Below are 115,343 nucleotides of genomic sequence, written 5' to 3'. Positions count from 1 at the left end.
ACCTCGCATACCGTTTTCCACAGTGACTTCGTGGGTGAGCGTATCCGGGCGGATCTGCAGCCCCTGGTTGACAAGGCGTGGGAATCACAGGCCATTGAGCGGTCCGGTGAGACCAACTGGACAACCGAGATGGCCATGCGGGTGGAAGCCGTACCGATGGTGCGCAACGGACGTACCCTCGCCGTTGTTACCTCCCACATGGACCTTTCGAGTTCGAGGATGCCTTCCCGGCTGGAGCTCACCTATCGCCAGTGTGCCTACGACCTGCTGCGTATGGGCACGCTGGGGTTGTGGCCCGATTTCGCTACGCCTACCGGCTCCAGGCGGGGCGCCCCCCGCGTGGGCGACGGGCTGATACGGCTCGATATCGACGGCGTAGTCCAGTATGCGAGCCCGAACGGGGTATCAGCGTTCCGCAGGCTCGGGGATGTCGAAACGCTGGAAGGCCGTCCGCTGGCCGAGATTGTGACCTCGCTGCTGAAGGACCAGCGCGTAGTCGATGAGACGCTGCCGCTTGTGCTGACCGGCAAGATGCCCTGGCGGACCGAGATCGAGTCCCGGGGTGTGAGTCTCTCGCTGCGGGCCATCCCGCTTCGCGACGAGAAGGAGCGATTCGGAGCCCTCGTGCTGTGCCGTGATGTCTCGGAGCTGAGGCGGCGGGAAATGGAGCTGGTATCCAAGGACGCCACCATCCGCGAAATTCACCACCGGGTGAAGAACAACCTGCAGACCGTCGCAGCACTGCTGCGCATGCAGTCGCGCCGCATGGTCAGTGACGAGGCCAAGCAAGGCCTAGAGCAGGCTATGCGGCGGGTGGCGACCATCGCACTCGTGCACGAAACACTGTCCCAGGGCCTGTCCCAGAACGTGGATTTCGATGAGCTGATTGCCCGCCAGTTCCGGTTGTCCGCCGAAGTTGCTTCGCCCAACCAGGCTGTCCGTACTGAACGCTCGGGTGAATTCGGGGAATTACCCAGCGACTTCGCCACGCCCCTGGCTCTTGTCATCAACGAGTTGGTGACAAACGCCGTCGAGCACGGACTGGCGGAGAAGACCGGGACGGTGTGGTTGACGGCTGACCGCAGCGAGGGCGACGACGGCGAGTTGCTCACCGTGACCGTGAAGGACGACGGCGCGGGGTTGCCGCCTGAAGGATACAGTGAGGGGCTGGGCCTGCAGATTGTGCGGACCCTGGTGATGAGCGAGTTGGGCGGCTCGATCGAATGGACTCCCCGTGAAGGTGGAGGAACCGTAGTCAGTATCGAGATGGGGATTCGCAGCGACACACGATAGTTTTTGTTGCTGGACCAGCAATAGCAAGCGAAAGGGAGCGCATCGAGGATGCGCTCCCTTTCGCTATAAATGGTGTGTCAGGAAGCCCTGCGGGCGCGAGCTGCGCGACGTTTCAGCGCACGTCGCTCGTCCTCGCTCAGTCCTCCCCACACGCCGGCGTCCTGGCCGGATTCGATAGCCCACTGCAGGCAGGTATCCACCACCTGACAGCGCCGGCAGACACTCTTGGCTTCCTCGATCTGAAGCAGGGCGGGTCCTGTGTTGCCTACAGGGAAGAACAGCTCCGGGTCCTTGTCGAGGCAGGCAGCGCGGCTACGCCAGTCCATGCTGATCACTTTCTCCTTACAGCTCGCGAGCTTTGTGAAAACATTCACGAGTGGTGTCATAGTAAAGGGGGCCACTACGGCCCCCGCATTTTCCTTCATCAAGGCTGTCACGTTACGTGTGCGCAAACAAGAGGTAACCGTAGGGTAATTGCCTCAAAGCGTGAGGGATGCGTCACACAGTTGACATCAGGCAAAGCGGTCGTAGCTGTCAACGACTATGTCCGGTAGGGTGCCACTGTGTCAAGACCCCCTGGACAGCCCCAATCCCCACGTTCCGGACGGCCGCCAGGTGTGGCGATCATCGCCGTCATCCTGGTTTGCGAAGCCGTTGCGCTCTTCGCCGTAGCTGGCTGGTTCGTGTACGGATTGCTGACCAGCGCGCCCGCATCCCTGGGCGGAGCGGTGTTCATGGTGGTGCTGCTCATACTGTTCGCGGTCTGGTTATTAGTTGTGGGGCACTTCTTCTATCGCGGGTACCGATGGACGAGGTCCGCCTCTCTGGTGTTTCAGTTCTTCGTCATGGTCGTTGCCATTCCGACGCTGACCGCAGGCATTATCTGGCTCGGTCTCCTCCTCTTGATTCCTGCCGTCCTTGTCCTGCATCAACTGTTTACGCGCGACGTGATCGCCTTCACCAGCCGCACCGGGGAAGGGACCCCCGCACTGTAACGGTGTTTCTTCACGACAGCGTGTTCGGTTCCCGGCGGTCGGCTGCCAGCTGAGCGACCTGGATTTCGTGTGCTCCGTGCGCGTCAATGAGGAATGCCCGCCCTGGCTGTGCTCCGCCGTCGGCGTCGAGCCGGATGCCGAATACGTCGCCGTCGGAAGGAGACCGTGCACCCAGCACCAGGCCAAGCGGATTGCCGCGCACCGCAGCAGTCAGCGGAATGCTCGAAACGGCAGATAACGACGGCATCGACGCCAGGACGATGCGCGCGCCGCAACTCACGAGGTGCGCCAGGTGTTGGTGGCTCTCGCGGGGGAGATTATCGGCGTCGTCGACAAGTAAAAGGGCCCGGTCCGGTACGCCCCGTTCGGCAGTAGTCCGCCAGAACGCCACCGGATCCTCCCCGGGATCGGGCCGAAGGCAAACCAAACGCGGCGGTGCCAGCTGGGCCATCAGCTCCAATGTATGGGAGCGCCCCGAACCGGCCGGTCCAACCAGCAACGCAACGGACCGCTCCCTGAGCGTCAGGCAGACTGTGGCGAGGTTGTCACCGCCCACCCCAATCGGAATGTGGTCTTCGCGATCCGATGTTGGCGGGAGTTTCAATTCCCGCGCGGTGACGGTTGCAGGGAGCGCTGCGACGATAAGAGGAGCCTGTGCGGGCTGCCGGACGGGAATTTCAGGCATCGTCAGGACGAGCTGAGCCACAGCGCCGTCCGCCGCGCCGATCCGTCCCTGGACGTACGCGCGGCCCACCACAGGGTCCACCGCCGGCATCTTCGGCCAACTGAGCAATGATTCAGGATTCATGCCCGTAGGGAAGTACAACCGGTTGGGCAGGAGGGAAAAGAATCGGCTGGAAATCAGCTCCCTCTCACCCCCGATCAGTAGTGTGACTCCTGCGGTCTGCCCGTCGCGGGCAATGTCCTGCAATGCTTCTTCTGCCCAGGCGAATCTTCCGGAACGGAATGATCCGGTCCACCGCCCCCACCCCGAAACCAGGATCGCAATGGCAGGCGATGCGTCAGCGGCTTCGGTGCCCGAACTAAGACGGTGTTCGACCAAAGCGGCAACCCGTCGCAGGACGCGGGCCGCCCGTTTCGCATCCGATGCCGTGACATAAGCGCCTGTTTGGGGAACATGGGCTAACGACCGCAGACTGCCGTCGCCGTCGAGCACGTAGAGGTGAGTGTCGGGCAAATGCTGAAGTAGCTGTCGTCCCGCAGAGCAGAGCGCAGCGCTGAGGCCACCGGCCGGCTGGCCGATGAAAGCAAGGTGCGAGTCCTGATGGGGTGTCCAGCTGAGGCGGTACTGCTCCTGCCTTTCGGGAACGTCCAGCAGACCGAGACAGGGTGTTCCGGGCGACATGCCGGAGTCCGGGGGCAGGTTCTCCGGCAGAGCAGGGCAGACGGGAACCCGCACCGCCGGCGGGACAAACTCAACGGCAGCCGTCCGCACCGAAGCGATGAGGGCATCCAACCCGGATGTAGTGTCCGTCCCGGGCAAAGTCACCATCTCCGGGCTCGAGTCGTCTCCCAGGTAGGCGGCGAGCGATCTGATAGCTGGTGGACGCGCTGAGGAGCCCCCCGCCGTCGTTGCCGTTTGAAACTCGACCGGCCTCTGCCCGCCAACACGCGCATAACCGCGGCCGCGTAGCCTGACCGGAATGGTGGAGGCGATGGGCGATTCCAGCACGTCCTGCGACTCCATGGGTGACTGCATCCGAAGCGCAACGCTGGCGGTCACGTTGGCTCGGATGTCCGAGGTGACCGCGCCCTGGGGCCGTTGGGTGGCGAGGATGAGATGCAGTCCGAGTGACCGGCCAAGCGTGGCGATCCGCATCAACTCCTGAACAGACCCGGGGACCTCCTCGCTCAGCATGCGGAACTCGTCGATGACAATGGCAAGCCGCGGGAGGGGACCCTGACCGGGAACTGAACGATACTCGAGATAGTCCGTCGCCCCGCAGGCCGCGAACAGGTACTCCCTACGCTTCACCTCCGCATTCAGGGAGATGAGCGCACGGGAAACCGCGGCAGGGGACAGGTCGGTCAGCATTCCTGTCACGTGGGGCAGATCCGCCAGTACGCCGAGTCCTGAACCACCCTTGAAGTCTATGAAGAGGAGATTGAGGTCAGCCGGTGCGTGGGTGAGGCACAGGCTGAGCACCATGGTCCGAAGGAACTCGGATTTGCCTGAACCGGTGGTTCCGGCGACGAGAAGGTGCGGTCCGTCCGTCACGAGGTCCAGCATCAACGGGCCATCGCCGCCGGATCCGACGATCGCGGCCAACGTGGATCCCTTCGATGGCATGCGCCATCGGCGTGCGACCGATGCGCTCTCCCACGCCAGGAGGTCCGTCAACGCCACTTCGTCCGGGATGGGCACACCAGATGCATCTTCGGATGCCGCGGGAGCAGCGTTTCCAAGCGCACGGGCGAGGTAATCGAACGTACCGGCCTGGACGAGATCCGGTTCGAAGCGGACTTTGCCCGACGGGGACACAAGCGCAGGCTCCACCTGCAGATAGTCAACGGTCCATCCGCCACCTGTCGCAGGCACAGAAGGAGCACAGAACCGGTACACCCTGATTCCCGGAAGACGGACAATCGCCCCCGCGCTCGTTCCGAAGAGCAGGAGCGTGGAGAATCTGCCCGTGCTCAGGAGTTGGTCGAGCCGTTCACGGTCGGTTACCAGCGAAACCTGTGGGAGGAAGCGCGCCGAAGAAGGAAGGTCGTCGGAGCCCCCGAAGCAGATAATGCTGCCTGCCGCTTCAAGTACGCAGAGCTGAAGCAGAAGCAGGTGCGCGGAGTTGCGCAACACTTCCGGTGGTCCTGAAACGGTCAGGTTCAGCGGTTCCTCCCCACCGCGTTCCGTTGGAGCGGACAACGGGATCACCAGCGGTACCGCTTCACTGACAGGCGGCTCCCATCCTGCCGTCCTGGGTTTCACCGCAATGTTGGCTGGCTGGTCGGCGATACCGATCCTCACATATCGTCCACGGTGCAGGGTACCGGCGGGTGCGGGTCCGAGGGGCTGGAGCCGAGACTGGAGCGCTGATAAGGCGAGAACAGCGACATCCCAGGCGGCGCACCGTCGCCGTTCGCTGTCTGTCAGGACCGCTGCCGCAACTGCCGCGCTGAATGCGGCACGTTTCCTGCGTCCACTGACGAGGGGGATCAAACCCGTCACCGCCGACAACGCGCTGAATGCCAGGAAGAACCACATGCCGGTTGTGACCGCCAGCACAACGCCAAGAACAAGGGGGAGCAAGGCTGTAACCAGAAGCAGGCGGTTCCGTTCGGGGGGTGCCGGCGCCGGCACCTCGGACGGCTCGGTGAGGTCGACCGCCTCGACGGCGGCGGGAGGTTCATCGGTGAGAGTCAGGGCACACTGGCTCGCCCCAAGACGGATCACGGAGTCTGTGGTTACAAGCGCATTATGAACACGGCTGCCGTCCACCCAGATACCGTTGGCGGAATTCTCGTCCGCAAGCGTGATGGCCTCGTTGGTCACGGTGAGGACGGCGTGAGTGCGCGACAGCTCCGGATCATGGATGGTGATCTCCGGCGCGCTGCGACCGATCCTGTATGTTCCCCTCGCGAGCGGCACCAGTTTGCCGGCGTCGGGACCGGAACGCACCACAAACATCAGGTTTCCAACGCTTGCCGGGCTAGGCTCCCCGTTATGTGCTCTCCGTGAGGCCACAATCACAGCACCGTGGGTGAGCGGCGGTACGCCGGGGACACACGATTCCATCGGCTCGCCTGCCACTTGGAAGTGTTCGACGCCGGTGCGGGCTGCCAATTCGGCGCGGAGCAGCTCACCGGTGGAGAGGACAGTCGTATTGACGACGATTTCCTCGATTGGTTCGCCCGAGGGCAGGTCGGCCCCCGGGCCCGCGGCGAGAGTGGCGTGCAAATCCATGTCTTGAGCCTAGAAGCCGAAGCGTGCGCCGGTGGGCCCCGAGCAGGATCTGTGGATATCCGACGGCTACTATCGCCTCTACCTGAGCCTTGACTGATAGCAGCGAATGGATTCGAGTCGGGTAACCTTGTGGCGCGGGCGATCTGTCCAGTGGAACAACCTCAGGAGAATTAGTGAACGTTGACCTCGTCGTCGTCGGATCCGGCTTCTTCGGCCTAACGATCGCCGAAAAGGCCGCAACAGAGCTGGACTTGAAGGTCGCAGTCCTCGACCGCAGGAGGCATATCGGTGGCAACGCCTACAGCGAGAACGAGAAGCAAACAGGCATTGAGGTGCACCGTTACGGTGCTCACCTCTTCCACACCTCCAATGAACGCGTGTGGGACTACGTCAACCGCTTTACTGAGTTCACCAGTTACCAGCACAAGGTCTACACCAGCCATCGCGGTGAGGTGTACCCGATGCCGATCAACCTCGGCACGATCAACCAGTTCTTCCGGTCATCAATGGGTCCTGCGGAAGCACGGGCCCTCATCCAGGAGCAGGCCGGGGAGTTGGCAGGTACCAACCCGGAGAACCTCAATGACAAGGGCATCCAGCTCATCGGGCGTCCTCTATATGAGGCATTCATCAAGTACTACACCGGCAAGCAGTGGCAGACCGACCCGAAGAACCTACCGGCGGAAATCATCTCGCGGTTGCCTGTCCGCTACACGTATGACAACCGGTACTTCAACGATAAGTACGAAGGACTTCCAGTGGACGGCTACACCGCCTGGATTGAGCGGATGGCGGATCACCCGAACATCACCGTCGAACTCAACACAGACTTCTTCGACGACGGACACCCCTACTCGCGTAACACCACTCTCGGTCAAGTGCCCGTTGTGTACACCGGGCCCGTGGATCGCTATTTCGACTATGTGGAGGGCGACCTGTCCTGGCGCACCATCGATCTCGAGGAGGAGGTTCTCCCGGTGGAGGACTTCCAGGGATGCTCAGTCATGAACTACCCGGACGAAGACGTCCCATATACCCGTATCCATGAATTCCGTCACTTCCACCCCGAGCGGAACTACACGAAGGACGCCACGGTGATCATGCGTGAATTCTCGCGTTTCGCCGAAAAGGGTGACGAACCCTACTACCCGGTGAATACCGAGGAGGATCGCACCAAGCTGGTGGCGTACCGCGATCTTGCAAAGGGAGAAGACATGGTTCTGTTCGGTGGTCGCCTTGGTACCTATAAGTACCTCGACATGCACATGGCCATTGGATCGGCCCTTTCCATGTTCGACAACAAGATTAAGCCCTACTTCGACAACGGGACCCGGCTGGAGAGCGGAGGAGTAGACGTATGAGCACTACAGCAACCACGAAAGAGCACCAGGTGCGCTTCGAAACGCTGCAGCGAATAATCCTGCCCAGCGAAGACAATCTCGACACAGCTCCGCTCTACCTGGACACCGGCAATGCGTTGGGTGTCCAACTGAACACCATGGACGGCAGCGCCTCTTCCGATCGTGCATCCCACGGGAGCTTCAATAATGCGAAGGAGATCCATGCGGAAGATTTTCAGTCCCGGCACTCCACCCTCGTCCGAAGCGGTGAAAGAGTCTCCTTCGGCAGCTACTTCAATGCCTTCCCGGCCAGCTATTGGCGTCGCTGGACCTTCGTAGAAAACATCCGCCTCGCTGTCACCACGGCCGGTCCAGGCAGCATAAGCGTCTACAAATCGAACGCCCGTGGGTCCCTCCAGCACGTTGAAACCAAGCGCGTAACCGGCAGGGATACCACCACTTTCGACCTCTCGCTGAAACCATTCGGCGACGGCGGATGGTACTGGTTTGATCTGGTCGCAGGGTCGGAGAGCTTTGTCCTGGAATCGGCCGAATGGCAGGCTTCGTCGCAGGACCGCCCAACCGGGTCCATCACGCTTGAGATAACAACCCTGAACAAGCCCGACTTCTGCCTTAACAACCTACGGATTCTGGCCGAACATCCCGAGAGCCTGAAGAACCTTCAAGAAATACTGGTGGTCGATCAAGGAACGCAGAAAGTTGCTGACGAACCAGGATTCGCTGAGGTTAAAGCAGCCCTAAACGGCAAGCTCAGGATCATCGATCAAGCTAACCTCGGTGGATCCGGCGGTTTTGCCCGCGGTATGTATGAAGCTGTCGAGAACGGCAGTGACTATGCGTTGCTGCTGGATGACGACGTCGTCATCGAGCCGGAAAGTATTGCCCGGCTGCTCACTTTTGCCGACCGGTGCAAGGCCCCGACCATTGTCGGTGGGCATATGTTCGACCTCTACAACCGAACCGTGCTCCACACCTTCGGCGAGACCGTCAATCCATGGCGGTTCCAACCCGACCAACCGATCGCCGAGCAAACCCTGGGGCATGACTTCGTGCGGTCGAACCTTCGACAGACCCCGTGGCTGCATCGAAGGGTTGACGTCGATTACAACGGCTGGTGGATGTCTTTGATTCCAACTGCTGTCATCCGGGATATCGGGCTTTCACTGCCAGTCTTCATCAAGTGGGACGATGCCGAATATGGGCTCCGGGCAAAGGCCTCAGGGTATGCCACGGTATCCATGCCAGGATCAGCGGTGTGGCACGTCTCGTGGATCGACAAGGACGACCTTGTCGGTTGGCAGGCGTACTTCCACACACGGAACCGGATGATCGCGGCGCTGCTTCACAGCCCATATGAGCGTGGTGGGCGGGTAGTCCGTGAAACAGGTTACTTGGACATCAAGCACTTGATCTCCATGCAGTATTACACTGCGATGGGTCGTGTCATGGCACTGCGCGACGTGCTGAAGGGCCCAGGACAACTGCACGACATACTTCCGACGCGACTGGTGGAGATTCGGGGAATGGCCAGCGAGTATCCTGACTCGCAGTTCAAGAGCGACCCGGACGCGTTCCCCACCCCCAGGATGGCCAAGCCGCCGAGAAGAGGCCAGGGATTCAGGGCGCCGTCCTACCTGAAGCTGGCACCCTGGGCAGCGAAGACTGTTGCGCGGCAGTTGAGCAAGTCCGTACCGTCCTCCGCCAAGGAACGGCCGCAGGCTGTGGTAGCGCATCAGGACAACAAATGGTGGCGGATGTCGCAATACGACAGCGCTGTGGTCTCGAACGCTGAAGGCACGGGCGCATCCTGGTACCAGCGGGATCCGAAAAAGCTGCGCGCGCTCCTCGCGGAGTCCGCACGATTGAATGCGGAGATCCTGAAGGACTGGCCGCGACTACGGGAGCAGTATCGCTCGGCTCTGACTGAGATAACTTCCTTCGAGGCCTGGAAGAAGACCTTCGAAGCCCACTCGGATAAGAGTCAGCAAGGTTGAGCAGCGAGCTAGTCACCCCCGGCCTGGGTAGGGGACTACGGGACGTTGTCCGTTCACGTTTCCTGCTCAAGCTTCTGGTGGCGAAGGAACTGAAGGTCCGCTACAGGGGGTCGGTTCTTGGTCTCCTGTGGTCGTATGTGAAGCCGGGCGTACAGTTCATCGTCTTCTGGTTCGCGCTCGGTGTTTTCCTGGGTATGAATGACAACACCGAGAACTACCCGATCTACTTGTTCTCAGGAATCATCCTGATCAACTTCTTCACAGAGGCGCTGGGAAACGCGTCCCGATCAATCGTCGGTAACGGCGGATTGATCAAGAAAATATACCTGCCGCGTGAACTCTTTCCGGTCGCGTCGGTTTGGGTGTCTGCGGTCCACTTTGTGCCGCAGTTGGTTGTCCTGCTGATCGCTTGCCTCTTCACCGGCTGGACGCCCGGGATCCTGGAGTTAGTTGCAGCAGTCGCAGGGTTCGGAATTGTTGCTCTGCTGGCGACGGGCCTGGGTTTGTTCTTCGGTGCTGCCAATGTGTACTTCAGGGACTCCGAGAATTTCGTCGACATGCTGCTTATGATCGCCACCTGGGCGTCGCCGGTCCTGTATTCCTGGACGATGGTGAGGGACACCCTCGGCTCAACATTTCTGACCTTGTATCAGATCAACCCGCTCACGATCGCTGTGGAGCTGTTCCACTTTGCCTTCTGGAAGCCGACGACGTCGGCGATTACGGACCCGGCGGTGCTTTCCCCTCCGAATCTATTCGCTGTGTGGACTCCCGTCGGAGTCTTTACCGCGCTTGCGGTCATCCTGCTTGGTCAGTTCACCTTCCGCCGCCTTGAGGGGCGCTTCGCTCAGGAGTTGTGAGTGGCAATCGCTATAGAAGTGCAGAACCTGTCCAAGCAGTTTGTTCTCCGCCATACGCGGTCGATCAAGGAAGCGTTCGTGTGGCTTGTGAAAGGCCGCAAGGGGGACCTGTCCGAGAAGTTCCACGCGCTGAAGGGCATTGACCTTGTGGTCAATCAGGGTGAGACGGTTGCGCTGCTCGGCCTGAACGGTTCCGGCAAATCGACCCTACTCAAGCACATTTCAGGGGTTATGCTCCCGGACACTGGATCCGTGAGAACCAAGGGGCGGGTTGCGGGCTTGATCGAAGTAGGGGCAGGTTTTCATCCGGATCTCAGCGGCCGGGACAATGTCTATCTTAATGGGGCCATACTGGGGATGACAGAAGAGGAGATCAACGATCGGTTCGACTCAATCGTTGAATTCTCTGAGATCGGTCAGTTCATTGATACTGAGGTCAAGTTCTATTCCTCAGGGATGTACCTTCGCCTTGCGTTCTCGGTTGCGGTTCATACAGACCCTGAAGTTTTTCTGGTCGACGAAATCCTTGCAGTAGGGGACGAGCCGTTCCAGAAAAAGTGCATTGCTAAGATCAAAGACCTGGCGGAGGCAGGCAAGACGTTGATGGTTGTCAGTCACGATCTCGATCTGGTGTCGAAAGTTTGCAAGAGAGGTGTCGTATTGGAGCACGGTCAAGTAGTGCTCGACGGTCAGGTGGAGGCTGCTGTCAAATGGTTGCGCAATGACCATGGCCCGTCTTCGGATGGGTGAGTTGGCCGGATGAGTTGGTGGGAGACCCTGCCTGTAGTTTTTATCATGGCCGGCGTTTTCTTCGTCCCGGGGCTCCTGGTCGGAGCTCTTGCCCGCCTTAGAGGTATAACCCTGCTGGCCGCGGCGCCTGCAATATCCTTGGGAATCGGCGGCGTGAGCGCGGTCGTTGGAGGGCTGGTTGGCATCCCATGGGGGATCGCGACGTATTGTGTTGCCACTACCCTGACTGCGCTCGCTGCGTGGGCGCTCTGCAGGAAAACCCCCGTCCAGACAGTGCCAAGTACCCACCGATACTCGTGGATCGCGACGACAGCCGGTTTGGTCACCGCAGCCTTCATCAGTATTCCACCGCTGCGGCTGGGTATGGGCGAACCGCACTTTCCCGCACTTACGTGGGACGCAGTACACCACCTCAGCACGATCCGCTGGATTCTTGAGAGCGGAGATGGTTCCAGTCTCACAGTGGGCGGAATCGCGTCTGATGAACGTGTACCCAGGTTTTATCCGGCCGCCTGGCATGACCTGGTCAGCTTGGCGGTCACCGATTTACCGATCAGTCTTAGCATCAACGTTGCGGCGCTGATGATGGCGGGCCTCATCTGGCCCCTTGCCGTCGCCTACCTGGCGCGCGTTTGCTTTCCCCAGTCTGCATGGATCGGGTTCATCGCGCCGGTCCTCGCTTCAGGTTTCGTCGCATTCCCTGCAAGGATGATCTCCTATGGCACCGTGTGGCCGGCTGCGATGGGAACAGCAATCACCCCCGTTCTCATCGGCTTGGTTGTCCAGCTTCTTGGCCGCCCGGACCATCGAGCTCGCCTTGGTTCGTCGATTGCGCTTCTCATTGCGGGCGCCGGCGCTGTTCTGTGCCATCCCACCGCGGCGGTCGCGATGGCATTCCTGGTGCTGCCCTTCTTACTGAGCAGGTACGTGCCGTTTCTACGGACTGCCATACGGCAGCGCAGCTTGTTCAGTGTCAGTGTGGCACTGCTAGTCCCGCTCAGCGTCTTGGCGCTGACTATTTGGGCAATTCATGCTGTTCCCGCGGTTCGTGCTGTCTTCAATTTCCGGACTACTCCTGTTGGCCCTGGCACAGACGCTTTCGGTGCTGCGGTTTTCGACACGATGCTCGCTCCGCTGGGTCATGGAAATACGGAGCCCTTCTGGATCGGTGGGCTGTTGGTGATAGTGGGCGGGCTGGTAGCGATCGCGCGACGGGAAAGCCGTTGGATAGTCGCAAGCTACGCGATCAGCGTTGCACTCTATGTCATTGCCGCAGGTGAACCCTCGTTCCTTAGCCCGCTGGTCGGTCTTTGGTATTCCGATCCGGTACGACTCGGCGGCCTGGTGCCCATCTTCGCGTCAGTACTTGGCGCCTACGCGATCCACGTCGGTGTTTCTTCCCTTGGCGGAGCCGCGGTCGGGAAGATGCGAGGACAGGTATCCCACCGCTTGAGACAAGTGATCTCTTTCGGCTTGGCGGTGCTCTCAGTCTTCCTCGTGTTCCTCTTCAGTGAGTCTATGAGGGCGGACGTCCGGGAAGACCGCATAGCCGCTGACTACTGGGAGCATCGGGAATGGGCGGATGGGCTGGCTTCTGACGCCGAGCTCGAGATGCTCCTGAGTCTTGAAGACAGGCTTCCGGAAGACGCCCTTCTTCTCGGCGATCCGACTTCCGGCGCCGCGCTGGCGTACGCGCTTGGCGATGTGGAGGCGGTCTTCCCAACCATGGCCGGCAGCTGGAGCCAGGAGGCACGATACCTGGGACGCAACTTCTACCAGCTCGAATCAGATCCAAGGGTCTGCCGGATCATCAACGAAATGGGTATTACGCACGTCTATGACGACGATGGACGTTATCTCGCCGATATTGTCCATAGGAAAGACATGAAGGGTCTGACCGTCAGGGGGCTAAGCCCGGACAGCGTACGGCTCATAACGAGCGCTGATGGGGCCGCTGTCTACGCAATTACGGGCTGCTAACGCAAACTTGCCCTAGTCAGTTCACTGGAACGAGTTTTCGTTCTTCGGGAACCTCATTCGCCGACCTTACTGCGAGCCGTTCGACCGCGATCGCTATGCCAACAGCTATCCCAACCCAGAATGGTGAACCCAAGCGTTCAGCCTGACTTGCCACCGGATGCGCGAGTATGGTTCCGACACCAACAAGGGACACGCCCAACGGGAGCCATAACTGGGGAGTACGCGCAAAAGCTGCGTAGGCACCGAGCGCCAGGACGACGAGTACAGCGCCCGCCGCATCCCGGTGAATGTCGTTCACCAGAATCTTCAAATAGTCCCCGTTCAGGAGGAGGAGCCTCTCGATCGGATTGGGCACGGGTGGAAGTTCGAAGTGCTTCGTGAAAGTGTCCTGAAGGCTTTCCGACATTCCCGGCCAATGAAGAGCGTGAGTTAGTGCAAACGAGGCTGCGGCGTAGGCGGTCATCAGAAGGGCCAGGAGCCGTAGGCCGCGTATCTGTCTGAATTGCGGCACCAGCAGTAACAGGACTACGACTCCAAGGAAACTCACGGAGGTGATGAGCACCGCCGAGTATTTGAAGAAGAACAGTGTTACAAACCCCAGGGTGGTTATCAGCGCCCCGTTTCTCAGCTGCCCCTTGGCCAGTAGCACTGTGCCCAGCAGTATGACCAAAGTGAAGAACATTGCTGGCCCTTCGGTCAGTAAGGCAACACCGTGATACCCCACCGGAAGTACGTAAAAAAGCGCCTGGGCTGAGCTGGCTGCCAGCACTCCGAGGTTCAACGAGCGGCAGACCAGAAAGAGAATCATGCCTGACAGGACGGTCAGCACCAGAGGAATGACCCAAAGCCCAATATGTACGCCCAGCAGGTTCATGAGAGGTATCGACAGAAGCGGGTATCCCAGACGTGGTGAGAAAATTGCTTGATACTGCGGGTTCCGGTCGGAGACACCGATGATCGGCTGCTGTCCGTTGTAGACCTCGCGCGTGCAGACGTCCTGAGGAGTGTTATGCGGGACGGATGGATGCTCGCACCAATGGCTATACGCGCTCATCCAGGCTTCGTCCGTGGGCATGCCCTGAGCCGCAAACGCGATTCTCAGATACTGGACGGTATCCGCCCAGATAGGTCCTGGCCCCAGAGCGATCTGCCATGCCAGGAAGATGAGTGCGCTTGAGATAGAAGAAATCACCCCGACCGTCACACGGCGATGTCTCACGTTGGCTCCTTCAGCTGCCTGGACGCCGTAACGTCGGGTAAGGCTGTGAATACGGACCTGCACAGCTCCGCAAAATTATAGCCGGGCCGCAACCCGGAGAAGTCGAGGGCGCCGGCGCAACCAGTGCCCAGTCAGGATGCTTCTCCCTGCGTTCCACACGCAACGACGGCGTACAGTGCGGCATTCCCGGCGCTGGCCACAAGTTCCAGACCGGGAGCGGACTCGGCGTTGTCCATGGCTGTGCTCGGGTGGTATCGGCTACCTACTTCCCGCGTTCCGAAATCCAGCGCGTAGTAGGTATTCGTGTTTCGAACTGCCGCGCACACGCCAGGTTCGGCTCCGGCTTCGTCCAACTGAGTCAGCAGAATATTCTCCTCGTCCGTGCGCTGCCCGGTGATGTGCGGGGCGACCGTCTGGCGGCCGGTGAAAGCATACACAAGCGAAGCTCCCGTCCACGGATTGCCGAAGACCTGGGCGTCTTCCGGAACGTGCTCCTCGACTGCGTCGAAAATTGCGAGTTCGTCTACGGACAGCAGGTCCGACGAATCGGTGTACCGATAGCCTGGGGCCGCTTCGGATTGTTGTCTGGGAACGCCCATGAGTTGAGCGGACACGCCAATCAGGACGATTCCGGCCAGGAGCCCCGTTGCCGGCAAGGTGTAGTGAACCCTGGACTCGGGTGTCGATACCCTTCTAGCAATAGCGGAGGGCAGCTCGCTGGTTCGAACGATGTCTGCCAGGCGGCGAAGGGCCCATTCTCCACCAATAACCGCAACAGGCAAGGTAACGACAGGGAGGAGGGCGGCCAGCCGATTGGCGTCGTTGTACCAGACGCCGGTCCAAAAGTGCCTGAATTCTCCTTCGCCTGTCGCCGAGGCGATCACATAAAGCCCTAATCCCACCGAGAACATTCCTACTATCCACAATCGGGCAGGCCGCGTCGAAAGAACCGCCAAGCCCAGGATGGTCAGCGCAAACAGGGCGAGCGACGCTTCGGCTCCTTGAGGCGCGCTCATGAGTACCTCGCCTACCGCTTGCGAGCCGGTCTGTCGTGGATCCCAGAGGGAGACGCTGGGATCGAGGCGCGCGAGGTTCCAGGCAACGAGACCTATGCCCAGGTACAAACCGGCGAACGTGAAGATGAGGCCCATGCGGCGGTTGGCCACGGTCCCGCGTCGCCACTGCAGCGTTCGGTAAGCCACCCAGGCGAGCACGACTGGCGCACCGAAGGCTATCATCGCAATCGCAGTACTTGGATGGGCGAGCGCTAGTCCTGGAAACACGAGAAGGAACAGGACCACCGAATGCCCCAGCCCGGCTGTAAGGACACCAACACCCAGGAAACTGATCATGATTCCCAAGGCCACGGGAAGAATGGCGATGGATAGCAGATTGGGATACAGGACGCCGAAATCGATCATCAGGTATGGGAAAGCGGCGAATCCGCCGGACAACATGCCCGTTAGGAGGATCGTGATGGCGGACATGCCCGTGATCCTGCTGATCATGTACATGCACGCGAGCGGCCAGACAACGGCACCTATAACGATGTTTCCCAGGGAGACCGCGACTGGAATAGAGGTACCTGTCGCCAGGGCTACGAGCGAAATCATGTCGTGCCACGCCGCTGGGTAAAAGCCTTCACCCGCCTCTGTCAGGCTGCCCAGGGACAACGATGAAGCCGAACCAGTTTCCATGATGTGACGAACTGCATTGAGGTGATAGACGTTGTCGTAGCTTTGCGAGATGTTACCCGGACTGCCGATCGTTGCCATGAAACGCCAGGTGATGATCACAGTCGGAGCTACAACCGCCGCCACGTAGCTCAGGGCTCGAACCACGCCGATTGGTAGGGGAAGCTCGGGAGATCGCACCGAGCGAATCGGTGAGATTGACCGGCCGTCGATGCGCGTTCTGGTGACACTGACAGCGAAACGCAGAAGCAGGCATAGCAGCGCCAGAGCTATGACGGAAAGCCCAACAAGCCCTACTGACCAACGCACGCCGAGAACCCCGGCAGCGATAGCGGTGATGCTGGCAACGGAAACTGTGGCGGGGGCTGCCACGGCCCAAAGCATCAGGCCGCGAAGGCCAACTGCCCGGCCGAGCACCGCTCCCGGGATGAGGAATACTCCAATGGCTATGAACAGAGCTGGAAGGGCTTGCAGCCAGGTCAAGAGGGGGTGCTCCTCGTATATGCGGGTGGGGCGTGAGTATTGTCGTCCGCAAGCGAATCCGGCTCGCGTTCTCGGACATACCAGCATCCCAGCCTACTCGAACCATGGCACGCGGTCTGATGGGTGGACGAATGCTCTTCGATTTGTCTGTGAAATACTGTTGCGGTGAGTCGAACCTGGGTTGTCATTCCGATGTACAACGAATGCACCGTTGTTGGCGATGTGATCAGCGGACTCCTTCCGACCTTCCCTAACGTCGTCTGCATCGACGACGGTAGTGCGGACGGGTCGCAGAAGATCGCACGCGAGGCCGGTGCGGTCGTAGTGCAGCATCCCATCAACCTCGGGCAGGGTGCGGCACTGCAGACAGGTATTGAGTTTGCTTTGCAGGATCCGGCAACGGATTCGATCGTTACTTTCGATGCCGACGGCCAGCATCGGGTCGATGACGCATTCGCGATGGTCCAGCGCCTGCGTTCCGGGGAGGCCGAGATCGTGCTTGGCTCGCGGTTCCTCGACAGCAGAACCAAGATCGCACCGCTGAAGAAACTTGTCCTGAAGACTGCGGCGCTTCAGTCCAAGCTGTCCACCGGGCTGGATCTGACGGACGCACACAACGGGCTTCGAGCCATCGGACGGGATGTCGCCACGCAAATCGACCTGACCCAGAATCGCATGGCGCACGCTTCGGAGCTGATTCACCAGCTTGCCGTTCTGAACCCCCGATGGGTGGAGCACCCCGTGGAAATCATCTACACCGATTACTCCAAAGCCAAAGGACAGTCGCTGCTCAATTCGGTAAATATTCTCGCAGAACTGTTTTTGAGGTAGTAATGCTTATTCTTATTCAGGCCCTACTCATAGTGGCCGTCGTCGTCGTTTCCCTCGTACTGATGCGCGGGGGTTCAAACGCACGGCACCTGGCTGTCCGGCGCATCATGCTTATCCTTTTCACCCTTGCAGCAGTGCTCTCGATATTCTTCCCGGAGCTCCTGTCGGTGGTAGCTGGATGGTTCGGCATCGGCCGTGGCACGGATCTGGTGCTCTACGGTCTTGTGGTCAGTTTCCTGGTTTTTGTAGCAACCACCTATCAGCGTTTCCGTCAGACGGAAATATCACTAACCAAGCTTTCCCGCCGTATCGCTCTCGATGAGGCGGAGCGGCCCTGGGAAGCACCATCAAATCCAACCGCGCACGTTCGCCCGCACAATGAGAAGAAGGCAGGATCTTAGTGACGATCGACGTAATGTTCCCTTACTACGGGGACGTTCCCATGATGAAGGCTGCGATCCAAAGCATCCTGAGTCAGGATGACACCGACTTCAAGCTGACCATCGTGGACGACGGATATCCGGACGATACCCTGCCTGCCTATTTCGAGAACCTCACATCGTCCGATCAACGTGTGGTGTACCACCGTAACGAAACCAATCTTGGGGCGAACGGCAACTACCGTAAGTGCGTCGGCCTCGTGGAGCACGACATCGCAGTCATCATGGGGGCTGATGACCTGATGTTGCCCAATTACCTGTCCACCATTCGGGCGGCATTCGAGTCGAGTCCGGAGATAGCAATTGTGCAGCCGGGCGTGGAGATCATTGACGAGAACGCGCGTGTCTACTCCCCGTTGTCAGATCGTGTGAAGACGGTGATGAGGGGGCGTGCTGTCGGTGCGAGCGAACGGGCGGTGTTGTCGGGGGAGCGGGCAGCGAGCAGCTTGCTTTCAGGCAACTGGTTGTACTTCCCGTCCATTGCGTGGAGTGCGAAGGCGCTCAAGAGCCATTCATTCCGTCCTGAGTACGACGTCGTCCAGGACCTCGCGCTGGCTCTTGACGTACTGATGTCGGGAGGCAAGCTGCTCGTAGCGGAGACCGTCTGCTTCCAGTACCGACGCCACAGGCAGAGCGATTCCTCCGTACGCGCGCTGGATGGCCGCCGCTTCGACGAGGAACGCCGGTTCTTCGACGCTTGCGTTGAAGATTTCCAGAGGTTGGGGTGGAAGAAGGCAGCTGCATCCGCTCGTGTCCACTTCACCTCGCGTCTGAACGCGCTGACGCTGCTGCCGAAGGTCGCCTCAACGCGCACGTGGGGCGGACTGGGGAAGCTCGCACGGCATGCAGTCAGGCCCTAACCGGGTTCCGGTACGGAATTAAGGCGCAGCTCTCTTGGATATTCAGAACCACTACTACGGCCATTCCAGCGTCCTCGCCGCTTACTGTTCAATGCCGCGGCTGAGGCACGTCTCTGGTCTTATCCAGCACGGGTGGACGGTTACCTCGCCCATCATCGCGCAGTTCGGCGACTTCGCTGACAAGGGGCCGGGGCGCCGACGCCTTTCCTGGACAAGCCGGTCCCGTGCGTTCTCTCCGACGGATTCGGAGAACCTTCTCCCGGACGGCTCCCAGCAGCTGCACGCGATCGGCGCGCCGTTTCTCTACCTGCTGGAGATGGCACGTGCGAGCCACACCCTGCCGCTGGATCGGCAGGGCACACTGGTGTTTCCGATGCACGGAACAGCACTTCTGAAGGTATCCGGGAATCATGCAGGGTATGCGGAGGAGGTCCTGCAACGGGAGGGCCCAAGTACAGTGTGCCTCCACGTTGATGACCTCGATGACCCTTCCGTGGCCGGGGTATGGACGAAGCACGGCCACACAGTGGTATCAGCAGGCGATCGCCGGGACCCACGTTTCCTGGGACGGATACTTTCACTGGTTGCGTCTTCCAACCGGGTGGTAAGTAACCGGCTCTCCACATCCATCATGTATGCCTCTGTCGCGGGTGCCGATGTGGAACTATATGGACCCGAATTCCAGTTGGGGCACAACCTTGATGTGGACCCTGGGAAGGTCATGGAGCGCTTGTGGCCCGAATTTCATTCCGCGGAGGCGGATCAATCGGTGCTTCGTGCCATTGCTGGAGACGAGCTCGGCTTTACGGACATGCGTTCGCCGGAGGAACTGATGGAATTGCTCGGCTGGAACCGGACCTCTGCGGGACCCTTTCTTGAGTACTGGTTGAGTGGTCCGTTCGACAAGGCCAGGGCGGTATTGGGACTGAAGAAGCGCCCGAATGGTGCGCACATTACTGAGGTGGGACTCTCACCCTGGCACTGGTTGCGGCACCCGTTGAAACACTTGCCTTCGCCGCTTCCCCGCCTGGTGAGCGAGGAACTGCTGCCTTCGGGAGCAATTCGTCAAAACGCCAACTGAAGTACTCCCAAATTTGGAACAAGCACGCTTCGTTCTGGGGTTCCGCCAGGGCATCGATGGGTTCAGGGTAGTAGCCATCCTGCTGCTCATGGTCGGTCACTCGAATTGGGAGTGGTTTCTTGACGACGGCGGCTTGGTTTCGGTTAATCTGTTCTTCACGCTCTCGGGGTTCCTGGTTACGGTCACCCTGATGGAAGAGTGGCGGAGGGACGGAAGCATTGACGTCAAGTCCTTCTACGCCCGACGCGCAATCCGTCTCTACCCGGCACTCATCGCGGTGACCGTCGTCGGACTGGCAATGGGAGTGTCAGTCCTGGGTGCCGTACTCGTCTTGTCCTACCTTTCGAATTTCGCTGCCGCGATGGAGTTCGACATCCATCCGTTGACACACACCTGGTCGCTTGCAGCGCAGGAGCAGTTCGTTCTCCTTGCACCCCTGACCTTGCTGTTGGTTCGGGGCCGCTGGCGCATATGGGCCGGCGGTGCGATCGCGCTGGTTATGGGCATCTGGATCTGGCGATTCTCGTACTGGACCAGCTTGGAGGAATCCCTTCGCTGGGTCTACAACGGACCGGGAAGGATAGACGCGATCCTGATTGGCTGCCTCTTGGCGATGTGGTTCTATCACCGCGGAGAGTGGAAGCCCAACCGCCCCATTGTGGTGGCTTCCTGGGTCTTCCTGCTGGCCTATGCGTCGGGATTCTGGCCGCCCGGATGGTCCTACTTCACGGTTGGTATGGTCGCGCTACAGGGTGCCACCGCTGTAGCTGTTTGCTGGGCTGTGGTTCAACGGGGTACGTGGGCAGCCAACCCGTTCGTCAGGCACACGGCCAAAATCTCCTACGGACTGTATGTCTGGCATTATCCGGTGTTCCGCGCTCCTGCGGTGCAGGCGCTGCCGCAGCCGCTTGAGTCGATGGTCGGATGGGGCACGGCGTTTTTCGTTGCGTCCATCTCGTATTACCTGTTGGAACGCCCAATCAGCAGGAAGTTCGGGGGCCGGTTTCGCAGGCGGACAGTGCAGCTGCCCGCTGCGTCGTTGGTGTGAGCAGTCGATCGAGCTGGCGGTTGTTTCGGCGGCCAGTACTTATGACACTTACCACGCTGACCATCCTCCGTCCACCGGAATGGTCTGCCCCGTCACATACCGGGAAGCACTGGATGCCAGCCACATCACTACGCCGCGGAAGTCATCCTCTGTAGCCATTCTGCGCAAGGGAGTGAGCTTCTCGTAACGCTCGGTAAACTCCTCCGCCTGCCCTCGAGCTATGCCGCCGGGCGCGAAGGCATTGACCCGGATGCCGGGCGCCAGCACCGTTGAGAGGTAACGGGTCAGCTGCACGACACCGCCTTTGGTCGCACCGTACGCTGCCGGATTACCCATCTGGGTACCCTCATAGAGCCCCATGTTCGGCCCCACGAGACCGTAGATCGAGGACACGTTGATCACGGATCCATGACCGGATTCACGCAGTTGCGGCGCGAGCATCCGGGTAAGGGTGAATGGCACCTGCAGGTTGAGTTTTGTCGCAAGCATGAAAGCTTCGTCGGACTGTTCCTCGAAAGGAACAGCGTAGCCGGGGATATTCGCCGTTCCGGTAAAGGCTGCATTGTTGATCAGCACATCGAGGGAGCCTGTAACTGCCCTCGCGAGGCGGGATGCGCCGTCGTCGTCAAGCAGATTCGTTGCAAGCCCACTTGCAAAAATCCCGTGCTTCTCGGCCAGTTCGGTGGCGAACTGATCGCAGAGGTCCTGATCAAGATCCGAAACAACGACGTCGGCCCCAAGCCCAGCGAGAGCGTCGCAGAGCACCCGGCCCAGGGGGCCGGTACCGCCGGTCACCAATGCGCGGCGACCCTGAAGCGAAAAAAGGTCAAGCACGGCCTGCCTCCTCCTTGTTGGTGGCAAATCCGGGAAGAGGTGCCAGCCCGGCCTGAACTACTGCCTCAACAAGCCGGAACTCGGACTCGTCATCGATGGAAAAGGCGTGGGCTTCGGGAATTTCGAAGTAGGTGTGGGTTCCCTCGTCGAACCAGCTGGACTCCAGTCTGCGCACGAACGGCGACAGCCACGCATAGAAGCTTCCATTGATGCGCAGGTAGCGCTGCACATCCTGGCGGCGAACCACACCTCTTCCAGCATCGAAGTAGCGTTCGAGCGTTCCGTCGGCCGTGGGACGCACGCCTACCCACGTGGGATTGAAGAACGGTTCCGATACGGAGACAACGCCGTCGATTCCATCGCTGGCAATCAGCTTATTGACTGCGGCCAGAACATTCTCCGCCGTCCGGGTTGGGCTCGTTGGGTCCAGCAGGAGCACGACATCGAAGGTCTCGCCCGTGGTGTTCTCCATCTCCGCCAGTGCATGTCTCAGGACCCCGCTCATCGGGGCCGTGTCGGTTGCGAAATGGGCCGGTCTGAGGAACGGAACGGACGCACCATGCCGGCGGGCGATCTCTGCGATGTCTGGATCATCCGTAGACACGATGCAACGAACGGACGCTCCGAGCTGCTCCGCCAACGCGATGCTGTGGGCGATCAGCGGTTTCCCCAGCAGAGGACGCACGTTCTTTCCCGGTAGACCTTTCGAGCCGCCCCGGGCAGGGATGACGGCGAGGATTTTGGGATCGGTACGTGTGGTCATAGGGCACCTTGGGTTGAGCGATGGAATCCGGCTATAACACTACCGTTTCGCCCCTGCGCGTCCGGTCTGACAGGCGGGCTGCGTCGCATACGGCAACGGCGAGCACACCCGCCTGGAGGGACGCGGCGTTGTATTCATGCCGCAACCCGTCGACGACCACTCCCACCCGCTGCAGGAGGGTTCCGCTTTGACGGGCAAGTACGTTGTCAACGTCGCCGTCACCCGGATGAACGCTGAGCTCAGGAACGCTGCCCGGGCGCTCAACAATCACGGAGTTGGTGACAACGTTCCACGACAGGGCACTGTGCGCGGTAGCGATGCGGATTTCGCGCTTCTTCACAGGAGATACGTAGTCAAGCCTCACCGACACTGCCAGCGGGTGTTCTTTCCCGGAACTGTGCCAGAGCAGGTCCGCGGACTCCTCGGCCTCAATTCCCAGCACCCCACGTCCGAGCCGGGCTACGACGGTATCGGGTGTGCCAAGGAGCGCGAGCGGATAATCGATGTCGTGCACAAGATCGCGCAGGGCACCGCCCTCATCGGACCGTGCCGAGTAGCTTTGCCTGTAATCCCTGCCCGGGCGCCAGGAGGGAAGCCAGGACTGCGAGACTATCTGCGCCGAGGTCGGTGTGCCTTCCTGCTCCAGCAGTTGCGCCAATTCGACGTAGCCGTCATGAAATCGAAGGGGTGCGCTCACCGAGACAATGGAGGCGCGTGGGTGGTCGAGGAGAGGCCGGCACTGCTGAACGGTTGGCGCCACGGGCTTTTCCAGCAGAACGGAGCGGGGATTCTGTTCGACGGCTCCAAGGGCATCATCGACATGCCGAACCGTATCGGTCGCGATGATGATGAGGTCCAGCGGAGCGTTCGGATAGGTATCCACGAAGACCGTACGTGACGGAATATCCGCGCGTTCCGTAGAACCTGTGCCCTTCCGGACGGGCCAGGCATAGAGTTCGTCCACCCCCATGGATTCGAGCACGCGCAGGTGGCGTGCGCCGATCGACCCTGTCCCCCTGACGAGTGCACGCACCCCACGGCCTCTAACCGAAATGGCCTCACGTTGTTGCTGCACATTCACCGTCCGGGCGCCGGATAGAATTCGTAAATCATGCTCACCAACTCTAGTGTCGAGGCTCAGCGTATCTAAATGGACTTACAGGCGTCGGAGAACAGTGACCTGCGCTCTCCTGGTACCCGGCAATGGATCATCTTCGGAGCGGGTGGCCACGCGCGCAGTCTCTTCTCCGTTATTCGGGGACGGGGGGACACGGTTGCAGGCGTTGTCGGTGACGGTGGGGGCCAATGGAAGCCTGTTCAGAAGTCTTTCTCGAACGACGACGACGCCATTGAGTTCGCGCTCAACCGTAACCTTTCCGTCTGCATCGGAATCGGTGCAAACCACGTTCGTTGGCGGCTCGCCGAACTGCTCTTGGAGGCGCTGCCCCCGGAAAACCTCGTACCGCTGGTCGCCCACAGTGCCACCGTCGATCCCACAGCCGATCTGGCCCCGCTGACCCAGATCCTGGAACACGCGCACGTAGGACCCGGCGCTACCGTGGGAGCGGCGACAATCGTCAATACCTCGGCGGTTGTGGAGCACGACGCTGCGACCGGCGACTCATGCCATCTCGCGCCCGGCGCGATGCTTTTGGGAGAAGCTTCGATCGCCCATAGGGTATTTGTGGGTTCCGGTGCGCGGGTGCTTCCGCGCATATCGGTGGCGGATGACGTCATCCTTGGCGCAGGCGCAGTGGCGACAAAGGACCTTCCGGGATCGACAACCTATGTTGGCGTTCCCGCCGCCCCGACAACGTCCATGAAAGGCATCACTGAATGAGCAACCAGACCGGGCATGCTGAATCCATCAAGTTCGGACACCACTCCCTGGGCCTGAACGAGGACGTCTTCATCATCGCGGAGGCCGGTGTCAACCATGACGGTGACGTGGCGGTCGCACATCAATTGATTGACATTGCTGCGGACACTGGCGCAAACGCCGTGAAATTTCAGACGTTTCGCCCGGCTGCTCTCGTTACAGCCGGCGCGGCCACCACGCCTTACCAGAAGAAGGCAGGATTCTCCGAGTCCCAGTCCGAGATGCTCACGAGGTTGACGCTTCCGGATGCTGCCTGGGAAGAACTGAAACAGCACTGCGACGAGCGCGCAATCACGTTCCTCTCCACACCATTCGATGTTGCAAGCGCTGAGATGCTGGCGCAGATTGGTGTCCCCGGGCTGAAAATAGGCTCCGGTGAGCTGACAAATGTGCCGTTCCTGCGAACAATCGCAGAACTTGGCATCCCCCTGATCGTTTCCACCGGCATGGGCAGCGCGGAGGAAATTCACGAAGCCCTCGAGGCGACAGCTAGTGCCCCCGCCACTGTTCTTCTGCATTGCGTATCGGCGTACCCCGCGCCACTAGGCGAGGCGAACCTCCTGGCCATTCCGGCAATGCGGCGAAAATTTCGCACTGAGATCGGCTGGTCCGATCACACTCCCGGTTCAGTCACTGCAGTTGCGGCAACGGCATTGGGCGCGACACTACTGGAGAAACACATCACCACGGACCGGGAGCGAAACGGGCCCGACCACCGTGCCAGCCTGGAAGCCGCCCAGTTCGCAGACTATGTGTCTGATGTTCGCGCGGCCAAGGAAAGCCTCGGAGATGGACGGAAACGCCGTATGCCCAGCGAAGAGGACAACGCCCACCTTGTAAGGCGCAGCTACCACACCGTCCGCTCCATCCCCCAGGGCGCCGTGATCACGGAGGAGGATGTGGCAATCCTGCGTCCCGAAGGAGGGATGAAGCCGTCGGCCCATGTAGTCGGCGCCGTCGCGCTCCGCGATCTCCCCGCGGGAGTTCCGGTGGCGCCCGGATCGGTCGGAAAAGTTCCATGAGGGTTCTGGCGTTCGTAGGTACCAGGGCAGATCTGTTCCCACTCGGTCCTGTTCTTGTTGGTCTTGAGGAGAGCGCCGACGTTGAACTGCACATTGCCACGGCCGTGGGCTTCGAGGGCGGGACAAGCCGTGAGGTCCTGTTGGATGCGGGATTACGTCGGGATGCCCACACGCACCATGATTTGGGGCTCTTTCTTCAGGACAGCACTCCGGTCGGCCAGGGGCGGCTCGGGGCCGAGCTTTCCCTGAAGTTTCTCGAGCTTGTTCAATCCATTGAGCCCGATGCGTTGGTGGTGCTCGGTGATCGGTGGGAATTGCTGTACGCGGTCCCGTCCGCACTCCTTATGGGGGTCCGGGTGATTCACCTCCATGGCGGCGAAGTGACTGAGGGCGCTCTCGACGAGCGCGTGCGGCATGCGTTGACCAAACTGGCGGACCAGCACTGTGTCAGCACCGCCGGCGCCTCTCGAAGGGTCGAGCAGTTGGGAGAAGACCCGGCGCGTATTCACCGCACCGGGGCACCCGGCCTGGACCGTTTCCTTGAGGCGACTCCGTTGAGCGGTTCGGAATTCGAGGAAGAGTTTCAGGTTCCACTGCATCGTCCACTTATCGTCGGAACATACCATCCGGTAACAGCCGGTTCTGAGGAGTCTCCTGGCGTGGTCGCGCGACGGGTATTCGAGACCAGCCTCAGGATGGCCGGCACGCTCATTCTGACGAATCCGGGTTTCGACGCCGGTCGTGAGGAAATCCTGGCTGTCCTCGCTGAACTGAAGCAGGGGAAAGTCCCAAACCTCGTAATTCGTGCCAGCCTTGGCAGGACGTATCCCAGAGTCATGGCCACTGCGGATCTGATGGTCGGCAATTCCTCGAGCGGCATCATTGAAGCGGCATCATTCGGACTTCCCGCAGTGGACGTCGGCGACCGGCAAAAGGGGCGGGAGCGCGGCACTAATGTCATCTGGTCTGCGGATAACACGGCGGACCTCGAGACGGCGATCAGCACGGCCCTGGGAGCTGACTTCAGCTCCCGTGCGCCCTATGTGGCGAACCCATATGGCGACGGGCGAGCCGCCGGAAGGATCGTTCAGGTCATCACCGGCTCGGTTGATGAGCCTATGTCAAAAGTTTTCGTCGATGCTTGTGTCGGAGGAGTTCAGGATGAGCAATGACCGTTCACTCAAGGATGCCTGTGTAGAACGCAGCGCGACTGTCCGCGAGGCCCTGCTGGCGATCGACCGGGGTGCCTCCTCCGTTGCCCTCGTGATCGATGAGAGCCGGCACCTGCTCGGAATCGTGACGGACGGGGACGTTCGAAGGGCGCTGCTGGCTGGAGCTGGCCTGGAAAGCACCGTCATTGACTTCGTTAACGCCAATCCCAAAGTGGTTAACCCGTCAACCTCGCGTGCCGCCGTCATCGATCTGATGCGGAGTATCCGCATCAGCGAGGTTCCGGTCGTCGACGACGACGGGGTTCTGGTCGGGCTTCAAACGTTGACTGACATCGTCGGCAAACCCAAGCTGCCAAATGTTGCGCTGATCATGGCAGGCGGCAAAGGAACCAGACTGGGCAGCCTTACCAAGGAAACCCCTAAACCCCTCATGAAGGTCGCAGACCGCACCATCATTGAATGGGTGCTTCTCGGGCTGGTCGAGTCGGGCATCACCCGTGTATACATCAGTGTGGCCCACCTCGCACAGAAGATCATCGACCACCTCGGTGATGGTGAGCAGCTGGGCTGTCGGATCTCCTACATTCACGAAGATCCGGAGCGTCCGCTCAATACAGCTGGCGCGCTTGGCCTCCTGCACAGGGAAGCACCGGAAATCTCCGAGCCGGTGATCGTCACGAATGCGGACCTGATGGTGCATTACTCGGCAGCCGACTTCCTGCGATTCCACCGCCACCATGGCGCGGCGCTCACCGTGGCAGCAAGACCGTATAACCATCAGGTGCCATTCGGAGTACTCGAAATTAGCTCAGACCGTTCGGTTACCGGAGTGGTCGAAAAACCAAACATCGAGTTCGAGATCAGCTCGGGAATCTATGCGGTGTCGCCGGAGACACTTGCTATGGTTCCCTACCGGGAGCCGTATTCAATGCCGGATCTTATCGACGCGTGCATCCGCGGGGGCAAAAGGGTATCCGCCTGGCCCATGCTGTCCGACTGGATCGATGTAGGCACACCCAAAGATCTGGCAGCAGCGAAAGGACAATGACCATGTTGGAAAAAGAGAGCGCCCACAATCTCCGAGGAAAGACTGTCGTTGTCACCGGCGCCGATGGCTTCATCGGTAGTCACGTCACACAGCGGCTGATCGCCGAAGGAGCCAACGTTCGCGCGCTGTGCATCTACAACTCGAATGGGTCCTACGGGTGGCTGGATGACCTCAGCGAGGAAGAACGCGATTCCGTTGACCTTGTACTCGGCGATGTACGGGATTCCGAGTTCGTCTCGGACCTTGTTGCGGGATCCGAGGTCGTTCTCCATCTAGCCGCACTCATAGCGATTCCATACTCCTACCAAGCGCCTCGCTCATATGTGGAAACCAACGTGACAGGGACCCTCAATGTTCTCGAAGCGGTCCGTCGCCACAGCGTTCCCCGTCTGGTGAATACCTCCACGAGCGAGGTTTACGGAACTCCAAGCACAGTACCCATTACCGTGCAGAACGAACTGCGCGGTCAATCCCCGTACAGCGCCACAAAAATCGCTGCGGACAAGCTCTGCGAAGCGTGGGCGAGTTCCTTCGAAACCCCTGTTGTTGTTCTGCGTCCCTTCAACACCTACGGCCCCAGACAGTCCGCTCGCGCGGTAATCCCCACGATCCTTCAGCAGATGCTCGCAGGTGCCGAACAGATTCAGTTGGGATCGCTCACTCCGCGCCGGGACTTCACCTTTGTTGCGGATACTGCGGATGGCTTCCTTCGGGCGGCGACGGCCGATATCCCACTGGAAGGACAGGTTATTCAGCTGGGGACCGGATATGACGTGAGTATCGGCGAGCTGGTCGACCTTGCGCGCCAGGTGACCGGCTCCGAAGCGGAGATTGTGACCGAAGATGTGAGGGTTCGCCCGGAGGCGAGCGAGGTGATGCGGCTGCTTTCCGATCCCTCGCAGGCGCTGGAGGAACTCGGATGGGTCCCGCAAACAAGTCTTGAAGAGGGTCTTCGGCGGAGCGCCGAATGGATTCAGGCTCGCGGAATCACCGCCAAAGCCGCCGCACGCTACGCACGCTGACCGGCACTAGTGAAAGGCGCAAACGTGTCAACCCGAGTTCCCCTTGCCATTCCGAATATCGGACAGACAGAAGCTGACCTGGTCGCTGACGCCATGCGCAGCGGCTTCGTCTCCTCAGTTGGAGAGTATGTAACCGAGTTCGAACGCCGGTTCGCAGAGTATGTGGGAGCCCCGTACGCGGTGGCGTGCTCCTCCGGCACCGCTGCGCTGCACCTTGGAATGCGTCTTGCGGACGTGCAACCGGGCGATCTTGTAGCCGTATCGGATTTCACCTTCATGGCATCTTCGAACGCTGCCTCCTATCAGTTTGCGGATCTGCTCCTGGTCGACTCGAAACCGGACTCATGGGGAATGGACCTGGACATTCTGCGAACGGAACTCCTCCGCCGTCGATCAGCAGGCGAGAAATTGCCGAAGGTTATCGAACTGGTCCATATACTCGGTCAACCTGCGGACGCGCACGGTGCGCGCGAAATCGCGGACGAATTCGGGGCGGTCCTGATCGAGGACGCTGCGGAGGCGCTAGGCGCAACCTGGTCCGATGGTCCGCTGGCTGGGCGCCATGTTGGGACGGTGGGGCACATGGCAGCGTTCTCCTTCAACGGAAACAAAATCATGACCACCGGCGGCGGCGGCATGTTCACTACCGACGACGAGGAGCTCGCGCGGCGTGCCAAGCACCTGTCCACCCAGGCCCGGATGCCGGAACGCGGATATCTACACAATGAGATCGGCTACAACTACCGGCTGACCAATATTGCTGCGGCGCTGGGCGTTGCGCAGTTGAGCCGGATGGACGAGTTTGTTGCCCGGAAGAGGTCCATCGCCGCCCGCTACAACGACGCTTTCGCCGGGACGCCGATAACGTGTCCACCCGGTATGCCCGGTGAGGAGTCAACCTACTGGTTGTACTCCATCCTGGTTCCCTCGGCGGAGCCCGGCACGGAAACACGAGACAACCTCCAGGATTTCCTGGGTGCAGCGGACATCGAATCCCGTCCTCTGTGGCGGCCGCTGCACATGCAGCCGCCCTTGGCGAAGGAGCAGGTCCTCGGAGGCGCCGTGGGCGAAGAGTTATTCGCCCGAGGACTTTCCCTGCCATGTTCCACAGACCTCAGCGACGCCGATCAGCAACGGGTGATCGAGCGGGTCCTGGCGTGGTTACAGACTCGGTGAGCAAACCTGCCGGGTCGGTGGTGGAAAGCGGAAGCCACCGGAACTCGGCCTTCTATCTCGTCGGAGCATTACTCCAGGGCCTCGGTATAGTTTTCGTGCAGCCCTTCGCCGTCCGGATCATGGATAGTGACAGGGAATGGGGAGAACTGATCATCGCCGTATCGGTGATTCAGGTGGGAGTGGTGCTAGCCGCTGCGGGTTTGCCACTTGCCATCACCCGAGCCTGGTTCGACGACAAGGACGGGCCGCTGCGTGCCCGCGCCATCAGCGGATTCCTCGGCATCGCCGGCTTGGCTCTGGGACTGGCCGCGGCCCTGGGATTCTGGCTGTACCAGTCGGCAGTCGAGGGAAGGGGCCCGGCAACCTTCACAATTGCCCTGGTCACCATGGGCGTCCTCGCTTCTGTACTCGCGGCGCAGGCTATTCTTAGGGCGCAGGAGCGACCGGTGGCTTTCGTGGGACTCAGCATCGGCGCGTCCGTGGGCGCACACGTCACGGGACTACTGGCGATCTGGTTGATCGAACCGGTTGCCTGGCTGTATCTGGCAGGTTTCGCCCTGGCCGTTGTGGTAACCGCGTGCCTATCCTTGCTCATCGCTCCGCCCGCTTCACCTTCAGCGACCCCGGGTGCTGTGAGGGAAGCGCTCGCCATAGGGCTTCCGGTCCTGCCGCATACGGGAGCCCTGATGCTACTGACTCAGGGCGCGGTGTTCCTTCTCGCGTTCATCAGCGGTACTGCGACATCGGGTGACTACGGCAAGGTCCAGGTCTTCATCCTGGGCACTATCACCCTCCTGGGAGCACTTAACAACGTGTGGGTGCCGCGCATCATGTCTGCGTCGAAGGAGGAGCGGCCGCGCCGGATGCATGAGACGATGTCGACGGCAAGCCTCGCCGCCCTCGGGATCGTTGTACTGGCGTCCGGGAGTGCCAACGTGATGACGCACATTCTCGCGGATGGCAGGGAGGACCTCATTCCGGTGGCGCAGATCATGCCATTGACCGCGCTGGGATACGTCCTCTACTTGAACGCCACAACCCTGCTGTTCTCTGACAGGCGCACCGGCATTCTTGCCGTTGTCACGCCAGCCGTTCTGCTGATTGGAGTTGCGCTCGCAGTAGGCCCGGCCCTGAACGGAAATTTGGTAGCTGTGGCATTGGCAAACGCCGCAGCCTTTCTGGTGCTCGGGCTGGTGTACTTCTTCCTCGTGAGGAAGAGGGCACACGGCGGCTGGCCCGTAGGACTATACGTACTCTGCTCCGTCACGGCGATCGCCTACGTTGTTGTCCTCGTTCTCCTTCCAACCGACTTACTAACCGGCGTTTTCACCTGCGCAGCAGTCGCTCTCTTTTCGGGGATCGCAGGAGCCGTTCTATGGCGGCGGGGGCGTAAGCGCGTCTGAGGGATGTTACTTGTAGCGCACCTGCACGCCGGTAGCTGTCCACCGCAGCCAACCACCTTCGAACTCGACGTTCCGGTAGCCCTGTGAGGCAACTGCGGGTTGCAGGGGATAGCCAAGGCGCCCCATCTGCCAACCGGACAATCGCCACGCCTCCCGGTAGGGCTGCGTAACAGCGTTCGCTCCGGTGGCGCTCGTGTTGTAGATGTGCCCTCCGGTGAACTCCTGGTAGCAACCGCCCCCGTGCAAGCCACAGCGCACCCTATCGGCGGGATACCCCAGGGTTCCCATTTGCCAGCCAGCTTCATCCCAGGCTTTCCAGTATGCGCCGGTGACTGCGTGTGCTCCGCCGGATGGGTGGTAGTAGACGTTGCCGCCGGTGAAGGATTGGTAGCAGCCGCCGTTGTGGAGTCCGCAGCGGACGCCGGCTGTGGGGTAGCCGATTTTCATTTGCCAGCCGGCTTCTCCCCAGGCTTTCCAGTATGCGCCGGTGACTGCGTGTGCTCCGCCGGATGGGTGGTAGTAGACGTTGCCGCCGGTGAAGGATTGGTAGCAGCCGCCGTTGTGGAGTCCGCAGCGGACGCCGGCTGTGGGGTAGCCGATTTTCATTTGCCAGCCGGCTTCTCCCCAGGCTTTCCAGTATGCGCCGGTCACCGCGTGAGCGCCGGTGGCCGCTGTCCAGTAGATGTTTCCGCCGGCGTAGGACCGATAGCATCCGCCGCCGTGAAGGCCACAAATGTCACTGGAGGATCTGGCAGTTCCAAGCGGACCGTTGGCCCCTCCGGACCGGAGCCACGCCTGATGAATGGCTCCTGATGAGCCTGACGCTCCCGACCCGCGGGCGAATGCCTGCAGCGACGTCAACGAGCCGTTCCACTGGTTCCAGTCACCGATGACCGGCCCGGAACTGGTGTACTGCCACACGCTGTAGTAGCTCCAGCTACGGGGCAGTGTGCCAGCTCCAGAGTTGTTGTAGGACGCGACATGTAGGGGATGGTCGGCGAAAGCGCTGCTGTTCCCCGTGCACCGGCTCCACCAGTCGGTGGTGGTGTAGATCATCGGCTTGCGACCGGTGAGGGTCACCATCCGGTTCGAGAAGTCGCGAATCCAGTTCACCATCTGCGATGCGCTCATGTTGTAGCAGGTGTTGCCCAGTGAAGGGTATGGGTTGTACTCGACGTCGAGCAGCGGCGGAAGCGTCCTGCCGTCGGGTGACCAGCCGCCACCGTTCGCCACGAAGTAGTTTGCCTGCGCCGCTCCACTGGAGACATTCGGGATCGCGAAGTGGTAGGCGCCGCGGATCATGCCGCGGTTCCCGGACTGGGTGTACTGCGTACCGAAGTACGGATTCTTGTAGCTCAGCGCTTCCGTGGCTTTGACGTACGCGAACCGCGAGCCGTAGTTCCAGGCACCGTTCCAGTTCACGTATTGACCCTGATGGCTGCTGACGTCGACGCCAAGCACGCCGGTGGAGGGCTGCCAGTAGTTGGTTGCAGCGGGTGCCGCCGCTGCCTTGGGCGCGGCGTCCAAGGAACGTGCCGAGCCCTCCGGCATCAGCGACTCAGCAGGCGTTGCCTGTTGTGGATCTCCGGTAACAGCGATCCTCTCGAGTCCCTGTCCCATCTCCGCGCCGTTCCGGCCGATCAGCTCGGCGAGCAGTTCCGGGTTGTTGGCGTAGTCCTCAGGGGTGAGTTCCTCCCGCGCGGTGGGTGCGGCCGGAACCGACGACGACGGCGCGGGTTCAGCCGGCAGGGTCGACTCAGGCGCGGGATCGGCAGACGCATTTGGTACTACCGCCGGTTCGGTAGGTGCCGGTTCTGTTTCGACCGCTGGAGCCGTGGGTTCAGCCGCGGAAGGCTGAGCTGCTGGGGTTTGGCTCGACACGCTGGGCGACTGCGCCGGAGGGGCGGTTTCCTGCGTTGTGAGCTCCGTTCCCACAGCCGGAGTCATGCCGGAAATCAGGGTGAGGGCTACGAGGGATGAAAGAGCGATGGTTTTCGAGGCGCGAGAAGCTATCACGAGAAAATCTCCAGATAAGAGCAATCCCCAGTAGGGCGGGGCGTTGTCCCAAGTAAGGGTACCTGCGTGTTACTGATGTGACCAGAGGGACAAAAGTGACTGATTTGTGTGGACTTATCCACAGGCCAGTACACCCGGCTAGGTCGATGCCTGGTTCTCGCCTACGCTTTTAGGCAGCGAACAAGCAATATCAGTCTGACAGTCTCCGGCTCGGGTCTCCTCCCGCCAGCCGAATCCTTGGGGAAAACTATGGATGCAGTGCGCATTGTTGAGGATGAAGTCCGAGAACTCATCCGTCGACGGGGGATAGACCCAACACACCAGAGCGCAGAAGTACGGCGCTTGGTAGAGGCTGCCGTCAACGACTACGACGAACGCTCGATCATCGGTTCGCTGCCACCGCTTGGCCACCGTGAGCAGGCGCGGCGCTACGTGTTCGATGCCGTAGCCGGTTACGGTTCGTTGCAACCGCTCCTTGATGATCCAACCATCGAAGAAATCTGGATCAATTCCCCGTCGGAAATCTACGTCGCGCGGGCGGGAGAGTCTGAACTCACCTCATTGAGGCTGACTGAGCAGCAGGTTCGGGACGTAGTCGAGAAGATGCTCAAGTCTTCCGGACGCCGTCTGGATTTATCTTCGCCGTTCGTCGACGCCTCCCTGCCTGATGGCTCGCGTCTTCACGTTGTCATCCCGGATGTGACCCGCCGGCATTGGGCCGTCAACATCAGGAAGTTCATTTCGCGGGCTACGCGGCTGGAACATCTGGTCGAGTTGGGGTCCCTGTCACCGCAATCTGCACGTTTTCTCGGCGCGGCAGTAGCAAGTGGCCTGAACATTCTGGTCTCCGGTGCTACACAGGCTGGTAAGACCACCATGCTGAACTGCCTCGGCGCCAGCATCGGTAGCCGGGAGCGAGTGGTTACAGTCGAGGAGATCTTCGAACTGCAACTTCCGCTCCGGGACGTTGTAGGCCTTCAATGCAGGCAACCTAACCTTGAGGGCCATGGCGAGATACCGCTCCGGCGGCTCGTCAAGGAAGCTCTGCGGATGCGGCCCGACCGCCTCATAGTGGGTGAGGTCCGCGAAGCAGAGAGCTTGGACATGCTCATCGCCCTTAATAGCGGCCTTCCCGGAATGTGCAGCGTCCATGCCAATAGTGCTCACGACGCCGTCACCAAGATCTGCACGCTCCCTCTGCTGGCAGGTGAAAATATCTCCAGCGCTTTCGTGGTTCCGACTGTGGCCTCCTGCATCGACCTTGTGGTCCACTGCACTCGTGACCGCGCGGGCAAACGTCAAGTAGCGGAAGTCGTGGCGCTTGGCCGGCGGGTGGAAAACGGAGTCATCGAAACCTCGACTGTCTTCAAGCGCATCGACGGCGAACTGCGCGTTACGGCCTCCGACATGCCTGCGGAGGAGAAGTTCGCAACGGCAGGCTACAGCGTTGCGAATCTGCTGGATCCGTCATGACCGCGGCATGGGGTGTTTGTCTCGGCGCCGGGCTTTTCCTCATCTGGTGGTCCACGTGGGCTGTGCCGCCGAAAGCACCGAAAGGGAAACGCCGCATCGGTAGGGTGAACGAACTTCTCTTGCGAGCAGGCGTTGAGAAGGTCACTGCCGGGGGCCTTGCCGCGGCGAGCGTGGTCTCCGCTGTATTCGTCTTCCTTGCCGCCTTCGTCTTTACGGGAACGCCGCCCATCGCTGCCTGCTTTGCAATCTTCGGCGGCGTTACGCCCCTGATGATCGTCCGATGGCGTGCGCACAGGCGCACAGCGTCGCTGCGGGAGCTGTGGCCCGACGTCGTCGACCACCTCCGATCCGCTATCCGCGCCGGGTTGTCGCTGCCCGAAGCACTCATGCAGTTGGGGACAAAGGGCCCGGAGGAACTGCGTCCTGCCTTCAACGACTTCGCGGCTGATTACCGTTCGGGTGGCCAGTTCGACCACGCGCTCAATAATCTCAAGGACCGTTTGGCGGATCCGGTCGCAGACAGGATCGTCGAAGCACTGCGGCTCACCCGCGAGGTCGGCGGCACGGATCTCGGGCGACTCCTCGGCACCCTTGCCGAATTCCTCCGGGACAGCGCCCGCACCAGAAGTGAACTTGAAGCACGTCAATCATGGACGGTGAACGCAGCGCGTCTGGCGATCGCGGCTCCATGGGTTGTGCTCGCCCTCTTGTCCACCCGGCCGGAAGCAGTGGAGGCGTACAGCACGGCTGCCGGCGCCGTCGTACTCGGTGGCGGCCTCGTAATTTCGGTCCTTTGCTACTGGGTCATGCTCCGCGTCGGCTCCCTTCCCGAAGACGAGCGGGTGCTGCGCTGATGAGTGCCCTGGCAATCGCCGCTCTGACCGGTGCGTGTCTTGGATCCGGGCTGTGGCTCATGTTCGTCCGTCTCCCGGCGATGCGCCAGCCGCGATTCGCTGAGCGCATCGCACCGCAACTGAAGTCGGTGGACGTCAGCTCCAGGCTGCTGAGCTCGCAGACAGTTACCCCATTCGGGCCGCTGGAACGAATTGTCCGACCGGTCGCTCGCGATGCAGTTAACTGGCTCAACAGGTTCAGTCCCGCGTCGTCCGTGCTCGCCAAGCGTCTCGACCAGGCCGGTCGAAGTCAATCGGTCCTGGACTTCCGGGCAGAACAGATCATCTGGGCCAGTGCAGGGCTCGCCGCTTCGACAACCGTGATAGTCATGCTCGCGGTCTCCGGAAACTTCAATCCGCTACTCGCCGTCCTCATCATCATCGGGACGTCAGCGGGCGGATACCTGCTGCGGGACTACGTATTGAGCGCCCAGATCCGGAAGCGTGAAGGCAGGATACTCGCCGAGTTCCCCAGCCTGGCCGAACTGATGGCGCTCGCCGTCAGTGCCGGAGAGAGTGCCAGTGGGGCACTCGAACGCATCTGTCGGACCGGTCATGGTGAACTTGCGAAGGAGTTCTCTCGGGTGCTCGCCGAGACCCGCGCCGGCGCGCCCCTGATGCTGGCACTGCAGAACTTCTCAAACCGCACCCAACTTGCCCCGCTCGTGCGTTTTGTCGACGGAATCAGCGTTGCAGTCGAACGAGGTACGCCGCTCGCGGATGTACTCCGGGCACAGGCCCAGGACGTGCGAGACCTCTCGAAGAGGGAACTCATGGAGTCCGCCGGGCGCAAGGAGATCGCCATGATGGTTCCGGTCGTTTTCGGCGTGCTCCCGCTTTCGGTCCTCTTCGCTGTATATCCCGGTATCGCACTGATCGAGCTCGGACTTTAGCTCCTACTTCCAACTCACCCACCAACCGACAGCAAGGAAATCAGCATGCGTAACCGCCTCACCTCATGCGCCATCGCCGCAATGGCACTCCTGTGTGCTCACCTCACAGTGGGTGCATCCGATGATCGTGAACGAGGAGACGTTCCTGGTTGGGTCATGATCACTCTCATGTCGGCCGTTCTTGTGGCCGCGCTCCTGGCCATCGCCTCGCCCGCCCTCGAAGGCCTGTTCAACGAGGCCATCGACCGCGTCAGCCCTTAGCCGGTGAGGAACACTTGGCGTCGCGTACGAACGGGTGTGCGGCGCCAGAACGAATGCGGCGCGGCCACGGTCGATTTCGCACTGGTCGGAGGACTCCTGACCGTCATCTTCATCGCCATCGTGCAGCTCACCCTTGTCCTTCATGTGCGCAATACGCTCATCGACGCCGCCTCTTCCGGTGCGCGTTACGGGACGCTGGCAGATCGTACGCCGTCGGACGCAGCGTCTCGTACGAGTTCCCTGATTTCGGGGACCATCAACAGCGAGTACGCGCAGGACGTGTCAGTCAGGCAGGTGAACCAGGGCGGGATTCCAGTTCTTCAGGTCACTGTCCGCGCACCGATCCCCGTCATCGGCCTGATCGGTCCGTCCGGGATAATGGAGGTGACCGGACGTGCTGCGCTTCCTTCGTGACCGCCTCCGGCAAGCCGCGCACAGCGACGACGACGGCAGCGCCGTCCTCGAGTTCACATTCCTTGGTCTGCTTCTCCTAGTGCCCGTTGTCTACCTAATCCTTACGGTGGGCCAATTGCAGGGCGGGGCATTCGCCGTCGTAGGTGCAGCCGACCAGGCGGCCAAAGTATTTGTGGACTCCGAGAGCCCGGAAGAAGCCCACGCCCGCGCGGAGCAAGCGGCGCTGCTTGCAGTGACCGATTTCGGGTTCGAACCGGAGTCCATGTCCCTAGAGATCGTGTGCGCCGGCCCGTGCCTCGAGCCCGGTTCCAGTGTGAGAGTAGACGTGGAACTCAGCGTTCCGTTGCCGCTGATTCCAACCATGTCGGGGCTCAACAGTACGGCCGCCACGGTAGATTCCAGTGCGACGCAGCTCGTCGAGCGCTTCGGATGAGCGGGGCGCAGCAGGAACCCGGGGATCCCGAATCCGGACAGATCTCGATCCTCGTCATCGGCTACATCCTGCTCTCCCTTCTGGTTGTCGCCGTCGTCACGGCAATTTCGGCCGTCTACATCGAGCACAAGAAGCTGTTGTCCGTCGCCGACGGTGCAGTACTCACTGCTGCCGATACCTTCGGAGTCGCCAACATCGAATCCGGTGTTGGCGAGCCGGCCCCGACACTGGATTCCGAGTCGGTGGCCCGCGCCGCGTCAGGATACCTTGAGCGCTCAGGAGCGGGTTCCCGCTTTAGCGAGCTGGCCCTGGGCCCGGCAACCGGAGCACCCGACCCACGCACAGCGCGGGTGGTGCTCACCGCCGTCGTACACCCACCGATTGTGAATTTCCTTGTGCCCGCGGGTATCCCCATCGTCGCCACGGCCGACGCCCGCGCGGATCTGAGGCGATAGTTGTGACCGCCACACCATGACGTAGGCTTGAATCACCATGGCAGACATTGATTTTTCCGCAGAGATCCGCGCCCTCCGAGCCAAATACGAGTCCATTGAGGCAGTCTCGGACGTCGAAGGGATCCGCGCGGAAATCGCCGAACTCAGCGAGCAAGCCGGTGTCCCCAACCTGTGGGATGACCCCGCCGCAGCACAGCAGATCACCTCCAGGCTCTCCCACAAACAGTCCGCACTCGAGCGCCTCGAGAGACTCACCGCCCGCATTGATGACCTTGAAGTCCTCGTCGAGCTCGCCCAGGACGAAGACGATGAAGACTCCCGTACCGAGTCGGTCAGGGAACTCACCTCACTCAGCAAAGCGCTCGACGAGCTCGAGGTAGTCACACTCCTGGCCGGTGAGTGGGACGAACGCGAGGCGGTAGTGAGCATCCGGTCCGGCGCCGGGGGAGTGGACGCCGCGGACTTCGCGGAAATGCTCCTGCGAATGTACTTGCGTTGGGCCGAACGCAGAGGCTATCCGACACAGGTCCTCGACACCTCCTACGCTGAAGAAGCCGGCCTCAAATCCGCGACGTTCGAGGTCAAGGCCCCCTACGCTTTCGGGACGCTATCCGTTGAAGCCGGCACCCACCGCCTCGTGCGCATCAGCCCCTTCGATAACCAGGGCCGGCGCCAGACCTCCTTCGCCGCCGTTGAAGTCATTCCTCTCATTGAACAGACCGACTCCATCGAAATCCCAGACAACGAAATCCGTGTGGACGTCTTCCGGTCCTCCGGCCCTGGTGGTCAGTCGGTCAACACCACCGACTCCGCTGTGCGGCTGACCCACATCCCAACCGGGATCGTCGTGTCCATGCAAAACGAAAAGTCCCAGATCCAGAACCGCGCGGCGGCCCTGCGCGTGCTGCAGTCACGTCTGCTGCTGCTCAAAAAGGAGCAGGAAGACGCGGAAAAGAAGGCGCTCGCCGGGGACGTGAAGGCCTCCTGGGGAGACCAGATGCGCTCCTATGTCCTGAATCCGTACCAGATGGTCAAGGACCTGCGCACCGAACACGAGGTAGGCAATCCGTCAGCGGTGTTCGACGGCGAAATCGACGACTTCATCGACGCCGGCATCCGCTGGCGCGCCAATACGCGTAACAGCGAGAACTGATCCGGGAGTCTCCAACCGGCGTTACGGTTCCGCGACACACCGGCAACCTGCCCGTCAATACGCCGATCGGCTGCCTATAGTCGAGGAGCCGGTGCTCCCTTCCCCCACCTAAGAGCCCGCGCACCGGCAGCAACACGTGGGCGCAAAGTAGTCATGATCAGATTCGAGCAAGTCACCAAAATCTACGATCAAAAGTCAAAGCCCGCCCTCGACGGCGTCAGCCTTGATGTTGACCGTAGCGAGTTTGTCTTTTTGGTCGGCGCATCCGGATCCGGAAAATCGACGTTCATCCGCCTGGTGCTCAAGGAAGATCGCGCCACCCGCGGCGCCGTGTACGTCGCCGGACAGAATGTCGCGAACATCCCGAGCTGGCGCGTGCCGAAGCTGCGCCGGGGAATCGGCGTTGTCTTCCAGGACTTCCGTCTGCTGCCCAACAAATCCGTCTTCGCCAACGTCGCATTCGCCATGCAGGTAATCGGAAAGAGCCGCGCCGTCATCCGCGAAACGGTCCCCGAAGTACTGAAAACTGTTGGCCTTGAAGGCAAAAACAACCGCATGCCCCATGAACTTTCCGGTGGTGAGCAACAGCGCGTTGCCATTGCACGCGCGATTGTGAACAAGCCCGGCATCCTGCTCGCTGACGAGCCCACCGGAAACCTCGATCCCACCACGTCCATGGGCATCATGAAGGTCCTGGACAAGATCAATCAGAACGGCACCACCGTTGTCATGGCCACCCACGATGACGACATCGTCAACACAATGCGCAAGCGCGTCGTCGAACTACGCGACGGCACCGTGGTCCGTGACGACGCCCAAGGCATCTACATCGGAACGACGACGGCGGCAGCCAAGTGAGGTTCGCATTCGTCCTTGGTGAGATCGCTTCAGGGATGCGGCGCAACCTCGTGATGGTTGTATCCGTTGTGCTGGTCACGTTTATCTCGCTCACCTTCGTTGGCGCCGCAGGCCTGCTGCAGCTTCAAATCGACCAGATGAAGGGCTATTGGTACGACCGCGTCCAGGTAGCCGTGTTCCTCTGCGTAGAGAACTCGACGGCGGAAAGCTGTGCGGCCGGGCCGGTCACCGATGAGCAGCGCAGCGCCATCGAAGCCAAGCTCAAATCGCCTGAACTCAGTGCCTATGTTGAGACGGTGGAGTACGAATCGCAGGAACAGGCCCTGGTGCACTTTCGCGAGCAGCTCGCCAATTCGCCGATCGTCGAGGCAGTAACCGCCGAGCAACTTCCCGAGTCTTTCCGGGTGGGCCTGGTGGATCCTGAGAAGTACGAAGTGATCAGCGAGGCGTTCTCTTCAGAGCCCGGGGTCGACATTGTCAGCGACCAGCGCGAGTTCCTCGAGGAGATCTTTGGTTATATCAACATCGCATCGCTCGTGGCGCTAGGCATCGCCGTTGTCATGAGCGTCGGCGCAATCCTGCTGGTTGCCACCACCATCCGACTCTCTGCCTTCAGCCGACGGCGTGAAACCGGCATTATGAGACTGGTCGGCGCGAGCAAGGCGATCATCCAGTTGCCCTTTGTGCTGGAGGGAGTTATCGCTGCCATCCTTGGTGCTGCCATCGCCTCGGGCACTCTTTGGGCGGTCCTGCGCTACGGCGGGGAGTGGCTCTCCCGCGAGTATCCACAGATGGGTTTCATCTCGACACGGGAGCTGCTGCTCGTCGTGCCTGCACTCTTCCTCCTTGCAGCACTGTTGGCGGGCGCATCTTCGCTCCTAACCCTCAGACGCTACTTGAAGGTTTAGGGTGGTAACCGTGAGAAGACACAGCGCGCGCAGCCTGACCGCAGGATACGTCCGGCCACTTGGTCGACCCGGCGTCGTGAAGGCCATCACTGGATTATCCCTTGCCACCGTTGCTGCCCTCACTCTGACGCTGAGCGGCCCCGTGTTCGCGGATGAGCTCGATGACCGCAAGAATGCTCTTGAGCAGGAGATTGCCGAAGTCCAGCAGTCGATCGAGTACCTCGATGCAGACATCACCGAGACCATCGCGCAGCTCAAGGTATACCAGGGTCAGCTTCCCGGAGCGCAGCAGGCACTGGCTGACGCGCAGGGCCGCGTAGAAGCGGCGACTGCCGAGGTTAACGCACTCGCCCAGCGCGTCCAGCTGGCGGAGGAAACCAAGAACAAGATCACCGAGCAGCTGAAGCAGGACGAAGCCGAGATGGCCAAGACCCGCGAGGTTATTGGCCAGATCGCTACCCAGGCTTACAAGAGTGGGGGCGTACCCACCAGCCTGTCGCTCATGCTTGGCAGCGACGGCGGAGACAGCTTCGCCTCCATGGAACTGGTCGACCAGGCCCTGCGCAGCCAGAACGCCGCGCTGGAACGGCTGGCCCAGCAGAATGCGACGAACGTGAACTCCCAGGCACGGTTGGTAGCCGTCGAGGAAGAGATCCGCGACCTGAAGGCGAAGGCCGACGCCGCCCTTGCCGCCGAACAGGCAGCGCGGGACGAAGCAGCAGCGGAGAAGGCCAAGGTCGACAAGCTGGTCTCGGACACTTCCGCACTCTCGGACAAGCTGCAGGAGCAGAAGCCCGTCATTGAAGCGAAGCTTGCCCAGGTCGAGGAAGCACACCAGCAGGTCGTTGACGATATTGCAGAACGGCAGCGGCGCCTCATCGAAGAAGCCCGTAAACGGGAAGAAGCGCGGCTGAAGGCGGAAGCTGAAGAGCGCGCCCGCATCGAGAACGCCCGGCGTGCAGCAGAAGCCGCTGAGGCAAACCGCCGGGCAGCTGAAGCAGCGGCCGCGGCTAACAGGCCGGCTCCTGCGCCCGTCGTCCCCGCACCTGTAGCACCGGTGATCGAGCCGCCCCAGACCTCCAGTCCCTCAGCTTTCGGATTACGGGCGCCCGTCAATGGCCCCATCACCTCCGGATATGGTTGGCGTCCAACCCCTCTCGGCACGATCGACTTCAACGGCACCGGCGGCTACACACACACCGGCATTGATTATGGCGTTGCCTGCGGTACGCCGCTGTACGCTCCAGCTGCGGGCGAAGTGTGGTTCGCCGACTCCAACGTACTGCCGGGCGCGGGTAACCGCATTGTGCTGAACCACGGCGTCATCGGCGGAAACGCATTGGCGACGAACTTCTACCACCTGTCCAGTTACCTCGTTGCTCCGGGCCAGAACGTGAGTGCCGGTCAACTCATCGGCTATACCGGCACCACGGGTAACTCCACGGGGTGCCACCTGCACTTCGAAACAGTGCTCAACGGCAGCTTGGTTGACCCGATGGGCGTCCTGTAGCCGCTTCGCGCGTAGACTGGTATGCGAATTGTCTACGTCCTGTCGCGGTCCGTCGCGGCCGCAAGGACCAGCGCTACTGAAGGAGTTGAACCGTGCCCAAGGAAAGTGGCCGTCAGGTAGTGGCCACCAATCGGAAGGCCCGGCACGACTATCTGGTGCTGGACACCTACGAGGCCGGCATTGCGTTGCAAGGCACCGAGGTGAAATCGCTGCGGGCCGGTCGGGCATCGTTGGTGGACGGCTACGCGATCTTCTACAACGACGAACTGTGGCTTGAGGGCATCCACATCCCTGAGTACTCGCAGGGAAGCTGGACCAACCATGCCGCGCGTCGTCGTCGTAAGCTGCTCCTTCACCGCGAGGAGCTCACAAAGATCTCGCATAAGATCCGCGAAAGTGGATTCACCATTGTCCCGTTGCAGCTGTACTTCCTCAATGGGCGCGCGAAAGTGGAAATCGGCATTGCCCGAGGCAAGCGCGAATACGACAAGCGCCAGACCCTGCGGGAGCATCAGGACAACCGCGAAGCACAGCGTGCAATGCGCGAAAGGAATCTCGGCGCATGAGCGATGTCTTCTGGGAAGCCCAGGACTCGGACGAGACCGAAGAAGAATCAGAACTCAAGTACAAGCGCCCCTGGTGGATCACCGTGGGGGCGATTGTCGATCTCCTTCTGCTTTTCGCGATTGTTCCGGCGGGCATCCTCTCGCTCATCCCGTTTATGTTCCTGATCTACGTGTATCTTGCGCAGGTCATCATTTGGGTGTCACCGGTGCTGGTGCTCATGAACATCGCCGTGTTCTGGTGGAGCTTCCGGCGGAAACAGGCTGCGACTACTGCTCTGGCGGCCCTTGGGCTGGCCTTCGTTGCCGTATCCTTCGTGGTTCTGATGCTGTGGCAGGCACAGATCGTGATCCTGGGGTTCAACTTCTAGCAAACGCAGCTTCGCGGGAATGATTCCAGGTCGAGGTGCGTTATGATGGGTAGCCCGGAGCAATCCGGATTGATAACTCAATACGGGGATGACAGGTTTCGACGATGTTAGTCGCGACAGGGGAAGCGGGCCGAGGATACAGAGTTATCTCGTAAACGCTCTCTGTAAAACAATAAGTGCCGAACAAAAGCGCACTGACTTCGCTCTCGCTGCCTAAGCAGCCGAGCTAGTCCGTCAGCCCGGGTTTGCTCTTGACCCGGATCCTGGCGTCATTTAGAGGGCCACTGCTCTTGGTTTTTGTTGCAGGAACCAGGGGGACTCTTATGCAACTGGGCCCGGATCAGCCACTTGTTTGCATGATGGCTGGGGCCGAGAAAATCTGACGCAAACTGCGCCCGGAGAAGCCCTGACTAAACTGCATCGGACGCGGGTTCAATTCCCGCCATCTCCACCTATCAGCACCCCTGGCCGACGGCCAGGGGTGCTGGCATTTAAGCGCAGCTCAGGCATTCGGGACCGGGCCGGTAGCGCCTCCCGACCCCCCATGACCTCGCTCCGCTCGGCGGCGGGACCCTGCCGGTAGGCTTAGCACGTGAGCTGGATGAACGATCGTCCCTCGTGGCTGCCGCCGATACCGCCTCCGCACCGCGGCCGGGCATTCATGGTTGTTGGGCTCGTTCTGGTTGTGGGCACCTTCATCTACATTTTCTATATGAGCTACGTTGGCGGCACACACACCCTCTACACACTGCTGCCACTGGCTGCAGGCCTCGTGTGCCTGACTGTCGGGCTGACTCGGCGCAACGAAGGACGGTAGTCAGTTGGCACCGCTCCTGCTGGTCTACCTGTTCGCTCAGCGTTGGGTAATCTCCGGGGTGATGAGAGGATCGACAAAGTGAGCACCCCCAACATTCCCGCAACCGAGCCAGCCTGGTGGACCGGCGCCGTCGTCTACCAGATCTATCCGCGCAGCTTCGCTGATTCCAACGGTGACGGTATCGGCGACCTTGGCGGCATCGTCGCGAAGCTCGACCACCTCGCCGATCTTGGGGTGGACGTCCTGTGGCTCTCGCCGATCTACTCTTCACCGCAGCATGACAACGGGTACGACATCAGCGACTACCGGCGGATCGATCCCACCTTCGGTACCCTCGAGCAGTTCGACGAGTTGCTCAAGGGCGTCCACAGCCGCGGCATGAAGCTGGTCATGGATCTGGTGGTCAACCACACATCCAGCGAGCACCCGTGGTTTATTGATTCTTCCTCGTCGGTGAACAGCCCGAAGCGGGACTGGTACTGGTGGCGCGAGGCCCGTGAGGGCTTCAGCCCGGGGGAGAGAGGTGCAGAGCCCACTAACTGGGGCTCCGCCTTCAGCGGTCCAAGCTGGACCCTGCACCCTGCGACCGGCCAGTATTACCTGCACCTGTTCACGCCGGAGCAACCCGATCTGAACTGGGAAAACCCCGATGTACGAGCCGCCGTCTACGAGATGATGACCTGGTGGCTGGACCGCGGAGTGGACGGCTTCCGCATGGATGTCATCAACTTCATCTCAAAGAATCCCGCGCTGCCGGACGGTCCGGTGCCCGCTGGGAAACTGTGGGGCGATGGTTCCCCTCATTACATTTCCGGTCCACGGATCCACGATTTCCTCCAGGAGATGCACCGCGAGGTGTTCGAAGGTCGCGACGCTGAGCTCATCACAGTGGGCGAGATGCCGGGTGTGACCATCGATGAGGCTAAGCTCTTCACCGATCCCGCACGGCGGGAAGTGGACATGGTCTTCCAGTTCGAGCACGTCGGCCTTGACTACGGACCGGGCGGCAAGTGGGACTACAAGGGACTGGACCTCCGGGATCTCAAGACGTCCTGGAACCGGTGGCAGAAGGGTCTGGCCGACACAGGGTGGAACAGCCTTTACCTCAACAACCACGATCAGCCGCGGCTGGTTTCACGGTTCGGAGACGACGCGAAGTACCGCTACGAATCCGCGACGCTCTGGGCGGCCATTCTGCACCTGCACCGTGGCACGCCGTACATCTACCAGGGCGAAGAGATCGGCATGACGAATGCGCCCTTCGAAGCCGTGAGCGACTTCCGCGATGTCGAATCGATCAACCACTTCTATGAGGCCACGACAGCGCTGGGGCAAGATCCCGAGGAGGTGCTGCGCAACCTTCGCATCATGAGCCGGGACAACGCGCGCACGCCCGTCCAATGGACGGGAAGGGAGCAGGCGGGTTTCACCACCGGGACCCCCTGGATAGACATCAACCCGAACTACGCGAGCCTCAATGCTGAAGCTGACCGCGCATCCGGAAAGTCAGTTTTCAGGTTCTATCAGCAGCTCATCGAACTGCGGCACAAGGACGAAACCGTGCGACTCGGAGACTTCTCGATGCTCGCAGCGGACCACCCGGCCCTCTATGCCTTCACCCGCAGCTACAACGGTTCCACCCTTCTGACCGTTGGCAACGTCTCAGGGGACCCGCTGACCCAGCCGGCTGACTTGCCGACCGGCCCCCTGGTGCTTGGGAACTATAAAAGCCTGGACGGTGCGGAACTCCGCCCGTGGGAAGTGCGGATCCTGCGGATCGCCTGAAGGTCGCAGTTCCAATCGACTACGCAGGACACGCCGCATTCAAGAGTGCATATCGGCGTGTCCTGTGAAGTCGATGGGGCTATCGCTCGGCGATCAGTGTTTCCGTGTACAGGTCGATCAGTCCGGTCACGCCGCTCTGCTGCATCGCCCGCCGCTGCCGCTCAGCGCCCGTTCCGCGTTCCCAGACGGTTTTCAGTCCGCTCTGGATCCAGCGCGTGTCCCCGGCCTCGTCGAGCGCCGGACCTACGTGCTCAAGCAGGCGGTCCATCTGTTCCCTTGCCGGCACCAGCTTGCCGGTCAGCGGATTAACGACGACGTCGCCCAGACCCTGCCGCGCGGCCTGCCACTGCGCGGCGTCGAGCAGTTCCGCATCCGGGTCTGGATATGGCGCGCCATCCAACGCTTCCTTGACGGCGGTGCTCACAAGTCCCCGAATCAGCCCCGCAAGCAGCACGGAGTCCTGTGCCTCCAGCTGGGCGTCCGCCGTCCGCACCTCCAGCGTGGGATAGTGGTCCGACAGGCGCGCCACCCACGTGAGCACACCCCGATCGATAATGACGCCGGTGTCCACAAGGCGCTGGATCCGCCGCTCGTAATCCTCGGCGTCCGCGAAGATCGGCGGGCAGCCCTGGATCGGCCAGCGGCGGTAGTGAACGGTCCTCCAGCTCGCGAAGCCGCTGTCACGGTCCAGCCAATATGGGGAGTTGGCACTCAGCGCCGTGATGATGGGCAGCCAGGTGCGGATGCGGTTGAGCGCCTGGACGCCGGTCTCCTTATCAGGAATGGAAACGTGCACGTGAAGTCCGTTGACGAACTGGTCCGCGACGATGCCCCGGGCGCTTGACTTGAGTTCGTGGTAGCGCTGCTTGTCGGTGAGTTGCGGGTAGCCTTCCTCGATGCGCGGGGCGGTCGCGGTGCCGCTTGCTCGGACTCCCGCCTTACGGGCTGCAGCCGAGAGCTGGCGGCGGAAGTTCAGCAGTGATTCCTCGGCCTCGGTGAGTGTTTCGCATACCGGGGTTGCTGTCTCGATCTGGCAGCTGAGCAGTTCCCGCTGGATGTCGTCTCCAGTGACGGTGTCTCCGGTTTCGAGCAGTTCCTGGACCTCGGTGGCATTGAAGACGGGCAGGCCTGAGACAGGATCGAGCAGGAGGTACTCTTCTTCAATTCCCAGCGTGGTCATGTGGTGCCCTTCCGTGGCCGTTCGGATCGCTCCCAGTGTAGGCAGGACCGCGGTCGTGACGGGAACGGCTCGTCACAGAGCGCCAACCAGCCTCAGCCCCAGCCATGCGGCGCCCAGCCCCAAGACAAGGTTTCCAGCCACATGAACGACGGCGGCACCCACCCTTCCGTCCCGCCACAGGGTGACAGCCGCGACACTGAGGGTGCTGAAGGTGGTCAGGCCGCCGGCGAGTCCCACTGCAAGGATGTTGTACTGGCCAATATCCAGCTGCGCTTCGCGGAGCGTGCCCCAGCACAGGCCGATGATCAGGGAACCAACAGCGTTGGCAATGAGTGTGCCGGCAGGGAACGGAACATCGCGCTGCGGTGTCTGTCGTCGTCGTGCGTGGTATGCCTCGATTCCGGCGTCGGTCCCGTAACGAAGCAGCGCCCCGGTCGTTCCCGCCAGCCCTACGAGCAGCGCGGTGATCATGTGCCGCTTCGCTTACCGAGGAACACGCCGGCGGCCGCGGCAGCGAGGCCGAGCAACAAGGAGAGCCCCAGGTAGGGAACGAGCAGCTCAAGGTCGAGCACGCTGACGAGCGCCACAGCGGAGAAGGTGGTGAAGGAGCCCAGGAGGCCGGGGCCGAGGCCGGCCTGGAGCCAGCGCGGTGGCACCGATCCGGTTCCCCAGAGTCCGGTCAGCCACCCGAGCAGGAGGCTGCCCAGTACATTGATGCTGAGCGTGGTCCACGGGAAGGTACCGGCCTGCTCCGGCAGGAGCAGCACCAACAGGTAACGGATTTCGGTTCCGATGAACGCACCGAGGGCGACGGCGGTCCAGGTCCTCCACGAGGTCAGCCCAGAACGCCTAGGCAGAGACCTGCTCATGGAACCAGGCTGCAACCCGCGTGCTTCCCCACGGACTCGATCCAGATAGCGCCGGTCAGCTCGTCGCCCAGGTCCAGGTCACGGGCGCTGTGGCCGATGTCGACCCGCGCCTGCAGTGCTCCGCCGAAGGGTTTGCGCTGCAGCACAGTGACGGGGGATCCGATACCGATCTGCTCGCTTGCCAGGAACCTGAGCAGACTCGGGTTCTCGTCGCTTATCCTCGCCACCCGGCCGAAATGGCCGTCGTCGAGCCGGTGCAGGGGAAGGGCATCCGGCAATGTGATGGATCCATCCGCAGTGGGAATAGGGTCGCCGTGCGGATCTGCGGCAGGGCAGCCCAGTTTCGCGTCGAGCCGGTCAATGAAGGTGTCCGAGACGGTGTGCTCGAGTAGCTCCGCTTCATCGTGTACTTCGTCCCACCGGTAGCCGAGCTCGCGGACCAGGAACGTTTCCAGCAGCCGGTGCCGCCGAACCATTGCCAGCGCAAGACGGCGGCCCCCGGCAGTGAGTTCGACCGGACGGTAGGGCTCGTGGCGTACCAGGCCGAGGTCATCGAGTTTCCTGATCATCTCCGAGACGGAGGAGTTCGCGACCGCCAGCCTGGCGGCCAGCCGCGATGATGTCACGGGTGCGTCATGCCACTCCGAGAGGGCATAGATGGTTTTCACGTAGTCCTGGACACTGGTGGAGTCGATGCCGAGAGCGCTTGCCTTGGGTGCCATGCCGGCTACGCCCCCTGACTGGTGGCGAGCCGCCGCCGTCGTGCGAATTGGGCAGCCAGCCCGGTTCTCGGCGCCGCCAGATAGACCACGGCGAAGACCAGGGCCTGGGCGAGTACCACGGCGGCGCCAGTGGAAATGTCCAGGTAGTAGCTTGCATAGATCCCGCCCACGGAGGCAGCGGCCGTGATCGTCGCGGCAAGCAGTAGCATCCTGTCGAAGCTCCGGGTGAGGAGGAACGCCGTGGCACCGGGAGTGATGAGCATCGCCACAACGAGAATAATACCGACGGCCTGCAATCCGACGACCACGCTGAGGGCCAGCAGACCGAGCAGCAGCGCGCTGAGCAGCCGGGTGTTGAGACCAATGACGTGCGCATGAGTGCGGTCGAAGGCGAAGAGGGTGAGGTCACGGCGTTTGAACAGCACAATCGCAAGGGTCAGCGCACCCAGGATGACCACCTGCCAGAGCTCGCCGTCCGTGACACCAAGCACGTTCCCGAACAAGATATGCATGAGGTCAACTTGCGACGGCGTGCGCGAGACGATCGCCAGCCCGACGGCGAACAGGGCGGTGAAGACCACGCCGATCACGGTGTCGGACTTCAGTTTGGTAGTGGACTTGACCGCACCGATCAGCGCGACGGCGCCTGCACCGAACACGAAAGCTCCCAGCGAGAACGGAACTCCGACGATGTAGGCGAGGGCTACGCCCGGCAGCACCGCGTGGGAAACGGCGTCGCCCATCAGCGACCACCCCATCAGGATCAGCCAACAGGACAGGACCGACGCAACGATGGCCGCCGCCAGCGTGACAACCAGCGCGCGCGTGAGGAAGCCGTACTGAAGCGGTTCCAGGAGGAAGGATACGGGGTCCATTTACGCTCCCTGCCGCTCAGAAGCGGGTACGACGGCGGCACTTCCCGCAGTCCCGAACGCCCGTGCAAGGTTCTCATGGGTCAGGACAGCGGCTGGGATGCCCTCAGCGAGGATGCTGTGGTGCAGGAGGATCGCGCGGTCGCACAGCTGCGGGATACCAGCGAGGTCGTGCGTGGATACCAGTACGGTGCGGCCCTCTTCCTTCAACTCCCGCAACAGGGTCACCAGGGTGGCCTCGCTGGCTTTGTCCACGCCGGCGAAGGGTTCGTCGAGCAACAGGAGCTGTGCGTCCTGGGCGATGCCGCGCGCCACGAAGGTGCGTTTTTTCTGGCCTCCGGATAACTCTCCGATCTGGCGGTGGCGCAGGTCCGCCAGACCGACTCTGTCCAGGGCGTGGTCCACTGCGGACCGGTCAGCACGGGAGGCACGCCGGGCAGGACCCATGTGGGCATAGCGTCCCATCAAGACGACGTCGCCCACCGAGACGGGAAAGTTCCAGTCCACGTCCTCGGACTGCGGAACGTAGGCAACCAGCTTCTCCTTCCTTGCGGCGGCATGCGCGCGGTCGAAGAGGGTCACAGTGCCGCGTTGCGGGGCAACAAGCCCCATCAGCGACTTGAAGAGCGTGGATTTCCCGGAGCCGTTGACACCGATGAGCCCACAGACCTGGCCGCGCTCCAGGGTGAAGCCGACGTTGTCGAGTGCGACCACGCCGTCGTAATGGACGCTCAGTTGCCGGACGCTGATCGCAGGAGCCGGGGGAGAGGAGGTACGTGTGGTCATCGCGTCAGTCCTTCGATGATGAGGTTGATGTCGTAGCGCAGCAGGTCGAGAAACGTTGGGACCGGTCCATCCGGTTCAGAGAGCGAGTCGACGTACAGGGGGCCGGCAAGTTCTGCCCCGGTCGCCTTGGCGACCTGCTGCTGCGCGGAGGGGTTCACGGTGGATTCGCAAAAAACGGTGGGCACGTTGTGTTCCTCGACGAAGGTGATGACGTCCTTGATCTGCCGCGGAGTTCCCTCATTGTCGGAGTTGACGGGCCAGATGAATGCTTCGACAAGGCCGGCATCCCGCGCCAGATACGAAAACGCACCCTCGCAGGTCACCAGGGCTCCGCTGCCGGCCAGAGAGGTGCGAAGGTGGTTGAGCAGGCCCTCGAGTTCCTCCTTCAGCGCTTGCCCGTTCGCCTCGAACACTGCTGAATGCGCCGGATCAAGGTCGGAGAGCGCACGGACGATGTTGTCCACGTACATCTGGGCAGCTCTAGGCGACATCCAGGCGTGCGGGTTGGGCAGCCCGCTGTAATCGCCGGACCGGATGTCGACAGGCTCGACGCCGTCGGAAAGCACCACATGCGGTGCATCCACAGACAAGACGAACCGCTCGAACCAACGCTCCAGCCCAAAACCGTTGTCGAGGATGAGGTCTGCGTCCTGTGCATTGATGAGGTCTGACGGCGTCGGTTCGTATCCATGGATTTCCGTACCCACCTTGGTAATTGACTCGACGCGGATGTGGCTGCCCGCCACAGTGCGCGTGAGATCTGCCAGCACCGAAAAGGTGGTAAGGACCACAGGCCTAGGATCTTGCTCCCCGCCTGCCCGCTGAACGGTGGGGGCGCCGCATGACGCGACCACGAGTGTCATCGCGATAAGGAGTACCGCAAGACGAAATTTCGGCATGCCTAAAACATAACGCTAAGCGCGTTCCGGCGCCAGCTACGACCGTCTAGTGTCATGCGCCTGAAATTCGTTGTATAAGTTGTAGAATTGGGGTATGCCACGAACCGGTCGCCCCAAAGCCGAACTGACACTGACCGATGATGAACGCCAGACCCTGACCCGGTGGGCCCGTCGTGCCAAATCATCACAAGCGCTGGCTTTGCGCTCGCGTATTGTCCTGTCCTGCAGTGAGGGAAAGACGAACAAGGATGCTGCTGCCGCGCTCGGGGTCACCTCGCCCACGGTCGCGAAATGGCGTTCGCGTTTCATCGAGCACCGGTTGGATGGGCTCGTTGACGAACCTCGCCCCGGACGGCCCGCGACGATCACGGCCAACCAGGTCGAAGACGTCGTGGTGTCCACCCTGGAACACACGCCGAAGAACGCCACGCATTGGTCACGAGCGAAGATGGCCAAACGCAGTGGACTGTCGAAATCAACGATCGGGCGAATCTGGAAGGCCTTCGACCTCAAACCACACCGGGCTGATGGGTTCAAGCTCTCCAACGATCCTTTATTCGTGGAGAAGGTCTATGACATCGTCGGTCTCTACCTCAACCCGCCCGAGTCGGCAGTCGTGCTCAGCGTCGATGAGAAGTCCCAGGTCCAAGCACTCTCCCGATCGCAGCCAGCGTTTCCGATGATGCCGGGCATGCCAGAGAAACGCACCCACGACTACGCCCGCCACGGCACCACGAGTCTCTTCGCGGCCCTGAACGTCGCTGATGGGACCGTGATTGCCTCGACGCATCGGAAGCATCGGGCGATCGAGTTCCGGAAGTTCCTGACCAAGATCGACAAGGAAGTCCCCGACCATCTCGATATTCACGTCATCTGCGACAACTACGGCACGCATAAACACCCGACGGTCAAGACCTGGCTCGACAAGCAGCCCCGGTTCCATATCCATTTCACTCCGACATACTCGTCATGGATCAACCAGGTCGAGAGGCTGTTTGCCGAAGTCACCCGGAACCTGCTCCAACGCAGTGATCACCGCAGCGTGCAGGCATTGGAAAAAGACCTCAGGGAATGGGTAAAAGCCTGGAACGAGGACCCGCAACCCTACGTGTGGACCAAGACCGCCGATGAGATCCTGGAATCCCTATCCCGACTAATGCAACGAACTACCGGCGCAGGACACTAGGACGAAGAGCGCGTCGCCCTCCATGCGTATGTCAGGTACGGCAACTCGAGGGTCGCGTTCCACGGGTGGCCGAGGTGTTCGTGGAGATACCAGCGCAGGTTCTCGTCGACCCTGGCCCGCGTGGAAACGGAAGCGTTCTGGTAGTAACTGCGTGAGCGCGCAAGCTCAACGACGTCGGACGCGGACAACAGCTGGGTCCACGCGAAGACCCGCGACTCGGGCTTCGTGAAGCGCGCGCCGAGCAGCGGCCGGTAGCTGGGACGGAAGACATCACCGGCGTGCATGATGCGGGAAAGCCGGTGCACCCACGGCACTGAAACGTCCAGCTGGTTCCAGACCAGGGCAAGCACGCCTTCCGGCGCGAGGATGCGGGCAGCTTCTGCAACGGTCTCCACCGGATCGCACCAGTGCCACGCCTGGGCGATGGTCACGACGCCTGCACTTGAGGCGGGCAACCCCGTGGATTCGGCGGTGCCCTCCACAGTGCGCACATCCGGCAGACTGCGCGATAGCACCGCCAACATGTCTGAAGACGGGTCTACCGCCACAACCTCGCGGGAGCGACGCACAAGCTCCCGGGTGAATTTGCCTGTTCCAGCGCCGATGTCAATCGCCCAAACAGCTGAGGCCGGAACAAGCCAGTCGACGCAATCATCCGGGTAGCCCGGACGGACGCGGTCGTAGCGCTCGCCGTCCTGCAGATACCCACGAGCCAGTGTACGACGGCGGTGCGCGGCGAGGCGCGGACCTCCAGGAACCATAGTGGTGAGCTCCTCGCGTGCGGGTGTGGGACCCGACAATTAAAGCACCGGACTGCGCGCTGGCGCCCGCTATGCGTCTAGTCCGTGGAGCACGGGGCCGCACCGGCGGTGCCGGGCGTATGCGGAGCCCACTCGGGGAAGTTGCGGGTCTCCACGGCAGGGACCCACCGTCCCTGATCGACCACGTAATCGGTGCCAAGCCCATTGGAGATCAGTGCACGCAATCCGCCCAGGAGGCGTTCGACGTCGTCCTGCCTCGATCCCAGCCCGAAACTCGCCCGCAGCGAACCCGAAGGCAGGCCGAGGCGCTTGAGCAGCGGATGGGCGCAGAACTTGCCGTCGCGGAGGCCGATCCCGTGTTCAGCGGACAGGTAAGCGGCAACCAGACCCGCGTCGTAACCGTTCACGGAGAAGTTGACCACGCCGATGGCGTCGGTTTCCTCCGAGAAGATGCGGTGGACGGTGACCTCCGGCAGATCCGACAAGCCGTCGATGAGCGCGGTGCGGAGTTCACCCTCATGGCGCTGCCAGTCCGCTTCGCTGAGCCCTGAGATCACCTGCGTTGCGTGGGCGAGCGCGGCAGCCCCCAGAACGTTCGGCGAGCCGCCCTCATGACGGGCGGGACCGGTTGCCCACGACACGGAGTCCACCCTGACCGTCTTCACCGCTCCGCCGCCGGCCAGGTGCGGGGTTCCCGCATCGAGCCAGTCCGGCCTGCCGACCAGCACGCCAGCACCGTAGGGCGCGTAGAGCTTGTGGCCGGAGAAGGCGACGTAGTCGATCTCATCCCCGGACACATCCAATCGCCGGTGCGGAGCGAGCTGGGCCGCGTCCACGACGATCCGCGCGCCATGAGCGTGCGCAATCTCCGCGAGCCGCCCGATGGGAAGGACCTCACCGGTAACGTTGGAAGCCCCCGTCACCGCTAGCAGGTTGATCCCGCCGGCGGCGAGCTCCCGATCGAGCGCGACGGCGGTGGCATCGACGGTGTCGGCCGCGGTAACGCTGCGGTGCGGCCGCTGAAGCCAGGGAAGAAGGTTGGCGTGGTGCTCCAGGTCGAGGTAGAGGACTTCGCCCTCGCTCGGCACGCACCCGGCGAGCAGGTTCAGGGAATCTGTGGTGTTCCGCGTGAAGATGACGGCGTCATCTGCGCGTCCGCCCACGAAGTCCCGGACAATCCTGCGGGCGTTCTCGTACAGCGATGTAGAAATCTGTGAAGCGTATCCCGCACCCCGATGGACGCTTGCGTAGTACGGCAGCACGCTCTGGACGTAGTCGCTGACCTCCTGGAGTGCCGGTGCCGACGCCGCATAGTCCAGATTCACGTACCGTACGGTGGTGCCGTCGATTAGTGGAGCCGGAAGCTCCCCACCCAGCACCGGAGCGAGGGGATCGGCGGATACCAAGGTTGTCTGGTCTAGGATTGCGTTGCTCATGGAGTAACCCCACAGTGGTCTCAGGGAACCGCCGTTCAGGGAGGTTCCGCGCTTGCCGCATCACTTTCTGGTGCGGCCTGGTCGTCACCCGGGGCACCCCACCGCGGAAGGAGGGTTGCCGGCCAGCAAACCGGGGTTTTGCGCTGGCACTCGTGACCAATGTGTTTCAGCATAGGACAGGTTGGCGTTGCCCTGCAGCATTGTTACAGGGTTACTGGCGGCGGATCCGTTGCGCCGAATACCGCGGATCGGCGGTATTCGGCGCAGGAGGCCTACAAAAGGTCGTCGAGGGCCGGGTTGAGTTTCTTCAGGACCTCGTTGTGCAGCGTGCTGTTCGTTGCCAGCGCATTGCCGCCGAAAGGGCCATCTGAGCCTTCCAGAGACGTGAAGCGGCCACCAGCCTCCGTGACGATCGGTACCAGTGCAGCCATGTCATACAGGTTCAATTCCGGTTCGCACGCAATATCCACTGCTCCCTCGGCGACGAGGCAATAGGACCAGAAGTCACCGTAGGCCCGTGTGCGCCAGACCGAATCGGTGAGCGATACGAACTCATCGAGGTTGCCGCGCTCCCGCCAACCGGAAAGGTTCGAGTAGGAGAGGGATGCGTCTTCCAGCCGTGACACGTTGGACACCCGGAGGCGGGTGGCCGCCGCGAGCGACTTCCCCATAAACGCACCCGTGCCGGTTGCCGCCCACCAGCGCTTGCCAAGGGCCGGCGCACTGACGACGCCCACTACGGGGCGGCCTTCATCGACGAGGGCTATGAGCGTTGCCCATACCGGAACGCCGCGCACGAAGTTCTTGGTGCCGTCGATGGGGTCGATGATCCAGCGCCGCGCGCCGGCACCGCTGCTTCCGAATTCCTCTCCTAGCACTGCATCGCGCGGCCGGGCACGTGAAAGCTGCCCGCGGATCGCTTCCTCTGCAGACTTGTCGGCGTCAGTGACCGGCGTAAAGTCCGGTTTTGTCTCCACCGACAGATCCTGGGCCTTGAACCGGGACATGGTCTGGTCATCCACCGAGTCCGCCATCACGTGGGCAAGGCGCAGGTCATCGTTGTAGCTCTGGAGGTTCATACTTCTCAACCTATCGTGTGGGACGGCGGCCATCCGGGAGCGGAGTGCCATCAGTGGTCATGTGGCGCCGCCGACGAATATCGAGACAGGGCCTTTACGACAGAAGGGCACCGGCCCAAATGGCCGGTGCCCTTCTGAAATGCTGCTAAAGACTAGAGTACGGAGATGTTCTCAGCCTGCGGACCCTTGGGGCCCTGGGTGGTCTCGAAGCTGACCTTCTGGTTCTCTTCGAGTGAGCGGAAGCCGCCCGAGTTGATTGCGGAGAAGTGTGCGAAAACGTCAGCGCCGCCGTCGTCAGGAGCAATGAATCCAAAGCCCTTTTCAGCGTTAAACCACTTGACTGTACCTGTAGCCATTTTTTCTATTCCTTGAGTGTGAGGATCCCCCCGTACTTCGGGGTTCCTGTCGCGGTGTTCTTTTCGCCTGTCAAGAAAGCTTTCGAACTCCGGAGAGAAATCAAGGCTTAAAAATTAGTGCGCAACACAACAACTGCGTCCAGTCTAGCAGGAAAAACAGGCACCTTAGTGTGTGCCCAGTTCCTTCGTGTCGGCTGCCGGTTCCGAACCTGCGCCGAGCAGGCGCCTGAGGGATGCAAGGCGGACCGGCCCGGACGCGCCCGCGTGTCCGGCCGCAACCCAATCGTCCAGCCCGCAGTTCACCGCTGCCTCGTCGTGGCGGCAGCCACGTTCGCAGTCCTGGGTTCCGGGCTCGAGGTCGGGAAAAGCGGCGAGGATCCGGTCCGGCTGCACATGTGCCAGTCCGAAGGAGCGTATTCCAGGCGTGTCAATGATCCAGGTGCCCTCGGCGGCGTCGGCCGCTTTCAGTGCAAACGCCGACGACGACGTGTGCCGACCGCGGCCCGTGACCGCGTTGACGCCGCCGGTCGCCCGGTTCGCACCGGTCAGGGCGTTCACCAGGGTGGACTTTCCTACGCCCGAGTGCCCAAGGAGCACACTCACCTTGCCGTCCAGGAGGACCCTGAGCTGCTCGATAGCTCCGGAGGCGAGGAGCGCCGAGGTGCCGCTGTCGGACACGGACTCCACGGCGTCGTCCGTTGCAGCGGTTCGACTCGTGATGATCGTCAGGTCAAGGTGCTCGTAATTGGCCAGCAGCTCGGCCGGATCCAACAGGTCCGCCTTCGTGACGCAGAGCAACGGGTGGATGCCGGCGTCGTACGCTGCAACCAGTGCGCGGTCGATGAACCCGGTGCGCGGCTCCGGATTGGCGGCGGCCACCACGATCACCAGTTGGTCCGCGTTCGCGACCACGGCTCGCTCAACGGGATCGGTGTCGTCGGCGCTGCGCCGCAGGAGCGTCGCGCGGTCATGGATACGGACCAGCCGCGCGAGAGTATCGGGCTCACCTGTCACGTCGCCCACCAGCGCAACGAGGTCCCCTGCGACAACGGGGGAGCGCCGCAACTCGCGCGCACGGGCAGCAATCACTGTGCGCTCGGTGGGCGTGTCCTCATCCACGACGGCGGTGTAGCGGCCGCGGTCCACAGTGATAATGCGACCTGTGACGGCGTCTTCGTGCGCCGGGCGGTCCTTGGTGCGGGGACGCGACCCCTTCTTGTTGGGCCTGATGCGGACGTCCGACTCATCCCAGGATGAGATCCCGCGCCTTGACCCCGCTGGTGTCACCGCGTACCGCTCGAGTCAGCCGTGGCGGTGAGTGCCTCCCAGAGCTCGGGGAACTGTGGCATGGTCTTTGCGGTTGTGGCGATGTTCTCGACCTCCACGCCCGGTACTGCGAGCCCGATGATTGCTCCCGCGGTGGCCATGCGGTGATCCTCGTAGCTGTGGAATGGCCCGCCGTGGAGTTCCGCGGGGCGAATGATCAGGCCGTCCACCGTCTCTTCGGCGTCACCACCGAGCCGGCAGATCTCCGCAACGAGCGCAGCCAGCCGGTCCGTTTCGTGGCCGCGGAGGTGGGCGATGCCGGTCAGCACGGATGGCGTTTGGGCCAGCGCACAGATTGCCGCGACGGTCGGGGCCAGCTCACTGGTGTCCGCCAGTTCGGCGCCCGTAATACGTCCTGTACCGCGGACAACGAGCGTTGAATCCTCGGTAAGTACGACGTCGGCACCCAGTTGGGGCAGGATGGTCCGCCACTTTTCGCCCACCTGGGTGGTGGTGGCCGGCCAGTGCGGCATTCTTACTGTTCCGCCGGTTGCAAGGGCTGCCGCCAGGAAGGGCCCGGCGTTGGACAGATCCGGCTCGATCCGGACGTCGAAGGCGTTGACGGTCCCCGGTTCAATCCGCCAGTGGTTGGGCACGGAATCGTCGACGACGACGCCGACTTCACGCAGGACCTGAACGGTCATCGCGATGTGGTCCAGGCTGGGAACGGGTTTTCCAACGTGCTCGAGGTGCAGTCCCTCGGTGAACCGTGCCCCGACCAGGAGCAGCGCGGAGACGAACTGCGATGAGGCGCTGGCGTCGATGACCAGCCTGCCGCCCTTTACCTCGCCGTAGCCGGCGACCGCGAAGGGAAGGGCGCCGTCGTCATCATGCACTTCGACGCCAAGGCCGCGCAGCGCGTTGATCACCGCGCCCATGGGACGGCGGCGGGCGTGCTCATCGCCGTCGAATGCCGTGGTCCCGGTCCGCAGCGCGGCCACCGGTGGGACGAAACGCATCACGGTTCCAGCGAGCCCGCAATCAACCGTTGTGTCCCCCGAGGCACCCGCGGGGATCGGAGTTATCTGCAGGTCAGCTCCGAACGGCCCTTCGCCGTCGATCTCCTCTATGACCGCGCCCAGAGAACGGAGTGCACGCACCATCAGGGCGGAATCCCGCGAATGCAGCGGGGAGCGCAGCCTGCACGGACCATCGGCAAGCCCGGCGAGGATGAGGTAACGGTTGGTCAGTGACTTCGAACCCGGTACTTCAACCGTTGCGTTCACCGGACCGCCGGGATGCGGAGCCGGCCAGAACTGCGTCGACGGGGTTGTGGAAGGTGCGCTCATACTGACTAGTGGCCGGCCACGTCGGAGGCAGTCTTGCGCACAGCCTTCTCTGCCTTCTTCAGACGCTTCTCGGTGTCCCGCGCCAGCGAGCGAGCGGTCTTTCGGGTGTCATGCCCGAGGACAAGCGCATTGCGGCGGGCGTCCTCTGCGAAATGTTCGGCGCGCCAGGCCCAGCTCGGGCGGCCGTTGGTGTCCACAGCGGCCAGCAGCACGGCGCCGATCAGCGACAGGTTCTTGATCAGCTGGTTGCGGCGCATCTTGCGGGCCTGGGGCGTGGATGAGTCCGCGTTGTTGAACTCCACAGCTGTATTAAGGGCGGAAGTGCCGACGAGCACGAGCGCTGAGAGCCGCGAGAAACGGCCGATCCCGAGCATCACGGCTGCGCCGAGATGAGCTGCGCCAAGTACCTGTGCAACGCGCTTCTCATTGTCCGTTGCGGAGGCCGCTGACGGCACCATCTTGTTGATCCGGTCCAGCGTGGGGCGGAGGGCGGCTGCGGTGGAGTCAGTGTTCCGGAGCCGGTCGACGCCCGTGAGGACGAAGCTGCTGGCAAGCAATGGGCGGGCTAGTACGCGAACAAGGGTCACAATGCCTCCTGGCTTCCAGCACCGAGGGGCGCCGGATCTATGTATGCGAACAAAGTCAGTCACAAACCTGGATGAATGTGTCTAGTTTTACACTTTTGCGCCCGCCGTGGCGATCCGGCGTCGACACCCGCCGGGTGTCGAGCAGGCGCCGGTCAGGGATCCAACCGGCACGGGCGCATGGAATATCCCGTGACGGCACACCGTTATGGCTGGTGTACGACGGGTAATGCTGGGCGACGTAGGTGAGGAGCATCTTGGGTACTGCAACATCGACGAGGGAAAACGTCGGCCAACTCCGCGTGAGTGCCCCAACGCTCGCGAAGCCGGTTCGTCAGGTTCGCGGACGCGTAGACTTTGCAGCAATGAATACCACAGCCGCGGCCGGGCCCAGCCCAGCCGAAGATGAGCATCTGGACGTGTCCAAGGAATCCGAGTCCGAGAGGACGGCGAGGTTTGAGCGGGACGCCATGCAGTACGTGGATCAGCTCTACTCGGCGGCAATGCGGATGGCCCGTAATCCCGCTGACGCCGAGGACCTGGTGCAGGAGGCCTACACAAAGGCATTCTCCGCCTTCCACCAGTACAAACCGGGAACCAACCTGAAAGCATGGCTGTACCGGATCCTTACCAACACGTACATCAACCTGTACCGCAAGCGGCAGCGCGAGCCCCTGCAGTCCCATTCCGACACCATTGAGGACTGGCAGCTGGCAAAGGCGGCCGAACACACCTCAAGCGGGTTGCGGTCGGCAGAGGTTGAGGCGCTCGACCACCTGCCGGACTCCGACGTGAAGCAGGCCCTGCAGGCGATCCCGGAGGAGTTCCGCCTGGCTGTGTACTTCTCTGACGTGGAGGGCTTCGCGTACAAGGAAATCTCGGACATCATGAACACCCCGATCGGGACGGTCATGTCGCGGTTGCACCGTGGCCGGAAGCTGCTGCGCGAGCTTCTATCGGAGTACGCGCACGAGCGCGGCATGAATGTTCCGGCACGCGCTTCCGCCGGCAAGGGCGGAACTACCCAGGAGAGCGGAAAATGAGCGACTGCCATAGCCTTGGCAACTGCGACGACTCACGAATCGAGCGGCTCTACGAGTACCTCGATGGCGCCCTGTCGCATGCGGACCTGGTGGAAATCAAGGACCACCTCGAAGACTGCCCGGAGTGCGCACAAGAACACGATCTGGAGTGCCTTATCCGCTCCGTGGTCAAGCGGTCCTGCACCGAAGTTGCGCCCGCTACGCTGAAGGCCAGCATTCTGGACCGGATCAGCCAAGTCAAGACTGTGGACCACTGACCACGAAGCAGGTCAGACATGGAAAAACCCCCGTCCTCGGACGGGGGTTTTTCTGCTCTTGACCGTGATGTCAGGTGTTGGGGCGCTTACCGTGGTTAGCGCCGCCGCGCTTGCGATCACGGCGCTTGCGTGCACGCTTGCTCATGGCTGCCTCCTTACCTAGCTGGACTGCAGTCAAGTCTCGCACATGCGGGCGGCCGCGACCTAAACGCCGGATGAGCCGATGAGGATGCGCACGGTGCATAGGATGGCAGCGGAACCCCATCAGGATTGCCCGAGCGAAGGAGCACCAATGCGCGCAGTGTACGCCGAGTCGATCTCCCCCCAAGCGCCACTGACCGGGCTGAAGTTCGGTGAGCTTCCCGAGCCGGAGGTCCCGGAGGATTTCCGCCGGGTGCGGGTGCTGGCGTCGTCCCTGAATCATCACGACCTTTGGTCGCTGCGCGGCGTTGGACTGGGGGAGGAGAAGCTGCCGATGGTGTTGGGCTGCGATGCGGCCGGAATCGACGACGACGGCAATGAGGTCCTCGTGCACGGCGTGATTTCCTCGCCCGGCTGGCGGGACGACGAAACTCTGGATCCCCGCCGTTCGCTCCTGTCGGAGCGCTATCCGGGCACGATGGCGGATTACGTCTGGGTGCCGGCCCGGAACCTCGTTCCGAAACCGCCTGAGCTCAGCTTTTCCGAGGCCGCCTGCCTTCCGACGTCGTGGCTCACCGCCTACCGCATGCTCTTCACGACCTCGCCGGCGGCACCGGGTTCCACGATCCTGGTGCAGGGGGCAGGCGGAGGCGTAGCCACTGCACTGATCGCGCTCGGCAGCGCGGCCGGTTTTCGGGTGTGGGCAACCAGCCGAAGTGCGCGCAAGCAGGAACAGGCACGCGCGCTGGGAGCGGCAGACGTGTTCGACGCCGGTGCGCGCCTCCCGGAGCGCGTGGATGTTGTGTTCGACTCGGTCGGGGAAGCCACCTGGTCGCACTCCCTCAAGGCACTCAAACCAGGTGGCGCCGTCGTGACCTGCGGAGCTACCAGCGGGCCTGCGCCGTCCGCGGATCTCAACCGGATCTTCTTTCTCCAGTTGAAGGTTTTCGGGTCCACCATGGGCACCAGGGATGAACTGCAGCGCCTCGCACAGTTCGTGGCTGTAACGGGCGTGCGTCCGGCGGTGGATTCCGTCCTTCCACTCGCGGAAGCACACGCAGGTTTTGAGCGGATGGTCCGGGAAGAAGTGTTCGGGAAGATCGTGTTCGACCACGCCGGCTGAAGTTCTTACTGCAGACGGGACAGAGAGTCGCGGATGGACGACTGCGCCTGGCGGAGTACCGTGCGCACAGTTTCGGCGACGGCGTCGTTGATCCCACCCTGCGCCTGGGCAGCGTGGTGTCGCAGATCGCTGCGGACATCGTCGCGGAACTCGCTGACGAGTTGTTCCAGATCCTTGAGGACCCGACGATTCCCGGAGTCGCTGGAGGGTGGCTGGCTCTGCCGTGCCTGCCGCGCTGACCGCCGCGCGGCCTCGGCCGAGGCGGCAACGTCTGCCCTCAGTCCGCGCATGTTGGCGCGGATTTCCTCCCGCAGGCCGTCAGCCAGACGACGTACTGAAGCTGAGATGTCTTCCTCGATGTCGGCGAGGTCGCCCCGGCGCTTCGTCAACTCTGCCAGTCCGTGCGCGGTGATGGAATATGTGGTCCGGCGGCCCTCGGACTCGGTTGACACGAGTCCTTCAGCCTGCAGCTTCGACAAGCGCGGGTAGATGGTGCCTGCGCTGGGGGAGTAGGTTCCACCAAAGCGGTCCTCCAGCGCCCTGATGATCTCGTATCCGTGCTTCGGGCCATCCTCGAGCAGCGCCAGCAGGTAGAGGCGCAACGCACCGTGCGCAAAGACTGCAGGCACTAGAGCCCACCGTCCTGCACCTCGACGGAGCCGTTGCCGGCGAGATAGTCGGGACGATGGTGAAAGATTGCGATATCGCCGGAGACGGAGCTTGCCCGCACCGTCAGGACGGACCCTGTGGACCCGGCTTCCCGATGCGTGTGGTTGCCTCGGGCTGTGAACTTTTGATCGTTCACCGTCAAACTTCCCGAAACCGACGTCGCAGATACGTCGACGCCCACCTCGCCTGAAAGCCGCACCGTGAGGTCACCGGAGACGGTTTTCGCCACCAGGTCACCCGGGTCACCCAGCAGGTCCAGCGTGATCCCGCCGCTGACGCTGTTGGTCCGGATACTCTCGCAGTAACCGGAGGCAGTCACCTCCCCCGAGACGGTTTTGGCGACGAGATGGCCACTGTGGTGCCGGACGATGGCTTCGCCGCTGACGGTGCTGACCCGCAGGGTACCGGTGGTGTCATCGGCCATGATCGAGCCGGAGACGGTGTCCAGTGTTGTCTCCCGCGTGCCGCAGGCCAGTCCGTCGCCGCTCACCGTGCGCAGTGCCACGGCCGTTCCTTCGGGAACCGCGATACTGATGACGGCAGCTTCCTTTGTCCTGCCAGTGACAATCTGGCCGGTGAACCCAAGCCATCCGCCGCGGGCCGAACCAGGCGTGTGCACGAGCTCCAGCACGCCGTCATTCAGCGTCAGGTCAATGGGCTCACCGTGCACCTCGGACACCTCAATGCGGGTTACCGGTTCGTCATGAACCAGGATATCCACGCGGCCGGCGATGATCCCGGCCTTGATCGAGCGGACATCGTCGAGCTCGAGGGTTTGCGGAGAGCCGATCTGCCATTGTTGCTGTTCCATGATTACCCTTCGTAGGATACATCGCGATATATCGCGTCTTGCAAGACACGATATATCGCGTTTCGCATTCCCGCAAGAGGTATCCGGAGTAGGACGCCGGCTCAGGCGGGCGCTGGAATCTCCAGCCACTGGAACCAGCCGCGATGCAGCACGAGCCAGGCCATCAGGCCATAACCCGCCTGACCCGGGGTGCCGCCGTTTGCGGCGAGGTCGGAACGCCATTGCTCGTGCGACTGCAGCGGAGTGAACGTATCAACATAAACGTGCTTGCGTCGGGTCGTGACATCGGCAAAGGCCGCGGAGAGATCAGCGAGCCGACGGTTACGTTCGGCATCCAGACCGGGCGGCGGTCCGACCACCAGGACCTTGATGCTCATCTGCGCTGCTCCGTCGAGGATGTTGGCAAGGTTGAGCCGGCTGCGCGCAGTGGACATTTCCAGATCCAGGTCACGGTCGGACAGGGCGATCACGAGACGGTTCTCGGCGCCTTCGGCAAAGCGTCTTCCGGCCTCATCCAGCCAACGGCCAGCCAGTGCTTCCGTTCCCTCGTCAGGAGCCGCAAGGCTGAAGGCCTCGACGGTTGCGTTGTCTGCGGAAGTCCTGGCGAGAACCCTGCCCAGCCAACCGAGCGCACGGGGATCGCCCAGACCCGCGAGCAGCTCATCTCCAACGGCCGCCAGCCTGATTCTGCGCTGTTCCACTTTTCCCCTCGCGTTTGCTCGTATCTTTTCGAACGTCTTCTTCATGCACAGGGCCGCACAGACCTCCGGCGCCTGTCAGCGTATAACGGGATTGGGCAGGGTCCCAACAGACCCTGCCCAATCTACGTTCGCGCGGCCAGCGACTACCCGCGGTCGAATGCCCTCTTGATCAGCAGCTCCTGCTCCACGGCGTGGTGTTTTGCGGAACCTGTAGCGGTGGACGCCGACGCGGGACGCGACACGAGCTGCACCGGGCGGTCGAGGTGCTGTGGAAGGTTGAGGCCGATGAACGGCCAGGGGCCCTGGTTCGCCGGCTCATCCTGTGCCCACACCACGTCCGCGTTGGGATAGGAGGAGATGGCAGACTTGATCTCCTCTGCCGGAAGCGGTGCCAGCTGCTCCACCCGGATGATCGCTGTAGAGGTGTCGTCAGCCTTCTGGCGGGCCGCGGCCAGATCGTAGTAGAGGCGACCGGAAACCAGCAGGACGCGCGTTACGTCCTGTGCATTCAACCCGGCAGTGTCGCCGATGACCGTCTTGAAGCCACCCTGGGTGAAATCCTCGACGCTGCTCGCGGCCGCCTTGAGTCGCAGCAGCTGCTTCGGGGTGAAGATGATGAGGGGCTTCCGCGGACGGCTGTAGGCCTGGCGGCGCAGGAGATGGAAGTGCGAGGCGGCGGTGGTGGGGTTGGCCACGATCATGTTGTCTTCTGCACACATCTGCAGGAAGCGCTCGATACGGGCCGATGAGTGGTCTGGTCCCTGACCCTCGTAGCCGTGAGGAAGCATCAGCACCAGCGAGCTCCGCTGCCCCCACTTCTGCTCAGCGGAGCTGATGAACTCGTCGATGATGGTTTGCGCGCCGTTGACGAAGTCGCCGAACTGCGCTTCCCAGATCACGAGTGCATCGGGACGCTCAACGGAGTAGCCGTATTCGAAGCCGAGTGCCGCGTACTCAGACAGAAGGGAATCGTAGATCCAGAACTTGGCCTGGCTCTCGGCAAGGTCACCCAGCGGGAGCCATTCCTCGCCGTTGGCGCGATCGTGGAACACCGCGTGCCGCTGCACGAAGGTGCCGCGCCGTGAATCCTGCCCGGCAAGGCGAACCGGCACACCCTCCATGAGCAGGGCTCCAAAGGCCGCGATTTCGCCGAAGCCCCAATCGATACCGCCTTCGCGGGACATTTGCTCCCGCTTTTCCAGCAGCGACTTCAGCTTCGGATGGACGGTGAAGCCGTCAGGGAAGTCGATATGTGCCTTGCCTATGTGGGCGAGCGTTTCAGCAGTGATTGCTGTGCTTGCTGGGACACCCACGCCGTTGTCGCTTTGCTGCGCGATGGGGCGTTCAATGTCGGAGATCGCTGCGGCGTCCTTCGTGACCACGGGAATGGGGGAGGTCTGCGCTGCGTGGGTCTCCGCGAACACGCGTTCGAGGCGCTCCTGGTAATCGCGCAGCGCCTGCTCCGCCTCTTCCTGGCTGATGTCACCACGGCCGATCAGGGCCTCGGTGTACAACTTGCGCACAGAACGCTTCGCCTCGATGAGGTTGTACATCATCGGCTGGGTCATCGAAGGGTCATCGCCCTCGTTGTGCCCGCGCCGACGATAGCAAACCATGTCGATGACTACGTCCTTGTTGAACCGCTGGCGGAACTGGTAGGCGAGCTGCGCCACGCGAACCACGGCCTCCGGATCATCGCCGTTCACATGGAAGATCGGAGCCTGGACCATCTTGGCGACGTCCGTGGAGTACACGGAGGAGCGCGAGGCGGTGGGAGAGGTGGTGAAACCAACCTGGTTGTTCACGATGATGTGGATGGTTCCGCCTGTGCGGTATCCACGGAGCTGGGAAAGGTTGAGGGTTTCGGCTACCACGCCCTGGCCCGCGAACGCGGCGTCGCCGTGCACGAGGATGGGAAGAACCGGGAAGGTGTCGCCCTGGTCGAGGCGGTCCTGCTTGGCGCGGACAATACCTTCGAGCACGGAATCCACGGCCTCCAGGTGCGAGGGGTTCGCTGCCAGATAGACCTTTGTTTCATTGCCGCTGTCCGAGGTGTAAGTGCCCTCGGTTCCCAGGTGGTACTTGACGTCACCGGAGCCCTGGACGGAACGCGGGTCCTGGGTGCCTTCGAATTCACGGAACACCTGGGCATAGGTTTTGCCCGCAATGTTGGTGAGCACGTTCAGGCGGCCGCGGTGGGCCATGCCGATCGCGACCTCGTCGAGGCCGTCATCTGCTGCGTCGGAAATGATTGCGTCGAGCAGCGGAATCAGCGATTCGCCACCCTCCAGCGAGAACCGTTTCTGGCCAACGAATTTGGTCTGCAGGAAGGTTTCAAACGCTTCTGCTGCGTTGAGGCGGTGCAGGACGCGCAGCTGCTCCTCGCGGCTGGGCTTGGAGTAGGGATGCTCCAGCTCGTCCTGGAACCACTGGCGTTCCTCGGGATCCTGGATGTGCATGTACTCGATGCCCGTGGTCCGGCAGTACGCATCGCGCAGTACGCCGAGGATGGTGCGGAACTTCAGGGTGGGTCTGCCGCCGAAGCCGCCGGTTGGCCACTCGCGGTCCAGATCCCAGAGGGTCAGGCCGTGGGTACGGACGTCGAGGTCGGCGTGCTTCCGCTGGACGTATTCCAGCGGGTTGGTATCCGCCATGAGGTGCCCGCGCACGCGGTAGGCGTGGATGAGCTGCTGGATGCGTGCAACCTTGTTGATCTCGTCCATGGGATCAACCTGGATGTCTGCGCTCCACCGCACAGGCTCGTACGGGATACGCAGGGCTTCGAAGATCTCGTCGTAGAAGTTCTGCTCGCCGAGCAGCAACTGGTGGACGATACGAAGGAATTCACCGCTACCCGCACCCTGGATGACACGGTGGTCGTAGGTGGAGGTGAGCGTGATGGTCTTGCTGATGGCGTGCTGGGCCAGGGTCTTGTCGCTGGCACCCTGGAACGCAGCCGGGTATTCGAGCGCGCCGGCACCGATGATGCAGGCTTGGCCCTTGGAGAGCCGGGGCACAGAGTGGACGGTGCCGATACCGCCGGGGTTGGTCAGCGAGACCGTGGTCCCGGCGTAGTCGTCGGCTCCCAGCTTTCCTGCACGGGCGCGTTTGACGAGGTCTTCATAGGCATGCCAGAACTCCGAGAAATTGAGGGTCTCAGCCTTCTTGATGTTCGGGACGACCAGAAGACGCGTGCCGTCAGGCCTGGGCATGTCGATAGCCAGGCCGAAGTTCACGTGTGCCGGCTGGACCGCAGCCGGTTTGCCGTCAACGACGTCGTAGTAAACGTTCTGCGACGGGAACTGGGCCAGGGCGCGGATGATGGCGTAGCCGATGAGGTGGGTGAAGGACACTTTGCCGCCACGCGCACGCTCAAGGTGGTTGTTGATCACTACACGGTTGTCGATGAGCAGCTTCGCGGGTACGGCGCGCACGCTGGTGGCTGTCGGCACTGTGAGGCTTGCATCCATGTTGGTGGCGATAGCTTTAGCCGGTCCACGAAGGATGTTCACCGTGTCCTCATCCATTTCCGGGTTGAGGTCTGATTTGGGAAGCTGGGCGGGGATTGGCCCCTTCTCCGCCTTCGGTTCCGTCTTGGCCTGCTGCTTTGCATCCGCCGCAGGCTTCGACGCTCCGTTTTCCTTGCCGGGGGCGGGTTCCTTGGGCACTGGGGGAGTGCCGGACTCCTGGGTGGCAGCGGGGGACTCGCCCGATGCCTTGGGGGCGTCCTTCTCGGCCTTCACTACGGGAAGCTCGCGGGTGGTCGGTTTGCTGTCATCATCCGGTGCTGCACTGGAGCGGGGCGCGGCATGCCGACCGTTCTCTGAGCCGCTGCTGCCGGCTTCAAAGGATTCGAACAGGCTCCACCACTTTTTGTCTACCGAGTTTCGGTCCTGTTGGAATTGCTCATACAGCTCATCCACAAGCCATTCATTTCCGCCGAAGTCTTCCGGTAGACGGTGGTTGGGTTGTTCTGGCACTTGTTATACGCCCTCTTCCATGAGTTGCCCTTGGCCCAAAAGGGTCTACAAACGGTCTGAACTCGGCACACGCATCCGCACACGACCGACTCTGTTGACCCGGACATCAGTCTAATGACAGTTTCAGGCAACAAGCCAATCTCTTCGGGTTACTACAACGCGCTGCCGCACTGTCGTACAGGTCACGTCTTAGCGGGGCGTAAGCGATTCAGGAAGTGCAGTGAATTGGACATAGACTCGCCTGAGTAACCGACTGCAGGAGCACGCCGTGCGTTTCATCAACACGCCCTCAACCGACCTGACCTACTCGGATGTTTTCCTGGTTCCGTCCTCGTCAGAAGTGATTTCCAGATTCGATGTGGACCTGGCGACCGCTGACGGAACCGGAACCACCATCCCTCTTGTGGTCGCCAATATGACGGCGGTCACCGGGCGCCGGATGGTGGAGACCGTTGCCCGCCGCGGCGGGCTGGCGGTACTGCCGCAGGACATCCCCACCCACGTCATCCGCGAGGTCACCCAGTGGGTCAAGCAGCGGGACCTCATCTTCGAAACGCCGCTGAAGCTGGAGCCTGGTAACACCGTCATCGACGCGCTGCACCTGATCAACAAGCGTGCCCACGGCGCGGTAATGGTGGTGGATGATGCAGGTCGCTGCGTCGGTGTGGTTCGGGCGTCCGATTGCGACGGCGTCGACCGCTTTGCCTCCCTTGAGTCCGTCATGCGGACCAGGCCGCTCACCCTTGACGCCGCGCGGTTCTCCGAGAATCGGGATGTAGCACTGCAGGAGGCATTCGAGGAACTCGACGCCGCCGGCGTCTCACTGGCCGCCGTCGCCCGTGACGGTGAGCTTGCCGGCGTGATCACGCGCAAGGGTGCTCTGCGGTCCACTATCTACGCGCCGGCTGTCGACGGCAGCGGCAGGCTGCGCGTTGCGGCAGCGGTGGGAATCAACGGCGATGTCGAGGCGAAGGCCGCGGAACTGCTCGAGGCCGGCGTGGACGTGCTTGTCGTGGACACAGCCCACGGCCACCAGCGCAAGATGCTGGACGCGCTCAAGGCTGTGGCGTCACTCGACCCGTCGGTGCCGATCGTGGCAGGAAACGTGGTCAGCGCAGACGGTGTGCGGGATCTCGTGGAGGCCGGAGCGTCGATCATCAAGGTGGGCGTTGGCCCCGGTGCCATGTGCACCACGCGCATGATGACGGCGGTCGGGCGGCCGCAATTTTCCGCCGTGTATGAGTGCGCGCAGGCCGCCCGGGAGCTTGGCGCACATGTGTGGGCCGACGGCGGTGTCCGCTATCCGCGCGACGTCGCGCTCGCGCTTGCCGCCGGTGCCAGCCAGGTGATGATCGGTTCCTGGTTCGCCGGTACATATGAGAGCCCCGGAGATCTCCAGACGGACAGCTTGGGCCGCCAGTACAAGGAGAGCTTCGGCATGGCCTCCGCGCGCGCCGTGCAGAACCGGACCCAGCGGGATGATGTCTTCGCCCGCGCACGCAAGGGCCTCTTCGAGGAAGGTATCTCCACCTCGACCATGTACCTTGACCCTGCCCGGCCCGGTGTGGAGGACCTGCTGGACATGATCACAGCGGGTGTGCGCAGCTCGATGACCTACGCGGGAGCACGCTCGCTGGACGAATTCCGCGAACGCGCCATTGTCGGTGTCCAGTCCGCAGCAGGCTATGAGGAAGGCCGCCCGCTTCCGCAAAGCTGGTGAAAACAGTCGCAGCCGGCCCCTGCTTCCGTCCAGCACGGAAGCAGGGGCCGCTGTTGTAAACTGGGATTCTTATGGACAGTTCCTCTAGGGGCCGGCCCATGGCGCGCACGCAGCGAGAAGCAGCATCACCACGATGTGCAGCGCAGCCATCCAGTGCCGGCAAATCCCGTACACATGCCCATCATCACCAATCCTCTCCCGCACGTTCGGCTGCCGAGGCTTCCTTTTCCTCGGGCGAAACGAATGCGGACGGCACCACAGGGCCTTCCGAGTGCGGGTCATCGGCTCCGCAGACCGGGGATCCTTCCCAATCCGGGGAACCTTCCCAACCTGCGGAACCTCCGAAACCCGCACCGGCTGACGCCGGTTCTCCGATTGCTCTCCTGACGGTGCCTCTCCTGACGCTGTCTCTTCCGACGGTTCCCCTCCGGGTGGTGAGCGGCTAGTGGAGTGGTTCCTTCTCATCGCCGGGCTGCTGCTCATTCTGGGCACCGGCTTCTTCGTTGCCGTCGAATTCTCACTGGTCGCACTGGACCAGACCTATGTTCAGCGAGCCGTCGACGACGGCGACAACCGCGCCGAGCCCCTGCTCCGCTGCCTGAAGTCGCTGTCCACACAGCTTTCCAGCTGCCAGCTGGGTATCACTCTGACCACACTGTTGACCGGGTATGTCATGGAACCTTCAGTCGGCCGGCTGCTTGGTGGGCCGCTGGGCGCGCTTGGGGTGCCTGAAGGAATCCGCGGGTCAATTTCCCTGATCCTCGCGATGGTGCTGGCAACGCTGCTCTCGATGCTCATGGGCGAATTGGTACCCAAGAACATGGCGATTGCCTTGCCGTTCAAGATCGGCAGGACCCTCGCGCGGCCACAACTGGTCTTCACCGCTATCTTCAAGCCTGCGATCATCCTCCTCAACGGTTTCTCGAACCGCGTGCTGCACCTGTTCGGCCTCGAAGCGAAAGAGGAGATTTCAGGTGCGCGTACGCCGTCGGAACTGTCCTCGCTGGTGCGCCGCTCCGCTGAGATGGGCACCCTGGACAAGGGGACTGCGAACTTCCTGGCCCGGACCTTCAGCTTCTCCGAGCGCACCGCCGCGGACGTCATGACGCCCCGCATTCGAATGGAAACGATCGACTCGGAGCAGACCGTAGCCGACGTCGTCGACCTGGCGCGGAAGACCGGCTACTCGCGGTTCCCCTTGATCGGCGACTCACCCGATGACATCCGCGGAGTGGTTCACGTCAAGAAGGCCGTTGCGGTGCCGCGGTCCCGGCGTGCGGAACTGCCGGCCGGAACCATCATGACCGACGTCCTGCGTGTGCCCGAGACAGTCCACCTGGACTCGCTCCTGAGTGAGCTTCGCGAGGCCAACCTGCAACTCGCCGTCGTACTCGATGAGTACGGCGGCACAGCCGGCGTGGCCACGTTGGAAGACCTGGTGGAGGAGATTGTCGGTGAGGTCGCCGACGAGCACGACAAGCTGAAGCCAGGCGTGCTACAAAGCGCCGCCGGAAACTGGTTCTTTCCGGGCATCATGCGTCCGGACGAGGTCAGTGAACAGATCCCGCACCTCTCGGTGCCGGATGAAGCGGGCTATGAGACAGTCGGCGGCTTCATCATGGCGATTCTCGGCCGTATCGCCGAGGTTGGCGACCGGGTTGAGGTGACCGGCGGCATCCTTGAGGTGGAACGCATGGACGGACGGCGGATTGACCGCATCAGTTTCATTCCGGACCCGCAGGACGCGGACGAGTCCGAGAACGGCGCTCCGGCCGTTGGGGGTGTCCGATGAGCGACTGGGCGGGAATTCTCTGGCTGGTCATCCTGTTGATCGGCAACGCGTTCTTCGTGGGTGCGGAATTCGCTGTGATGAGCGCACGTCGGAGCCAGATCGAACCGCTGGCTGAAGAAGGCTCGAAGCGGGCGCGCACCACATTGTGGGCAATGGAGCACGTCTCGCTCATGCTCGCCTGCGCCCAGCTGGGCATCACGGTGTGTTCCCTGCTGATTCTCCAGGTTGCGGAACCGGCAATCCATCACCTCCTGGTGGTGCCCCTGGAAGCGGCGGGCTTGCCCGGGGGGCTTGCTGACGGCGTCGCATTCGGGATTGCACTTGCGCTGGTGACCTTCCTTCACGTCACGTTCGGCGAGATGGTTCCAAAGAACATTTCGGTGTCGGTGGCGGACAAGGCCGCCCTGTTCCTTGCGCCTCCGCTGGTAATGGTGGCGAAGGTGGTCCACCCGGTGATTTCGAGCCTGAACTGGACGGCGAACCACATCCTGCGTGCCATGCGCATCGAGCCGAAGGACGAGGTCACCTCCTCCTTCACGCTTGAGGAAGTGCAGTCCATCGTCCAGGAGTCAACCCGCCATGGGCTGGTGGATGATGATTCAGGGTTGATCAACGGCGCCCTTGAATTCTCTGGCCAGACCGCCGGGACGGTCATGGTCCCGCTGGACGAGCTGGTCACCATGAGCACTGATTCCACGCCCGAAGAGTTCGAGAAGGCGGTTGGTCGCACCGGGTTCTCACGCTTCGTGCTGATTGATGAGCACAACAACCTCACCGGCTACATGCACCTCAAGGACGTCATGTCCATGCCCGAGGAGGCGTACTCGCGGCCGATCACGGAGAACAAGGTCCGCACCCTCGCCAACCTCGGCGTCGACGACGAAATCGAAGACGCCCTGGCGATTATGCAGCGCACAGGGTCCCACCTGGCCCGTGTGATGACCGGAGACGGGCAGGCCCGGGGTGTCCTCTTCCTGGAAGACGTCATCGAGCAGCTGATCGGCGAAATTCGTGATGCCACGCAGAGTCAGGGATATCGGCGCACCGGGGAATCGCTCCAGGCGGGCACCGACTTCCGGTCCGCCTAAGGTTCGCAGGGCAACAGGCAACGGCGGGGCACCAAGGTGGCCCCGCCGTCGTCGTCCGCTTTAGTCCCAACCCTCCTGCGGTGTGGCGCAGGTGTCCCTGAACACGTACTGGGAGGGACGTTTGCGCTGGCGGCTGGACCAGTCGATGGCCGGACGCCGCTGCTTCTCGGGAAGATAGCCGAGGCGATAGACGGCCATCAGTTGGAGCTCCTCCGGGACGCCCAGAATCTGCTCGACCCGCTTCCAGTTCTCCGGGACCTCCATGGGGAAGGATACGAACTGGATGCCCACACCGAGTTCGACGGTGGTCAGCCACAAATTCTCCATCGCCGCGCCCATGCTGAATACCGAGTAGAAGCCGGACAGCTCGCCCGGCCGGTATTCCGCACGGTCCAGCATCACCCCGATCAGGAGCGGTGACCCGGCAACAAGTTTCCGGTTCTCCTCACCGAGTGTCTGGGGAACGCGCAGCTTGTTCATGAGGGTTTGCCCGGAAGGCGTGAAGACCTTCCTGGTGAACGGACGCAAAAGAGCGGGCAGCTGGTCAAACAGCATGCCATCGCGCCGAACGTCCATCTCGGCTTCGCTGAAGCGGAAATAGCGCTTGTAGCGCTCGAAGAACGTGCCCTCGGCCATGACCCTGGTCATGCTCTCGCCGCTGATTGCGGCGATCTGTTCGATGGTGCTGCGGTCCTCCACCACCACAAACCGCCACGGCTGGCTGTTCAGCTGCGACGGTGCCGCGCCGGCAACCTGCATCAGGAGCTTTTGGTGTTCCACCTTCACCGGGTCAGGCAGGAACGGCCCGTTCGTCGTCTTGCGGTTGAACACAACATCAAGGAATTCCACTTCAGTGTCCTTCGGGTCGATCGGCTACGGGCCGTGGGCTGTGAGCTGTCAGACCGAGAATGCCACAGCCAGGCCCAGGATGTAGAACGGCAGGGCGCCGAGCGCGACGACGATGTGTCTCCCGGGATGTTTGTGTGCCGAACCGGCGTACGGAAGCACGGCGAGCGGCACGACTGCCGGCAGCAGGTACCAGCCTGCCCGGCTGCTGCTCCACAACACTGAGCTGATGGCGGCGACTGTGAGCAGGAAAGTGGCGATGTAGAGCCCGTGGTGCACCCAGCGGAAGCGTGTTGAGTCCAGCCAGCGAAGGCGTACAGAGGCTCCGAAGGCGGCATTGACGGCGTAGGCACCGGCAGCGAGAACCAAGACCAGTTCAGGAAACGTCATCGCTGCGGAGTCGTGTGCTGCCGGTATCTGGACACTGAACCATTCTCGCATCGGCGAGGCGGCCGGCGTCGTCGTACGCTTTCGGAGGAAATGCGAATGATTCGCGTTTAGTTTAGACTGGAGGCTGTTCATCAACACTCCTATCTCAACACTTGAGTAGATCGAGGGAATCAATGCGCAGTATTTCCGCGCGTACGACGACGGCGCTCGCCGCCGCTGCACTTCTTCCGTTGGCTATCGCCGGTTGCGGCCAGGGCGGCAGCGAGACCGCGAACGCTGCCGACGACGGCACCATCCAGGTAGTCACCTCCACCAACGTCTACGGCGGAATCGTCGAGGCTGTCGGCGGGGGAGAGGTTGAGGTCACCGCGATCGTCAACAGCCTCAGCCAGGACCCGCACTCCTATGAGGCGACTGTGCAGGACAAGCTCGCTGTATCCAAGGCGGACCTGCTCGTGGAGAACGGCGGGGGTTATGACCCGTTCCTCCACCTGCTCGCGGATGACGTCGAGATGGACCACGAATACATCGTGAGCGCCGTCGAGATTTCCGGGGTTGCACCCGAAGAAGAAGCGCACGCCGAAGAGGGCGAACACTCTGAAGAGGAAGCGCACGCCGAGGACGCCCACGGGCACGCCCACGGCTCCTTCAACGAGCACGTCTGGTACAAGCTGGATGCGATGGCGGACCTCGCGGGCGTCGTAGGGGAGAAGCTGGCAGGGCTGGATCCGGACAACGCCGCCTCCTATGAGGACAACGCAGCCGCATTCGTCGAAGAAGTCACGGCACTGCAGGAGCGCGCGGAGAGCCTTCACGCCGACGCGGAGGGCAAGTCCGTCGCGATTACCGAACCGGTACCCGTTTACCTCCTGGAGGCCGCCGGCCTTGAGAACGTCACGCCTGCCGATTACACCGAAGCCATTGAAGAGGGCGCCGATGTCCCGGTTGCGGCGTTGAACGAGATGCAGGAGCTCGTTGAGGGCGGATCGGTTGCGTTCCTCGCCTACAACGAACAAACCGAGGGTCCACAGACCCAGGCTGTCCGGGACGTGGCGGAGTCCGCCTCGGTTCCGGTGGTGAACTTCACCGAGACCCTGCCCGAGGGTGGGGACTATCTCTCCTGGATGAGCGCCAATCTCGACAGCATCGCCGATGCGCTGAAGTCCTGACAGAATTGGCTGCAGACACTCATTCCCTGCACCTAGGAGGCCAGGTGGCCGACGACGACGGCGCTGCCGCCCATCCGGTGGTCAGCCTACGGTCGGCTTCACTTGCGTTCGGCCCCCGGACGCTGTGGCATGACCTGGACCTTGATCTTCATCCCGGCGAGTTCCTTGCTGTCCTGGGACCGAACGGCTCCGGCAAGACCAGCCTGCTCAAGGTACTGCTGGGCCTCCAGGACCTTGATTCAGGTACAGCGACCATCCAGGGGCAGCCCCTGCATCGTGGGAGCCGCGACTTCGGGTACATCCCGCAACAGAAATCCTTCGCGCCGGAGACTCCGCTTCGGGCGCGCGATCTCGTGGGGCTCGGGGTGGACGGGCACCGATGGGGGCTCCGTCGTGGAGGTGCCCGGTACCGCCGCACGGTCGATGCGCTTCTTGAGAAAGTAGGAGCGTCGACGTACGCTGACGCGCCGGTCGGAAGGCTTTCCGGCGGTGAGCAGCAGCGGCTCAGGGCCGCACAGGCACTGGCGGCGGACCCGAAAGTCCTCCTGTGCGATGAGCCGCTGCTGTCCCTCGACCTGCATCACCAGCAGGCAGTCAGCAGGCTCATCAACGCGCAGTGCCGCGAGCACAACACGGCGGTGGTTTTTGTCACCCACGAGATCAACCCGATCATCGACTACGTTGACCGGGTGCTCTACCTCGCCGGGGGGCGCTTCCGCGTTGGCAGGCCGGAGGACGTCATGACCAGTGAGGTTCTTTCGGACCTCTACGACAGCAGGGTGGACGTAATCCGCAACAACGGGCGCATTGTGGTGGTGGGGCTTCCGGACGCCACCACCCACCACCACATCGAGGTGGGGTAGCAGTGAGCTTCGAAGAGATATTCCGCGCGATCTTCACGTTCGACAACTACGGCGAACTGTTGCCGCTGGTCCAGAATTCAATCTGGGCCGGGGCCGTACTTGGCCTGCTCGGCGGACTCATCGGCACTTTCGTCATGATGCGCGACCTGGCGTTCGCGGTGCACGGAATCGCAGAGCTTTCCTTCGCCGGAGCCGCGTTCGCCCTGCTGATCGGCGCCAACGTGGTTTTCGGTTCGCTGGTGGGCTCCGTGATCGCAGCGCTGCTGCTCGGGCTGATGGGTATCCGTGCCCGGGACCGTAACTCGATCATCGGCGTCATCATGCCCTTTGGGCTGGGACTCGGCATCCTGTTCCTCGCCCTGTACCAGGGGCGCGCGGCAAACAAGTTCGGACTACTGACCGGGCAGATTGTTTCCGTCGACCAGGTCCAGCTGACCCTGCTGGCCGGCTGCGCCGTCGTCGTTATGGTTGCGCTTGCGGCCATCTGGCGACCGCTGACATTCGCGAGCGTGGACGCCGAACTCGCCGAAGCCCGCGGCGTACCGGTTCGCGGCCTGTCGCTGGTGTTCATGTTTCTGCTCGGCGTTGCCGTTGCGCTGTCCATCCAGGTGGTGGGTGCGCTCCTGGTCCTCGCCCTGCTCATCACCCCGGCTGCAGCGGCGCTGAAGGTGACCTCCTCGCCACGCCTCGTGGTGCTGCTCAGCGTCGTCTTCGCGTGTACTTCGGTGGTGGGCGGAATCCTGCTCGCTCTGGGCGGACGAATCCCGATCAGCCCCTACGTGACCACCATCTCGTTCCTGATCTACCTGGTCTGCAGGCTCATTGCGTGGCGGCGGTCCAGGAGCTCATCGGTCACCCCACGCGCACCGCAGCACGCGTAGTACGGGGCGGTCTATTCTGCGGCTTCTTTGGACGTGCATTCAGGGCAGAGCCCGTAGATCTCGACTGTATGCGCCACCTCTGTGTAGCCGTGTTCGCGCGCAACGCGGGCAGCCCACTGCTCAACGGCGGGAGCCTCGATTTCAACGGCCCGCCCGCAGTTCCGGCACAGCAGGTGGTGGTGATGGTGCTCCACGGCGCAGCGCCGGTACACCGCTTCACCCTCCCCGTTGCGGAGCACGTCCACGAGGCCGTCGTCGGCCATTGACTGGAGGATGCGGTAGGCGGTAGCGAGGGAGACAGATTCACCGCGCTCGTGCAGCTTCCGGTAGAGCTCCTGGGTGCTTACGAAGTCGTCCAATTCGTCGAGTGTGGCGCTGACCGCGAGGCGTTGCTTCGTTACGCGCTGCTCCGACCCCTTACGGACCGGTTGTCCTGCTTCCGCTGGCATGCTTGGCTGGTCACCTCCTGTACTCGACCCAACCGCGTCAAGGGTAGCACCGGCGTACCCCCGAGACTTCCCGCCCGGACGGCGATAGTCTGGCCCCATGCTGCTGACCAAGTTCACCCACGCATGTGTTCGGCTCGAGCAGGACGGCTCGGCGCTCGTCATCGATCCGGGCAGTTTCTCGGAGGTCGAGGAGGCCGTTGCAGACGTTGCCGCCATCCTGATCACCCACGAACACGCCGACCACTTCGACGAGGAACGGATTTCCGCTGCCGTCCGGGCAGAGCCGCAGCTCGAAGTCCATGCTCCGGCGGGAGTCGCGACCAGGCTGAGCGACATTCTGGATAACGACGACGCCGCCCGCGTCCACACCGTCGAGCCCGAGAAGAACTACACCATCGCCGGGTTCGAAGTGCAGACTTTCGGCGGTCAGCACGCCCTCATCCATCCGCACCTTCCGATCGTGAAAAACATCGGATACCTCATCAACGGCGAGCTGTATCATCCCGGAGATTCGTTCATCGTGCCCCACGGCGTTACCGTCGGCACCCTGCTGGTGCCTGTTCACGCGCCGTGGTCCAAGACGGCAGAGGTAATCGACTTTGTGACGTCAGTGCGCGCGCCGCGGGCACACCAGATCCACGATGCGCTGCTCAACGAGACCGGGCTGGCCATGGTCGAAGGCCACGTCTCACGGTTGGGGAAGCACTACGGAACCGAATTCGTCCACCTCGACCCCGGTGAGAGCGTGACGCTCGGCTAGTCCGGAGCCGGTGGACGCTGATAGTTAGTCGGCTTTAATGGGTTCGGTGCGCACGCGCGGCTGAACGGTGTAGGTCGCAACCTGCTTCAAGCCCGGCCGTTCCACATCGGCGCCGTCAACGACGCCGGTGGTCCACCAGAGCCGCATGCCGTCGTCCGTGTCTTCCAGGCCGGCAAGATTGTTGTCGAACCATGGGCCCCTGACGCCCTTCCAGCGGAACGGCGGCTTCGGAACTCGCACGGAGCGGGCAACGAGGGAGCCGACGGGGCTGGCCACACCGTAGGACATGATGGCAGTCATAAAGCGCATGATGCGCGGGAGCGGGTTACGGATCGGTGAGCACACCGCCTGAATGATCCGGCTTCCCGAATCCCGTTCCACCTCGGCGATGTAGGAGAAGTGGACGTCGCCGGAGAGGAACATCACGGTCTGCGGGGGTGCGCCGCGCTTACCGTCCGCGACCTCGACGGCGAAGTCGGCTACGGCGCGGAAGCTGCGTTGGAAGGCACCCCAGTGCTCAAGGTCCACGGCACGGCGGATACGTTCCCCGATCTGCGCACCCCGCTTGCCCCAGGCGCCCTCGGCCAGCGCCTCATTCCAGGATTCGATGTGATGCAGGCCGCGCGGGAGGAGGAACGGCAGCGACGTCGCGATCACCAGGTGCCGGAAACCGCCCCGCATGTGTTCATCCAGCCACGCGAGTTCCTTGTCATCGAGCAGGGAGCGTTTGCCGGATTCAAGGACGCGAGCGGCCCGGGAGTCGACGGTGATCAGCCGCACATCGCCGATGTCGCGGCAGTAGCTCCAGCGGTAGCTGTCCGGTTCCCTATCAGCCCGTTCGGCGAAGGCGTCGATTGCGTCGGTCAGATCGAGCTCATCCGGCCCGCCGTGCGCGCAGACCTGCTGCCAGAGTTCATCCTCGGCTCGCGCGGCGGGCGAGAGGTTGCCGAGGTGCTGGTAGACCCAATAGGACGCCAGGCCGGACACGATCCGGCCGTGCCACCAGGAGGTCGAGTGCATCTCGTCGCGCCAGTCCGTCGAAGCGTTCCAGTCGTCCCGGATGTCGTGGTCGTCGAAGATCATCGCGCTCGGCAGGGTGGAGAGCAGCCAGCGGTTGGCCTCATCGGACCAGGCGAGCTTGTACAGGTGCGCGTACTCCTCGTAGTCCTTCAGTTCTTCCCCAGGCGGTTCGTCGAGGGAACGCCGCGCACGAATGAACTCCTGCATCTCGCTGCTTGTGGCATCGGCATACACCTGGTCGCCCAGGAAAGCGACGAGATCCGGCCACGCGTCGTCGTCGTCGTTGTTGGCCCTGTGCAGAGCATAGGCGCGCATCGAATCGATGCCGTGGCGGCCATTGCCGTCCGCATCGTGGGGAACGCTCGTGCGGCAGGAACCAAAAGCCATGCGCAAGGCGCGCTCAGGCCTGAGCGTACGGATCACCGGGTCCGGGAAGGCGGAACCCGCTTCCGGCCAGCTGCGCTCGCCGTCGACCTCCACGCTGTAGGGAGTGGTTGACCCCGGTTCGAGACCGGACGCTTCAATGAGTGCGTAGTGGTGGCCGTGGACGGCGAAGGTCCGGGCTTCCCAGTGGCGGTCCCGCGCGCGGAGAACCACCCGGCAGGCGGCGCTGGTTTCCACCCAGACGCTGGCCGAATCCTCGTCGACATAGCGGAGCAGCGGGCCGAGCACCAGTGAAGCTGTCATTACCCCTTTGTACCGCGTACGGCGACTGAGAGCTACCGCAATCCGGTCCGTGCTGCAGGGCGGATTGGAGTGTCCGGTTCCGCTGTGGTGAACTTGATTCACACCCTGGCCGGTGTGTCACCGGTCACACATTCATAAGGAGATCTTCATGGAGACTCTGATGGACGTGCAGGCGCTGCGAAACCGGATGACCTCCGGCCAACAGACCGTCCTGCTGGATGTTCGCTGGGCGTTGGGCGACCCCCACGGTCACGAACATTATCGATCAGCTCACATTCCCGGGGCCGTCTACGTAGACATGGAATCCCAGCTTTGCTCGACCCCAACCGCGGCGGGAGGCAGGCACCCGCTTCCGGACCCGGTAATGCTCGAGGAAGCGGCACGTCAGTGGGGCATCAACGACGGCGACGTCGTGGTTGCCTACGACGACAACGGCAGTCTTGCTGCCGCACGGCTTTGGTGGCTGCTGCGCGACGCAGGCATGACCACGGTGCACCTGCTCGACGGCGGACTCGCGGCCTGGAAGGCTGCAGGGCATGAAACCGAGCGGGGCGTTGAACAGCACTGCCTTGGCGACGTGACGCTGCATCACGGCAAAATGCCTGTCCTGGAGCTGGACGATGTTGCCGGGTTCCCGCGGCACGGGGTCCTGCTGGACGCGCGCGCGTCAGAACGGTTCCGCGGCGAGGCCGAACCCATCGACCCAAAGGCGGGCCACATCCCCGGTGCCCTCAGCGCTCCGACCATGGACAACCTGACACCGCAGAAAACGTTCCTGCCGTCCGCGGAATTGCGCCGCAGGTTCGCGGCGCTCGGCGTGACGGACACGGCCGAAGTTGCGGTGTACTGCGGTTCCGGTATCACGGCCGCGCATGAGATTGCGGCACTCGATATCGCGGGATTCTCTGCTGCGCTATATCCCGGGTCCTGGTCCCAGTGGTCCGGCCGTGCAGATCTACCTGTCGCCACCGGTCCCTGAGGTCCTCCGGAGCGCATCGATGAGTGTTGTGAGAGAGTAAATGCCGGAACAGATCTGAACTCCAGTCAGGAGAGGACCGGCAGATGACTACTGTGCACGCCTACGCCGCCACGTCGCCTTCGAGCGGATTGGGGCTCACCACTATCGAGCGCCGCTCGCCGGAGCACGACGACGTCGAGATCGCCATCGATTTCTGCGGCCTGTGCCACTCGGACGTCCACGCTGCGCGCAGCGAGTGGGGATCCACGCGGTACCCCCTGGTGCCCGGTCACGAGATCGTTGGCCGGGTCACCCGGGTAGGGGACTCCGTCACGGGCTTCGCGCTCGGGGACAGGGTTGGGGTCGGCTGCATGGTCGACTCCTGCCGCGACTGCGAGAGCTGCGCCGAAGGGCTTGAGCAGTACTGCCTGGTCGGGATGACGGGTACCTACGGTACGCCGGACCGCAGGCACGACGGCGAGACCACCCAGGGCGGCTACGCCACCTCGATCGTGGTGAACGAGGGGTACGTCCTGTCCATTCCGGAGGGCATGGATCCTGCTGCAGCCGCGCCGCTGCTCTGCGCCGGCATCACCACGTTCTCTCCGTTGAACCATTTCGAAGTGGAGAAGGGTGACGCCGTAGGTGTCGTCGGGCTCGGCGGCCTGGGCCACATGGCGGTGAAGATCGCCAAGGCCATGGGCGCCGAGGTGACGGTGTTCACCACGTCTCCGGGCAAGGTTGACGCCGCGCGCGAACTGGGCGCGGACAACGTGGTGATCTCGAAGGACCCGGACGCCATGGCCGCCGCTGCCGGCACACTCGATGTCATCATCGACACGGTGGCAGCGCCCCATGACCTGAATCCGCTCTTCCGGACGCTTCGGCTCGACGGCGCGCTGTTTCAGTTGGGATTGCCTGCGGACCCCATGCCCGCCGTCAATCCGGGACTGCTCATCCGCAAGCGCCTGGCCTACACCGGTTCGCTCATCGGCGGAATTGAGGAAACACAGGAAATGCTGGACTTCTGCGACGAACACGGCGTGGTATCCGACATCGAAATCGTGACGGGCGACCAGCTCAACGTCGCCTATGACCGGATGGTGGCCGGCGACGTCAAGTACCGTTTCGTCCTGGACGTAAGCTCCCTGAAGGAGGACGCATGAGCACCCTGTTCACGAAGATTATCGACGGCGAGATTCCGGGCCGCTTCGTCTGGAAGGACGAGGACGTGGTCGCCTTCCTGACCATCGAGCCCATCACCGACGGGCACCTCATGGTTGTACCGCGGCAGGAAGTTGCGCACTGGGTCGACGCCGAGCCCGAGCTGCTCGGCAAACTGATGAACGTGGCCCAGAAAATTGCGAAGGTCCAGGAATCTGAATTCAACGCCAAGCGGATCGGGGTGCTCATGGAGGGGTACGAGATTCCCCACGTCCATGTCCATATCTGGCCCACCCAGACCCCTGCCGATTTCGACGTGCACAACGTCGACCACAATCCGGACCCGGCGAAGCTCGACAGGAATGCCGAACGCCTCCGGTCCGCCCTGCGCAAAGCAGGGTACTCGGAGCACGTTCCGGACTGACACTTTCCAGGGGAACTTTCGTGCAGCTCTGGTGACCTCAGCCGCGTCTCAGCCGCCATAGCTGCACGAAAGTTCCGGGGTTTCAGGCCGCGAGCGCTTCCCCGAGCGCTGCGCGTATCCGCTTCTCGGACACGGAGTAGGCCGTACCCAGTTCCTGCGCGAAGAGACTGATCCGCAGCTCTTCCAGCATCCATCGGACGCGACGCAGGCCAGGCGGCGCCGTGCGGCCGTGCGGCGCGACGGCGGCCACGGCGTCGTCGTACTCATCCTCCAGCCGCTGGATCACGGCGGTGCTGACGCCGTCACGCTGGACGTTCGTGTCCAGCTTCTCCAGCCGCCGCTCAATCCCGGCAAGGTAGCGGGGAAGGTGAGTCAGCTGGGCGTAACCCGTCGACGCGACGAAGCCCGGATAAACGAGCTGTTCCAGCTGGCTCTTCATGTCGTTCAGTGCGGTGATCAGGGCCAGGCTCGTGGACCCCTTGAGTCGCTTCTCAATCCGCCGGGCGCTTGCCAAAATCTTCTCGACTGTGGCCGTGACGGTGAAGACGGTATCGATCAGTTCCGCGCGCACGCTTTCGTACAGGGCATCGAACTCTTCCCGGGATGACGGCAATGCGTCAGGTGTCAGCTTGTCGATCGCGGCGATCGAGCAGTCCTCGATCAAGGCGGCGACGCTTCCATGCGGGTTCTGGGTGAAGGTCAGCTTCTCGGCATTGCTCAGGTGCTCAAGCACATACCGGGCAGGGCTCGGCACCCGCAGGGCGAGCAGCCGAATCACGCCGACGCGCATCGCGGCGGCTTGTTCAGCCGGGTTGGGGAAGACCTTGAGCCCGACGCTGTCGTTCTCATCGACGAGGGCGGGGTAGCCGGTGACCCGGTGTCCGCCAACGATTCGCGAGACATCGCGGGGAATCGTCCCGAACGTCCATTCGGTTGCGCCGCTGACTTCCTTGATGCCGGGGTCCGCTTCCTGAACGGACGACGACGGCGCCCGCTTCTTGCGGCGTGCGCTCGGCTGCTTCGATCCGACTGTGCCCGGCGTCGCACCGAGCGACTCGGCAATGGCGCGCCGGGTCTGTGGTGCAAGCGACTCCTGGAGAGCCTGCAGGTCCTTGCCTTCGTCGAGGATCCGGCCAGCGCCGTCAACGATCTGGAACGTCATCTGCAGGTGGGGCGGGAGCGTGTCGCGGTTCCACGATCCCGGCGGGATGATGTGTCCCTTGAGCCTGCGCAGCGCGAGTTCCAGGGACGGTTCGAGCTCATCCTGTGCGGGATCGAAATCCTTATGGAGGGCGTCGACGGCAGTGCGCGCTACATCGGGTGCGGGGATGAAGTTCTTGCGGATCTGCTTTGGCAGGGACTTGATCAGGGCGGTGATAAGCTCCACCCGGAGTCCGGGTATCTGCCACTGGAACGGCCCCGGTTCGAGCTGGTTGAGGAACAGGACGGGAACCTGAACGGTTACACCGTCCGATGCACCGGGCACATTCGGAGAGAACTCATAGGCCAGCGGTAGTTCGAACCCCTGCTGCTGCCAGGACTTCGGGAAGGCCGTCTCATCCAGGTCTGCGTCGCGGCTGAGTAACTCCTGGTCCGAGATGTCCAGCAGGTTCGGGTTGTCCTGCCGCGCATTTTTCCACCACTTGTCGAAGTGCCGTTCCGAGACCACATCCGCGCCCACCCGCGCGTCATAGAACGCGAACAGGGTTTCGTCGTCAACCATCAGGTCGCGGCGGCGCATCCGGTTCTCCATCTCCTCAATCTCCGCGATGCGCGCCTTGTTGCGGGAGAAGAACTTGTGGTGGGTGCGCCAGTCGCCCTCCACCAAAGCGTGCCGGATGAACAGCTCCCTGGCCAGTTCCTTATCGATGCGTCCGTAGTTGATACGGCGCTGCGGCACAATGGGGACGCCGTAGAGTGTGACCTTCTCGTAGGCCATGACGGAGCCCATCTTGCGGGACCAGTGCGGTTCGCTGTAGCTGCGCTTCACCAGGTCCGGCGCCACCTCTTCGGCCCACAGCGGGTCGAACTTCGCTGCGACGCGGGCCCATAGCCGGGACGTCTCCACGAGCTCGGCGGCCATCACCCAGTCGGGACTTTTCTTGAAGAGGGCACTGCCCGGGAAGATCGCGAATCGGGTACCACGTGCGCCGGCGTACTCCCGTTTGCGCTGGTCGTAGAGGCCGATGTGGCTCAAGAGTCCCGAGAGGAGGCTGATGTGGATGGCGTCGTGGTGCGCCACCGGATCAACCGCTCCCGGCGGAATGGTGATTCCCAGCGGCTTGGCGAGCTGCCGTAGCTGGGTGAACAGGTCCTGCCACTCGCGCACGCGGAGATAGTTGATGAACTCGTTGCGGCACAGCTTTCGGAACTGGGTGGAGGACAGTTCCTTCTGCTGGTCCTGAAGATAGCGCCAAAGGTTCAGGTAACCCGTGAAGTCCGAGTTTTCATCGAGGAACCGCCTGTGTTTCTCCGTAGCGGTCTGCAGCTTCGCAGCCTGGTCCGGCTGCGGGCGCTCCCGCGGGTCCTGGATGGTCAGCGCCGCAGCGAGGACCATGACTTCCTTGGCACATCCGCGTCGTCCTGCCTCCACGATCATTCGCCCGAGGCGCGGATCCACCGGCAGTTGGGCAAGTTGGCGGCCGACGGCGGATATTGCGCCATCCGCGCTCAGCGCACCAAGTTCGCGAAGGAGGGTGACGCCGTCGTTGATTGCTTTCGAATCCGGTGGCTCGACGAACGGGAAGGCGGCTACATCCTTGGGCCCGCGGGTGACCCCCATGGCCGTCATTTGCAGGATGACGGCGGCCAGGTTGGTGCGGAGGATTTCCGGGTCTGTGAAGGGACGTCGGGACTCGAAATCCTCCTCGGAGTAGAGGCGGATCGCGATGCCGTCGGAGACGCGCCCGCAACGGCCGGACCGCTGGTTCGCTGAGGCCTGCGAGACCCGCTCGATCGGCAGGCGCTGCACCTTGGTGCGGTGGGAGTAGCGCGAGATGCGTGCTGTGCCCGTGTCGATAACGAACTTGATACCGGGGACGGTCAACGAGGTTTCCGCTACGTTGGTGGCCAGGACGATCCGCCGGCCGGATCCGCCCGGGTTGAACACCCGGTGCTGTTCCTGCAGGGAGAGCCGGGCGAACAACGGCAGGATCTCGGTTCCGCGCAGCCGCGGGTTGGTCTGCACGCGGGCACGCAGGGCGTCGGCGGCGTCGCGGATCTCGCGCTCGCCCGAGAAGAACACGAGGATGTCACCGGGTGCTTCGAGCGCCAGTTCGTCGACGGCGTCGCACACGGCATCCAGCGGGTCGCGGTCTTCTTCCAGTTCGTCATCCGAATCGGACTCTGAGCTCCCGGCGGGTTGGCTGAGCGGCCGGTACCGGATCTCGACGGGGTACGTGCGCCCGGACACTTCGATGATGGGCGCCCGCTGCTTGGCCTCGACCGCTTCGTCGGCCGCGAAGTGGTTGGCGAACCGCTCCGGGTCAATCGTCGCCGACGTGATGATGAGCTTGAGGTCCGGCCGCTTGGGCAGGATGCGCTTGAGGTAACCGAGGATGAAGTCGATGTTGAGGCTGCGCTCGTGGGCCTCGTCAATGATGATCGTGCTGTACTTCTTCAGAAGCTTGTCATGCTGGATCTCCGCAAGCAGGATGCCGTCCGTCATCAGTTTGATGCGCGTCCTTCGGCCAACCTCGCCGGTGAACCGAACCTGGTAACCCACCTCTTCGCCGAGCTTGACGTCGAGCTCCTCGGCGATGCGTTCGGCCACAGTCCGTGCGGCAAGGCGCCTCGGCTGGGTATGGCCGATCATCCCGGTCTTCGCGAGTCCGAGTTCCAGGCACATCTTGGGAATCTGTGTTGTTTTACCCGAGCCGGTTTCGCCCGCAATGATGGTGACCTGGTTGGCCGCGATGGCAGCCATGATGTCGGCCCGCCGTTCCGAGACCGGTAGCTGGGCGGGATAGGTGATCGTCAGAGACATGATTGCTTCCAAGTTTACTCTGGCGTACCGGGCATCCGCGTAGGCTGGATGAATGCCTGGTCCCGTGGAACCGTTTGAGTCAGGAATGCTCCCCGTGGGGGACGGTAATGAGGCCTTTTGGGAAGCGTCAGGGAACCCAACTGGAAAGCCGGCGCTCTACCTCCATGGCGGACCGGGATCCGGGATCAAGACGGCCTACCGGAAGCACTTTGACCCGGAGAAGTTCCTCATCGTAGGGATCGAGCAGCGCGGCTGCGGTCGCAGCAGGCCCTTGGCAACTGACCCTGGAGCTGATCTATCCACGAACACCACGCAGGAGCTGGTCGCTGACATCGAAGTTCTGCGCGAGCACTTACAGGTGCGGCAGTGGCTCCTCTACGGAGGATCGTGGGGGACAACCCTCGCGCTCGCGTATGCGCAAACCCATCCGGACCGGGTGTCCGAGATGATCCTCGCGGCCGTGACGACGACGTCATCGGCTGAAGTGGCGTGGATTACGGAGGACATGGGCAGGGTCTTCCCACGCGAGTGGGACCAATTCGCAGACTCCGCCCACGCCGAGCCGGGCGAGCGACTGGTAGACGCCTACCACCGGCTGCTCACGCAGCCGGACCCCGGCGTGCGGGAAGCAGCCGCTCTTGCATGGTGCACCTGGGAGGACGTCCACATGTCACTGGACCCCAAGGCAACGCCGCACCTCCAGCATCAGTCACCGGAGTTTCGGCTGCTGTTTGCAACGCTCGTGACGCACTATTGGCGCAATGCAGGATTCGGCGGTGATGATCTGCTCGGCCGGATGGACCGTATCGCCGGCACTCCTGCCGTGCTCATCCACGGGAGGCTGGACGTCAGTTCACCACTTTCCACCGCATGGAATCTGGCCAAGGCGTGGCCCGCGGCGGAACTAGTGGTCGTCGACCAGGACGGGCACGGCGGGAGCGGAATGGTCGAGGAGGTGGATTGCGCCGTCGCCCGGTTCGCTCCAGAGTGAACGGCTTCTATGCCTGCTGACGACGCACAATCTCGTTGATCCAGTCCGGCGCGAACGGCGAAGTGCAGCCAGGGGGAGTCGGATAGTCCTTGAGTACCTCCAGGCGCTCGCCGATCTCAAGAGCACGCGCGCGGTGCTCCACATGCGTGATTCCGATCTGGGCCAGGCACATGTTCATTGCCCACTGCAGGCGGTCGGGTGCGTCCTTCATTTGCGCTTCAATGATGTCCAGCAGTCCGGAGAGGTCCAGGCTTTCGGGCTCTTTCGTTACGCGCTCCGATGTAAGCGCCCAGCCGGCGCTGGCAACCACCGGATCTGAATCTTTGAACCAGGCCAGACGCAGGTCCTCCGCGTACGTGCTCTTCTTCACCACATAACCCACCAGCCAGTCGTGTACCTTGGGCGTGCGCGCAGCTCGCAGCATCGAGTCCAACTCGTCTCGTTCGAAGGCCTTCGGACGGCAGATCAGGATCGCGAGCAACCTCGACGCCGTGTCCTCTGTTGCCCACAGCTGGCGTGCGAGCTCGTGCTGGGTCTTCAGCCGCTTTGCGATCGCACGCAACTTGCCGAGGTTAACCCCATGGTCGTCGCCGTGTTTCTCGTTCACCGCGCGTGCCTTTGGGTCCTCGAGCTCAGCCAGTTCGGCCTGCACCTCGGTGACCGTCGTGTGGGTCAATGTTGTCTCAGCCACCTCGACCTCCTCTTTCTTGTACCGAGTCTTAGCCTATGACGGGCGCGCGCCCTCTTGGCTACGATCATCACTTACCGCGGCCCTGGTCAGCCGCTCAGCCGCTGCGACGGCATGTTCCTTCAGCTCCTGGGGTTCCAGGATCTGGAACTCGAACCCAAGCGCCACGACATGCATCAGCGGCCAGTCCAGAGAGTCCGCGCCGAAGCGCATGACCGTGCTGCCACCGCTGTCCTCCAACTCCGCCACGTTGGGCGGGATCATTGGGCCCACCTCGGTGAGCGGCGCGGAGATCCGCACGACGACGTCGTGCCGGTACGGCGACCGGGTGATTGACTTCTGCACGTACGCGGCCAGGTCCTTGGCGGGTAGGGGCCGTTGCGGAAACCGTTCACGGGGTGAAGGCACGCTCTGGCAGCGATCCACCCGGAAAGTGCGCCAGTCCTGTCTGCCGGTATCCCAGGCGACCAGATACCACCGCCGCCCGGTATCTACCAGCCGGACAGGTTCCACGACGCGGCGGGAGGACTCGCCGTCGTGCCTGGCGTACCGGAAAACGACCACTCGGCGCTCGGTGATTGCGGAGGAAAGCGCGGTGAGTACTTCCGGATTTACCGGAGTGCTTGCGGCGGCCATGCGGGTCACTGCCGTGCGTAGCCCCGCGAACTTGGGGCGAAGCCTGCCCGGGAGTACCTGCTCCAGTTTGGTCAGTGCGCGCACGGACGCCTCACCTAGGCCCGAAACCGGACTCGCGGTGACCGCGCTGAGCCCGATGGCGACGGCAAGCGCTTCGTCATCATCGAGGAGCAGCGGCGGCAGTTGCGCGCCGGCGCCGAGTTGGTACCCGCCGGCGATTCCCGGCGAGGCGGAAATGGGGTAGCCGAGTGTTCGTAGCTTGCCGATGTCCCGCCGGACCGTTCGCTCGGTCACCGACATGCGGTCAGCCAGCGCCGCACCGGTCCATTCGCGGCGGAGCTGTAACAGGGACAGCAGTTGTAGCAGGCGGGCGGAGGTTTCCAACATGGAATCACCGTACCGACTTATGCGGACATCAACTGTCCGCAATGCGGTTTAGGCTACGAGTCAGCTACGGATGAAAGGGAAGATTTCATGGACATCTGCAAGGAACTGACCGACCAACTTCAGTGGCACTGGGAGAATCAGGCGCGGCCGCGGCTGGACGGGTTGACTGATGAGGAGTATTTCTGGGAGCCGGTGCCCGGATGCTGGAGCGTACGCCCTCGCGGTATGGGCTCGGCACCGCTGCAGGTTGGTGGGGGAGACTACGTCATCGAGTTCGCTATTCCCGAGCCGGTACCGGCACCGGTCACTACCATCGCCTGGCGGTTCGGCCACATCCTCGTCGGCGTGCTCGGCCAACGCCTAGCCTCCCACTTCGGTGGGGCACCGGTCACTTACGAGACCTTCCATTATCCGGCCACGGCCGCGGACGCGCTGGAGCAACTGGACGTCATGTACGCGGACTGGTCGCGGGCTGTGTCGGACCTTTCACTTGAGGAGATGTCGCGGGCGGTGGGTCCCGCTGAGGGGCCATTCGCAGAGGCGCCGATGGGTGCCCTTGTGCAGCACATCAACCGGGAAATGATCCACCACCTCTCCGAGATGGCGCTGTTGAGGGATCTGTGGGCCCACAGGTTCGCCGGGGAGGTCACTTCCGCCGCAGGAGCCTGACAAGCCAGAACGCCCACGCCGCAAACGCGGCGCAGGCCACTGCCACCAGCACCGGCTGGGTGCCGGAGTCCTGCACAAACAGGGCGACGGCGGCGGTCGGCTGGACCAGCAGCTGAATCTTGCCCGCCCGCAGGAGGACGCGTCGAAGAACAGCGGTGCTAACGTCCGTTCGGCGTGGAATGCCCAACAGGAAAGCAAACATCACGAACAGCAGGTGGATACCGGCTGCGTACGGGAAGACCGCCCAGGACCCAGGGGGCACCAGCGCGGCGTAACTTCCGACGAGGAGCAACAGGGAAGCCAGCGGAAGCAACACCATCGGGACAAGCACGGACGCCGCGAAGAGCGCCAGAGGAATCACCACGAGCGGCGTGTTATCCCACAGCGGTAACCCGAGGATAGCCGCAAGCGCGAATGTTCCACCACGCAACCAGGAAGCGGATAGTGAAGGACCGATGTCCAGGTCCCGGACCGGTCCGGCAACAATATCCTGGTTCAGGCCGCCGCTCATGCGCGTCCGCCGACTGCGTGGGTTCCCCGTCGCACCGGGCCGCGGAGAGTTGCGAGACCGACATCGAGCGGAAGCTGGCCGGGCAGTGTATCGAGCGTTTCGGCCTCCGGCTGCATTCTCTCTCCCCGGTAACCGAAGACCGGTACGCCGTCCGCTGCCAGCCCATTGAGTACCTGCCGCCGGTGCAGGAGGACCAGCCGCACAGCCCGCCGGCCCGACGGCGATGCGGCGCTGCCTTCGAGGATAGGAAGGGTATCGATCCCGATGACCCGGTGCCCGGCGGCCCGCCACGCACGCATCAGTCTGGCGGGCTCCTCATCGGTGAACGGGCTGAACACGTAGACGAGTGATCCCGCCGGTACGCCGGCTTCCCTGGACGCGCGGTCTCTTCGGGGACTGGCGGTCATGAGTGCCAGGTGCGTCCGGATGATCTCCAGTTGCCGGTGCCCACCTGCTGCGCGCAGCGGCCAGTGCCTCCCCGAAAGTTCGTTGAGACCCACCTTGTCGCCTACAGAAAGATAGGAAGCAGCAAGGCGGGTTGCTGCTTCCCGGGAGAGGTGAAGCGAACCCTCACCTGCCACAGGCACGCTGCGTACTGGGAACCAGGCACGCACATGGGACGGATAATCAAAGGCTGTATCGAGAAGCAGGTGGACGCCCGCTTCAGAGTGCGCGTAGGTCCTGCGTACGAACAACCGATCCTGGTCCGCTGACTGCCGGGCGGTTGCACGCCAGTCAATGCGACGCAGCTGGTCCCCAGGTCGGAAGGCATCGATGCTGCGGAGCTCGCCGCCATCGCCGCTGTTGCGCGAGGTGTGCTCGCCCGTGTGTCCGCGCAGGCGGAACGGGAGCGGGAGCAGGCGGGTCTCAGTCACGCGGGGAAGGACGGTGAGGTGCACCGGGTCGAGCTCGGCGGGTGGTTGACGCATGATGCCGTCGAGGCTGACGACGGCGGCGCCCGCAGACAGCACTCGCGCCCGCCCGGATCTCGGCACCGGTACGGAGATGGCATATGGCCCGCCAACCGGGATGAGGGCCGAGATCGCAGGGCGCCCCGGAGCGACTGCCTCGATCAGCGCGGCGCCGGGAGGTCCGTCGGAGACAACATGAAAAGTGCGCCGACCGTCGTCGGAATCGGTCCGGGCCTCCTTAATCCGGAACGTCACGGGTTGACCCTCATTCTGTGAAGGTCTGCGGCCACCGCTACGAAGAAGAGCTGCCCAACCCGAGGATGCCGCGACAGCCAGCGGCAGCCCGAGGACTGCGACATCGGGCCTGCCCATGAAAAGTCCTACTGCGAGGCAGGTCATCAGAGTGATCGCTGCGAGGCTCCATTGACCGCCGGGGCGAAACCCTCGATTACCGTTCACGGGCAGATGCGGTGGTTGGCGTGGCAACCCGATTCACCACTTCGGCGACGGTATCCTCGGCGCGCACGCCGCGTGCCCACGAGCCCGGCGTCAGGGTGAGGCGATGCGCCAGGACCGGTTTGGCCGCGAGCTTGATGTCTTCGGGAAGCACAAAGGTTCGGCCATCCATCAGCGCGAGTGCCCGCCCGAGCAATACCAGAGCCTGGGATCCGCGAGGGGAGGCCCCGACGTCGACGGCGTCGTGTGCACGCGTTGCGGCTGTGAGACGTACCGCGTAGTCGATGACGTCAGGATCCACCGCGATGGCGTTCGCGGTCTCCCTCATCATCAGCAGCTCGGCGGCCTGCACTACCGTGCGCACCGCGGCCACCTCTGAGCCTCGGTTCAGACGGCGCTGAATGATGTCGTGCTCGGCCTGGGTTTCCGGGTAGCCCACATCGACCCGGATCAGGAAGCGGTCCAGCTGCGCTTCCGGCAGCGGGTAGGTGCCTTCGAACTCGATGGGGTTGGCCGTGGCAAAGACGTGGAAGGGCTGTTCGAGCGTGAGGGTGCGTCCTTCGACAGAAACCTGTGCCTCAGCCATTGCCTCCAGGAGCGCGGACTGCGTCTTGGGGGAGGTGCGGTTGATCTCATCGGCGAGCAGCAGATTGGTGAACACGGGGCCGGGAAGAAAGTTGAAGCTGCGGGCGGCCGGATCGAAGATCGATGAGCCGGTCACATCCGACGGCAGCAGATCAGGTGTGCATTGCAGGCGGCGAAAGTCCAGGCCCAAGGCCTGCGCCAAGGTCTTCGCGGCCAGCGTCTTGCCAAGTCCGGGCAGGTCCTCGAATAGCACATGGCCGCCGGCGAGCACCGCACCGAGTGCCAGCTTGAGGGTGGTGTCCATTCCGACGACCACCGTCCCGACTTCTCTCAGGACGTCGCCGCATCGTGTGGCGGCGTCCTCGGGAGTAAGACTCTGGGTCATCGATGATCCCTTTCTGGTTGGGGTGCCGGGCGGTGGCTAGGCACATGCTGCGGATCTTGTCGGAGGATCTGCTCCAGCTGATCCATGGCGGCGTCGAACGTCCGGGTGTCCACGGGCGTCACTGAGTCGTTCAGATGATGGCTGCCAAGAACGGCGCCCAACGGTCCTTTCACGGTACGGTGCTCAATTCCACGGGCATCCAACGCAGTCGAAGCAATCTCAGCCAGTTGGTTGACTGCCCGGACACCGACACCGGCGCGCGCCCCCGATAACGAGAACTCAAGGGCTTGCACATCGGCCAGCCCTTTTGACCGCGGCGGCGCGCTCAGAGCCGGCAGTCGGTCCGCATCGAGGTTGTCGAGCATGCCGTTGACCACACCGCCAACGAACGCCGCTGTGACGAGCACCGCTGCATGCCCGAAGTCCAGCGAGAGGAAGATCGCGAATCCCGCAGCAAGCACTGTCAGGAGCACGGTGACCCGCCACTGTCCAGCCGTCATGTGCGGGCCGGACCGTTCTTGGGGACTGCCCTTCCGACCGCGACGGTGATGCTCCTCAGGGCGCCACGGGCCCGCTCAAGCTCGGCGTCGCTGATAGCAGTGGATGAGTGGCCGCCGAACCTTGCCCGGTGATAGAGGCGCTGAAGGAAAGCGACGTCGTCGGACGCCGCCCGGAACGTCGCCAGGACTCGCGTCGTGTATTCGGACGTGGTCTCCTGCCGCTTGCGCGGAGTTCCGGCAGCCGCCGTCGCGCCCTCAAGGGCCAGCCAGCAGGCGATCACCGCATCGCGTGACGCCGACGGCCCGGACAGCGCGTCCTCGGCGCTTTCGAGTCCGACGACGACGGAGCGCCGGACACTTTCGCGGGCTTCGGGAGAGGTGTGCTCATCAAGGTAGTCGGGCTGGTCTTCGGTCCGGTATCTCTCACCTCTGAGCGAGAGCAGGAACCGAATGAGGAAAAAGGCTATGGCCAGCAGGATAATCGCAAAGGCGAGGAAGGCGACGTTGTTTCCCGAGGACTCAGGGGATTCCGTGGATTCATCCGCTACAGCCTCGGTGGCGGTTGGGCTCGGCTCGGCACTGGGCCGCAGTTGGCCGCCATCCAGATCAAGGGCTGGAGACAGCGCGGTGAGCGGACCCACGAACCCGGCAGCAACGACAATGAGGAGGACGGTGAGGACTCCGAAAACCAGCAGCGGATCAGCGATTATAACCCGGAACGTGCGCATCTGAATCAAGCCTCCCCACGTTGCGCGGCTGGTGGCATCAGTCTAGGCCCGTGTGGCGGAGGTCACCGAATTGGCTGATGGGAGGTGGAGGAAAAGTGCCCTCGATAGGATTCGAACCTACGACCTTCTGCTCCGGAGGCAGACGCTCTATCCCCTGAGCTACGAGGGCGCGGCATGTCTGGTTAGACCAGCTGCCGGAAGGGACTCACTGAGCTTAGCAGGTGAATCTTGGCTGAACGAAACGCTGTTCCGGACCTGCTCCGGGGTGGTTAATACCCGAGGAATGCGTCGGTTTGAACCGACCTTCCGCCCGCCTCCCTGATGAGCGGTTTGGCGCGCGCGAGGGTGGCCGGCGAACCCGACAGGTACACCCGGCGCTTCGGCAGATCCGGAACCAGGGAGCGCAACTCCTCCGCGGTGGGAAAGCTGCCCCCTCCACGGGTCCAGGTGGCAGGAAGTTTGCCTGGATCATCCGGACAGAAGAGGTGAACCCGTGCATCTGCGAGTTCCTCGGCATAGGCAAGCTCGTTGGCGCTGCTGACGACGTAGACGAGCACGATGTCGCGTTCGGATGAGGGGTGGCTAGCTCCCAGCTGGCTGAGGAAAGGAGTGACGCCGATGCCGCCGGCGAAGAGCAGCAGCGGCACCGAAGGATCGTCGGGGAGTACAAAGTCGCCCGCCACGGTTGTTGCATCGACAGGCGCCCCGGGCTTCAGCTGCAGGAGCGCGTTTTTGAAGGTGCTCGGTGGATCGGAGAGGCGCAGACCGAAGCGGACAGTGCCGTCGTCGGGCGTGGAACTGATGCTGAAGATGCGGCGCAGGCCGCGCCGGTCGGGGCGCGCGTGCGGCAGAGTCAGCTCCATGTACTGGCCGGGGCGGAACCGGACCGGTCGCTCCGGCGTGAACTGGACCTCTGTACTGGTCGGGGTGAGCCGGCGTGAGCCTGTGTAACGTAACCGGATCCGGCGTCTTTGCCCCATCGCGAAGGCAACGGCGTTGCCGATCAGCAGGGCGAATTCCGGGCCGAGGAAGACCGGACCGATACTGATCTGTAGGGCGAGAACGACGGCGACTATGCCCGCGATCAGCAACTGCTGCCATCGCCGCGGTGGCAACGTCAGCGGCTCGGTGAGCATGAACCCAAGGAGAAAGAGCACGGGATACGAGCCGAACACGAGCTGCAGGGCTTCGGTCGGCGACGTACCACCGGCCATGAGCCGCACAACCAGGATTCCGACGGCGACGATCACGAACACCGCACCCATAGACAGTTTCCGTGTCCGGTAAAGCAGTAACAGGGTGAAAATCAGTACCAGCGGCAGCATGGCCGGATTGGCGGCCCACCAGGCGGCGGCGCTCAATCCAAGCAGGGTGACGGCGACGGCGCCGAACGCGGCCGGGTTGAAGATGTGCCGGCCGCGGAATGCCATGAGGTACTTCGAGGCCGCCGCGATCAGTCCCGCGAGAGCGATTCCGCCGACCCCCGTAGGGGTATCGGAGGGAAACATCACGAAGAACAGCAGCAGACCGGTGATGAGGGAGGACTCGGTATGCGGCCGGGTCCTGAGCATCAACGCCATGATCCGGGTGCCGCCCCACGATGCGATGAGCGCCGCCGCGAGTGTCGCCCCCAGCTCGGTCGGCGTGAAGGCCAGGAGGTCGAGTGCCGACAATCCGAACGCGTAAAAAGCAAGGATCAGGAGCAGGACGAGGACGAGACGATACATGGTGATCCGCCCGAGAAGCGAATCGAGTCGACTGAACATCTAGAACAGTGCTCCTGCCAGGGATGACGAGAATTGCGCGCGCCCGTCCGAGTGCACCCTGACGTATTCGAAGTCGAACTCCGCCAGGAGGATCTCGGGTGGGACAAGGAAGAGGGCCGTGGCCAGCGCATCTGCGTGCAGTGCGTCGCCCGCCAAAACCCACGTTGCCACCACCTTATCCACGCATCGGCCGGTTGTTGCATCCAGTACGTGGTGCAGGCCGTCGCTCCAGCGCCTCCGGTTGGAGGCAGACGCACAGAGCGCCTGATCGGCCAGCGGGACGACGCCGATCGCTGAGCCGGTGTTGTACGGGTGCTCAAGCGCAACCGTTATAGGTAACCCGTGATGAATTGTGTCCCCACCGGCATCGACGGTGTGCTCCGCATAACCGAATGCCTTCAGCGTCTGCGACACCAGATCCACAAGTTGCCCTTTGCCCGCGGCACCGACGTCAAGGATGACCGGCGCCTGCGCCTTGATGACGTTGCCGGTCCAGTCGAAGCGTTCGTCCCATACCGGTGCGGAACATGGGCTGCCGGCCGGGGTGAAGGAATAGTCGGCGTCGTACCCCAACTGCTCCAGCGAGCCGCCGACCAGCGGAGACATTGCCCCCTCGGTGAGCCGGTACAGGGTCCGGTACAGCGAACCGAGGTGTTCGCCATGGGGCGGAAGCTCCACCGTCCCCCCGTAGGCGAGACCCGCAATGCGCGAGTCCGCCCGGAACCGCGAGTACACGCCGTCGTACTCTTCAACGAGCCCGACGACGGCGGCGCGCGCCCCAGCACTCAGCTCAGCTAAGGTATCGATCTGCCAGGTGGTGCCGATCGCCTCGAACCTCACGCTGTGCTGAAGCGCTGCAGGGCTCACTGTGCGGCTTCACCCTTGATCTGATCGATGGCTTCCTTGAACCCTCCGCTGGTCAGGGAGGAGCCGGAGACTTTGCTCACGTTGAGCTCGTCGATGGGAGTTCCGACAATCTCGTCCTTGATCCCGCTGCTGAATTTCCCCTGGTACTGCTCGGTGGTGGGATTGCTTGGCATGGGCTCGGCCGAAACGTCGGCGACAGCGCCGGACTCCAGAGTGACCGTTACCCCGATGGATTCCTCGCCGCCTGGCGTCTGGTAGGAGCCGGTGGCCGTATAGGTGCCGTCTGCATAGGCACGTGCTTCCGCGCCGTCCGTGGCCGGTGAGGAGGTCTCCCCGGAGCCGCCCTCGGCGCCCGGTGCAGGGGTGGGCGTCGCCGCGCATCCGGCTGAGCCGAGCAGGGAAGCTGCAGCCAGGGTGGTCAGGGCCCAGCGGGAAATCGGCTTCGGCACGGCATTACTCACGGAGTCTCCTAAGAAGGTCAATGGGGGAAGCGCAGCATCAAATACATAACGCTAGTGCGTTCAATTCGGTTCGGCCCGGTCCGCGGACGGGTGGATAAGCATACGAGTTGGGCGTCCGTCACAGAATCCGGCGGAAGAGACCCGCGCCGTTATGCTGGAGAGGTGACTCCCGAAGAACTCTCCTCAGCAATCTCCTCATGCCTTAAAGACGCCGTCGCCGCCGGCGAAATCTCTGTGGAGTTGCCGGGAGAAGTTCGAGTCGAGCGGCCCAAGAGCCGCGAGCACGGCGACTGGGCCACCAACATCGCCCTGCAGCTGTCCAAGAAGGCGGGGATGAACCCGCGGGCCTTCGCCGAGATCCTCAAAGGGAGGCTCGAAGGGCTCGACGGCGTTGCCTCGGTCGACATCGCCGGGCCCGGCTTTCTGAACATCCGGCTGGAGGCGGGCGCTGCCGGCGAACTGGCACGGACAATCGTTGAGGCGGGGCCAGCGTACGGAAACTCCAATGCGTTGATCGGCACGAAGATTAACCTGGAATTCGTTTCTGCCAATCCCACGGGCCCCATTCACCTGGGCGGTGTTCGCTGGGCGGCCGTCGGCGACGCGCTCGCCCGGATGTTTCAGTCCCAAGGGGCAGAAGTTACGCGGGAATACTATTTCAACGACCATGGAGCACAGATCGATCGGTTTGCCCGGTCGCTCTACGCAAGTGCCAAGGGCAACCCCACACCTGAGGACGGTTACGGCGGTGACTACATCGTCGACATCAAGGACAGGGTGCTGCAGATCGCCCCTGACATCCTTGAACTGCCAGCCGACGCGGCGCTTGAGCGGTTCCGCGCTGTGGGTGTCGACCTGATGTTCGGTGACATCAAGAACTCCCTCCATAATTTCGGCGTTGACTTCGATGTCTACTTCCACGAGCATTCGCTGTTTGCCGACAACTTCGTCGGTGGACTGCTGGAACAATTGAAAGCATCGGGGAACCTCTTCTTCGAGGGAGGGGCCTGGTGGCTGAAGTCCACCGAGTTTGGTGATGACAAGGACCGCGTGGTCATCAAGTCGGACGGCAGTCCCGCCTACATCGCTGGTGATATCGGGTATTTCGTCAACAAACGGCAGCGCGGCTTCGACCTGAACATCATCATGCTCGGTGCGGATCATCACGGCTATGTTGCACGTCTGAAGGCGGCTGCCGCGGCCCTGGGCGATAACCCGGACACCGTCGAGGTTCTGATCGGTCAGATGGTGAACCTGATGAAGGACGGACAGCCCGTCCGCATGTCCAAACGGGCCGGGACAGTGGTCACGCTTGAGGACCTTGTTGACGTCGTCGGGGTCGACGCGGCGCGCTACACTCTTGCCCGGTTCTCCGCCGATTCCAATATTGACATCGACCTTGATCTGCTCACCAAGCGAAGCAACGAGAACCCCGTTTTCTACGTTCAGTACGCCCACGCGCGCACCCACGCTGTTCAACGCAACGCGGAATCGGCCGGTGTGGATACCAGTGCGTTCGATGCCGCTGCTTTGTCCCACGCCACCGAAGGCGAACTGCTGGCCGCCCTCGGCCAGTTCCCCGGCGTCGTCGCTCAGGCAGTGACGTTCCGCGAGCCGCATCGTGTGGCCCGCCACCTCGAAGTGATCGCGGGAACGTACCACCGCTGGTATGACGCATGCCGGATCTCACCCATCGGTGACGCTCCTGTCGAGGACGTGCATCGCACTCGCCTGTGGCTCAACAATGCAACCAAACAGGTACTCGCCAACGGGCTCGGGCTCCTTGGGGTTTCGGCACCGGAGCGGATGTAACGTGGCTTCTCCTTCACCGCTCGCTCCCGAGTGGCTCGAACTGCCCGAGGACGCCAACCGGCTCAACCCAGCCCTGTGGGCACAGGACGTCGCACGTTCAGCCTCGGGTGTCCTGACCGTTGCCGGGATTCCGGTTACCGAACTCGCTGAACAGTTCGGCACGCCGCTCTTCGTTGTGTCCGAAGACGATTTCCGTGCCCGCGCCCGAAGCTTCCGTAGCGCCTTCGACACCGCATTCAAGGACCTGTGCGGCGGAGTCGACGTCTATTACGCGGGCAAATCGTTCCTCTGCAGCGAGATTGCGCACTGGGTGTCCGAGGAGGGCATGCGCCTGGACACCGCATCCGGTGGAGAGCTTGCCGTCGCGATGCGCGCAGGTCTGAATGGACGGCAGCTTGCGCTGCACGGCAACAACAAGTCCGACGCCGAGATCAACCGGGCGCTGGATCTTGACGTCGGTCGCATCGTCGTCGACAGCCTGTATGAACTGGGGCGCGTCGGCGCGCTCGCCGAGGCCCGCGGCGCAACGGCGAATGTCATGCTTCGCCTCACGCCGGGCGTACATGCACACACGCACGAGTTCATTGCCACAGCGCATGAAGACCAGAAATTCGGACTCTCCCTCGCGCCGTCGTCGTCGGACCGGGAATCACCCGCCGCCCAGGCCGTTGCAGCCGCCCTGGATCACCCGTGCGTCCGGTTGCTCGGGGTTCACAGCCACATCGGCTCGCAGATCTTCGAGCCCGCCGGATTCGAGTTGGCTGCCCGTCGGCTGCTGGGCTTCCTCGCGGAGGTCCGGGACCGCCACGGTATCGAACTGCACGAGCTCGATCTGGGCGGCGGCTACGGCATCGCCTACACCGAGGCCGACACCCCACGGCCCCCCACTGAAATCGCACAGGCGATGGCCGACGTCGTACGCAGCGCCTGCGCCGAACACGGACTTCGGGTGCCACGCATCTCGATCGAACCGGGACGGGCCATTGTCGGGCCGACAACATTCACGCTCTACCGGGCGGGAACCACCAAGACGGTGCAGGTCGATACCGACGGCGGCACCCACCCCCGCAGGTATGTTTCGGTTGACGGCGGGATGAGCGACAACGCGCGGCCGGTGCTGTACGACGCCGATTATTCGGCGGTACTGGCGTCCAGGTCTTCGTTCCAGGAACCGGTTCTGACACGCGTGGTCGGCAAGCATTGCGAGAGCGGGGACATCGTTGTGCGCAGCGTGTACCTGCCGACGGACGCGTTGGGCGGTGACCTGATCGCCGTGCCGGGCACCGGTGCGTACTGCTGGTCGCTCGCGAGCAACTACAACTACCTCACCCGGCCGCCCGTCGTCGCGGTCAGAAACGGTTCCGCCCGCCTGATCGTGCGCGGCGAAACAGAGGAAGACCTCCTGTCCCGTGACGTACTGCGGCAGGACACTACCGACCGAGCAACTCTTGAAGCAGGAGCCTGATCGATTTGATGAACACCCCGGACAAGACCGACCTCAACAGCGCCGTCTCTCCCAGCACCCTGCGCGTAGCGCTCCTTGGCTGCGGGAACGTCGGCTCGCAGGTTGCGCGCATCCTCCTGACGGACGCCGATAACCTCGCCGCCCGTATTGGCGCGCGGCTTGAGCTGACAGGCATTGCTGTCCGGTCCATTGACGCACCGCGGGAGGCGGAGCTGCCGCGGGAACTCTTCACCACCGACGCCGAGTCCCTGGTTGAGGCAGCGGACATCGTGATCGAGCTTATGGGGGGCATCGAACCCGCCCGCACCCTGATCCTGCGCGCCATAGACCACGGAGCCACCGTAGTCAGCGGGAACAAGGCACTGCTGGCCCAGGACGGGCCAACGCTTTATGAGCGGGCCGACGCGGCACACGTGCAGCTGTCCTACGAAGCTGCCGTGGCCGGAGCCATTCCCATCCTCCGTCCCATCCGCGACAGCCTCTCGGGCGACCGCATTACCCGGGTGCTCGGGATCGTCAACGGCACCACCAACTACATCCTCGACCAAATGGACACCACTGGCGCGCAGTTCGCGGACGCTCTGGCCGACGCGCAGCGGCTCGGCTATGCGGAGGCCGATCCCACCGCTGACATCGAGGGCCACGACGCCGCGGCAAAGGCAGCCATCCTCGCTTCGCTTTCCTTCCATACCCGGTTTGCGCTGGAAAACGTGCACTGCCAGGGAATCACCTCGGTCACCGCGGAAGACATCGCATCGGCGAAGGACGCCGGGTACGTCATCAAGCTGCTGGCGATCGCTGAACTGCTGAAGGATGAAGCAGGCGACGACGGCGTCAGCGTCCGTGTGCACCCCACCCTCCTGCCGCGGGAACACCCGCTTGCAGCCGTGCGCGGTGCGTTCAACGCGGTATTCATCGAAGCGGAGAACGCCGGGGAACTCATGTTCTACGGGCAGGGTGCCGGAGGTACGCCGACGGCGTCCGCCGTGCTCGGCGACGTCGTCAGTGCGGCGCGGCGCATGGTCCTCGGCGGTCCGGGCCGGACCGAGACCACCACCGGCCATGTGCCGGCACTGAGTATCGACACGGTGAACACCAGCTACTACATCGGCCTTGATGTTGCCGACCAGCCCGGTGTCCTCGCGAGGATCGCGCACCTTTTCGCCGAGCATGGTGTCTCGATTGAAACCATGCGCCAGACCATTCACGCAGCCGAAGCCGGCGGGGCGGCCAGTGCGGAACTGAGGATCGTCACGCACCGGGCCACCGAAGCAGCTCTCGCCACAACCGTGAAACACATCCAGGATCTGGACGTCATCAACGCGGTGACCTCCGTCCTCCGAGTAGAGGGAGTCTGATGGCTCACCAATGGCGCGGCGTTATCCGCGAATACGCTGACCGTCTGCCGGTAACGGACTCAACCAGGGTCATCACGCTGGGGGAGGGCGGGACGCCGCTGGTTTCGGCCCCTGCGCTGTCGGAACTTACCGGCTGCTCGGTGTACCTGAAGGTCGAGGGAATGAACCCCACTGGTTCCTTCAAGGACCGCGGGATGACCATGGCTATCACAGCGGCTGTCGAGGCGGGGGCGAAGGCTGTGGTGTGCGCATCAACAGGCAACACCTCGGCGTCGGCTGCGGCCTATGCCACCCAGGCGGGATTGACGTGCGCGGTACTCGTGCCGGACGGAAAGATTGCCATGGGAAAGCTCAGTCAGGCGATCGCGCACGGGGCTGAGCTCCTGCAGGTTCACGGCAACTTCGACAACTGCCTTGAGGTGGCCCGGAAGCTTGCGGAAGCGTACCCGGTGTTCCTGGTGAACTCCGTCAATCCTGCGCGGATCGAGGGCCAAAAAACCGCAGCCTTCGAGGTGGTCGATTACCTCGGCGATGCCCCCGATTTCCACTTGCTTCCCGTGGGCAACGCAGGAAACATCACCGCCTACTGGAAGGGCTACAAAGAGTATTCGCAGCCCTACACATCCGCAACGGCTGGGGAGTTGCCGGCGGTAGCGACCAGGACCCCGGTGATGTGGGGGTTCCAGGCGGAAGGTGCGTCACCGTTGGTGAAGGGCTACCCCGTTACCGAGCCCGACACCATTGCGACTGCCATCCGCATTGGCAATCCGGCGTCCTGGGAGCAGGCTATTGCTGCCCGGAACGAATCCGGTGGACTCATCGAAGCGGTCACGGATGAGGAAATCCTTCACGCACACCGTTGGCTCTCCTCACGCGAGGGCGTATTCGTTGAGCCGGCGTCGGCGGCCGGCGTCGCCGGTCTGCTCAAGAAGCACGCAGCAGGCGAAGTGCCTGAGGGAAAGACCATTGTCATCACGGTCACCGGCCATGGGCTCAAGGATCCGCAGTGGGCTCTGAAGGCGGCCGACGGCACCGATGTTGAACCAACCAAGGTGGAGTTCGACGTCGTCAGTGTTGCCTCCGCGCTTGGACTGGCCGACGCCGGTCAGCCGGTCGATGCTTAGCGCAGCGCACGCTGTGCTGGCATCGGCGCCGATCGCAACCGGTCAGGAGGTCACGGTCGAGGTGCCGGCAACGAGTGCGAATCTCGGGCCGGGATTCGACAGCCTCGGTCTTGCTCTCACGCTGTACGATTCGGTCCGTGTACGGACCACGAATTCCGGCACGACGACGGTGAGCGTCACCGGGGAGGGCGCTGAGTCGTTGCCCCGCGATGAACGGCATCTGGTCGCCGCAACCATCCTGCGGACGCTGGAACGCGCCGGGTTTTCCAGCCCCGGTCTCGAGATCGAAACCACGAATGTGATCCCGCACGGGCGTGGACTCGGATCTTCGGCTGCGGCAATTGTTTCGTCAGTGCTTGCGGCCAATGCGCTGCTCCCGGATGCTTCCCGGATGCCGGCGCCCGCGATCCTGCAGCTCTGCTCCACGCTCGAAGGTCATCCGGACAACGTTGCGCCGGCGCTCCTGGGCTCACTCGCTGTTTCCTGGGAGACCGGCCGCGCCTTCCAGAGCACCACGGTGCCTGTGCACCCCGAGGTAGTACCTGTGGTCGCAATTCCATCGAGCGAACTGTCCACCGAAGCCGCGCGGGCACTCTTGCCCGCTTCGGTTCCGCACAACAGCGCATCGGCAAATGCCGGCCGGGCTGCGCTCCTGGTGCACGCGTTGGGATCGGCGCCGCAGTTTCTGCTCGACGCGACCCGCGACCTGCTTCATCAGGACTATCGAGCGCAGGCCATGATGCACAGCGCCGGTCTGATGCGCGCTCTGCGCTCGGACGGGTTCGCCTCCGTCATCTCGGGAGCCGGCCCCACCGTCATGACCCTTGCAGTGGGCGAGGAACAGGCTGGGGCGGCGATCGCGGCGATAGAGCGGATTGTCGGTGCAATAGAAGAAGGCGTCGATTGGCGTGTTCTACGGCTGAACGTTGACACAGAAGGTGCTAAAGTGAAGGTGCACCAACGGTAAAACCCCACCAAGCCAGTTCCGGGGAACCGTGTTCAGATGTGCTTCTGTTGATCTGGCCGTCATGTTCTTTGACCGTCGTGAAACTGCCTGTATGTCAGCAGTAGCTCAATCTCAGGTGTACCTCCAGGACCTGATGCGGCAGCGGATCACTCCGTGACTGCTTCGCACTGAGATTCCGAGGTTTTCAGCACGCTCGGCCTCACCGGAGAGAATCCGGTCAGCAGCCGAAACCTTAGCTTCCATCTCTTTGACATGAAAGCTAAGCAAACCAACCGCGATCCACATCAGAGATGGATCGCCCGACGAGGGGGAAGGATCCTTCGTGACTCAAACCACTGACCTGCCGACAGGCGTGGATACCCAAGCCGCCGAGACCAACGGCGCAACAGCTTCCAAAAGTTCCGGGCTCGCCGGACTGAAGCTTGCCCAGCTGCAGGCCCTTGCCGGCCAGCTCGGCATTTCCGTGGGGTCGCGCATGCGCAAGAGCGATCTCGTGGCAGCTATTTCGGACCATCAGCGCGGCTCGGCAGTTGCCGATCGGCCCAAGTCGACTCCGGCCCAGAAGCCGGCCAAGGAAGATGATGTAGCCGCGCAGAACGGCGCCTCCCGCGGGAGCGATCAGGAGTCGGCCCAGGAACCCGCCGAGAAGCCGGCACGTACGCGTAACCGCAACCGGCGCGCAGGCAGTGACGGCGTTGTCAAGACAGAACAGTCTGCTGTGGATACCGGATCAGCGGACGCAGCTGCGCAGGGCACTGCGGATTCCGGTGAGTCCGCTGCTCCTGAAGGCGCAGCAACCGGCGAGGCCGGAGCACCTGAACGTGGTCGCCGCAGCCGTGACAACCGCCGCAGCCGCCGCTCTGACTCTGATTCTCAGGGTGAGACCGCCGCTGCTGTTGGCGAAACGAACGAGGGCAAGGCTGCCCAGCAGAACGGCGATAACTCGTCCGAGGGCACCGATACCCAGGGCGAGGACCAGGGCGATCGGCGCAACGACCGTCGCGAACGTAACCGCGACCGCAATGAGCGCCGGAACAACCGGGACGACGACCGCGACAGCCGGAATGATCGTGACAATCGGAATGACCGCGACAATCGGAATGACCGCGACAGCCGGAACGACCGGAACGACCGCGATAACCGTGACGACGGCAACGAGCGCGGCCGTAACCGGCGCAACCGTGGCCGCAACAACCGGGACGACGATCGCAACAACCGCTTCCGCGACCGCAACGAGCGCCGCCGGAACCGTAACCAGAACCCGGACGTCGATGACGTCGAGGTCACCGAGGACGACGTCCTGCTGCCCGTGGCAGGCATTCTGGACGTGCTCGAAAACTATGCTTTCGTGCGCACCTCGGGCTACCTTCCGGGCCCGAATGACGTCTACGTTTCGCTGGCCCAGGTCAAGAAGTACGGCCTGCGCAAGGGTGACGCCGTCGTCGGTGCCATCCGTGCTCCGCGCGAAGGGGAGAACCAGAACAACACGCGCCAGAAGTTCAACGCCCTGGTTCGCCTCACCTCCGTGAACGGCAAGACTCCGGAGGAACTGAAGGACCGCGTAGATTTTGCGAAGCTGGTTCCGCTGTACCCGTCGGAGCGCCTGCGCCTGGAAACGGATCCCAAGAAGATCGGCCCCCGTGTCATCGACCTGGTGGCTCCCATCGGAAAGGGCCAGCGCGGCCTGATCGTGTCGCCGCCGAAGGCCGGCAAGACTCTCATCCTGCAGGCGATTGCGAATGCCATCACCGTGAACAACCCCGAAGTTCACCTCATGATGGTCCTCGTCGACGAACGTCCCGAGGAAGTCACCGACATGCAGCGCACGGTGAAGGGCGAGGTCATTGCCTCAACCTTCGACCGTCCAGCCGATGACCACACCACGGTTGCCGAGCTCTCCATCGAGCGTGCCAAGCGCCTCGTGGAGATGGGCATGGACGTCGTCGTTCTTCTCGACTCGATGACCCGGCTCGGCCGCGCCTACAACCTGGCCGCACCCGCATCCGGACGCATTCTGTCCGGTGGTGTGGATTCGGCGGCGCTGTACCCGCCCAAGCGCTTCTTCGGTGCTGCACGCAACATCGAGAACGGTGGATCCCTGACCATCCTTGCGACTGCCCTCGTGGAGACCGGTTCGAAGATGGACGAGGTCATCTTCGAAGAGTTCAAGGGCACCGGCAACATGGAACTGCGCCTGTCCCGCAACCTCGCAGACAAGCGTATCTTCCCGGCAGTAGACGTCAACGCGTCCGGCACGCGCCGCGAGGAGAACCTGCTCTCGGCTGATGAGGTCAAGATCATGTGGAAGCTCCGCCGCGTCCTGTCCGGACTCGAGCAGCAGCAGGCCCTTGAACTGCTGACCAACAAGATCCGCGACACGCAATCCAACGTCGAGTTCCTCATGCAGGTTCAGAAGACCACGTTGGGGGCAAAAAGCGACAACGATTAGCTGAGGACAGCCGCTCGAATTGTGCCGACCCCGCCATTGCGCGGTGGTCGGCACGATCCGGGCGGCTTTCCCGGTTAAGAGTTCCCACCCGCATCGAGTGGGCGCAAATAATCATCGTTTCGCCGAATCGACGTTATTTCTGCCCGCTCGATTGATGAAGAAAGCAGTGACCACGATGTTTGAGTCCATTCAGGGTCTGCTCGATGAGCATGCCGACCTTCAGCTCCGGCTGTCGGACCCCGCCGTACACGCTGACCAGGGACTCGCGAGGAAATTGGGGCGGCGCTACGCTGAGCTGAGTGGCATCGTTGAGGCGCACACGCGCTGGAACAGTCTTCAGGACGATCTCGAAGCTGCGCGGGAAATGGCTGACGACCCTGAGTTCGCTGCTGAGATACCGGTTCTCGAGGAGCAGTTGGCCACTGCTCAGGAACGGCTTCGCCGGTTACTTATCCCGCGCGATCCGAACGATGCACGCAACGTCATCATTGAGGTCAAGGGTGGCGAAGGCGGCGACGAAGCTGCCTTGTTTGCCGGAGACCTGCTGCGGATGTACACGAGGTATGCCGAATCCCGCGGTTGGAAGACTGAGATCATTTCCGCGACGGAGTCCGATCTCGGCGGTTACAAGGATGTTCAGATGGCCATCAAGGGCTCGTCGAATGATCCTGCTGAGGGTGTCTATGCCCGGCTCAAGTTCGAAGGCGGTGTGCACCGTGTGCAACGAGTACCCGTCACCGAGTCGCAGGGGCGCATCCATACCTCCGCCGCCGGGGTCCTGGTACTGCCCGAGGTGGACGAGCCCGAAGAGGTCGAGATCAGCCAGAACGACCTCAAGATCGATGTCTACCGCTCCTCGGGCCCGGGCGGGCAGTCGGTGAACACCACAGACTCCGCCGTTCGCATCACCCACCTGCCCACCGGCATTGTCGTCGCCATGCAGAACGAGAAGTCCCAGCTGCAGAACCGTGAAGCAGCGATGCGCGTGCTGCGCTCGCGCATCCTGGCTGCCAAGCAGGAAGAAATTGACGCCGCAAACTCTGACATCCGCAAGTCCCAGGTGCGCACCATGGACCGCTCAGAGCGCATCCGGACCTACAACTTCCCCGAGAACAGGGTTGCGGATCACCGCACCGGCTACAAGGCCTACAACCTCGACGCAGTCATGAATGGTGAGCTTGAGCCGGTGGTGCAGTCTGCCATTGAGATGGACGAGCAGACCCGACTGGCTGCTATCGGCGACGACGCCTGACCGGTTCGATCATGGAATCGCTGGCCCATGCGCTGGGAGAGGCTACGTCGGAACTGGCAGCGGCCGGGGTACCGAGCCCGCGGGTTGACGCCGAACTTCTTGCCGCGCACCTGCTCGGTGAGAGTGCCGGACGGGTTCGTGCCCTTGCCCTGACCGGCGCTGCGGTACCGGTGGGTTTCGCTGATCTGGTGGCCGAGCGGGCGCAGCGCGTGCCGCTCCAGCACATCACCGGCGTCGCCCACTTCCGTAGGCTCGAATTGGCCGTGGGACCGGGCGTCTTCATACCGCGTCCGGAAACCGAGATTGTTGCCCAGCTCGCAATCAACGCTGCGTCCGCTTTGGACCCGGTCCGGGTTGCGGATCTGGGCACTGGATCGGGTGCAATTGCCGGTTCGATCGCCCAAGAGGTCTCCGGCGCGGAGGTCTTCGCAGTTGAACTGAGCGAACTCGCATGCGCATGGGCCGCACGCAACCTAGGTCCCCTTGGCGTCACCCTCGTTCAGGATGATTTCGCGGTAGCGCTCTCCGGGCACAACGGCACGTTCGACGTCGTCGTCTCCAATCCGCCTTACATTCCTACCGAATCAGTTCCCCGCGACCCGGAGGTCGCTGACCATGATCCGGAACTTGCGCTGTACGGCGGCAGCGCGGACGGCCTGCGCCTGCCGCTTGCGGCGTCGACGGCTGCTGCGCGGCTGCTGCGGGCGGGCGGCTACTTCGTGATGGAACACGCTGAGGTACAGGCGGGGTCGCTGAAACGCATCCTCAGCGCAGACCCGGCGTGGAGAGACGTACGCACGCATCAGGATCTCTCCGGACGTGACCGTGCTACCTCCGCTGTGCGCGCCGATGTGCCAAGTGAAGGTTCGTAGTGAAAGGATGTCTGGCGTGAGTGCCACTTTCGATTGTTCCGATCCCACCGAACGCAGTGAGGGAATTGCCCGCGCGCAGCGGGCTCTCGCCGCCAAGCAGTGCGTCGTGATTCCCACGGATACCGTGTATGGGATTGCCGCGGATGCTTTCGCGCCCCAGGCAGTTGCCACGCTTCTTGCATCGAAGGGACGCGGGCGGAGCATGCCGCCGCCGGTGCTCATTCCACGGCAGCAGACCATGGACGGGTTGGCAGCCGACATCAGCGTGGAGGCGCGCAGGCTCGCAGAGGCGTTCTGGCCGGGCGGCCTCACCCTCATTTTCCATGCGCAGCCGTCGCTTACGTGGGACCTGGGAGATACTTACGGCACGGTCGCCCTCCGGATGCCCGATGACCGCATAGCGCTCGATCTACTCATCCTGACCGGCCCGCTCGCCGTGTCCTCGGCGAACCGGACCGGCCAGCCCGCAGCGATCACAGCGGCCGATGCGTATAAGCAGCTTGGCGATTCCGTTGAGGTTTACCTTGAGGATGGCGAGAGGTCAGCAGACGCTGGATCCTCCACCATCGTGGACGCAACGGGACCTGTGCCGGTCGTGGTGCGGCAGGGAACCATCACGCTGGAAGAGTTGCGCGAGGTGGTTCCGGAGATCACCCTGGCGGGGAGTGAAGCGGAGGACAACGACGACGACAAGCAAGAAGGTGCCGAAGGCACCTACGCCGACGCGAAGTTTCAGGACGACGCTGCACCCGCCCCGAGCGATGCCTCGGACGAACCAGGCGTGAACAACGAAGCGGCGGACCAGGAGCCTACCGCCGACGCGCTCCGGCCGCCTCGAGGACCGAACTGACCCTTCCGGAGAGGCGGATGTCGGCCTCCGCGGTCCAGCCGGCCACCTGATCCTGGCCGAACCACATGAGTTCAACCCTCCGGATCGAGCCGTGCAGCCGTTCGCGGAGCAGCCCTGAAATTGCGTAGCCCGCCCGCAGGATCAGGCGGCACAAACCGGCAGGCAGGACCAGGGGTGTACCTCCGGCCGCCTCCAGCACTGTCCGTACCGTCATCCCTTCCCAAGGTTGTAACACGATCTGCGGCATAGGACCCGGGTGTGATCCTGCAGCGCGAACAAGCTCGGCCAGGGAATCCACCGACGTGACCGGGCTGGGCGCGGTCCCGGGTGAGGCGACCGAAGCCAGGGGAGAGGCAGCCAGGCGGGCCAGCGCCGTCGTCGTTGGCCGTTCCGGGCCCTGTACTGAAGTGGCGCGGATAATGACGATGCCCAAAGCAACATGCTCAAGGAAGCAGAGGGCCTGCTCTCCGAGGGCCTTGCTGCGGGAGTAGGGGGAGAAGGGTGCGGTTTCGGTGGTCTCGTCGAGGACAGGACGATGGCCCTGGACTGCGGCACTGCTGAGGTGTACCAATCGTTGCACGCCGGCTGTAGCGCAGGCCCGGGCCACGAGGACCGGAAGCAGTGCGTTGGCACCCGTGAGTTCGGGTGATTCGATGCTGCGCGGCGTCGCGGCCCCCGCAGCATTCACCACTACAGTGCTGCCCTGGAGTTCATCGGCGAGACGCGCGACGACGTCCTCCAGACGCCCGGCTTCCCGGAGAAGCTCGGCTGGTGTGCCGGCCTCGGAGCGCACCCTTGGCGCATGCACGGCGCCGGCGGCAATCCCGGCGTCGGCGAGGGCGCGAACCACAGCCGATCCGACGAAGCCGGTTCCTCCGATCACGGACCAACTCATTCGGCATCCTTCCGGGATGGGTTCAGCGCGGGCATGGGGGCCCACTCGGGGTCGTGCAGGATACGCCGCGATTCCCGCCATCCGTTCCAGAGGGAGCCCAGTCCGGTGAGCGTGCGTTCCACAGCTGCCAATCGAAGCACTTCCTTGGCAGTCGTCAGAGCGGTGCCCAGCGCAAAACCAAACCTGTTGAAACGACCGTTCACCTTGAGGTACCGCGCGAGATGGCCACGGTTTCGCATTCCGCAGTAGCGGGCGAGGTTGCTTGAGTCATTCAGGTGGCGAACGCCGAGATCGATCTGCTTTTGGGGGCGTGCCTTCCGCAGGACGAAGCTGTCGATGTAGACCACGGGCTCGCGCTGCGCAATGAGCCAGCCGTAAGTGGTGTCATCACCGTTGATGAAGAACCGGGGATCGGGTAGCCCGACGGTCCGCACAGCGTCGGCATGGACAAGCATGCCCTCGAAGCAGCCCACATTGGTCCGGAACACCGGCGATTTCGCGAAGACGTTCCCGTGCACCGGGAAATGGACGCCGAGGAAAGCGTTGAACCGGTGTTGCCAGAAGAAGGGTTCGCCGGTGTGGTCCCATCGCCGGCCGTGCAGGCACCGGTACTCGCCCATCCATGGTGCGAAGGCGTTGAGTGCGCCGGGCAGGGCCTCGACGTCGTCGTCCATCAGCCACAGCCACTGCGCACCCTCGGTGAGGGCGCGCTCCACACCCGCTGAAAATCCGCCGGATCCGCCCGCATTGGTCACCAGCCGGTGCACGGTCAGCGGGATGGACAGCGACTGGGAGGCAGCCGCCAGCACGTCGTCCGTGGTGTCGGTACTCGCATTATCGACGACGACGATGGCCGCCGGCGCAGGGTCAAGTCGGTCCAGCGAACCGAGGAGCCGGCTCAGGTACTCGGCGCGGTTGAAGGTGGTGACAACGACGGTCACTGGCTGGCTGGCTGGCACGGTTCTCAGAAGCCGAAATCCGAGGGCGGTCCGAAGTTGCGCCCGCGCACACCCGCAGCGTAGGTGCGTGCCCACGATGCCAGCCCACGCAAGTCGCCACGGCGCAGAAAGTACGCCGGATAACCCACGGCGTCGACAACGAACGAGCGTAATCGGCCGTAGCGCCGGGTGAGGTGTCCGCGGTTCCGGAAGTAGTAGAACCGCTTGAAGGGCGTTTCAGGTACGAGCACATGGAGCCTGTCGCCCAGAACGTGCTTCAGTTCCGCCCACCCCGGCGGGTGGCTGAGCGCGACAGTTGTGACTGTGCCGAAAGCGATCCGTGCGCGCCGGAGCCGGAGCATGAAGTCTGTCTCATCTCCACGGATGAAGAGCCGCAGGTCCGGCAGGCCCACACGGAAGAAGACATCGGTACGGATCAATGCGCCGTTGAAGAACTGCCCGATGTCGGGAAGAAATCCGAGCTTCTCAACCTGGCTCCGATCGTGGGTTGTGCGCCCTTGGACGCGGAAGGGGAAGGAGAGACGGGAGGAATCCTCCGGCGCCACGATCAAGGGCAGGACGACGTCGAGGTTCCGCGTGTGCGCGGCTTCCAGGAGACTGCGGAGCACGGTGGTGTCCTCCGGATGTGCGTCATCATCCATGATCCAGATCCAGTCCGCGCCGCTGGCCATCGCGGACAGGATGGCCAGCGAAAACCCACCGGCACCGCCGAGATTACTGTTTGAACGGATGTAATTTACAGGCGCTGCCGAGTGGGCAGCGATCGACGCGACGTCCTGCGTCCCCGAGTCGACGAGAGCCACCGAAACAAGGGGATGGTCCTGGTGTGAGAGCGCCGCCAGAAGTGTCTGCACGTCTCCGGGCCGGTCGAAGGTCACTGCCGCTACAGCCACGGTTTCCTGCAAAACGGTCCTTCCGTAAACTTTCTGCGGCCCTGAGGTGGGCATTGAATTCACGTTGTCCTGCTCAATAAGAGCGCAGACCAGTGGGGCTAGTATTCTCGGGTAGGGAAAGTCTATTACACGGCCCGGGTGCCTTCCGCGCTGGCCGTCGGTGGCGGCTGACCCGACGCTACCTGCCCCCTTCAAAGGAACCATGACACAGACGGATAACCAGAGTTCCGATCCAGGTGAGAATCGGGACGACTCCGCGGCCAGAACGGACAAGCCGGCGCTGTGGCTCTGGTCCCAGTATGCTTTCGATTCGCTTGCCTGGATCGTGGCCATTCTCCTGGCCCTTATCCTGCGTCTGGAGCTGCTTGTAAACCAGGTCAATATTCCTGGCGTGGTGGTGTTCTGCGCCGTGGCGGTCGTGGCCCAGTTGATCATCGGTATGAGTTTCGCCCTTTACCGCGGGCGGTACGCATTCGGGAGCTTCCATGAGGCCAAACTCCTGGTGATCGTGACCGTTATAGTCTCGGTGATCCTGCTGCTGGTAAGCGTCGCACTGGTGACCGTCCTCGAAATTCCCCGCAGTGTGGGCATTATCGCTTTCCCGTTCGCCTGCATGTTCATGGCGTCCACCCGGTACCTGAAACGCATGTACGTGGAGAGCAAGGCCAAGCCGGGCGACGACGCCCAGCGCACCCTCATCTACGGCGCAGGTTTCCTCGGGAAATCCCTTGTCACGCGAATGATGCAGGATCGGGAGTCTCCCTACTTCCCGGTCGGCCTGATTGACGACGATCCCGCGAAGAAGCATCTCAGGCTGGCTACGGTTCCGGTGTTGGGGCGCCTTGAGGACCTCCCTGACATTGCCCATCGAACGCATGCCACGGCGTTGGTAATCGCGTTCTCGGATGTCGAAGCTGCACAGGTGCGCCGCGTATCCGACCTGGTCGCGGGACTCAACATCCGGGTTCTGGTACTGCCACCGCTGAGGGAGATGCTTGCGGGTGGGGGAGAGAATGGGCTGACGGATTTCCGGGAAGTCGCGGTCGAAGACCTTATTGGCAGGCGTCCGGTGGACATCCACGCCGACGAAGTGGCGGGATATATCGCTGGGCGCCGGGTGCTGGTAACGGGGGCGGGCGGCTCGATCGGCTCTGAGTTATGCCGTCAGATCGCCGAGTACGCCCCTGCGGAACTCATCATGCTTGATCGGGATGAGACGGGCCTGCAGTCAACGCAGATATCGCTCACGGGTCGCGGATTGTTGACAGGGAGGGACACTGTCCTCGCCGATATCCGGGAAGCAGAAACACTGCGCAACATCTTCGTGGATCGGAAGCCCGAAGTGGTTTTCCATGCTGCCGCCCTGAAGCATGTCTCACTGCTGGAGCAGTATCCGGAAGAGGCATGGAAGACCAACGTGCTTGGAACCCTCAACGTGCTCCGCGCGGCGGAGGCGGCAGGCGTAAGCAATTTTGTCAATATCTCGACGGACAAGGCGGCTAACCCCACAAGCGTACTCGGGCACTCGAAGCGAGTTGCGGAGAAGCTAACTGCCTGGAACGCACAGTCAGTGGGACGGAAGTATGTCTCCGTGCGGTTTGGCAACGTCATTGGCAGCCGTGGGTCGATGCTCCCCCTGTTCACGGAGCAGATACGGGTGGGTGGTCCCATTACGGTGACGGATCCGGAAGTCACGCGCTTCTTCATGACCATCCCTGAAGCATGCCAGCTTGTGATTCAGGCCGGTGCGATCGGCCGGGGCGGGGAAGTGCTCATCCTCGATATGGGTGAACCGGTGAAGATCCTGGATGTTGCCCAGCGGATGATCGCCATGTCCGGGAAGGACATCGAGATTGTGTTCACAGGGCTCCGAAAAGGGGAAAAGCTCCATGAAGACCTGGTGGGCATCGATGAGGACGATTCCCGCCCGCTCCACCCGAAGATCTCCCACACGCGGGTTGCTGCGCTGGATCCGGGGATGCTCGACCTGCGTGATTGGAAGGTCAAGGGTGGTATCGAGCAGTACTCGGACGGTATGCACCCTCCCACGGAAAAGGGTGCATGATGCTGCTCTGGGCTGTCGTGGGAGCTTCCTTGCTGCTCAGCGTGCTGCTGCCCATCGCGTTGAAGCCGCTGTTGCACAGGCTGGGTGTGCTGGATATCCCCAATGAGCGTTCCTCCCACAACACCGTGGTGATTCGCGGGGTAGGCATCACGGTAGCCCTGGGCATCGCGGCCGGACTTGTGCTCTCCTTGCTGACAGGGCTTGTTCCGGTGGACCGCTCCATCGTGGCAATTGTTCTGGCAATCATTGGGTCTGCGTCCGTTCTCGGCTGGATCGAGGACTACCGGGGGTTGTCCATTCGCGTGCGCGCAGTTCTTCAGTTGGGCATCGGGGCAGTGGGAACGGCGGCACTGAGCTGGACAATCGGCCAGTCCTACTGGTGGATACCGGTCGGCGCGCTGGCTGTCGCGGCGTATGTCAATGCGGCGAACTTCATGGACGGAATAAACGGTATATCCGGTTTGCACGGTGTTCTCGTTGGAGTGTTCTACTCATTCGCGGGTGTCCTCGTGGACCAGTTCTGGCTCACGGTCGCAGGGCTCGTAGTAGCTGCCGCGTTCGCCGGATTTCTACCGTGGAACCTCGGACGGGGCTTTGTTTTCCTGGGCGACGTCGGCAGTTATCTACTCGGTGCCTCCATTGCGGGCATGGCGGTGGCAGGTTTGTTGGCTGGCGTTTACCTTGAGTACCTGTTTGCCCCTGTGCTGATCTATCTGGCTGACACCTTCATTACTTTTCTGAGGCGAGTACAGGGGGGGCAGCGCTGGTACGCCTCGCATCGCGAGCACGTATACCAGCGCCTTACGGATGTTGGTCTGAGCCATGTGCAGGCGGCGCTGGTGGTGACCGTGTGTTCGGCACTGGTGGGTGTGGCGGGCTTCGTCCTGGCGACGGCGTCTGCCCCGCTCGCGATAGCGTGTTCGATATTCGCGGCAGCTGTAGTGGCTCTCTACATCTATTCACCACAGATTCTGGCACGGCGAGGTGGAGCGATCACGACCGCGCGTCGAACTGATTAGGCTAGGCAACCATCGACGCCGGTTGATTTCTATCTGCTGTAGAATTTGATGACACCGATCGATCGCATCGGTATACCTCCCTTTGCTTTACCCTTGTCGATGGACGGACTCGTATGAACACACCAGACGCTTCGCGCGCCGGTGTCTCTGCTGTTTCGGCGTCGGAAGCAACACAGTCTCTCTGGCTGCGTATCCTGGTCCGGTGCCTCATTTCCACGGCCGTTCCACTTGTTGCGGTTGCGGGTACGGCATTCTTCATCGTAGGTCCCAGCGCCGGTATGAGCTCGGTTTTCGGCTGGCTTCTGGTCGCATTGTTCTTCGGCGTGAGCCTTCTCATTGGTCACTTCGCAGGGCGAAGCAATCCGTCTGGTGCACTGGGGCTGTTCGCGGTGACCTATGCAATCAAGGTTGTCGGGTTTGCAGCGGTGCTCTTCTTCGTAGGTGCGCCCAGCTGGCTGGAACGCTCGTGGTTCTTTGGAGCTGCCGTCGGAACTGTCGTCGTTTGGCAGATCGTGGAAATAGCAGTCTTTGCCGGCGCGCGTCACCAGTTGTATGACCATCAGTCGGCTTCGCAAACGGAGGTTGACCGTGCGTGAACAACCGGAGAGCTCAGGCGACCG

108 protein-coding genes, 1 tRNA gene, 1 other RNA gene and 1 riboswitch (2 of these 111 only partly in view) are annotated in these 115,343 nt (G+C 62.7%); of the genes, 64 read left to right on the top strand and 46 right to left on the bottom strand.

Translation table 11 applies throughout. The features are described 5' to 3' along the window. Nucleotides 1-1,293 carry the 3' portion of a sensor histidine kinase gene (locus BJ994_RS10065; RefSeq protein ID WP_167993778.1) on the top strand. The gene continues 180 nt to the left of window position 1, outside the view, so only the last 1,293 of its 1,473 coding nucleotides appear in the window; its start codon lies beyond the left edge, outside the window; the stop codon is at nucleotides 1,291-1,293. A 77-nt stretch (nucleotides 1,294-1,370) separates the two neighbouring features. Here the strand turns inward: BJ994_RS10065 and BJ994_RS10060 are convergent, their stop codons facing one another. Then, nucleotides 1,371-1,619: a WhiB family transcriptional regulator gene (locus tag BJ994_RS10060; RefSeq protein ID WP_019483052.1), complete on the bottom strand. Its 249-nt coding sequence runs from the start codon at nucleotides 1,617-1,619 to the stop codon at nucleotides 1,371-1,373. A gap of 237 nt (nucleotides 1,620-1,856) precedes the next feature. Between BJ994_RS10060 and BJ994_RS10055 the strand changes: the two genes are divergently transcribed. Beyond that, on the top strand, nucleotides 1,857-2,288 hold the full coding sequence (locus tag BJ994_RS10055) for a hypothetical protein (protein WP_342450350.1): 432 nt from the start codon (nucleotides 1,857-1,859) through the stop codon (nucleotides 2,286-2,288). A 10-nt stretch (nucleotides 2,289-2,298) separates the two neighbouring features. Here the strand turns inward: BJ994_RS10055 and BJ994_RS10050 are convergent, their stop codons facing one another. Then, the gene (locus BJ994_RS10050; protein ID WP_167993777.1) at nucleotides 2,299-6,213 is read right to left on the bottom strand and encodes an FtsK/SpoIIIE domain-containing protein; all 3,915 of its coding nucleotides are present in this window, start codon (nucleotides 6,211-6,213) and stop codon (nucleotides 2,299-2,301) included. 173 nt (nucleotides 6,214-6,386) lie between these two features. Here BJ994_RS10050 and glf point away from each other — a divergent pair, with 173 nt between their 5' ends. From glf to BJ994_RS10025, 5 genes are read left to right on the top strand one after another with little or no spacing between them, the layout of a single operon-like run. After that, nucleotides 6,387-7,574, top strand: a complete 1,188-nt coding sequence (gene glf / locus BJ994_RS10045; protein ID WP_167993776.1) for a UDP-galactopyranose mutase — start codon at nucleotides 6,387-6,389, stop codon at nucleotides 7,572-7,574. Then, a complete protein-coding gene (locus BJ994_RS10040; RefSeq protein WP_167993775.1) occupies nucleotides 7,571-9,568 on the top strand; it encodes a glycosyltransferase in 1,998 nt (665 codons plus the stop codon). The genes glf and BJ994_RS10040 overlap by 4 nt, the downstream gene beginning before the upstream one ends. After that, nucleotides 9,565-10,428, top strand: a complete 864-nt coding sequence (locus tag BJ994_RS10035; protein WP_167993774.1) for an ABC transporter permease — start codon at nucleotides 9,565-9,567, stop codon at nucleotides 10,426-10,428. The genes BJ994_RS10040 and BJ994_RS10035 overlap by 4 nt, the downstream gene beginning before the upstream one ends. Next, entirely contained in the window at nucleotides 10,429-11,178 is a 750-nt protein-coding gene (locus BJ994_RS10030; protein WP_167993773.1) for an ATP-binding cassette domain-containing protein, read from the top strand. A gap of 9 nt (nucleotides 11,179-11,187) precedes the next feature. Beyond that, nucleotides 11,188-13,158, top strand: a complete 1,971-nt coding sequence (locus BJ994_RS10025; protein WP_209066768.1) for a DUF6541 family protein — start codon at nucleotides 11,188-11,190, stop codon at nucleotides 13,156-13,158. A gap of 16 nt (nucleotides 13,159-13,174) precedes the next feature. On the opposite strand, the gene BJ994_RS10020 is transcribed toward BJ994_RS10025, so the two are convergent. After that, the gene (locus BJ994_RS10020; RefSeq protein WP_167993771.1) at nucleotides 13,175-14,377 is read right to left on the bottom strand and encodes a hypothetical protein; all 1,203 of its coding nucleotides are present in this window, start codon (nucleotides 14,375-14,377) and stop codon (nucleotides 13,175-13,177) included. A 131-nt stretch (nucleotides 14,378-14,508) separates the two neighbouring features. Continuing rightward, on the bottom strand, nucleotides 14,509-16,554 hold the full coding sequence (locus tag BJ994_RS10015) for a DUF6541 family protein (protein WP_167993770.1): 2,046 nt from the start codon (nucleotides 16,552-16,554) through the stop codon (nucleotides 14,509-14,511). Nucleotides 16,555-16,719: 165 nt separating this feature from the next. Here BJ994_RS10015 and BJ994_RS10010 point away from each other — a divergent pair, with 165 nt between their 5' ends. Genes BJ994_RS10010 through BJ994_RS09990 form a run of 5 tightly spaced genes read left to right on the top strand, consistent with a single transcriptional unit; the run spans nucleotide 16,720 to nucleotide 20,814 of the window. Beyond that, a complete protein-coding gene (locus BJ994_RS10010) occupies nucleotides 16,720-17,385 on the top strand; it encodes a glycosyltransferase family 2 protein (RefSeq protein ID WP_342450349.1) in 666 nt (221 codons plus the stop codon). Between the two features lie 2 nt (nucleotides 17,386-17,387). Further along, on the top strand, nucleotides 17,388-17,786 hold the full coding sequence (locus tag BJ994_RS10005) for a DUF2304 domain-containing protein (protein WP_167993769.1): 399 nt from the start codon (nucleotides 17,388-17,390) through the stop codon (nucleotides 17,784-17,786). Further along, the gene (locus BJ994_RS10000) at nucleotides 17,786-18,685 is read left to right on the top strand and encodes a glycosyltransferase (RefSeq protein WP_167993767.1); all 900 of its coding nucleotides are present in this window, start codon (nucleotides 17,786-17,788) and stop codon (nucleotides 18,683-18,685) included. Before BJ994_RS10005 ends, BJ994_RS10000 begins: the two co-directional genes overlap by 1 nt. A gap of 34 nt (nucleotides 18,686-18,719) precedes the next feature. Next, nucleotides 18,720-19,766, top strand: coding sequence for a hypothetical protein (locus BJ994_RS09995; RefSeq protein ID WP_167993766.1), 1,047 nt, complete (start codon nucleotides 18,720-18,722; stop codon nucleotides 19,764-19,766). Between the two features lie 13 nt (nucleotides 19,767-19,779). Continuing rightward, nucleotides 19,780-20,814, top strand: coding sequence for an acyltransferase family protein (locus tag BJ994_RS09990; protein ID WP_167993765.1), 1,035 nt, complete (start codon nucleotides 19,780-19,782; stop codon nucleotides 20,812-20,814). Nucleotides 20,815-20,862: 48 nt separating this feature from the next. Here the strand turns inward: BJ994_RS09990 and BJ994_RS09985 are convergent, their stop codons facing one another. From BJ994_RS09985 to BJ994_RS09975, 3 genes are read right to left on the bottom strand one after another with little or no spacing between them, the layout of a single operon-like run. Next, a complete protein-coding gene (locus tag BJ994_RS09985) occupies nucleotides 20,863-21,648 on the bottom strand; it encodes an SDR family oxidoreductase (protein WP_167993764.1) in 786 nt (261 codons plus the stop codon). Then, on the bottom strand, nucleotides 21,641-22,411 hold the full coding sequence (locus BJ994_RS09980; protein ID WP_167993763.1) for an acylneuraminate cytidylyltransferase family protein: 771 nt from the start codon (nucleotides 22,409-22,411) through the stop codon (nucleotides 21,641-21,643). The genes BJ994_RS09985 and BJ994_RS09980 overlap by 8 nt, the downstream gene beginning before the upstream one ends. Before the next feature lie 31 nt (nucleotides 22,412-22,442). Beyond that, nucleotides 22,443-23,444 carry a Gfo/Idh/MocA family oxidoreductase gene (locus BJ994_RS09975; protein WP_167993762.1) on the bottom strand — a complete coding sequence of 334 codons (1,002 nt, stop codon included), beginning with the start codon at nucleotides 23,442-23,444 and terminating at the stop codon, nucleotides 22,443-22,445. A 117-nt stretch (nucleotides 23,445-23,561) separates the two neighbouring features. Here BJ994_RS09975 and BJ994_RS09970 point away from each other — a divergent pair, with 117 nt between their 5' ends. From BJ994_RS09970 to BJ994_RS09940, 7 genes are read left to right on the top strand one after another with little or no spacing between them, the layout of a single operon-like run. Continuing rightward, entirely contained in the window at nucleotides 23,562-24,251 is a 690-nt protein-coding gene (locus tag BJ994_RS09970; protein WP_167993761.1) for a PglD-related sugar-binding protein, read from the top strand. Continuing rightward, a complete protein-coding gene (locus BJ994_RS09965; protein ID WP_167993760.1) occupies nucleotides 24,248-25,312 on the top strand; it encodes an N-acetylneuraminate synthase family protein in 1,065 nt (354 codons plus the stop codon). Before BJ994_RS09970 ends, BJ994_RS09965 begins: the two co-directional genes overlap by 4 nt. Then, the gene (gene neuC / locus BJ994_RS09960) at nucleotides 25,309-26,484 is read left to right on the top strand and encodes a UDP-N-acetylglucosamine 2-epimerase (protein WP_167993759.1); all 1,176 of its coding nucleotides are present in this window, start codon (nucleotides 25,309-25,311) and stop codon (nucleotides 26,482-26,484) included. Before BJ994_RS09965 ends, neuC begins: the two co-directional genes overlap by 4 nt. Continuing rightward, nucleotides 26,474-27,532, top strand: a complete 1,059-nt coding sequence (locus BJ994_RS09955) for a sugar phosphate nucleotidyltransferase (RefSeq protein WP_167993758.1) — start codon at nucleotides 26,474-26,476, stop codon at nucleotides 27,530-27,532. The genes neuC and BJ994_RS09955 overlap by 11 nt, the downstream gene beginning before the upstream one ends. Before the next feature lie 2 nt (nucleotides 27,533-27,534). Next, entirely contained in the window at nucleotides 27,535-28,554 is a 1,020-nt protein-coding gene (locus BJ994_RS09950; RefSeq protein ID WP_167993756.1) for an SDR family NAD(P)-dependent oxidoreductase, read from the top strand. A 24-nt stretch (nucleotides 28,555-28,578) separates the two neighbouring features. Continuing rightward, nucleotides 28,579-29,730, top strand: a complete 1,152-nt coding sequence (locus BJ994_RS09945) for an aminotransferase class I/II-fold pyridoxal phosphate-dependent enzyme (protein ID WP_342450348.1) — start codon at nucleotides 28,579-28,581, stop codon at nucleotides 29,728-29,730. Further along, nucleotides 29,712-31,133 carry a lipopolysaccharide biosynthesis protein gene (locus BJ994_RS09940; protein ID WP_167993755.1) on the top strand — a complete coding sequence of 474 codons (1,422 nt, stop codon included), beginning with the start codon at nucleotides 29,712-29,714 and terminating at the stop codon, nucleotides 31,131-31,133. The genes BJ994_RS09945 and BJ994_RS09940 overlap by 19 nt, the downstream gene beginning before the upstream one ends. A 6-nt stretch (nucleotides 31,134-31,139) precedes the next feature. Here BJ994_RS09940 and BJ994_RS09935 read toward each other — a convergent pair whose 3' ends face one another. After that, complete coding sequence (locus BJ994_RS09935; RefSeq protein WP_167993754.1) at nucleotides 31,140-33,149, bottom strand: GH25 family lysozyme; 2,010 nt, start codon at nucleotides 33,147-33,149, stop codon at nucleotides 31,140-31,142. Between the two features lie 249 nt (nucleotides 33,150-33,398). Here BJ994_RS09935 and BJ994_RS09930 point away from each other — a divergent pair, with 249 nt between their 5' ends. The 16 genes from BJ994_RS09930 to BJ994_RS09855 all read left to right on the top strand — a co-directional run bounded on the left by BJ994_RS09930 (nucleotide 33,399) and on the right by BJ994_RS09855 (nucleotide 45,936). Further along, a complete protein-coding gene (locus BJ994_RS09930; RefSeq protein ID WP_167993753.1) occupies nucleotides 33,399-34,622 on the top strand; it encodes a TadA family conjugal transfer-associated ATPase in 1,224 nt (407 codons plus the stop codon). Beyond that, on the top strand, nucleotides 34,619-35,476 hold the full coding sequence (locus BJ994_RS09925) for a type II secretion system F family protein (RefSeq protein ID WP_167993752.1): 858 nt from the start codon (nucleotides 34,619-34,621) through the stop codon (nucleotides 35,474-35,476). Before BJ994_RS09930 ends, BJ994_RS09925 begins: the two co-directional genes overlap by 4 nt. Next, on the top strand, nucleotides 35,476-36,408 hold the full coding sequence (locus BJ994_RS09920; RefSeq protein ID WP_167993751.1) for a type II secretion system F family protein: 933 nt from the start codon (nucleotides 35,476-35,478) through the stop codon (nucleotides 36,406-36,408). The genes BJ994_RS09925 and BJ994_RS09920 overlap by 1 nt, the downstream gene beginning before the upstream one ends. Nucleotides 36,409-36,489: 81 nt before the next feature. Further along, nucleotides 36,490-36,669: a hypothetical protein gene (locus BJ994_RS09915; RefSeq protein ID WP_245192523.1), complete on the top strand. Its 180-nt coding sequence runs from the start codon at nucleotides 36,490-36,492 to the stop codon at nucleotides 36,667-36,669. Nucleotides 36,670-36,705: 36 nt separating this feature from the next. Then, the gene (locus BJ994_RS09910; protein WP_342450347.1) at nucleotides 36,706-37,083 is read left to right on the top strand and encodes a TadE/TadG family type IV pilus assembly protein; all 378 of its coding nucleotides are present in this window, start codon (nucleotides 36,706-36,708) and stop codon (nucleotides 37,081-37,083) included. Beyond that, entirely contained in the window at nucleotides 37,064-37,516 is a 453-nt protein-coding gene (locus BJ994_RS09905) for a hypothetical protein (RefSeq protein WP_342450346.1), read from the top strand. Before BJ994_RS09910 ends, BJ994_RS09905 begins: the two co-directional genes overlap by 20 nt. Beyond that, nucleotides 37,513-37,971, top strand: a complete 459-nt coding sequence (locus BJ994_RS09900; protein ID WP_167993748.1) for a pilus assembly protein TadG-related protein — start codon at nucleotides 37,513-37,515, stop codon at nucleotides 37,969-37,971. The genes BJ994_RS09905 and BJ994_RS09900 overlap by 4 nt, the downstream gene beginning before the upstream one ends. 37 nt (nucleotides 37,972-38,008) lie before the next feature. After that, nucleotides 38,009-39,124 carry a peptide chain release factor 2 gene (prfB, locus tag BJ994_RS09895; protein WP_167993746.1) on the top strand — a complete coding sequence of 372 codons (1,116 nt, stop codon included), beginning with the start codon at nucleotides 38,009-38,011 and terminating at the stop codon, nucleotides 39,122-39,124. A 153-nt stretch (nucleotides 39,125-39,277) separates the two neighbouring features. Then, nucleotides 39,278-39,982 (top strand): cell division ATP-binding protein FtsE, encoded by a 705-nt coding sequence (gene ftsE, locus BJ994_RS09890; RefSeq protein ID WP_167993744.1) that lies wholly within the window; start codon nucleotides 39,278-39,280, stop codon nucleotides 39,980-39,982. Continuing rightward, nucleotides 39,979-40,890: a permease-like cell division protein FtsX gene (ftsX, locus tag BJ994_RS09885; RefSeq protein ID WP_167993742.1), complete on the top strand. Its 912-nt coding sequence runs from the start codon at nucleotides 39,979-39,981 to the stop codon at nucleotides 40,888-40,890. The genes ftsE and ftsX overlap by 4 nt, the downstream gene beginning before the upstream one ends. 10 nt (nucleotides 40,891-40,900) lie before the next feature. Continuing rightward, the gene (locus BJ994_RS09880; protein WP_342450345.1) at nucleotides 40,901-42,400 is read left to right on the top strand and encodes a peptidoglycan DD-metalloendopeptidase family protein; all 1,500 of its coding nucleotides are present in this window, start codon (nucleotides 40,901-40,903) and stop codon (nucleotides 42,398-42,400) included. Between the two features lie 92 nt (nucleotides 42,401-42,492). Continuing rightward, nucleotides 42,493-42,966 carry an SsrA-binding protein SmpB gene (gene smpB / locus BJ994_RS09875; protein ID WP_167993740.1) on the top strand — a complete coding sequence of 158 codons (474 nt, stop codon included), beginning with the start codon at nucleotides 42,493-42,495 and terminating at the stop codon, nucleotides 42,964-42,966. After that, nucleotides 42,963-43,334, top strand: coding sequence for a hypothetical protein (locus tag BJ994_RS09870; RefSeq protein ID WP_167993738.1), 372 nt, complete (start codon nucleotides 42,963-42,965; stop codon nucleotides 43,332-43,334). The genes smpB and BJ994_RS09870 overlap by 4 nt, the downstream gene beginning before the upstream one ends. Before the next feature lie 84 nt (nucleotides 43,335-43,418). Then, nucleotides 43,419-43,788, top strand: a transfer-messenger RNA (tmRNA) gene (gene ssrA / locus BJ994_RS09865). Between the two features lie 138 nt (nucleotides 43,789-43,926). Continuing rightward, the gene (locus BJ994_RS09860; protein ID WP_167993736.1) at nucleotides 43,927-44,151 is read left to right on the top strand and encodes a hypothetical protein; all 225 of its coding nucleotides are present in this window, start codon (nucleotides 43,927-43,929) and stop codon (nucleotides 44,149-44,151) included. A 78-nt stretch (nucleotides 44,152-44,229) separates the two neighbouring features. Further along, nucleotides 44,230-45,936, top strand: coding sequence for a glycoside hydrolase family 13 protein (locus BJ994_RS09855; RefSeq protein WP_342450344.1), 1,707 nt, complete (start codon nucleotides 44,230-44,232; stop codon nucleotides 45,934-45,936). Between the two features lie 79 nt (nucleotides 45,937-46,015). Here BJ994_RS09855 and BJ994_RS09850 read toward each other — a convergent pair whose 3' ends face one another. The 7 genes from BJ994_RS09850 to BJ994_RS09820 form a co-directional block, all read right to left on the bottom strand. Next, complete coding sequence (locus tag BJ994_RS09850; RefSeq protein ID WP_167993734.1) at nucleotides 46,016-47,116, bottom strand: carboxylate-amine ligase; 1,101 nt, start codon at nucleotides 47,114-47,116, stop codon at nucleotides 46,016-46,018. A gap of 72 nt (nucleotides 47,117-47,188) precedes the next feature. Further along, the gene (locus BJ994_RS09845; RefSeq protein ID WP_167993732.1) at nucleotides 47,189-47,587 is read right to left on the bottom strand and encodes a fluoride efflux transporter FluC; all 399 of its coding nucleotides are present in this window, start codon (nucleotides 47,585-47,587) and stop codon (nucleotides 47,189-47,191) included. Further along, nucleotides 47,584-47,985 (bottom strand): fluoride efflux transporter FluC, encoded by a 402-nt coding sequence (locus BJ994_RS09840; RefSeq protein WP_167993730.1) that lies wholly within the window; start codon nucleotides 47,983-47,985, stop codon nucleotides 47,584-47,586. The genes BJ994_RS09845 and BJ994_RS09840 overlap by 4 nt, the downstream gene beginning before the upstream one ends. Further along, nucleotides 47,982-48,707 (bottom strand): metal-dependent transcriptional regulator, encoded by a 726-nt coding sequence (locus BJ994_RS09835; protein ID WP_167993728.1) that lies wholly within the window; start codon nucleotides 48,705-48,707, stop codon nucleotides 47,982-47,984. The genes BJ994_RS09840 and BJ994_RS09835 overlap by 4 nt, the downstream gene beginning before the upstream one ends. Nucleotides 48,708-48,712: 5 nt before the next feature. Beyond that, on the bottom strand, nucleotides 48,713-49,582 hold the full coding sequence (locus tag BJ994_RS09830) for a metal ABC transporter permease (RefSeq protein WP_167993726.1): 870 nt from the start codon (nucleotides 49,580-49,582) through the stop codon (nucleotides 48,713-48,715). Further along, nucleotides 49,583-50,365 carry a metal ABC transporter ATP-binding protein gene (locus BJ994_RS09825; RefSeq protein WP_167993724.1) on the bottom strand — a complete coding sequence of 261 codons (783 nt, stop codon included), beginning with the start codon at nucleotides 50,363-50,365 and terminating at the stop codon, nucleotides 49,583-49,585. After that, entirely contained in the window at nucleotides 50,362-51,264 is a 903-nt protein-coding gene (locus tag BJ994_RS09820) for a metal ABC transporter substrate-binding protein (RefSeq protein WP_167993722.1), read from the bottom strand. Before BJ994_RS09820 ends, BJ994_RS09825 begins: the two co-directional genes overlap by 4 nt. Nucleotides 51,265-51,358: 94 nt before the next feature. Between BJ994_RS09820 and BJ994_RS09815 the strand changes: the two genes are divergently transcribed. Next, nucleotides 51,359-52,450: an IS630 family transposase gene (locus BJ994_RS09815; RefSeq protein WP_167993720.1), complete on the top strand. Its 1,092-nt coding sequence runs from the start codon at nucleotides 51,359-51,361 to the stop codon at nucleotides 52,448-52,450. Here BJ994_RS09815 and BJ994_RS09810 read toward each other — a convergent pair. The 7 genes from BJ994_RS09810 to BJ994_RS09780 all read right to left on the bottom strand — a co-directional run bounded on the left by BJ994_RS09810 (nucleotide 52,447) and on the right by BJ994_RS09780 (nucleotide 59,284). Continuing rightward, on the bottom strand, nucleotides 52,447-53,211 hold the full coding sequence (locus BJ994_RS09810) for a class I SAM-dependent methyltransferase (protein ID WP_167993718.1): 765 nt from the start codon (nucleotides 53,209-53,211) through the stop codon (nucleotides 52,447-52,449). The two genes, BJ994_RS09815 and BJ994_RS09810, sit on opposite strands and share 4 nt — an antisense overlap. A gap of 77 nt (nucleotides 53,212-53,288) precedes the next feature. Continuing rightward, entirely contained in the window at nucleotides 53,289-54,647 is a 1,359-nt protein-coding gene (locus BJ994_RS09805) for an aminotransferase class V-fold PLP-dependent enzyme (RefSeq protein ID WP_167993716.1), read from the bottom strand. 43 nt (nucleotides 54,648-54,690) lie between these two features. Then, a riboswitch (SAM riboswitch) is annotated at nucleotides 54,691-54,805 on the bottom strand. A gap of 114 nt (nucleotides 54,806-54,919) precedes the next feature. After that, complete coding sequence (hisN, locus tag BJ994_RS09800) at nucleotides 54,920-55,726, bottom strand: histidinol-phosphatase (protein WP_167993714.1); 807 nt, start codon at nucleotides 55,724-55,726, stop codon at nucleotides 54,920-54,922. A gap of 152 nt (nucleotides 55,727-55,878) precedes the next feature. After that, a complete protein-coding gene (locus tag BJ994_RS09795; protein WP_026545912.1) occupies nucleotides 55,879-56,082 on the bottom strand; it encodes a cold-shock protein in 204 nt (67 codons plus the stop codon). A 165-nt stretch (nucleotides 56,083-56,247) separates the two neighbouring features. Then, a complete protein-coding gene (rsgA, locus tag BJ994_RS09790; RefSeq protein WP_342450343.1) occupies nucleotides 56,248-57,369 on the bottom strand; it encodes a ribosome small subunit-dependent GTPase A in 1,122 nt (373 codons plus the stop codon). After that, a complete protein-coding gene (aroA, locus tag BJ994_RS09785; protein WP_167993712.1) occupies nucleotides 57,366-58,697 on the bottom strand; it encodes a 3-phosphoshikimate 1-carboxyvinyltransferase in 1,332 nt (443 codons plus the stop codon). Before aroA ends, rsgA begins: the two co-directional genes overlap by 4 nt. Before the next feature lie 5 nt (nucleotides 58,698-58,702). Beyond that, nucleotides 58,703-59,284, bottom strand: a complete 582-nt coding sequence (locus tag BJ994_RS09780) for a DoxX family membrane protein (protein ID WP_167993710.1) — start codon at nucleotides 59,282-59,284, stop codon at nucleotides 58,703-58,705. 299 nt (nucleotides 59,285-59,583) lie between these two features. Between BJ994_RS09780 and BJ994_RS09775 the strand changes: the two genes are divergently transcribed. Both BJ994_RS09775 and rsrA read left to right on the top strand, forming a co-directional pair. After that, the gene (locus tag BJ994_RS09775) at nucleotides 59,584-60,324 is read left to right on the top strand and encodes a sigma-70 family RNA polymerase sigma factor (protein ID WP_425339406.1); all 741 of its coding nucleotides are present in this window, start codon (nucleotides 59,584-59,586) and stop codon (nucleotides 60,322-60,324) included. Further along, a complete protein-coding gene (gene rsrA, locus BJ994_RS09770; RefSeq protein WP_167993708.1) occupies nucleotides 60,321-60,581 on the top strand; it encodes a mycothiol system anti-sigma-R factor in 261 nt (86 codons plus the stop codon). Before BJ994_RS09775 ends, rsrA begins: the two co-directional genes overlap by 4 nt. Nucleotides 60,582-60,651: 70 nt before the next feature. On the opposite strand, the gene BJ994_RS18570 is transcribed toward rsrA, so the two are convergent. After that, nucleotides 60,652-60,726 carry a 50S ribosomal protein bL37 gene (locus BJ994_RS18570; protein WP_369299106.1) on the bottom strand — a complete coding sequence of 25 codons (75 nt, stop codon included), beginning with the start codon at nucleotides 60,724-60,726 and terminating at the stop codon, nucleotides 60,652-60,654. 147 nt (nucleotides 60,727-60,873) lie between these two features. Here BJ994_RS18570 and BJ994_RS09765 point away from each other — a divergent pair, with 147 nt between their 5' ends. Next, nucleotides 60,874-61,845 carry a zinc-binding dehydrogenase gene (locus BJ994_RS09765; protein WP_167993706.1) on the top strand — a complete coding sequence of 324 codons (972 nt, stop codon included), beginning with the start codon at nucleotides 60,874-60,876 and terminating at the stop codon, nucleotides 61,843-61,845. 5 nt (nucleotides 61,846-61,850) lie between these two features. Here the strand turns inward: BJ994_RS09765 and BJ994_RS09760 are convergent, their stop codons facing one another. From BJ994_RS09760 to BJ994_RS09745, 4 genes are all read right to left on the bottom strand, one after another. Beyond that, nucleotides 61,851-62,474 (bottom strand): helix-turn-helix transcriptional regulator, encoded by a 624-nt coding sequence (locus tag BJ994_RS09760; protein ID WP_167993704.1) that lies wholly within the window; start codon nucleotides 62,472-62,474, stop codon nucleotides 61,851-61,853. Then, nucleotides 62,474-63,325 (bottom strand): DUF4097 family beta strand repeat-containing protein, encoded by an 852-nt coding sequence (locus tag BJ994_RS09755; protein ID WP_167993702.1) that lies wholly within the window; start codon nucleotides 63,323-63,325, stop codon nucleotides 62,474-62,476. The genes BJ994_RS09760 and BJ994_RS09755 overlap by 1 nt, the downstream gene beginning before the upstream one ends. A gap of 101 nt (nucleotides 63,326-63,426) precedes the next feature. Then, nucleotides 63,427-64,026: a GDSL-type esterase/lipase family protein gene (locus BJ994_RS09750; RefSeq protein WP_342450342.1), complete on the bottom strand. Its 600-nt coding sequence runs from the start codon at nucleotides 64,024-64,026 to the stop codon at nucleotides 63,427-63,429. 143 nt (nucleotides 64,027-64,169) lie between these two features. Next, nucleotides 64,170-68,006, bottom strand: a complete 3,837-nt coding sequence (locus tag BJ994_RS09745; RefSeq protein ID WP_167993698.1) for a multifunctional oxoglutarate decarboxylase/oxoglutarate dehydrogenase thiamine pyrophosphate-binding subunit/dihydrolipoyllysine-residue succinyltransferase subunit — start codon at nucleotides 68,004-68,006, stop codon at nucleotides 64,170-64,172. A 268-nt stretch (nucleotides 68,007-68,274) separates the two neighbouring features. On the opposite strand from BJ994_RS09745, the gene guaB1 reads away from it, so the two are divergent. From guaB1 to BJ994_RS09730, 3 genes are all read left to right on the top strand, one after another. Next, nucleotides 68,275-69,726: a GMP reductase gene (guaB1, locus tag BJ994_RS09740; protein ID WP_167993696.1), complete on the top strand. Its 1,452-nt coding sequence runs from the start codon at nucleotides 68,275-68,277 to the stop codon at nucleotides 69,724-69,726. Nucleotides 69,727-70,171: 445 nt separating this feature from the next. After that, nucleotides 70,172-71,518 carry a CNNM domain-containing protein gene (locus BJ994_RS09735; protein WP_167993694.1) on the top strand — a complete coding sequence of 449 codons (1,347 nt, stop codon included), beginning with the start codon at nucleotides 70,172-70,174 and terminating at the stop codon, nucleotides 71,516-71,518. Then, nucleotides 71,515-72,606, top strand: coding sequence for a hemolysin family protein (locus BJ994_RS09730; protein ID WP_167993692.1), 1,092 nt, complete (start codon nucleotides 71,515-71,517; stop codon nucleotides 72,604-72,606). The genes BJ994_RS09735 and BJ994_RS09730 overlap by 4 nt, the downstream gene beginning before the upstream one ends. Before the next feature lie 60 nt (nucleotides 72,607-72,666). On the opposite strand, the gene BJ994_RS09725 is transcribed toward BJ994_RS09730, so the two are convergent. Next, on the bottom strand, nucleotides 72,667-73,455 hold the full coding sequence (locus BJ994_RS09725; protein ID WP_167993690.1) for a nitroreductase family protein: 789 nt from the start codon (nucleotides 73,453-73,455) through the stop codon (nucleotides 72,667-72,669). 48 nt (nucleotides 73,456-73,503) lie between these two features. Continuing rightward, nucleotides 73,504-73,842, bottom strand: coding sequence for a hypothetical protein (locus tag BJ994_RS09720; protein WP_167993688.1), 339 nt, complete (start codon nucleotides 73,840-73,842; stop codon nucleotides 73,504-73,506). A 173-nt stretch (nucleotides 73,843-74,015) separates the two neighbouring features. Between BJ994_RS09720 and BJ994_RS09715 the strand changes: the two genes are divergently transcribed. The 3 genes from BJ994_RS09715 to BJ994_RS09705 are packed head-to-tail and all read left to right on the top strand — an operon-like array spanning nucleotide 74,016 to nucleotide 76,755. Then, entirely contained in the window at nucleotides 74,016-75,011 is a 996-nt protein-coding gene (locus BJ994_RS09715) for a metal ABC transporter solute-binding protein, Zn/Mn family (RefSeq protein ID WP_167993686.1), read from the top strand. 44 nt (nucleotides 75,012-75,055) lie between these two features. Beyond that, nucleotides 75,056-75,874 carry a metal ABC transporter ATP-binding protein gene (locus BJ994_RS09710; protein WP_342450341.1) on the top strand — a complete coding sequence of 273 codons (819 nt, stop codon included), beginning with the start codon at nucleotides 75,056-75,058 and terminating at the stop codon, nucleotides 75,872-75,874. Nucleotides 75,875-75,876: 2 nt separating this feature from the next. After that, nucleotides 75,877-76,755: a metal ABC transporter permease gene (locus tag BJ994_RS09705; protein ID WP_167993684.1), complete on the top strand. Its 879-nt coding sequence runs from the start codon at nucleotides 75,877-75,879 to the stop codon at nucleotides 76,753-76,755. Between the two features lie 11 nt (nucleotides 76,756-76,766). Here BJ994_RS09705 and BJ994_RS09700 read toward each other — a convergent pair whose 3' ends face one another. After that, complete coding sequence (locus tag BJ994_RS09700) at nucleotides 76,767-77,204, bottom strand: Fur family transcriptional regulator (protein WP_167993682.1); 438 nt, start codon at nucleotides 77,202-77,204, stop codon at nucleotides 76,767-76,769. A 97-nt stretch (nucleotides 77,205-77,301) separates the two neighbouring features. On the opposite strand from BJ994_RS09700, the gene BJ994_RS09695 reads away from it, so the two are divergent. Next, a complete protein-coding gene (locus tag BJ994_RS09695; RefSeq protein WP_167993680.1) occupies nucleotides 77,302-77,964 on the top strand; it encodes an MBL fold metallo-hydrolase in 663 nt (220 codons plus the stop codon). A gap of 24 nt (nucleotides 77,965-77,988) precedes the next feature. Here BJ994_RS09695 and BJ994_RS09690 read toward each other — a convergent pair whose 3' ends face one another. Further along, nucleotides 77,989-79,671, bottom strand: coding sequence for an alkaline phosphatase D family protein (locus BJ994_RS09690; protein WP_167993678.1), 1,683 nt, complete (start codon nucleotides 79,669-79,671; stop codon nucleotides 77,989-77,991). A gap of 148 nt (nucleotides 79,672-79,819) precedes the next feature. Between BJ994_RS09690 and BJ994_RS09685 the strand changes: the two genes are divergently transcribed. From BJ994_RS09685 to BJ994_RS09675, 3 genes are all read left to right on the top strand, one after another. Further along, nucleotides 79,820-80,650 carry a sulfurtransferase gene (locus BJ994_RS09685; RefSeq protein WP_167993676.1) on the top strand — a complete coding sequence of 277 codons (831 nt, stop codon included), beginning with the start codon at nucleotides 79,820-79,822 and terminating at the stop codon, nucleotides 80,648-80,650. Between the two features lie 83 nt (nucleotides 80,651-80,733). After that, nucleotides 80,734-81,795, top strand: coding sequence for an NAD(P)-dependent alcohol dehydrogenase (locus BJ994_RS09680; RefSeq protein ID WP_167993674.1), 1,062 nt, complete (start codon nucleotides 80,734-80,736; stop codon nucleotides 81,793-81,795). Continuing rightward, nucleotides 81,792-82,217, top strand: coding sequence for an HIT family protein (locus BJ994_RS09675; RefSeq protein ID WP_167993672.1), 426 nt, complete (start codon nucleotides 81,792-81,794; stop codon nucleotides 82,215-82,217). The genes BJ994_RS09680 and BJ994_RS09675 overlap by 4 nt, the downstream gene beginning before the upstream one ends. Before the next feature lie 82 nt (nucleotides 82,218-82,299). Here BJ994_RS09675 and hrpA read toward each other — a convergent pair whose 3' ends face one another. Beyond that, nucleotides 82,300-86,202: an ATP-dependent RNA helicase HrpA gene (hrpA, locus tag BJ994_RS09670; protein WP_167993670.1), complete on the bottom strand. Its 3,903-nt coding sequence runs from the start codon at nucleotides 86,200-86,202 to the stop codon at nucleotides 82,300-82,302. Between the two features lie 52 nt (nucleotides 86,203-86,254). On the opposite strand from hrpA, the gene pip reads away from it, so the two are divergent. Beyond that, on the top strand, nucleotides 86,255-87,193 hold the full coding sequence (gene pip, locus BJ994_RS09665) for a prolyl aminopeptidase (protein WP_167993668.1): 939 nt from the start codon (nucleotides 86,255-86,257) through the stop codon (nucleotides 87,191-87,193). 7 nt (nucleotides 87,194-87,200) lie between these two features. Here pip and BJ994_RS09660 read toward each other — a convergent pair whose 3' ends face one another. Both BJ994_RS09660 and BJ994_RS09655 read right to left on the bottom strand, forming a co-directional pair. Further along, on the bottom strand, nucleotides 87,201-87,884 hold the full coding sequence (locus BJ994_RS09660) for a DNA alkylation repair protein (RefSeq protein ID WP_167993665.1): 684 nt from the start codon (nucleotides 87,882-87,884) through the stop codon (nucleotides 87,201-87,203). A gap of 33 nt (nucleotides 87,885-87,917) precedes the next feature. Beyond that, nucleotides 87,918-88,904, bottom strand: coding sequence for a helix-turn-helix transcriptional regulator (locus BJ994_RS09655; protein ID WP_167993663.1), 987 nt, complete (start codon nucleotides 88,902-88,904; stop codon nucleotides 87,918-87,920). A gap of 87 nt (nucleotides 88,905-88,991) precedes the next feature. Here BJ994_RS09655 and BJ994_RS09650 point away from each other — a divergent pair, with 87 nt between their 5' ends. After that, on the top strand, nucleotides 88,992-89,573 hold the full coding sequence (locus tag BJ994_RS09650; protein ID WP_167993661.1) for a DinB family protein: 582 nt from the start codon (nucleotides 88,992-88,994) through the stop codon (nucleotides 89,571-89,573). Here the strand turns inward: BJ994_RS09650 and BJ994_RS09645 are convergent. The 9 genes from BJ994_RS09645 to BJ994_RS09605 form a co-directional block, all read right to left on the bottom strand. Then, nucleotides 89,551-90,084: a hypothetical protein gene (locus tag BJ994_RS09645; protein ID WP_167993659.1), complete on the bottom strand. Its 534-nt coding sequence runs from the start codon at nucleotides 90,082-90,084 to the stop codon at nucleotides 89,551-89,553. The two genes, BJ994_RS09650 and BJ994_RS09645, sit on opposite strands and share 23 nt — an antisense overlap. After that, nucleotides 90,081-91,367 (bottom strand): DUF58 domain-containing protein, encoded by a 1,287-nt coding sequence (locus BJ994_RS09640; protein WP_167993657.1) that lies wholly within the window; start codon nucleotides 91,365-91,367, stop codon nucleotides 90,081-90,083. Before BJ994_RS09640 ends, BJ994_RS09645 begins: the two co-directional genes overlap by 4 nt. A gap of 76 nt (nucleotides 91,368-91,443) precedes the next feature. Beyond that, a complete protein-coding gene (locus BJ994_RS09635) occupies nucleotides 91,444-92,421 on the bottom strand; it encodes an AAA family ATPase (protein WP_167993655.1) in 978 nt (325 codons plus the stop codon). Beyond that, nucleotides 92,418-92,921, bottom strand: coding sequence for a hypothetical protein (locus BJ994_RS09630; protein WP_167993653.1), 504 nt, complete (start codon nucleotides 92,919-92,921; stop codon nucleotides 92,418-92,420). The genes BJ994_RS09635 and BJ994_RS09630 overlap by 4 nt, the downstream gene beginning before the upstream one ends. Further along, nucleotides 92,918-93,649, bottom strand: a complete 732-nt coding sequence (locus tag BJ994_RS09625) for a DUF4129 domain-containing protein (protein WP_167993651.1) — start codon at nucleotides 93,647-93,649, stop codon at nucleotides 92,918-92,920. Before BJ994_RS09625 ends, BJ994_RS09630 begins: the two co-directional genes overlap by 4 nt. Before the next feature lie 96 nt (nucleotides 93,650-93,745). Continuing rightward, nucleotides 93,746-93,818 (bottom strand) — tRNA-Arg (locus tag BJ994_RS09620). A 100-nt stretch (nucleotides 93,819-93,918) separates the two neighbouring features. Then, complete coding sequence (locus BJ994_RS09615) at nucleotides 93,919-95,415, bottom strand: ferredoxin--NADP reductase (RefSeq protein WP_167993649.1); 1,497 nt, start codon at nucleotides 95,413-95,415, stop codon at nucleotides 93,919-93,921. Next, a complete protein-coding gene (locus BJ994_RS09610; protein ID WP_167993647.1) occupies nucleotides 95,416-96,282 on the bottom strand; it encodes an FAD:protein FMN transferase in 867 nt (288 codons plus the stop codon). Next, the gene (locus BJ994_RS09605; RefSeq protein ID WP_342450340.1) at nucleotides 96,279-96,743 is read right to left on the bottom strand and encodes an FMN-binding protein; all 465 of its coding nucleotides are present in this window, start codon (nucleotides 96,741-96,743) and stop codon (nucleotides 96,279-96,281) included. Before BJ994_RS09605 ends, BJ994_RS09610 begins: the two co-directional genes overlap by 4 nt. Before the next feature lie 162 nt (nucleotides 96,744-96,905). Here BJ994_RS09605 and argS point away from each other — a divergent pair, with 162 nt between their 5' ends. The 9 genes from argS (at nucleotide 96,906) to BJ994_RS09560 (ending at nucleotide 108,892) form a co-directional block, all read left to right on the top strand. After that, a complete protein-coding gene (gene argS, locus BJ994_RS09600) occupies nucleotides 96,906-98,555 on the top strand; it encodes an arginine--tRNA ligase (RefSeq protein ID WP_167993645.1) in 1,650 nt (549 codons plus the stop codon). 1 nt (nucleotide 98,556) lies between these two features. Continuing rightward, nucleotides 98,557-100,020, top strand: a complete 1,464-nt coding sequence (lysA, locus tag BJ994_RS09595; protein WP_342450339.1) for a diaminopimelate decarboxylase — start codon at nucleotides 98,557-98,559, stop codon at nucleotides 100,018-100,020. 8 nt (nucleotides 100,021-100,028) lie between these two features. Further along, the gene (locus tag BJ994_RS09590) at nucleotides 100,029-101,378 is read left to right on the top strand and encodes a homoserine dehydrogenase (RefSeq protein ID WP_167993641.1); all 1,350 of its coding nucleotides are present in this window, start codon (nucleotides 100,029-100,031) and stop codon (nucleotides 101,376-101,378) included. After that, nucleotides 101,378-102,502: a threonine synthase gene (gene thrC / locus BJ994_RS09585; RefSeq protein ID WP_167993639.1), complete on the top strand. Its 1,125-nt coding sequence runs from the start codon at nucleotides 101,378-101,380 to the stop codon at nucleotides 102,500-102,502. The genes BJ994_RS09590 and thrC overlap by 1 nt, the downstream gene beginning before the upstream one ends. Next, on the top strand, nucleotides 102,495-103,469 hold the full coding sequence (gene thrB / locus BJ994_RS09580; protein ID WP_167995955.1) for a homoserine kinase: 975 nt from the start codon (nucleotides 102,495-102,497) through the stop codon (nucleotides 103,467-103,469). The genes thrC and thrB overlap by 8 nt, the downstream gene beginning before the upstream one ends. Before the next feature lie 322 nt (nucleotides 103,470-103,791). After that, the gene (gene rho, locus BJ994_RS09575; protein WP_167993637.1) at nucleotides 103,792-105,918 is read left to right on the top strand and encodes a transcription termination factor Rho; all 2,127 of its coding nucleotides are present in this window, start codon (nucleotides 103,792-103,794) and stop codon (nucleotides 105,916-105,918) included. Nucleotides 105,919-106,093: 175 nt separating this feature from the next. After that, nucleotides 106,094-107,170 carry a peptide chain release factor 1 gene (prfA, locus tag BJ994_RS09570; RefSeq protein WP_167995954.1) on the top strand — a complete coding sequence of 359 codons (1,077 nt, stop codon included), beginning with the start codon at nucleotides 106,094-106,096 and terminating at the stop codon, nucleotides 107,168-107,170. 11 nt (nucleotides 107,171-107,181) lie between these two features. Next, entirely contained in the window at nucleotides 107,182-108,042 is an 861-nt protein-coding gene (gene prmC, locus BJ994_RS09565) for a peptide chain release factor N(5)-glutamine methyltransferase (protein ID WP_167993635.1), read from the top strand. A 16-nt stretch (nucleotides 108,043-108,058) separates the two neighbouring features. Continuing rightward, nucleotides 108,059-108,892 carry an L-threonylcarbamoyladenylate synthase gene (locus BJ994_RS09560; RefSeq protein ID WP_167993634.1) on the top strand — a complete coding sequence of 278 codons (834 nt, stop codon included), beginning with the start codon at nucleotides 108,059-108,061 and terminating at the stop codon, nucleotides 108,890-108,892. Here the strand turns inward: BJ994_RS09560 and BJ994_RS09555 are convergent. From BJ994_RS09555 to BJ994_RS09545, 3 genes are read right to left on the bottom strand one after another with little or no spacing between them, the layout of a single operon-like run. Next, nucleotides 108,852-109,787 (bottom strand): NAD-dependent epimerase/dehydratase family protein, encoded by a 936-nt coding sequence (locus BJ994_RS09555; protein WP_167993633.1) that lies wholly within the window; start codon nucleotides 109,785-109,787, stop codon nucleotides 108,852-108,854. The two genes, BJ994_RS09560 and BJ994_RS09555, sit on opposite strands and share 41 nt — an antisense overlap. Next, complete coding sequence (locus BJ994_RS09550; protein WP_167993632.1) at nucleotides 109,784-110,746, bottom strand: glycosyltransferase; 963 nt, start codon at nucleotides 110,744-110,746, stop codon at nucleotides 109,784-109,786. Before BJ994_RS09550 ends, BJ994_RS09555 begins: the two co-directional genes overlap by 4 nt. Nucleotides 110,747-110,751: 5 nt before the next feature. Continuing rightward, a complete protein-coding gene (locus BJ994_RS09545; protein WP_167993631.1) occupies nucleotides 110,752-111,651 on the bottom strand; it encodes a glycosyltransferase in 900 nt (299 codons plus the stop codon). A gap of 190 nt (nucleotides 111,652-111,841) precedes the next feature. Here BJ994_RS09545 and BJ994_RS09540 point away from each other — a divergent pair, with 190 nt between their 5' ends. From BJ994_RS09540 to BJ994_RS09525, 4 genes are all read left to right on the top strand, one after another. After that, complete coding sequence (locus BJ994_RS09540) at nucleotides 111,842-113,704, top strand: polysaccharide biosynthesis protein (protein ID WP_167993630.1); 1,863 nt, start codon at nucleotides 111,842-111,844, stop codon at nucleotides 113,702-113,704. Then, complete coding sequence (locus BJ994_RS09535) at nucleotides 113,701-114,723, top strand: MraY family glycosyltransferase (protein WP_245192280.1); 1,023 nt, start codon at nucleotides 113,701-113,703, stop codon at nucleotides 114,721-114,723. Before BJ994_RS09540 ends, BJ994_RS09535 begins: the two co-directional genes overlap by 4 nt. 113 nt (nucleotides 114,724-114,836) lie before the next feature. Continuing rightward, nucleotides 114,837-115,319: a hypothetical protein gene (locus BJ994_RS09530; protein WP_167993629.1), complete on the top strand. Its 483-nt coding sequence runs from the start codon at nucleotides 114,837-114,839 to the stop codon at nucleotides 115,317-115,319. Beyond that, on the top strand, nucleotides 115,312-115,343 hold the 5' portion of the coding sequence (locus BJ994_RS09525) for a hypothetical protein (protein WP_342450338.1). It continues 304 nt past the right edge of the window; only the first 32 of its 336 coding nucleotides appear in the window; it begins with the start codon at nucleotides 115,312-115,314; the stop codon falls past the right edge of the window. The genes BJ994_RS09530 and BJ994_RS09525 overlap by 8 nt, the downstream gene beginning before the upstream one ends.

The organism is Arthrobacter pigmenti (genome assembly GCF_011927905.1).
In the GTDB taxonomy this organism is placed as follows: Bacteria; Actinomycetota; Actinomycetes; order Actinomycetales; family Micrococcaceae; genus Arthrobacter_D; species Arthrobacter_D pigmenti.
Note: the sequence above shows the minus strand (reverse complement) of the source record. Positions and strands in the feature narration are given on the sequence as shown.

Coding starts and splice junctions, on each gene's coding strand:
- BJ994_RS09850 (WP_167993734.1), bottom strand. CDS start 47,116: ATGACCACGCTGGGAATTGAAGAAGAGTACCTCCTGCTCGATCCTGTC.
- BJ994_RS09615 (WP_167993649.1), bottom strand. CDS start 95,415: ATGTTCAGTCGACTCGATTCGCTTCTCGGGCGGATCACCATGTATCGT.
- pip (WP_167993668.1), top strand. CDS start 86,255: ATGCCTGGTCCCGTGGAACCGTTTGAGTCAGGAATGCTCCCCGTGGGG.
- BJ994_RS10005 (WP_167993769.1), top strand. CDS start 17,388: ATGCTTATTCTTATTCAGGCCCTACTCATAGTGGCCGTCGTCGTCGTT.
- BJ994_RS09835 (WP_167993728.1), bottom strand. CDS start 48,707: ATGGCACCCAAGGCAAGCGCTCTCGGCATCGACTCCACCAGTGTCCAG.
- BJ994_RS09930 (WP_167993753.1), top strand. CDS start 33,399: ATGGATGCAGTGCGCATTGTTGAGGATGAAGTCCGAGAACTCATCCGT.
- BJ994_RS09765 (WP_167993706.1), top strand. CDS start 60,874: ATGCGCGCAGTGTACGCCGAGTCGATCTCCCCCCAAGCGCCACTGACC.
- BJ994_RS09950 (WP_167993756.1), top strand. CDS start 27,535: ATGTTGGAAAAAGAGAGCGCCCACAATCTCCGAGGAAAGACTGTCGTT.
- BJ994_RS09925 (WP_167993752.1), top strand. CDS start 34,619: ATGACCGCGGCATGGGGTGTTTGTCTCGGCGCCGGGCTTTTCCTCATC.
- BJ994_RS09650 (WP_167993661.1), top strand. CDS start 88,992: ATGGACATCTGCAAGGAACTGACCGACCAACTTCAGTGGCACTGGGAG.
- neuC (WP_167993759.1), top strand. CDS start 25,309: ATGAGGGTTCTGGCGTTCGTAGGTACCAGGGCAGATCTGTTCCCACTC.
- BJ994_RS09655 (WP_167993663.1), bottom strand. CDS start 88,904: ATGTTGGAAACCTCCGCCCGCCTGCTACAACTGCTGTCCCTGTTACAG.
- BJ994_RS09685 (WP_167993676.1), top strand. CDS start 79,820: ATGGAGACTCTGATGGACGTGCAGGCGCTGCGAAACCGGATGACCTCC.
- BJ994_RS10060 (WP_019483052.1), bottom strand. CDS start 1,619: ATGGACTGGCGTAGCCGCGCTGCCTGCCTCGACAAGGACCCGGAGCTG.
- BJ994_RS09820 (WP_167993722.1), bottom strand. CDS start 51,264: ATGCCGAAATTTCGTCTTGCGGTACTCCTTATCGCGATGACACTCGTG.
- BJ994_RS09730 (WP_167993692.1), top strand. CDS start 71,515: ATGAGCGACTGGGCGGGAATTCTCTGGCTGGTCATCCTGTTGATCGGC.
- BJ994_RS09530 (WP_167993629.1), top strand. CDS start 114,837: ATGAACACACCAGACGCTTCGCGCGCCGGTGTCTCTGCTGTTTCGGCG.
- BJ994_RS09690 (WP_167993678.1), bottom strand. CDS start 79,671: ATGACAGCTTCACTGGTGCTCGGCCCGCTGCTCCGCTATGTCGACGAG.
- BJ994_RS09825 (WP_167993724.1), bottom strand. CDS start 50,365: ATGACCACACGTACCTCCTCTCCCCCGGCTCCTGCGATCAGCGTCCGG.
- BJ994_RS09755 (WP_167993702.1), bottom strand. CDS start 63,325: ATGGAACAGCAACAATGGCAGATCGGCTCTCCGCAAACCCTCGAGCTC.
- BJ994_RS09915 (WP_245192523.1), top strand. CDS start 36,490: ATGGCACTCCTGTGTGCTCACCTCACAGTGGGTGCATCCGATGATCGT.
- thrC (WP_167993639.1), top strand. CDS start 101,378: ATGGCTCACCAATGGCGCGGCGTTATCCGCGAATACGCTGACCGTCTG.
- BJ994_RS09720 (WP_167993688.1), bottom strand. CDS start 73,842: ATGACGTTTCCTGAACTGGTCTTGGTTCTCGCTGCCGGTGCCTACGCC.
- BJ994_RS09900 (WP_167993748.1), top strand. CDS start 37,513: ATGAGCGGGGCGCAGCAGGAACCCGGGGATCCCGAATCCGGACAGATC.
- BJ994_RS09695 (WP_167993680.1), top strand. CDS start 77,302: ATGCTGCTGACCAAGTTCACCCACGCATGTGTTCGGCTCGAGCAGGAC.
- BJ994_RS09700 (WP_167993682.1), bottom strand. CDS start 77,204: ATGCCAGCGGAAGCAGGACAACCGGTCCGTAAGGGGTCGGAGCAGCGC.
- BJ994_RS09955 (WP_167993758.1), top strand. CDS start 26,474: ATGAGCAATGACCGTTCACTCAAGGATGCCTGTGTAGAACGCAGCGCG.
- rsrA (WP_167993708.1), top strand. CDS start 60,321: ATGAGCGACTGCCATAGCCTTGGCAACTGCGACGACTCACGAATCGAG.
- prmC (WP_167993635.1), top strand. CDS start 107,182: ATGGAATCGCTGGCCCATGCGCTGGGAGAGGCTACGTCGGAACTGGCA.
- BJ994_RS09640 (WP_167993657.1), bottom strand. CDS start 91,367: ATGGGCAGGCCCGATGTCGCAGTCCTCGGGCTGCCGCTGGCTGTCGCG.
- BJ994_RS09810 (WP_167993718.1), bottom strand. CDS start 53,211: ATGGTTCCTGGAGGTCCGCGCCTCGCCGCGCACCGCCGTCGTACACTG.
- BJ994_RS09920 (WP_167993751.1), top strand. CDS start 35,476: ATGAGTGCCCTGGCAATCGCCGCTCTGACCGGTGCGTGTCTTGGATCC.
- BJ994_RS09870 (WP_167993738.1), top strand. CDS start 42,963: ATGAGCGATGTCTTCTGGGAAGCCCAGGACTCGGACGAGACCGAAGAA.
- BJ994_RS09675 (WP_167993672.1), top strand. CDS start 81,792: ATGAGCACCCTGTTCACGAAGATTATCGACGGCGAGATTCCGGGCCGC.
- ftsE (WP_167993744.1), top strand. CDS start 39,278: ATGATCAGATTCGAGCAAGTCACCAAAATCTACGATCAAAAGTCAAAG.
- hisN (WP_167993714.1), bottom strand. CDS start 55,726: ATGAACCTCCAGAGCTACAACGATGACCTGCGCCTTGCCCACGTGATG.
- BJ994_RS09840 (WP_167993730.1), bottom strand. CDS start 47,985: ATGAGCAGGTCTCTGCCTAGGCGTTCTGGGCTGACCTCGTGGAGGACC.
- BJ994_RS09625 (WP_167993651.1), bottom strand. CDS start 93,649: ATGCGCACGTTCCGGGTTATAATCGCTGATCCGCTGCTGGTTTTCGGA.
- BJ994_RS09795 (WP_026545912.1), bottom strand. CDS start 56,082: ATGGCTACAGGTACAGTCAAGTGGTTTAACGCTGAAAAGGGCTTTGGA.
- aroA (WP_167993712.1), bottom strand. CDS start 58,697: ATGAGCGCACCTTCCACAACCCCGTCGACGCAGTTCTGGCCGGCTCCG.
- prfB (WP_167993746.1), top strand. CDS start 38,009: ATGGCAGACATTGATTTTTCCGCAGAGATCCGCGCCCTCCGAGCCAAA.
- BJ994_RS09535 (WP_245192280.1), top strand. CDS start 113,701: ATGATGCTGCTCTGGGCTGTCGTGGGAGCTTCCTTGCTGCTCAGCGTG.
- BJ994_RS09635 (WP_167993655.1), bottom strand. CDS start 92,421: ATGACCCAGAGTCTTACTCCCGAGGACGCCGCCACACGATGCGGCGAC.
- hrpA (WP_167993670.1), bottom strand. CDS start 86,202: ATGTCTCTGACGATCACCTATCCCGCCCAGCTACCGGTCTCGGAACGG.
- BJ994_RS09805 (WP_167993716.1), bottom strand. CDS start 54,647: ATGAGCAACGCAATCCTAGACCAGACAACCTTGGTATCCGCCGATCCC.
- BJ994_RS10050 (WP_167993777.1), bottom strand. CDS start 6,213: ATGGATTTGCACGCCACTCTCGCCGCGGGCCCGGGGGCCGACCTGCCC.
- BJ994_RS09680 (WP_167993674.1), top strand. CDS start 80,734: ATGACTACTGTGCACGCCTACGCCGCCACGTCGCCTTCGAGCGGATTG.
- BJ994_RS09970 (WP_167993761.1), top strand. CDS start 23,562: ATGGACTTACAGGCGTCGGAGAACAGTGACCTGCGCTCTCCTGGTACC.
- BJ994_RS09555 (WP_167993633.1), bottom strand. CDS start 109,787: ATGAGTTGGTCCGTGATCGGAGGAACCGGCTTCGTCGGATCGGCTGTG.
- thrB (WP_167995955.1), top strand. CDS start 102,495: ATGCTTAGCGCAGCGCACGCTGTGCTGGCATCGGCGCCGATCGCAACC.
- BJ994_RS09630 (WP_167993653.1), bottom strand. CDS start 92,921: ATGACGGCTGGACAGTGGCGGGTCACCGTGCTCCTGACAGTGCTTGCT.
- BJ994_RS09830 (WP_167993726.1), bottom strand. CDS start 49,582: ATGGACCCCGTATCCTTCCTCCTGGAACCGCTTCAGTACGGCTTCCTC.
- BJ994_RS09645 (WP_167993659.1), bottom strand. CDS start 90,084: ATGAGCGGCGGCCTGAACCAGGATATTGTTGCCGGACCGGTCCGGGAC.
- BJ994_RS09715 (WP_167993686.1), top strand. CDS start 74,016: ATGCGCAGTATTTCCGCGCGTACGACGACGGCGCTCGCCGCCGCTGCA.
- BJ994_RS09590 (WP_167993641.1), top strand. CDS start 100,029: ATGAACACCCCGGACAAGACCGACCTCAACAGCGCCGTCTCTCCCAGC.
- BJ994_RS09845 (WP_167993732.1), bottom strand. CDS start 47,587: ATGATCACCGCGCTGCTCGTAGGGCTGGCGGGAACGACCGGGGCGCTG.
- BJ994_RS09540 (WP_167993630.1), top strand. CDS start 111,842: ATGACACAGACGGATAACCAGAGTTCCGATCCAGGTGAGAATCGGGAC.
- BJ994_RS10040 (WP_167993775.1), top strand. CDS start 7,571: ATGAGCACTACAGCAACCACGAAAGAGCACCAGGTGCGCTTCGAAACG.
- BJ994_RS10025 (WP_209066768.1), top strand. CDS start 11,188: ATGAGTTGGTGGGAGACCCTGCCTGTAGTTTTTATCATGGCCGGCGTT.
- BJ994_RS09815 (WP_167993720.1), top strand. CDS start 51,359: ATGCCACGAACCGGTCGCCCCAAAGCCGAACTGACACTGACCGATGAT.
- BJ994_RS09980 (WP_167993763.1), bottom strand. CDS start 22,411: ATGACCACACGTACCGATCCCAAAATCCTCGCCGTCATCCCTGCCCGG.
- prfA (WP_167995954.1), top strand. CDS start 106,094: ATGTTTGAGTCCATTCAGGGTCTGCTCGATGAGCATGCCGACCTTCAG.
- BJ994_RS09965 (WP_167993760.1), top strand. CDS start 24,248: ATGAGCAACCAGACCGGGCATGCTGAATCCATCAAGTTCGGACACCAC.